We start from the raw sequence: 115,343 nt of genomic DNA on the forward strand, positions 1-115,343 counted from the left end.
TCTCTGTATAACCTTGTTACGCATGAGTTTACAAGATCGCTTTTAAATATTTTACGCAAAATGAACTCAATTTCGTTCGTTAGATGGCCTATATACATTGAGCTCGACAATCTTTTTGGTTCCGGCTTCGCCGGGATAGGATGAAAAAACCGTTTGCATCGCGAAGCCGAATGCCAAATGAAATTAAAACGGAATTTGATTTGCAAGGAGGGTTACGGATTGGTTTTTGAGGATTTGAACGATAACCACGTCGAGGCGGCGGCGCGGCTCGCGTTGGCGGAGTATTTTGAGGAACGGGCCGCGGTACCGGTACTTCCCGGCGGGGAGTACTTCGATCTCATTTGCAATTCGATTTCCGGAATGACCGGCGCCGGGCTGGGGGTGGCCGCGATCGAAGACGGCCAACTGGCGGGTTTTCTAACTTGTTATCCACCACGAGAAAATTTTTTTGGCACGGCCATGGGAACCTTTTCGCCGATTCATGGGCATGGCGCGGTGAAGACCGAACGAAAGCGCCTCTATTCCAAGTTGTATCAAAACGTTGCCGCGAAATGGGTCAAGCAAGGGATTCTCAGCCACGCCATCGCGTTGTATCCCCATGACCGGGAAACGGTAGAAAGCTTTTTTTGGAACGGGTTTGGCTTGCGGTGCGTCGATGCCGTCCGGGATCTCACGGCGATACCTTGTGAGACATTTCCGAATTCCATATTTGGTGAACTGTCATCTGGGGAGATCGCGCAGCTTGTTCCGTTGAAAAACCTGCTTATCGAGCATTCACGGAGCACGCCGATGTTTATGCCGCTTTCCCGTCAGGATATTAGGCAAGTCAAGGAAGAAAACGCGAGGCGCGACTCCAGGTATTTTGCGGCCTGGGATCGGGACCGGGTCATTGCCTTTCTCGAAATCATGGCTTCGGGGGAAAACTTTGCCGCCGAAGATCCCGGGATGGCCAATATCTGCGGCGCATTCATCCTGCCGGAGTATCGCGGCACCGGTATTTTCACCCGGTTGCTGTCAAGGGTAATCGAGACTCTGCGGGATGAGGGCTATCTACGCTGCGGCGTAGATTTTGAAAGCTTTAACCTCTCGGGAAGCGGTTTTTGGTTGAAACACTTCACGCCGTATACCTATAGCGTTGTGCGGCGGATCGATGAGCGGATTTACCGGCCGGAGTAATTCGATGTTTTAAAAGCGTTGTGATAAACCCTGTCCGAAGGCCAGGGTGAACACAAAAGCTCAGAAAAGCAAGTGATAAAGTCGTTTTTTAGTCCACTGAAAGGATGATTTCCGAATGGACGACTTTATCACATGGCTTTTAAAACTTGAATATCAAGTTAACTCTGCAAACAGCCGGAGGTTAAACCAAACTCACCCCCAAGCTACGTTTGTAGTTTTTGATCGACCCTACTTGCCCCCTCTCTTTTTTGACGATTTAACAGGCAGTCTTGTCAGAAAGGGAGGGGGAGCGAGGGGGTGAGTTCGGTTTCGAAAACTTTGACTTGAGCTTCATTTCTGGTCGTTTTTTAGGCGTAATTTTGTTATAATTTTGGAAGCAAACAATCCTTTGTTAGCGAATTTCAGCTTAGATTCTTTTGCGGCGGACCGATGCTGACCAAGGAAAGGGGAGTGACCGTGATGAGGTTGGCAGGTATTTGTTTGATCTCCAAAGATGTCAGCCGTTTGGTGAATTTCTACAAGGATGTCTTGCGGATCGAGGCCGAAGAGGAGAGCGCCGAATTCGCCAGATTTCTGATGAACGGCGTCAAATTGTTAATCTGCTCCCATGAGATCATGGAGAGCATGGCGGAAAACAGTATGCAAAATGCCGGATTCGGCAGCTTTACTTTGGAGGTTGAGGTCGAGAATGTCGATGCGGAGTACGAAAGGCTAAAGCGGAAACAAGTTCCATTCGTGAAACCGCCCACCACCCAAGCCTGGGGCATCCGTTCGGTTTGGTTCCGCGACCCGGACGGCAATATCATTAACTTCCAGGCCCGGGTTTAAGGAGACCCGCAGCGAAATCTGGCTTAAAATAGTATCCGCTTCGCTCCGCCACCCGCTGACCGTATCCGGTTTTCGCCCCGCTTCCCCGACTTATCCACAGCCAAAACCGTTAACCACGTTAAACGGATCCATTTATCCACAAAAATAGGTCGCTCATCCACAAAAAGAGCTTGCTGAACGACTGAGCAAGCTCGCTCATCCACAAAACCAGCTCGCTTATTCACAAAAAGAGCTTGCTGAATGACTGAGCGAGCTCTCTCATTCACAAAACAAGCTCGCTTATTCACAAAAAGAGCTTGCTGAACGACTGAGCAAGCTCTCTCATCCACAAAACCAGCTCGCTTATTCACAAAAAGAGCTTGCTGAACGACTGAGCAAGCTCTCTCATCCACAAAACCAGCTCGCTTATTCACAAAAAGAGCTTGCTGAACGACTGAATGAACTCGTTTACCCACAAAACGATCGTATGGAGCCGTTCAAACGAATCTCTCATCCGGTGAAGCTCCGGGGGTGAGTCGGTTTTGGGCCAGCGGAACTCACCCCTTGAGTCACCTGGCAGCCAGTAGCAAACATAGTGCCTCTCCCCTTTGAAGGAAGCCGGTTCAGGAAGCGGAAGGGGAACCTTATTTTACCGGGGTTTTTGGAACGCTTTGAAGCAAAAAGCACGATCGGACATGGTCCCCTTCGCTGCTGAACTTCAGACTTTCCCCGTTCGAGGCAGCCCTCACCCCGGCGCAAAAAAACCTGCGCCGACCCTCTCCCGTCAAAGGCCGGTAGAGGGTTTTGGGAACAGATTGGCAATGATAACAAGCTTCGACTCCCTTCTCCAGGCCGATGCCGGGAGAAGGGCCGGGGATGAGGGACTGCGTCGAGTTGGCATACGATGCATCTCCATCCGGATGCTGCGCTATTACGATAAGGTGGGGCTGGTGTTTGGTTAGGACCAAAACGTTTGAATTGTCATTGAATGATAACGATGATATTACCCAAGGCAGAGTAGTTTCCTTATCTGCGCTTAGTGTTTGATGTTGTGTAAGCGTTGAAAATTTATATTAGGCGAGTTAAAAGCGTTGTGATAAACCCTGTCCGAAGGCCAGGGTGAACACAAAAGCTCAGAAAAGCAAGTGATAAAGTCGTTTTAAACCTTTTTGCATGCTGATCCCCGTTTCGAAAGACTTTATCACATGGCTTTTAAGGAATAAAATATATCCTCTCTTTTCCGCAAGTAAAATCAAGCAATGCAATTTCCATTACTCTATAATGACTATAGAGTGGTTGAAACGAGGTGAACAGACGAATGTACGAGTGGCAGAAGCAAATTCAAATAATCGTTGATGAAATTGACAAGTGTATCAGACATTATCACGATGAAGCATTAACGCTACGGTTTCTTTCCCGCAGATTGGGCTACTCTGAATTTCACACTACCAGAAAATTTAAGGAAATATCGGGTATGCCGCTTAGAGATTATTTACGGCTTAGAAAGTTAGCCTTTGCACTAAAAGAGGTTCGGGATAGTGAAAGAAGCATTTTGGATATTGCTTTTGACTATGGTTTTTCATCGCATGAAGCTTTTACCAGAGCTTTTAAAGGAGCATATGGTGTAACGCCAAGTGAATACCGGAAAAAGCCTAAGCCTGTCGTTCTTCGTACAAAAATAGACCCTTTCGACCGCTACTTTTTAGGATTGGGAGAAATTGGTATGATGAAATCTGCAGAGGATATTAAAATTTATTTTGCAACCATTCCCGCACATAAGTTTTTGCACATTAAAAACTATGAGAGTAATGGATATTGGGATTTTTGGCAAAAGCAAAGCCTGATTCCGGGACAGGACTGCGAAACTATCTGCGGCTTGCTGGATAGTATCAAGGGTAAATTGGATGACGATGGCGGGAGCGAAGTTAACAGCGGCAGTGGTCAGATTATGGCGTACATCAATGACCCGGAGGGCAGGCTCTGCGATTGGGGTATTCCGCGTACAGAGTGTTATGGTGTACGTCTTCCTGTTGATTATCAAGGCGAAGTACCGCCACAAATGCTTATGATCGATGTTCCCGAAGCCGAGTATATTGTCTTTGAGCATGGGCCGTTCGATTATGAGCGGGAAAATCGCAGTGTGGAAGAAAAGATAGAAAAAGCAATGTCAACTTTTGATTTTTCAGGCACAGGGTATTGCTTTGATACCTCTCCTGGCAGAATCATTTACATGTATCACGATCCGGAACGGTTTTTCAAGTATATCAGACCAGTACGGAAGTCATAATCAATAAAAAGCACCTGCCCAATACGGTAGGTGCTTTACTACATATGATAACGTCCTGACACCGCTCCTTCACAGACAATGACTTCCAATGACGAGGCCGGGCTTTTGAAACCGGCTCGAATCGATGAAGCCACGGGCTATCGCCTTTATTCCGCGGCGCAAATTCCGGTGCTGCAGCTCACCTGCGCCGACCCTCTCCCGTCAAAGGCCGGTAGAGGGTTTGGGAACGGATTGGCAAGGATAACAAGCTTCGACTCCCTTCTCCAGGCCGATGCCGGGAGAAGAGCCGGGGATGAGGGCTACACCGAGCGGGCTTACGAAAGGGGCTTTCCGTGTGAAGCCAAAATCTCCCGAATCGCCTGATGCGAGTGGAACGGAGCGGCAAAAGGCGGCTCTGACCCCTTGAAGTATGATAAAACAAGCGGTATCCTGATCATATCGGGAAAGGGGGCGGCTGTTGTTGTTCAAGATCGGGGAATTCTCAAAACTAATGCAGATCTCCATCCGGATGCTGCGCTATTATGACGAGGCCGGGCTTTTGAAACCGGCCCAAATCGATGAAGCCACGGGCTATCGCCTTTATTCCGCGGCGCAAATTCCGGTGCTGCAGCTCACCTGCGCCGACCCTCTCCCGTCAAAGGCCGGTAGAGGGTTTGGGAACGGATTGGCAAGGATAACAAGCTTCGACTCCCTTCTCCAGGCCGATGCCGGGAGAAGAGCCGGGGATGAGGGCTACACCGAGCGGGCTTACGAAAGGGGCTTTCCGTGTGAAGCCAAAATCTCCCGAATCGCCTGATGCGAGTGGAACGGAGCGGCAAAAGGCGGCTCTGACCCCTTGAAGTATGATAAAACAAGCGGTATCCTGATCATATCGGGAAAGGGGGCGGCTGTTGTTGTTCAAGATCGGGGAATTCTCAAAACTAATGCAGATCTCCATCCGGATGCTGCGCTATTATGACGAGGCCGGGCTTTTGAAACCGGCCCAAATCGATGAAGCCACGGGCTATCGCCTTTATTCCGCGGCGCAAATTCCGGTGCTGCAGCGGATCAAGCTGCTGCGCGATGTCAAATTCAGTGTGGCGGAGATGGCGGTGGCCCTGGCCCATGGGGATGAGCGGGCGTTCATTGGCGAACTGGAACGAAAAAAAGCGGAGTTGGAGGAGGAGCTACGTCTGGAACGGCAACGGATCGCCCGGATCGACCGGGCGCTGCGGGACATCCGGGAAGCGGGGCCGACCCATCCTTGCGAGGTTTCCTTTAAAAGTATTCCTTCCTTGCGAATCCTGTCGCTGCGGAAAATCATCCCTCACTATCATTGCGAGGGAATGCTGTGGGAACAGTTGTTCCGGTTTATCGAACGGGAGCATCCCGAGCTGCGGCAGCAAAGCCACAGAAATCTGGCCATTTACCATGATGAAGAGCATAAGGAGGCCGATGTCGACGTGGAGGTCGGCGTGCTGGTCGAGTGGGCGGGAAACAACGGGGACGGCTGCTCCTTCCGGGAAACCGAGCCGGTTGCGAACATGGCCTGCCTGATGGTGCGTGGCCCGTATGAGAACCTGGAACGCGCCTATCAATCCTTCGCCTGCTGGCTGGAGCGGAATCAGTACCAAATGACCGGGATGAGCAGGCAAATCTGCCACAAAGGCCCCTATAATGAAGCCGATCCCGACCAGTATCTCACCGAAATCCAAAATCCTGTCCGTAGCCTGGCTTGACTCTCTCATCATGGGAGGGTTTATGATGGATTCATACCTCAACAAAAAGGAGGAATTGCCATGCTGCAATTTCAGGTGAAATCCATCGGGAGAGTCAGGGCCGGCGCCGCGGGGATGTTCCTGGAGATCGACCGGGAATATCGTCCGGCCCTCAAGGAACTGGACGGTTTTAGCCATTTGAACATCCTTTGGTGGTTCAGCGGCTGCGATAACGAGCGGTCGCGGGCGGTCTTGGAAGTGCCGAGCCCATACCGAAAGGCTCCCGCGGTCATGGGCGTCTTTGCCACCCGTTCTCCGGAGCGGCCCAATCCGCTGGCGCTCTCCACAGCGCAGCTCCTGCGCCTCGACCATACGAACGGCATCATCCGGATCGCTTACATCGACGCGGCAGACGGGAGTCCGGTGCTTGACTTGAAGCCGTACACGCCGAGTCTCGACCGCGTGGCCGGGCCGGAAGTGCCGGAATGGTGCGGCCACTGGCCCAAAAGCCTGGAGGAATCGGGCGCGTTCGATTGGGAGCAGGAGTTCAACTTTTGAGGCAAGGTTCCTAAAAGCGTTGTGATAAACCCAGTCCGAAGGGCAGGGTGAACACAAAAGCTCAGAGAGGCAAGGGATAAAGCCGATTTTCAAACCTTTCCCGGGCTGAATCGGTTGGAAAGAGACTTTATCCCATGGCTTCTAAGCGAATCATTCGTTGTTGACAGAATTTTATGAAAGGATAAAAATTTGCCGTGCTTAAAAGTAAAATCCGAACACCGGAAGAAATAGAAAAGTATATGCGGGAATTAAAGGACTGGCTCGACGAGGTTAGAAACGCTCCTGCGGAAGAAATGACGAATTTTTTCACCAAAAGAATTGATGAATACGATAATGTCCATCTCACACATTGGGGTGAAGAATACGTTCATATTGCGGATTTCTTTGATGATGGTTTGCGTTCCTTGCTTGACATTGGCTGCGGCACGGGCTTGGAACTTGAATCAATCTACAAGAGATTCCCAAATGTGAAAGTTTCCGGCCTTGATTTGTCTGAATCTATGCTTAATAAACTGCGTGAAAAATATAGCGATCGGGATATTGATATCATAAGGGCAGACTATTTTGAATATCCGTTTGAAGAAAGCAAGTATGATGCCGCCATGTCCTTTGAAACACTTCATCATTTTAAATACGAAAAGAAGCAACTGATTTATAGCAAGCTTTATCAAACCATAAAAAACGGCGGATACTATATAGAATGCGACTATATCGCCTGTTGCAATGAAGAAGAAGCACTATGTCTTGAGGGTTATGAATATAGACGGAAGAAAAATAATATATCAGAGGATATGTTTATCCATATTGATATTCCTCTAACACTGGAACATCAAATTGAACTTATGAAGAATGCAGGTTTTAAAACTGTTGATGTACTGTATCAGAATTGTGGTACAGTCATTATTAGAGCTGAAAAAGGTAGTTGACAATGAATGAAGTAAAATGGCTACTAAATATGCAACGACATGAATCCATTAGGGTATATGATTTGCGAAAATAACGAACGCTTCACCGTTTTTTTGCAAATCATGGGATTCAAATCATGTCGTTGCATATAAAAGCGTTGTGATAAACCCTGTCCGAAGGCCAGGGTGAACACAAAAGCTCAGAAAAGCAAGTGATAAAGTCGTTTTTGAGTCCATTGAAAGGATGATTTCCGAATTAGAGGACTTTATCACATGGCTTATAAAAGCGTTGTGATAAACTCTGGCCGCAGGGCGTTCACAAAAGCTTAGGGAAGCAAGGGATAAAGTCGATTCATATCTTTTTACAAGACAATTTCCGGTTCGGAGGACTTTAACATGGCTTCCGCTAACCGTCCGGCGTCGGACGATGCGAAAAAGCCCCAGCAGAAATGCCGGGGCTTTACGCTTTCCCTTCCGGGGAGTTTTTAGCGGCGTGTCGCCGCGGTTGGCTCAATGATTTCATAGCTGAAGACGCGGTTTTTTGCCGAGGCTCGCGAGCGCGGAGGAGGCGATTTTTTGGGTCCGCAGTTTTAGCTGGAGCGCGTTTTGGAGATGATGCCGGAAGTGGCCGGCGTAGCACAGGCAGTAAGTGGCGGAGATGGATTCATCCGACGGATCATGGTTGATGCCGGGGCAGGCGCAGCGGTATCCGGTCCCATCCTGGTAATAAACGCCGTCACTGATCGTCCCGTCCTCATTCAGGACGGTATGGTTATCAAAGGGACGCGCCGCCCGGAGCGCCCGGACCTTCTCGGCCAGCGGCAGCCGCTGCCCGGCGATGCTTTGAATAAACCCTTTGACACTCTGCTCTCTGGTACCGTGCAAACAGCAGGCGCAAGGCTCGATGATCTCGCAACGCTTTTCGAAACTCAAATTTTGGTCGAGGATCGCCATCGCGCGCCGCAAAAATACGGTCTTCACTGGTTTGGGGGAATTGTCCTTCAGATCGTCATATCCCGCATAAATCCGCTGAATGAGGGCTTCATCGGCCGCCAACTTTTGTAGCGATTTTTTAAGCTTTTCCGGGTAGGGCATGGAAATCACCCCTTCATTTTATATAGAAGCAAATTTCGGTGGATAAAAAAGCAGGATAGGAAAAATGTGATCAGTCAATTTTCAATCATTCTACATCCGACTTCCCCTCCGGTCAAGTGTCGTCTCGACGTCGCCCGGAACGGACCTCATGGGTAAGAATTAATCGGTTGCGAACTTTCTGGGCCGATCAGTCGTACTCCATATGGTAGGCCAGCAGCGCCAGTTCATAAAAACCTTGAAAACTTCGCAGGCGCAGCTTTCGGTCTACGGTTATTTTCGAGTTTTAATCTGGAGTTTGTCAATTTTAAAGGGATTTGCCCTCAAATAATAAATTATTCTTAAGTTTCTATAATTATCCAGAATCCCTCCTGGAAATATAGTATAATGATTTGGCGGTCAAAATTCCGCGCCACTGCGGGCTTGATCGCGGCTGGATATTGTCGGACTCATTGCAACGCGAGGTGAAAACGGTTGGAACCCATTGTGGAAGCAGTCCAGCTCTGTAAGACTTTTCAACTGGGCGAAGTGGCGATTGAGGTTTTGAAGGATATTAATCTCACCATCCGGCAAGGGGAGTTTGTCTCGATCATGGGGCCGTCCGGCTCGGGCAAGAGCACGCTCCTGTACCTGCTGGGCGGATTGGATAAGCCGACTTCCGGGAGCATCAAGATCCGGGGCCGGGAGTTATCGGTGATGCGGGATCGCGAAGAGAGCGTGATGCGCCGGAGGGATTTGGGGTTTATCTTTCAGTTTTACAACCTGATCCCCAATCTGAACGTGGAGGAGAATATCATGCTGCCGATCCTGTTGGACGGCAGAAGCCTCAAACTCGAAAAGGGCAAGTTGGAACGGATTTTGGAAGAGGTCGGCCTAGCCGACCGGCGCTATCATACGCCGCGGGAGCTTTCCGGAGGCCAGCAGCAGCGGGTGGCCATCGCCCGGGCGCTGGTGAACGAGCCGGATCTGATTCTGGCCGACGAGCCCATCGGCAACCTGGACAGCCGGACCGGGACCGAGATTATGAAATTGCTCCAGCGGATCAACCGGGAACACCGCAAGACCATCCTGCAGGTCACCCATTCGCAGGAGGCCGCCGGATACGGCGACCGGATCATTCAGGTACGGGACGGAAAGGTGTGGGAGGGTCATGATGAAGCCAGTGCTTAAGTGGATCGGCCTGGCGCTCTTGTTTGGCTTGTTGACGATGGGCGCCAGTTGCCGCAAGGAAGAAAAAAAGGCCGTGCCGAGCAGCGCGCCCAAGGTCGAGGTCAAACGGACGGTGGAGGCCTTTGGAATCGTGAAGGCCCGGGATTACAAGGATATCAACCTGGATTTTCCGGCGCAGATTGAGCGGGTGCCGGTCAAGGCCGGCCAGCCGGTGAGTCTGGGCCAGCCGCTAATCTATTTAAGTATCAACGATTTTCAGGCGCAAATTAAAAACAAGGAAAACGAGCTAAACGCGGCCCGGTTCGAACTGCTGAAGGTCGAAAAGAGCCTCCGGGACGCCCAGGATACTTACGCGAAGTTCCAGCGCCAGCTGCGCGACAAGGAAGGGCTGTTTCGAGCGGGCGCCATTTCCCAAAAAGAGCTGGACGATTTTCGGGATGTGGTGAAGGAAAAGGAGAAGGCGGTCACCGACATCAAAGTCTCCCTCGGTTCAGGTTCCGGGGCCAGCAGCGTCGCGGTGCAGCGCGAGAAGGTGGCGGTGTTGGATTACGACTTGAAACGGCTGAGGAATAAGTTGAATCAGAGCTTTCTCAAAGGCAATGTCATCGTTTCCGACTACGCCAACGGAGTGGTCTCCGACGTCTCCTGCGCCGCCGGCTATTCGGTCGGCACCAGCGGCGAGAAGCAGGAGAAGCTCTTGTCCATCATGAATCTGGACAGCCTGTACGTCACCGCCGACGTGGCCGAGGATTTCATCAAGGATGTCCGGCTGGGGGCGGCGGTCACGATCCGGCCGACCGCGGACAATACCCGCAAGTACCAGGGTAAAGTGACCAGCATCGCCCAGATGGCGGTGACTCAAAACGGCGAAACCAACGTGGCGGTGGAGATATCCATCACCAATCCCGACGGATTCTTACGCCCCAATTTCAACGTCGATGTGGAGATCGCGAAATAGATGCGGATACTCATCAAATTTATCTGGCGCAATATTCAAGAAAAGAAACTGCGGACTTTTTTGATCCTGATCTCGGTGGCGCTGTCGGCGGCCCTGTTCTTCGCCGCCACCGCCATCGCCGGCACCATCGAAGGGATGTACCTGCAACGAATCAAGAAATATTACGGCACCGCCGAGTTGATCGTCCATCCCAACGAGAAGTCGCCCTCCGGCTTCTTTCATGTCCATCCGGCGGAGCAGTACCGGAACTTCACCGATTACGCCATCGGCGTCATCGAGAGCTCGGGCACTTACAAGAACCGCCACGAGTCGGCGGATTTCGACCTGAAAGGATTCAGGCTCGCGGATCTGGCGACCATGAATCCGTATGTCCTGGCCCGGCAGCGGCAACTCCTGCCGTTTCAGGGCAAAAAGATCATCATCAGCAGGGCCATGGCCGAGAAATTCCACTTCCGGATCGGCCAGAATATCGAATTGTGGCTGCGGGATCACCGTTACCGGTTCCGGATCGCCGCCATCGCCGAGCCGGTCGGCCTCTTTCAGGATGACGGCCTCAGCAATACGGCGGTGGTCCCCCGCGAAACCCTGGCGGCCTTGTTCGGCGCCCGCGGCAAGGTGACGACCGTTTTTATCAAATTGAAGGACCCCTCCCGGGCGGAGGAGATGGTCGCCAAAATGAGCGGGGCCTTCCGCCGTTATACCGTACGCGAAACCGTCTCCCGGTCGGAGTTGCGGCGCGAGATCGGCACGATCTCGACCCCTTTCATGATGATGGTGATCCTGGTCCTGTTCATGAGCGTCTTCATCATTTACACCTCGTTTAAGGTGATCACCCGGGAACGGCTGCCGCTCATCGGCACCTTCCGCAGCATCGGAGCGACCCGCCGCATGACCGACCTGATCCTGTTCGCCGAGAGCCTGCTGTACGGAGTGGTCGGGGGCGTCGCCGGCTGCGGCATGGGACTCGGGATCCTGTATGTCATGTCGATCCTGATGACCCCGGCGTGGCTCGCCGGCAAGCTGAATACGGTCATGAAGTTTACCCCGTTGCAATTGCTGATGGCGCTGGCGCTGGCAGTGATTCTGGCGCTGGGCAGTTCGCTTTTTCCGATCATCAGGATCTCCAAAATTCCGGTCAAGGAGATCATTTTGAACGCGATTGCCAGGCCCGTCCGGAAGAAGGGCCGCCGCCTGCTTTGGGGGGCTTTGCTGCTGGCCGTGGCCTTGGCGGTCCCGCCGCTGGTGCCGCAGGATGTCACTTTTTTGGCCACCGTGGCGGGGATGCTCCTGACCACCAGCGCGGTGATCCTCTGGATCCCCTTCCTGACCAAGCTGCTGACCGGAGCCCTGGAGCGGATCTACCAGCCGCTCTTCGGCAACCTGGCGGTTTTGGCAGCCAAGAATCTGCGGGATAACCAAAGCAGCATGAATAACATCGCCTTGCTGGCGATCGGCATCTCCAGCCTGCTGATGATCAATACCCTCAGCTATAGTGTGAGTAAGGAGGTTATGAGCCTGTACCGGGATGCCCAGTATGATATTTGGATGTGGAGCTGGCAGCCGGATCGCGCGTTTAAGCAGCGGTTGCTCGCGGTCGACGGCGTCAAAGGGGTCTATGGAGTCTACTCCGCCTACCAGGCGGAGCTTGACGGCCGCAAGGATAAGATCGGCTGGCTGGTCGGGGCCGCGCCCGAATTCTTCGACTATTGGAAGCTGAATATCTTGGGCGACCGGCGGGCGCTTTTGGCGCAGTTGGACCAGGACCGCCAGATCCTGTTGACCGCTTCGCTGCGCGACAAATTCGGGGTTAAGCTCGGGGATTATCTGACGCTCCAGACCAAGCGGGGCAAAAAAGCCTACCGGATCAGCGGCTTTTTCACTTCCCTCATGGAGAACGGGAGTTTTGCAATTATTCCGGAACGGTATTTCAAGCTGGATATGAAGGAACAGTATTATAACAGCCTGTTCATCAAGACCCTCGGCGACCCGGCGGCAGTGGAGAGCAAGCTGCAGCAGAAGTTCGAGCGGGAGCAACCGTATATCACGACGCTGCGGAGTATGGAACAGCGCAATATGCAGTCCAACGCCCAAATGTTTCTGATCCTGCAAGGCTTTTCGGTGTTGGCCCTGCTCATCGGGATCTTCGGAGTGCTGAACAACCTGCTCATCGGGTTTATCGAACGCCAACGCTCGCTGGCGGTGTTACGCTCGGTGGGGATGAGCAACCGCCAGTCGTTGCAGATGATCCTGCTGGAGTCGCTGAGCGGGGGACTCATCGGCGGCGCGGTCGGCGTCATGAGCGGATTGCTGTTGCTGTCGCTCATCCCCTATGTCATGAAGTCGCTCAGCATTCCGATTCCGATGCATTATTCCCCGGCGCAATTTCTCTTCGCGTTGCTGGCGGGGGTCGTCATTACCGTCGTGGCCTCGCTCAGTCCGGCCTTGAAATCGGTCAAACTCAACATCATCGAGGCGATCAAATACGAGTAGCCGGCCTGGGAGGAGCGGGAGACGCTTTTCACTATGAAACCAAGGAAGGAGTATCATCCCATGCGATTGGCGGCCATTCACGAGCCGGCCCTGATCAAGGAGTATCTGAACCGGCCGGACCGGGGCAATCTCATTTACTATTGCAACAATCTGGAGCCGCCTTTTTGGGAGAATACCCAATGGTTCGGATTAATGGCGGGAGAACATTTGGCGGCGCTGGCCATGTTGATCACCAAATACCAGGTTCCGGCCCTTCTGGCCACCTCCTATCGGCCGGACGATCCTTATCTGCCGGAGCTTCTGGAGCGGCTCCGGCCTTACCTGCCCCAGGATTTGTACTGTCATGTCGATAGCCACGCCGTGGAGCGGCTGCCCTCCGGCATGGCGGGACAACGGGTCAGTCCGTATTACAACATGAAGCTGGTCGACCGTAACCGCCTTCCGGTGCTTGATCCCGGCCGGGCCGTCCGTTTGGGAACTGCCGATAAACCGGCGATCATTGCTCTGCTGGAGGAGAGCCATCCCGATTACCTCCTGGATGAGGAGTTTTGCGACGCGGGGTATTATTGGGGCATTCGCGAAGCGGGCCGGCTCGTCAGCCTGGCGGGCGTGGTGGCCAAGTCCGAGGAGTACGCCATCGCGGCCGTCGGTTGTGTGACCACCCATCCCGACTTCCGCCGCGCCGGCCTGGCCACCCAGGTGATGGCGGCGTTGATCCATGATTTGACGCCGCGTTATGGGGAGATCGTTTTAAATGTCAAGCAGGCGAACCAAAACGCCGTCCGGTGCTACCGGAAGCTCGGCTTTGAGGTCATTGGCGAATTCGCGGAGGTATGCGGCAGCGATTGCCGGTTCTGAATCGTTCCATCCGGAACGAAGTGGAGAAAACGGTTTTTTTCGACAACGGGGCTTTCATTGCTCCGTTGCTTTGTATAGTAGGAGATAAGAATGAGGCCGGTAAAAAAAGGACCCTCGCATAAGGAGGGCAAAAAAAGTTTGAGAATGAAAAAGTACGTCCGTGTGTTACACATTATACACATAAAATTCATATAAATAAATCCTTTAATGGCATTTTTTACCTAAAGTTAATCATTGCCATTTCAACCAGGGTAAAATTCCCAGTGAAACCGGGCGGTTACCGCCCGAATGAAGTGGATGCCGGTTTATTTCATATTGAAAAGAATAGCAGGAAAATTTATGGAGCTGTCGAATATATTTACAGAGTGGATGCCATAAGTGTTTGCGAGCTTTGGACGGGCCTGCCGGAAGTGCTTGGAGGCGGGAGGAGTTTATTGTGGGTTGTTTATTTCATATTGAAAAGATTACAAAATTTAATTTGAACGACCGATACAGGAGAGTATTGCATTTGACCCGCCGTGAACTGCTAAGATAGCAAACAGTCGCCGCAGCGGCCGGCCATTTTTCGGTGCAGCTGTTTCGTTCGATCCGCATGAAACTATTGGTTATCCTTCAAAAAAATTTAAATTCCACTTAAAACTTCCAAGAAGTGAAAAAGGAGAATGGCTGATGATTAAGTTTGGTACGGGCGGTTGGCGGGCGCTGATCGGAGAAGATTTCACCAAGGAGAACGTACAGACCCTGTCCCAGGCGGTTGCGGATCTTTTGAAGGCGCGTCATTGCGCGGAGCGAGGTTTTGTAATCGGCTACGATCGCCGGTTTCTGTCCGACAAGGCGGCCCGCTGGATCGCCGAAGTGCTGGCGGGCAACGGAATTCCGGTGTTTTTTATCGACAAGGTGGCCCCGACGCCGCTGATCATGTTCACTGTCAAGAAGCTGGAGACGGGTTTCGGCGCGGCCGTTACGGCCAGCCACAATCCGGCGGATTATAACGGGGTCAAGATCTTTACCGACGGCGGCCGGGACGCGACGGAGACCGTGACGGATGAGATCGAATCGTTCATTGCGGCGTTGGACCCCAAGGCCGTCTCCAGAATCGACTTCGAAAGCGGCCTGCAGAACGGGCTGATCCGGCCGATCGATCCCTTCAATGAGTACATTGACACCATTCTCGGCATGATCGATACCGAGGCCATCAAAAACCGCAAGCTGAAGGTGATTCTCGACCCGATGTTCGGGGTCTCCAAGACGTGCCTCCAGACCATTCTGCTGACTGCCCGCTGCGAGGTGGAAGTGATCAATGACCGGCATGACACCTTGTTCGGCGGCCGGCTGCCTTCGCCCAGCACCCATACCTTGCAACGCTTGCGGGATATGGTGGTCGAGCGGCATTACGACATCGGCATCGGGACCGATGGCGACGCCGACCGCCTGGGGATCATCGATGAGAAAGGCGACTTTATCCATCCCAATAACATCCTGGCCCTATTGTATTACTACCTTTTGAAGTTCAAGGGCTGGAAAGGCGGGGTGGTCCGCAATCTGGCCACGACCCACCTGCTGGACAGGATCGCGGCCGGTTTCGGCGAGACCTGCTTTGAGGTTCCGGTCGGCTTCAAACATATCAGCTCGATGATGGAAGCCCAGAATGCGCTGATCGGCGGCGAGAGCAGCGGCGGTCTGACCATCCGCGGCCACATCCGGGGCAAGGACGGCGTTTTCGCGGCGAGCCTGTTGATCGAGCTGCTGAGCGTCACCCAAAAGAGCCTGTCGGAACTGCTGGAAGAGATCCATCAGCAATTCGGCTATTTTTACATGGTGGAGAACGACTGCCGTTTCAAACCCCAGGATAAAGAGCGCCTTCAAAAGCTGCTGTTTGAGGATAAGGCGCTGCCGGACTTCGGATACGCCATCGCCCGGCGGAGTTATGCGGACGGGGTCAAGGTCTACTTTGAAAACGGCGGCTGGGTCATTGCCCGGTTTTCCGGCACCGAACCGCTGCTCCGGATCTTCGCGGAGATGGACAACGAAGCGGCGGCCCAGGCGGTCGGCGAGACCATGAAGACCTTCTTGACGGTTTAACCCTGGAACAATTTTGGGGAAGGGAAGATGTTCATGCAGTATGGTTATTTTGATAATGGCAACCGGGAGTATGTGATCGAGCGGCCGGACGTTCCGGTCTCGTGGACTAATTACTTGGGCGTGAAGGACATGTGCGCCGTCATCTCCCACAATGCGGGAGGATACGCCTTCTTTGAGCAGGCCCAGCATCACCGGATCACCCGTTTCCGGCCCAACGGCGTCCCGCTGGACCGGCCGGGGCATTACGTATACCTGCGGGATGACGAGACGGGGGAGTACTGGTCCGTCTCCTGGCAGCCGGTGGGGAAGGACTTGACCAAAGCCAGGTATCAGTGCCGGCACGGTCTTTCATACTCCAAATTCAGTTGTGATTATCAAGGGATCGCCGCCGAACAATTGTTGTTCATTCCGGTGGACGATGCCGTGGAGCTTTGGGACGTCCGGTTGCGGAACCGGAGCGGCCGGCCCCGTTCCTTGAGCGTCTTCTCGTATGTGGAGTTTTCGTTTCATCATGTCGACATCGATAACCAGAATTTTCAGATGAGCCTCTACGCCAGCGGATCGAGCTACCGGGAGGGCGTCATTGAGTATGACTTTTTTTACGAACCCTGGACCTGTCACTACTTTACCAGCGCCGGCGATCCGGACGGTTTCGACTGCTTGCGCGATCGTTTCATCGGGCCGTACCGTTCCGAGACTGATCCGCTGGCCGTGGTCCAGGGCCATTGCTCGGGAAGCTCCGAGCTGGGCGGGAATCACTGCGGCGCGTTGCATCACCGCCTGGTATTGGGGGACGGGGAGGAGGCGCGGCTGCTTTTCCTCCTGGGCGTGGGCGACCGGGCGGCGGGCCAGGCCATGCGCGCCAAATACCGCGACCCGGCCGCGGTCGATGCGGCATTTGCCGGTTTGAAAAAGTATTGGAGCGAAAAGCTGGAAGCCTTCCAGTGCCGGACGCCGCATCCGGGGTTTGACACCATGATCAATACCTGGACCCTCTATCAGGCGGAGACGTGCGTCGTCTGGTCCCGCTTCGCCTCCTTCATCGAAGTGGGGGGCCGTACCGGACTGGGCTTCCGCGACACGGCGCAGGATGTGATGAGCGTGGCCCATACCCATCCGCAGAAGGTGCGGCAGCGCATCATCGAGCTATTGCGGGCGCAGGTCAGCACCGGTTACGGCCTGCATCTCTTCGAACCGGAAAAGTTCGACCCGGACCGTCCCGCGCCGCCGCCATTCAAATCTCCTACCGTGGTGCCGGAGCCGGAGCGCTCCAGCTTGATCCACGGGCTGAAGGATACCTGCTCCGACGACGCGCTCTGGTTGATCCCGTCGGTCTGCGAGTATGTCAAGGAGACCGGCGACTTTGCGCTCCTTGATCAGGTGGTGCCTTTCGCCGACGGCGGCAGCGCCACGGTCTATGAGCATCTCCGGCGGGCGCTGGATTTCTCGGCGGAGCAGGTCGGACCGACCGGCATCTGCAAGGGACTGCGCGCCGACTGGAACGACTGCCTGAATCTGGGCGGCGGCGAGAGCGCCATGGTCTCTTTCCTGCATTACTGGGCGTTGCAGGCCTTTTTGGAGGCGGCCCGCCATTTGGGCAGGGAAGAGGACGTTCAGACTTATGGGGCCATGGCGGAACGGGTCCGGAAGGCCTGCGAGGAGCATCTGTGGGACGGCCAATGGTACATCCGAGGCATCACCGCGCAGGGCGAGAAGATCGGCACCCAGGCCAATGACGAAGGGAAAGTGCATCTGGAATCCAATTCCCTGGCCGTGCTCTCCGGAGCGGCCGCGCCCGAGCGGGCCCGGCTCTGCATGGACGCGGTCGACCGGCATTTGTATTCCGAGTGGGGGCTGCACCTGGTTTGGCCGGCCTACAGCCGTCCCGACGACGGCATCGGTTTCGTGACCCGGGTCTACCGGGGGATCAAGGAGAACGGCGCCATCTTCAGCCATCCCAATCCGTGGGCGATGATCGCCGAGTGCCGGTTGGGCCGCGGCGACCGGGCCATGAAGTTTTACGACGCGCTGCTGCCATACAGGCAGAACGACCGGATCGAGGTCCGCGAGGCCGAACCCTATTCTTATTGCCAATTCATCATGGGCCGGGATCACACCGCCCACGGCCGGGCCAGACATCCCTGGCTGACCGGCACCGCCGGCTGGGTGTATACCGCGGCCACTCATTGGATCCTGGGGATCCGCCCGGATTTTGACGGCATGATCATCGACCCCTGCATCCCGCACGATTGGCCGGGCTTCGAGGTCCGCCGCAACTGGCGCGGCGCATCCTACCGGATCACGGTCCGGAATCCCGCCGGGGTCCAGCGGGGCGTCCGGTCACTGACGCTGAACGGCCGGCCGGTGGCCGGGCCGATTCCGCCGCAACCGGCCGGCTCCCGGAATGAAGTCGAAGTCCTGATGGGCTAATCCGTCGGGGCTGCGAAGCGGACCGCGCCTTCGCTACGTTTCGCCAAAGAAAATTTCATTCAGGGCATGTCGCGAGGAACTCTCAAAACAAGAGTTCCTTTTTTGTCCCCAGCCGGCCGGACGCGGGAGCGGATATCCGCCGACCGGCGGTTTTCGGGCGGATAGCGATATCCGCGTTGGGTCGAATCGCTTTTCCCGAAAATGACAGGTATGAATCGCCGGAAAATCAAGCATACTAAGGGTCTGGGCGGTTTTATCCGCCAATGCCGGATGCGGCGTTCAAACCGGCGCGGCTGCGGCCGGCGGGAGGTGAAGACAGTTTGCCCCTGGAGGAAGGCAGAATCAGCGGTATCCAGCTGACGGTGCTGATTATGATGCTGGGCATGGGTTCCTCGCTGCTGATGATCTCCGGCGGAGTGACCGGCCGCGAAGCATGGATCGCCATGTTCCTCGGGACCCTTCAAGCCCTGTTGTTTGCCTTGGTCTACGTAACGTTGGCGAACCGCTTCCCCGGTAAAACGATAGTGGAAATCAACGATATCGTTTACGGCCCTTACCTCGGCAAGGTGATGTCCGCGGTCTTCCTCTGGTATCTGTTTCATTCCGCTTCCATCATTCTCCGCAACTATTCCGACTCCTTCACCATCACTTTTTTGACGGACACTCCCGGCATCGTCCTGTCGGCACTGCTGATGCTGACCTGCATCATGGCGGTGCGCCTCGGGCTGGAAGTAGTGGCCCGCTGCAGCCAGGTGCTGATCTCCTTGATCATGATGATGTATGTGGTTTGGACGGTCTTCGCCCTGCCCAGGATCGACTGGGGCAATTATCTGCCCCTGGTCGAGATCCCGCTGACCCGGATGCTGTGGGACGCCAACACGCTAAGCGCTTTTCTATTGGCCGACTCGGTCAGCTTCTTGATGATTATTCCGTTTGTAAACGAGCGCAGCAAGGTGGGGCTGTGGGTCTTCTCCGGCATCGCCGTGACCGGTTTTTTCTCCGCGATGGCGCTGTTCATCGATACCGGCGTGCTGGGGGTGACGACGGAGCTTGCGGTCTTTCCAACGCTGGAAGTCGCGAAGCTGATCGAGATTCCATTGATCCGGGTGCCGCTGGATCTTTCGCTCTTCGTCATCTTTATCGCGGCCGGATTCATCCGCATCTCGATCTACCTTTACGGAGCGGTCTTGGGCCTGGCCCAGATGCTCCGGGGGAAGGCATATCGAACGTTCGTGATCCCGTCCGGGATCCTGATTCTGCTCCTTTCCATCATCAACTTCGACTCCTTTGACGAAGCGGCCGACTTTATCCGGGTGACCGCGCCCATTTACAAGCTGCCGTGGGTCATCGGGCTCCCGCTCCTGACACTGGCCGTTGCCTATCTGCGGCGCCTGTCACGCCGGAATGCTTCGGGATCGGCCTAGCCGGAGCCGGCCGCCCGGTAAAACCAGGGAACGGTCAGTGGGAGCGGACGGCTCCGCTGAAGGAAAGGAAGCCGATGGCTTTATCCGGCAGGAAAATCTGGCGCAACGGTTGAAGCCGAAGATTTCGCGCGCCGGAAGCGCCCGGCTCTTTTCGTTCAAGGCGTTTTTTGCTTTACAAAGCTTAATCCCGAGAAATAAAAGAGATCCTTTCCCTCCGCATCCTTCGCCCAGCGCACCGTCTCTTGGCCGAAAATTCCCAATCCCTGCAGTAGAGCTTCCTGATCCCGGTCGGGCTGGAGGACCCAGGCCCATATCAGCTGCTTCTTTTCGTTTTTCATGACGAGGATGAGATAACCCCGCTCCGTCGTTAACTCCGCATGGAAACCCAGGGGATTCTCCCCCTCATATCTTCCGCAACGGCTTTGCCAAATCTCCGGTATTGGAAGGGCCTTGACCGCTTCGCCCAGAATCTGCTTTTTGCCGTTATCGGAATAGAGGAGCAGCCGGCGTCCTGAAATCGGCTTCACCGTCACTTTGAACTCCGTGATATTGGCAAAAGCGGGAAAAACCCCGAAGATGAGCGGATCCATCGTGAACCAGCCATCCGGCGCGGGAATCATCCGGAAGGTCCGGTCCAGGACGGACAGGACCAAGCCGCGGCCGGAACGCTTGATCTGAACCAGTCCGGAATGGGTCGCAAAGTCGCCTTCAAAAGCCGGCAATTGCTCAGGGTCCAGTTTTACCGGCGATGCCGGGGGAGCGGTATTCGGCGGCGCTTTGAAGCCGGCCTTGACGGAGAGAGCGAGTTTGGCGACTTCATACAGGATGTCGCGGAGGTCGTCATGATGGGCGTTCATCGTGACGATCACCCCCAATTGATACTCCGGCAGGAGCAGGATGCCGCTGCCATAAAGCAGGCTGTCGCCCAGCAACTCCAGGTTCTTGCCGGCATAATCCAGGCGGGGCTCTAAATTGATCTCCCATCCCAGACCATATTGATTGGCCAGATCGAGAGCGATTCCTTTGTTTTGGGGGCGGAACATCTCGGCCAGCGTGGCCCTTTGCAGCAGCGCGCGGCCCCGGTATTCTCCGCCGCCCAAGGCCATCCTGGCAAAGTTGGATAGATCGCTGGCGGAGGAATACAGGCCATTATCGGGGATGTCGCGCGTGTCCTTTTCATAGTAGGGTTCCTCCCGGAGATGGCCTGGCGAAAGCGCGTCATACATGGCCTCCCGCAAGGCAAATCCAGAATCGTTCATCGCCAGGGGTCGCAAGACAGTCTCTTCCATGGAATCGGCGAACCTCCGTCCGGTGACTCTTTCAATGACCGCGCCGAGCAAACTGGTTCCGACAGTTGAACGGTTATGGATAAAATTGGGCGGACAGGCGACATATTCTTGTTGCAGATCCGGGATGAGGGTGGTGAAATAGGGGACGTTTTCACCGATGTACCCTTTCAGCCGCGTAAACGGGAGGCCGGAGTGGCCGCTCAGAATGGCGCGAATCGTCAGCGGAGCGGCATCGGGAAACCGGGATTTCATGGCGAATTCCGGGAGGTAGGCTTGAAGCGGTTGGTCGATATCGATCTTGCCGGCCTCCGCCAGTTGCATGATGGCGGTCGCGGTGAACAGCCGCGAGAGCTCTCCGGTCTTGATAATGGTCCTGGAGGAGAAGGGTTTTTTCTGTTTGCGATCCGCATAGCCGAAATTTTGGGTCCAGACGCTGTCGCCGTCGACGATGGCAATGCTGATGCCGGGAATATGATCCCGTTTCATCATCCGCGTAATGGTTTTGGATAAACGCGGCCTGATGGTTTCAGCGTCTCCGAGGGGAACTTCACCGTCAACCGGGCTCCCCGCCGGGAACAATCCGAACAGCAAAAGAAAAAGGATCAGGAGACTGCTTTTAGAGTTTTTCATGGGCCCTCCAGACTCGAAATATTGAAGATCGGCGTAAAAATGCCAAAGTGAAACACTCCCGCATCAGGGCGATTCCGCTACTAGGTCGGGCCGCACTTTTTTGAGCTCTTTGGCCAGTTTTTTGACGCCTTTTCGCAGCAGCTTTTTGGCCGAGTCATTATACGTTAAGCCAAAGCTCTCACTGACCTTCACCCGGCAGATCGGATCCGGGGCGTTGGGGTCAAAAAGTTCGAAAACCGCTTTATCAATTTGATTGGGGGCGACATCCAGGTTTACCCTGAGATAAAAGCCGCCGGCTATTCTGGCGCAAATCGCGGCCGGAATTTCATTTTGATCGGAGCGTTGATACGCGGCGGCCTCAAATTGGGCAAAATCCGTCTGGGAGATGGAATTTCCCAATTGATATCTGTGAATCTCACTGAACAGGATCTGGTAAGCCTTGGCCGAGTCCAGTTGCTGCGGAGCGCTGATCAAGGGGAAAAGCACCTGGGATGGTATCCTGCTTTTCAGCAGTTCCCATTGTTCATCTCGTTCATCCCGGGGAGAGGGAGGAGCGGGGGCTTGATCCGCGCGGGGTTTTAGCCGGACCGGATACCGGGTCCAGACGGTAAACTCCGTTCCGGCGGGAATCATGGCTTGGGTCCCTTTCACGAGCGAATTGAAGCCCGTGCTCAAAATGCCGCTGATTAGAGCGCTGCCGGCGATATCCTGGCCATTGATAACGAATATACCGCCGGTTTCGTTCATCCGCGATACCCCGGAGTCAATATAGCGGCCGATGATCGGGATGCGAGTGGCTTCGTCCAATTCGATCTCCGGGATCACGATATCAATATGGCCCGGTTGGCCAAAACTGCCACGGGAATGCGCTTCCCAAACGATCCCGTTGACGGGAGTCCCTTTGGGGATCAGAAGCTGGTCTTGGACCATCACATTTTCGGAAACTTCCAGGGGGATCCGATCATTGGTTTGATAAGCATTGGAAGCGATATCGCCGACGAGGGATAGTTTCAAGGGAGTAAAACGGGGCATGTCGACGCTGCCGGGCTCATCTTTGGTCTCCGGCATGGCTTTGATCGTGGCCTTGAGGGAGCCATCCGGTTTGACCTTGCCCATCCCATAATGTTTTTCGAGGATCGTTACGGCCCGTTTGGCGGCTTTTTCATCCGAGGCCGCGGGAGTACCCACCCTTTGCAGCAATTGGAGCCCCTCCAGGCGGTTCAAGAGGGAATGGGCCCGGCCGTTGCTAATGTCGATGTAATACGTTTGGCCGGGAACCAATTCGAATTCGTTCAGCGCATAGGATTTCGCGCCGGTGCTCAGCCAGATGAGATGGAGGCCCGGATCGATCGTGGCCAGGAAGTAGGTGTTTCGTTTTAATAAGCATAAAAACTGGGCGTCGGAAAAAAGATAAACGGCTTGGGCGGCTTCCAGTTGGCGGATGAAATAAACCTTTGCCGGCGGAGCGGGCGTTGCGGAAGCGAAGACATAATACTGGAGCGAAAAAACCAAAACAAAGCACAGGACGAACGTTAATGAACTGCGGCTGCGTTTTTTCATATCTTATCCTCCGGTTCAATATTAGTAAGTTGAAGAAAAAAGCTGAGCAGATCTTCCCTTCTGAATATCGTCCGAATCAATTTCCAGTATTAGAGAATCAGGAAATTCTTTTGGGAGTGTTTTTTCGCGAATGCCACGGGGAAAAACGGGGATTGAAAGCGGAGCCGGGCTTGCGGCCGGATGGGATGGATGAGATCCAGCGCCGGGGAAAACAGCAGAGTGCGGCGGTAAAGGATATTCCAAGCCAATGTCCACAGCTTCTCCATCCGTTCTCCATAGAATTTCCATACCGGGATGATAGGGTTTCAATAGCGCAGTCATTCATACTTGACGGTTCCGAGTGGCAGGGCTTTGCTCTTCCATTCCACAGAAAGCGGGGTACAATGTTTTCAAAACCAGAAAAGAATTATTTCCTCGACCTTGCCCTGGGGGTCGTGGGTCTGATCTGTGTGCTGACCGGTTTGGGCTTGAAATTTCATCCCCTCGTACTCGAAACCATTCTATCCGGCAAATTCATGAAACCGCTCCATGAATGGAGCGGCTATATCGTGGTCCTTCTGGTTCTCCTCCATCTGGGGATGCATGGTCAATGGCTCCAGTCCTTTACCCAAAAGATATTTTCAAACCCGAAAAAGATTTTTCTTTTTTTCATGACCGTGATCGTGTCGGCCGCCTTATGTTGGTTGGCGGCGCGATTGTCGCCGGAACCGGCCCGCGAATGGCATAAAGGACCGGATTTTGAAATGGAGAGACGGAGCGATTGGCCGATGGAGAAGGATGGCGAGGGGAAGACTTCAGAGTGAGCCTGCCGATCCGGCGCGCTGGCGGGGGAGAGGTTCGTTTGCTCCGGGGAAGTGCTACGAAGTTCAATATAAGAAATTTCGAATGACCAGGCAGCAAGAATACGCCAATAAGGAAGTTCTCCCGGATTACCAATACGTCTGGCTCGCAGAAGTATAGTACGCAGAAACCGGTGGCGATTCTGTTCAAAAAAGCCTTACGCCGTCTAACGGGGAGAGGCTTTTTTTCTATCAGAATCTGCAAATTTCTTGACATTAAAACACCCATTCCTCCGTGGAAAGGAACGGGTGTAAGAAAAACCATACAGCCTAGCCGTAAGCTGTATGAATTCATTATCGCATACCAACATTGGATTTCTGTTTGAGATGAGGTTGAAAATTCTTTAAAGTCGGATGCCGTCGGGGTCAGCTTAGCATCGGGCCGTTTATTCCGCAGCATCCGACGCTGTGTCCATCCTCGGAGAGGTTTCCCGAAGGGGAGTTACAGTAAGGAAGGAGATAACTCAGCCGCAATGGCGGCAGATTTCCTCTTTCGTATTAACAGGTCGATAAAAGCTTCCAACCGAGTCTGAATACCCGCTTCAGCGGAATGTTCATCAATAATAATGTTCAGCACCGGAATGGATAATTCTCTGGAGACAGCCGGCAATACTTGCATGGCGATTATCTCCGGCATACAGGTGAAGGGCGCAAGTTCAATGACGCCCTGAAAATCATTGATCCCTGCTTCTACGGTATGGGCAACTGTTTCTAAGCCATGACCGCCCACGTTATTTTGAAGGTAAGGCCTGGCTAAGAACTGTAATTGTTTATACCAGCCCGGTTTAAAAACGTTGGGGCATAAATGTTCAAGAATCCAATCCGTCAGGTAAATCGTCCGCTTCACCTCGATTCCCATTTCCCCCAAAATCCTTTCAATCTGAAAATTAACACGCGGTTCCAAAACCATGTAAATCTCGCCTACCAGTGCGACTTTTAAGGGGGCAGGGGCCTGTTTTTGGGGGATGGTTTGCAGTTCGGCCACGCAATTTTCAAAAATTTGCTTGATATCCTTCGCCAAGGCAGCGTCATCGATCAGCTGGTAAAATCGATTTTGCAGATGGGTCGCAGCGCCCGGGAATTGTTCAAGCGGTCGAATTTTGTTAACCAGACGATCCAATTTATCGATGGCTTGGGCTTTTAACCAGAAAATATGGAGCGCTTTCCGAAAACGGGATATCGTATGTTGAGGAACCACTCGTTTGATTCTTTTCCAGAATTCCTGAGGCTGGTTTTTGGGGGCTTCAAATATCAGGAACTCAACGTGATAACCGGCTTCTTTTAGAATTTCCCGTTGAACTTCACCATAATAACCGAATCGGCACGGCCCTGCTCCGCCGGCCATAAAAATGCACTCCGCTCCGGACTCGATGGCTTCAATATAGTTTCCAAGATTCACTTTAAAAGGAAAACAGGCGAATTCCGGGGAGACTCTCGTGCCCAAAGCGATGGTCCGCTGGGAAGTCTGCGGTGGAACGACCGGTTCCAATCCCAATTCACTCAGTAGCGCTTTACAGGGTATATATAAGTTGCCGAGGTGAGGAAAGGTTGCTTTCATAAAAACACCTTCTTTCTCCAGTTTTCATATCGTCAAATCGCTGAAATATATTCCGGTATTGACAGCCGCCAATCTTTACGGTTTAGAGTATTTTTCTCGATTTACAAGGTTGATTTTGTATTAAGGTTCTGGATATACCCGGGTATCAATCTTCATCGATAGATTGAAAAAACTATTTAGACTGAAAGGTCTAAATAGTCTTTATCCATCCTTTATGACTGTTTATACTGGGGCTCTTGCTGCTCAATATACGATTGTCTTTGTTTTAAAGTATTGAGAGCATTGTCGAAAGTTTGAGCAAGCTGTTGATACATCTGCTTGGCTTGCTGATCCTGGGTTTCCAAAGCGAAGGTTTTCATGCTGGACGCGACACTTTCGACACTGGCGATGGCTTTTTGCATCTGGGTTCCAACAGTCATTTCATCACCTCCTTTACTTATCCTTTGGGTTTAAATAATAAGGCGCCTAAAAAACCGAAGATGATCGCGGCGGAGATCCCGGCGCTGGTCACTTCGAAGATACCGGTTAATACCCCGACAATGCCATCCCGCTCCGCTTCGGCCATGGCTCCTTTCAGCAATGAGTTTCCAAAACTGCTGATGGGAACGGTGGCTCCGGCCCCGGCCAGTTTAATGAGGGGTTCATACCATCCCAGGCCGCCCAGGATCACGCCGGCTACGACCAGGGTACACATCGTATGGGCCGGCGTCAATTTAAAGACATCCATTAAGATTTGTCCGATAACACAGATCCCGCCGCCGATCACAAATGCCAAAATAAATTTTTCCATTCCGTGAGCCCCCTATGATTCAATGGCCACCGCGTGAGCGATACAGGGTATGCTCTCTTTTTGCTGATAGGAAAGGGGTGAGAGCAGCGCGCCGGTGGCCACGATTAGAATTCGTTGGAGTTCCTTCCGTAGGATCCGCTTGAGAAAATGGCCGTAAGTGACCGTGGCCGAGCAGGCGCAACCACTCGCCCCGGCGAAGACCGGTTGCTCTTTTTTGTAGATTAACATTCCACAATCAGTAAATTTTGCTTCAGGGAGGGCCAGGCCATGTTTGGCTAACAAATCGGCGGCGATTTGATGGCCGACCCGGCCCAGATCGCCGGTGGCAATCAAATCATAATAGTCCGGTTCGCGCCGTAAATCTCTGAAATGGGCCTCGATGGTATCGACCGCCGCCGGCGCCATGGCGCCGCCCATGTTAAAGGGGTCGGATATTCCCATATCGACCACTCGTCCGATCGTCGCCCCGGTGACCCGTGGACCTTCGCCATCTTGCGTCACTACAGCAGCGCCGGCCCCGGTAACCGTCCACTGGGCGGTGGGCGGCTTCTGGGAGCCGTATTCGGTGGGATAGCGGAACTGTTTTTCACAAGCGGCATTATGGCTGGAAGTGGCGGTTAAAGCATTGTGGGCCTGCCCGCTGTCGACCAGCAGCGAAGCCAGGGCTAATCCTTCCATGGCGCTGGAGCAAGCCCCGTACAAACCGATGAATGGAACACCGAGGGTTCGGGCGGTAAAACTACTGCTGATAATCTGGTTCATCAGATCGCCGCCGAGAAAGAACTGGATATCGTCCTTTTTCAGCCCCGCATTGCCGATTGCGATCTCACAGGCCTGTTCCAGCAATTTTTTCTCAGCCTTCTCAAAGCTGGCTTGGCCCAGCCAGATGTCGCCATGAAGCATATCAAAGTCTCCGGCGATAGCTCCTTGAGCTTCAAACGGCCCGCCGACCGTACCGGTGGCCCGAATCACAGGCCGGGATTGGAATACCCAGGTTTGATGACCTTGTAACATCAGAAACCACCTAGAGATTTGACTGTTATCTTAATGAGCGCTACTACAAAAGCGGCAAAGACTCCGTAAACAACCACCGACCCGGCCAGCTCGAACATCTTAGCGCTTACGCCCAGGACGTATCCCTCGCTCCGGTGTTCAAGGGCTGCCGAAACCATCGAATTGGCAAAGCCGGTGACCGGCACGGCAGTTCCGGCCCCTGCCCATTGGGCGATGTGGTCGTAAATTCCAAAACCAGTGAATAAGACCGAAAGGATAATGAGCGTCGCTACCGTGGGATTACCGGCGGTAACTTCCGTAAAATGAAAATAGGTCATAAAGGTGAATTGGATGGCTTGCCCGATCACACAAATGATCCCTCCGGCCAGAAAGGCGCGGATCATATTCGACCATACCGGACGCTTGGGTTCCCTGTCATTCGCAAAACTTTGATATTCCTGTTGGGTCGGGGTCAGTTTCTTTTTCTTCTGGTTTGACATTTGAGACCTTTCTATGCTTGTCTAGCGCAGTAAAAATGGCTCCAACTTTTCCAGGAGCTGCTTTAACTTTTCCGCATTGCGGGCATACATGCTTTTGGCCTCGTCATGCTGGGTTTCCAGGGCGAAGCCGGCCAGGTCGGCCTGGCATTTTTCCAAGTTGGCGTAGAGCAACTCTTTCGTTTTCGGCTGCGGCAGCTGAATCGCATCATCGAAGAGATCGAGGTAGAGCTCGCCATAGGAATCGACCTGTCCGATAAAAACATTGGTCAAGGATACCCCGGCTTTATCCAGTTGGAGCTTCAACCAACTCCGGTTCAAGCCCATGCTGGCCAAAGGCTCATCCAAAATGTTCCCGTCGAGAATAACAGTTTGCGATTCGGCTTGGGGCGCGACGCTTCGGCCTAAATCATGAGGAGTGACCGGTTTGCGGTCGGATTTGAGCAAAACATTGATATCACCGGTGGTTTCCATCACCGCAAATTCGACATCGCTTAGGTTGAAGGCATTCTTGGTTCGCATCGCCCGGAGTAATTCCTCGCCGGTCAACCGGACCTTGAAAAGGTTCTCCTCCATGATCTTTCCTTGTTTGATCAGGATGATTTCTTTACCGTTCAAGAGATCATGGACCATCTTGCTTTTCAGCGCCAAAAAATCCAGGGCGATCGGAAACAAGACCCAAACGCCCAGCGCGATCAGTCCAAATGGCAAATTGATGCGATTTAACGTGGTCAAGGCGGTAATGATCGCAATTACGACATAATTGACAAAGTGAGAGGAGTTCATTCGGGCGGGCTGATGGGGGCCCATGAGCCGGACGGCAATCACTGCCAGGATATACATGAAGATGGACCGCAATAAAATGAGCAACCAGCCTTTCATGCTTTCCCTCCGTCACAATCCCTTATATTGCGGTTCTTCAAATTCCAAAGTTTTTAACCGTTCTGCGACTTCCAGCCGGATCTCCCCGGTTATCCGGCTGGCTTCGTCAAAAACCGATTGAGCCCCGGGATCCTGACTTTGAATGGCATAGAGCTGCAAAGTGGCTTGGGCGTTTTTTAGACTCGCCAAGGTTTGTTTAACTTGCGAAGCGACAGTCATGGTTCAATTCCTTATAATGCATTTATTTCAGGGTCCTAACAGAATTTCGTTCCTAGTATTGATCAATTTTTCGATTTAATGCAAGCAGTTGGAGCAATTCAGCGAATAAAGCCGTAGCAATATTTGATGAAAACGCTCTTATAAATTTTATAAATGGTAAAAGCTAAATTCGCTTTCGATGCACCGGTCCATGAAAGGGGGAGCTACTGTTGCCAGTCATTCTGGTCGTCATCATCCGCTCATTAATCTCCTATTTTGTTTTACTAGTCTTCATGCGTTTAATCGGAAAGCAGCAAATGGCCGAATTAACCTTTGCGGATTATGTGGTTGGAATCACCATTGGGTCGATCGCGGCCACCTTATCCGTTCAATTAAATCAAAATACCACCGCGACTTTGGTCGGACTGGGGATTTGGACTCTGTTGCCCATTTTATTGTCCTATTGGAGCGTCAAAAATGTCTGGATTCGCAAGGTGGTCGAAGGAGAGGCCACCGTCGTAGTGGAGAACGGCAAAATTTTGGAGAACCACCTTTCGAAATTGCATCTTTCCATTGATGACCTTCTTTCCCAGCTTCGGAGCAAAAACATCTTTAACATCGCCGATGTCGAATTTGCTCTTTTCGAGACCAACGGCAAGCTCAGTGTGCAGTTGAAATCGCAAAAGCAGCCTCTGACTCCGAGCGATCTTCAGCTGCCGACGCAATATGCCGGTTTACCCACGACCTTAATTGAAGACGGGAAGGTCCTCAAGGATGCGCTTAAGTCTCTCAATCTGGCTCAAGCCTGGCTTCAGCATCAATTGGCAAAACAGAATATCCGGGATTTCTCGCAGGTTTCTTTGGCTCAGTTGGATACGAAAGGAAATTTATATGTGGATATGAAAGGCGACCAATTCTACTACATCATCCCAACCAATGGATAAGGAGGTTAACTATGAAAAAGCATATTTTATTTTCGCTCATTCTCATCACTTGTACCGTGATGGTTTGTTCTTGTGCCCTGCTACGCCAACCATTGGATGGAATGAGCGGATTTTCAAGGCATTTAAAGGAAACGGAAAACCATATCCGGAAAGAAGAATGGAAAGAAGCGGCGATTAACTTGCGAAAGGCTACTCAATCCTGGTATCGGATTAAACCGTTTTTACAGGTGGATATCGACCATGACTATGTGAACAATATTGAGGCTGATTTTATTCGGCTACGGAGCAATATCGAGACAACCCAAAAAGCAGACTCTTTAACAGCGATTTTGCTGATTCAAGATAACTGGAAACATATTGGGTCCATGTGACCAACTGTGGGAGCTCGGCCCTGGCCCGGATCAAGAAGAAAAATGAATGAAAAAGCGAAGGAAGCTACTCGAATCGCGAAAAAATGGATGAAGCTTGGTAATTCAAACGGTAGATAAAACCCGGATGATCCGGAGTTATTTTCATATTCAAACTTCTAGCGGGCGGGAGAGTGGTATGACAAAAATCCTCGAACTAGTGAAACTACAAGAGCCTTAAAAATAAAAATACTCTTGCGCCGATAAGAGTATTTTTCCGGAAAAAAGCCGTGTCAGTTATAGGATTCGATGACATTTTACGGGTTTCAAGAGTCAACTTGGTGCCAAAAAATAAAAAAAGCAAATCCATTTTTAGGATTTGCATTGTTAACTTGGTGCCGAAGGCCGGACTCGAACCGGCACGCTTTTAACGGCGGTGGATTTTGAGTCCACTGCGTCTGCCAATTCCGCCACTTCGGCACAGGGCGTTTATCGCGTGTAGGATTATATTAACACAAGCCATTCTCATTTTCAAGAGGATTTTGACGTTAATTTTTTCCGGAGCGGCCAGGGGATCATTCCCGGACCCCGGTCACCGGCAGCTCGGCCAGGAGCTTCTGAAACCGTTCGCGCTGGGCGGCGGGAATCCGCAAGCGGGTGGTGACCCATTCGCCAAAGAGCGATTCGATCACCTGGGCCTCGACCTGCCCCAGACGATGCAGGATGAGCGAATGATCGGCGTAGCCATAGGTCAAGCAGACATCGAAACAAGGGATCCGGGTCACGGTTCCGGCCGCGTTCAGGACTTCGGTGGCGGCCTGGCCGTAGGCTTCGATCAAGCCCCGCACCCCCAGTTTCTTGCCGCCGAAATACCGGGTGACGACTACGACCACATGGGTCAGATTGCGGCGCTGGATGGCGCCGAGGATCGGTTTGCCGGCGGTGCCGCTCGGTTCGCCGTGATCATTGAAGTATTCGAGCGGATGCGCGCCGTTGCCGATGCGGTAGGCATAACAATTATGATTGGCCTGGGCGTGTTCGGCCCGGATCTGTAAAACGAAGTCCTTGGCCGCCGCTTCGTCGGCCACCTCCAGACAATGTCCGATGAAGCGGGAGCGTTCCACCACTAGCTGTGCGCTGGCCGGCGCTTGAATGGTTTGATACGGTTGTTCCATACCCTTAGTATACCATACAATCGCTTATCAAGCACCGGAATCAGGCCGTGTTGCCGCGAAAGTCAATTTTTAGCGCGCCGGATCAGTGATCCGGATCTCCACCGGTTTCGCAACCAGTTTTTCTTTGGTCTTGAGCTCTCCCACCAGCCGGTAAGTCCCGGGTTTCAGGGCCGCCGCCGCATCGGGATCCATTTTGGCGACATAGGTTACGGGTTGGCCGGGTTTGAGCGTGAGTTTGCTCAACGCCTGCGTGAAGAAGCGGCCGGTCGACCATTTCCAGACGGTTTGATCCCCGTCGGCCAGCCAAAAATCAAAGACCTGACTGCTGGCGAAGGACAGTTGGACCGGCTCGCGGTTGAGATTGAGCACCGTCAGGGCCATGGCGATCACTTCGCCGCTCTGGTAAACCGTCTTGTCGGCCTGGACTTTGAGCACCAGGGGCCGGGAAGTGGCGCTGCAGGAAGCGCCGCCTAGCAATAACAGGGACGAGAGGGCGAGCAACCAAATTCTTTTCATCAGAAGGTCACCTCATTTTCGAAATGTTGGGATCCTGTTTTTCAAAAGGCTCCGACCGAGGCTTCCGTTCGGTCGAAAGAAGACGCAGATATAGCGTTGCCCGGCGGGGGCCCGATAATAAGCATAATTTCGGTTTGACCCGGAAAACGGGATAAATTTGCTGCGGCCGTTCCCGCTGTCCCATCATAACGATTTACGCGGCTCGACTGGTTATCTGGTATCATGAGGCTTGAGGATCCGGACCGGCGTTCTTTTGGAAAAATAGGATGACCTTTACAATTTCGCTCCGCTTGAACAAATTCCTTTCGCGGCGAAATTCGAAAGGAGTTTAAATTCGCGGCGTTGAATATAAAAGAGGCCAAAACTGGGCCGAGTTTCGGTTGGAGAATTGAAAAATTTTGCAAAGAACGATGGCCGCATCAGTCGCTTCGCGTCAAATATGAACAATTCTCTGGCAGAAGAATAGAATTCCTGCTTTTTCTGGAATTCTATAATCAAAGAAGAGATGGTGATGGCTTGAAAAATCAGTATGATGTGTTGATTATCGGAGCGGGGCCGGCGGGCATTTTTGCAGCCTTGGAGCTGGTCGAACGCTCATCGTTGCGCGTGGCGATCCTGGAAAAGGGGCGGAACTTGGCCGAGCGGCGCTGTCCTTCCTCGGAGCGGAAGATCGCCTGCACCCAATGTGCGCCGTGCTCCATTACCAGCGGTTGGGGCGGGGCCGGGGCATTCAGTGACGGGAAGTTGACCCTCTCGACGGAAGTCGGCGGGTTTCTGGATGATTATATCTCCAAGGAGAAACTGCATAAGCTCATTCGGGAAGTGGACGATATCTACCTGAAATTCGGCGCGCCGGCCGAAGTCTACGGCACTGACGAAGAGGCGATCGCCAAGATCGAAAAGAAAGCGGTCATGGCCGATCTGCGGATGATCCCCTCCCGCATCCGCCACCTGGGCACCGGCCGGACTCAGACCGTACTCCAGGGGATGCAGGATTATCTGAAGCAGAAAGGCGTCGCTATTATCACCGGCGAGGAAGCCGGGGAGTTGATCGTCGACGGGGAACGCCGGCTGAAGGGGATCCGTACCGCCGGCGGCCAGGAATACCTGGGCCGCTACGTAGTGGTCGGACCGGGCCGCGAAGGCTCGGACTGGCTGGTCCGGGAGGCCGCCCGGTTGAAGCTGGGCTCGGTGGTCAACCCGGTGGACATCGGAGTGCGGGTCGAGATCCCGGCCGAGGTGCTGGAGGAGATGACCGCGGTCATCTTTGAGACCAAATTTGTCTACTATTCCAAGACCTTCGAGGACAAGGTGCGGACCTTCTGCATGTGCCCGCACGGCGAGGTGGTCATGGAGAATACCGACGGCCTGATCACCGTCAACGGCCACAGCCACGCCGAGCGCAAGACGGCCAATACCAACTTTTCGCTGCTGGTCAGCAAGACCTTCACTCAGCCGTTCCACGAGCCGATCACCTACGGCCGGCACATCGCCGGTCTGGCCAATCTGCTGAGCGGCGGCGTGATCGTGCAGCGGCTGGGCGATCTGCATCACGGCCGGCGTTCCACCAAGGAACGGCTGTTGAAGGGGCTGGTCAAGCCGACCCTGGAGGAGGCGATCCCCGGCGATCTCAGCCTGGTGCTGCCCTACCGGCATCTCTTGGCCATCCTGGAAATGCTCAAGGCGCTGGATGCCATCGCCCCCGGCATCAACTCCCGCAATACGCTGCTGTACGGCGTGGAGGTCAAATTCTATTCGTCGCGGCTCCATGTCAAGAGCAATCTGGAGACCGAGATCCCCAATCTCTACGCGGTCGGCGACGGCGCCGGCGTGACCCGGGGCCTGATGCAGGCCTCGATCTCCGGAGTGATGGCCGCCCGGGAGATTGCCCACAGAGGTTAAATCGGAACATATCGGCAGGGCGGCCCAGAATGGCCGCCCATTGGAGGTTTCATGAATCAGGTCGTACTCAAAGCGGGCAAGGACAAACGGGTCCGCGCCGGCCATCTCTGGATCTACCAGGGCGAGATCGGAATCATCGGCATCGGGGTCAAACCCGGCGAAGTGGTCGAGGTGCTCGACAATCGCAACCGCTTTCTGGGGCTTGGCTATTATAACTATTCTTCGCAGATCGCGGTGCGGCTGCTGACGACGATCCGCGAAAGAGTGGATGAGGATTTCTTCCGCCGCCGCCTGCAAGGGGCTATCCGCTACCGGGAACGGGTCAAGCCGGGGGCTTCCTGCTGCCGGCTGGTGTACGGCGAGGGCGATTTATTACCGGGCCTGGTGGTCGACAAGTTCGAGGACTACCTGGTGGTACAGTTTTTGACCATGGGAATGGAGGTCCACCGGGATCTCATCCTGGAACTTTTGGTCGAGCTCTGCCGGCCCAAGGGGATCATTGAACGGAGCGACCTGTCGGTCCGGCACCTGGAGGACCTGCCGGAGCGTTCCGGCTGCGTCTACGGGGAGAACCCGGGGCCGCTGCTCATCCGCGACAACCAGCTGCAATTCCGGGTGGATCTATTGGAAGGCCAGAAGACTGGTTATTTTTTGGACCAGTCCGCCAACCGGGCGGCCCTGGCCCCGTACGTCAAAGGCCGGAAGACCCTGGACTGCTTCTGCCATGTGGGCAGTTTCGCGGTCCATGCCGCCGCCTACGGCGCCTCCTCCGTGCTGGGAGTGGACATCTCCGAAGACGCGGTCCGCCTGGCCGCCGAGAATGCCGAACTCAACGGACTCCAGGAACGCTGCAGTTTTAAGACCGCCAATGCCTTCGACTTCCTGCGCGATCAATCAAGCCTGCGGGAGCGGTACGACCTGATCGTGCTCGACCCGCCGGCCTTCACCAAGAGCAAGCAGGCGCTTGAAGGGGCGGTCCGGGGCTACAAGGAGATCAACTTGCGGGCCTTGAAGCTCTTGCCGCCCGGCGGGATCCTGGTCACCTGCTCCTGTTCCCACCATCTCCATCCCGACCTTTTCTGGGAGATCATCGCCGCGGCGGCGGCCGACGCCAAGCGCCGGATCCGCCTCCTGGAACGGCGGACCCAGGGGCTCGACCATCCCATCCTGGTGGGGGTGCCCGAGACGGAATACCTAAAATGTTTCATTTTCGAAGTCATTCAATAAAAGTTGGGAGGTTCGCTCAGGGCGAACCCTTTTTTTTGACTGTGCTCCGGTGCCCGGCGGTTCGGCCCAAAAAACGGCAGTCGAAAAATGGGCCGATTCGACATGCTTGGAAGCCGGCGGACGAGTAAAATGTTATTTTTTGTAAAATGGCGCTTAGTTTATCCACATGATAAACAGATTATCCACATTTTTTCAGGAAAAGCAGCTTTTGAGAATTGCTTTTTACCGGAAAGGGCCAGATTTTTCAATGAGCGGGGACGGCATTTTCGACAGCAAGAGACAAATGACGGGGGAGGCGGCGCTTGATCGCCCCGCGCCGGGGACGGCCGGCAAGGGTGAAAGGACCATGGGACAAATTCGGGTCTTGAGTGGGGCCGTAAGAATATCGACCCTGCCTGGAATATATTATTTTGAAACCAAGATTTGCCGGCGTCAGCCGGTCAGCAGGCGCGCGGTTTTCCCCGGTTCTACCGGAGTCTCCGGCTGCTGCCCGACCGGCCGGCGGCGCCTGTCGATAAGGGGGCCGAAGTGCCATGCGCGACATGAGACCCAGTATGACGGCACAGTCCGTCGCCACCAATATTCTCAAATTGTCTTATGATGAAACCTATGGGCATTTGGTTCCGGCAGGAGCCGTCGAGCCGACCCGTTGGTTTCTGCAAGCCTCATCGGGTTGGCTGGGAGACCTCTCGGTGTTACTGCATAACCCGCTGGTCCGGGGATTGGCCCAGGCGGTCGAGCAAGTTTCGTTCCCCGGGATCTCCCTCCATAACGCGATCCGCAAGCGCTGGATTGAGGCGGAGGTCCGGGAGGGATTGGCCAGAGGCGCCGCTCAAGTGGTGGTCCTGGGCGCCGGTTTTGACACACTGGCTTACCGATTGCACCGCGAACACCCCCGGGTGCTTTGGCTGGAGATCGATCATCCCGCCACCCTCCATGTCAAACAGCAGGCGCTGGCGGAACACGCGCCGGACCTGGGGGATAACCTGCGCTTGCGGGCCAATGATTTTTCCGAAAAATCCCTGGCTGAGCTTTTGAAGGGGGATCCCGATTTCCATTTCCGCCGGACCACGCTGTTTATCGCCGAGGGGCTCCTGATGTACCTGGCCGAGCCGGAAGTACGGCAGTTGCTGCGGACCCTCTCTTCCCATTCGGGGCCGGGCAGCCGCCTGCTGGGAACGATTCTGGAGGAGAATCCCCATAACCGTTCCAGCAAAGCCAATCTCAAGCTGCAAATCATCGGCGAACCCTACCAATGGCGGATCGCCCCGGCGGCGCTGGCGGATTTCCTGAGGCAGAACGGCCTGAGACTGCTGGTGGTGCAGTCGGACCAAGCGGTCCTGCCGCAATTCCTGGCCGCGGACGCCAGCCGCCCCCAGCTGCCGGGGGAGGAGTATTTCTTCAGCGCCCGCTGCTCCCCGTAATCATCCCCCGCATGCCCGTCCCCGCTGGCAAGAAACATCCCCGTTCCGCCGCGGAACGTCCTGCGAATCGCTTCGGCATCGACCCCCATTTTGCACCCACGCAAAATGGGGGTCTATTTTGGGCGCGATTCATGGTACAATCAGAAGTGCATTTCTAATTCAGCTTGTAAGAAACGGGGATTTCGATGACAAAGCGGATTCATTTGCTCTATGCCGACGGGGAAGGCCATCTGTTCGAGGAGAAGGAACTGACAGCGCTCGGCCTGAATGGCCGGGAAGCGGTGATCGCCGATGAACGGTGGATCGATCTGCCGGAAGGCGGCGAATTGGTATTGCTGCCGGGCCGTTCCCCCATGGGCTTCGACGAAGCCGCCGGCGAGCTGGAAGTGGTGGAGGAGTCGGTGGCCCTGGCGGCGCTGCTGCCAGTGGGCTACACCCGTGCCCTGCTGCCGGGCTACGAGATCCAGGAGCCGCGGGAACTGCCGCTGTTCGGCTACACGGCGGTCGGTGCCGCGGACGGGCGGCTCAAGGTGGCGGCCTTCCAGACGGACGAGGATCGCAAATGGAATCCGCTCCATTATAATACGGCCGATCTGCCGGAGCGCATCGCGGCCGGACGGCGGCGTTTCCCGGAGAACCGGATCCTGGAGCAGCTGGCCCGCTGCGCCCTGGAGTACCACTGCCTGACCGCGCAGAACCTCTTCTACCGGCGCTGGGAGGCGGGGATCCCGGTCTCCCCCGTCTGCAACTGCGATTGTATGGGCTGCATCTCCCAGCAGCCCGCCGAATGCTGCCCGGCCCCGCAGAGCCGGATCCGTTTCGTGCCCAGCGTCCGGGAGGTGGCCGAGCTGGCTGCCGCGCACCTGGCCGAGGCGGAGGAGGGGATCGTCAGTTTTGGCCAGGGCTGCGAAGGCGAGCCGTCGCTCCAAAGCGATCTGCTGGCGGAGGCGATCGCCGCCGTCCGGCGGCAGACCGGCCGCGGCACCGTCAACATCAACAGCAACGCCGGGGACACCCGCGCCATCGCCCGGCTGGCCGGCGCCGGACTCGACAGCATCCGCGTCAGCCTCTTCTCGGCCATTCCCGAAGATTATCAATGGTACCACCGGCCCCGGGGCTACGGCCTGGCCGACGTGGTCGCCTCCTTGCGCCATGCCGCCGGCCACGGCCTGCAAACCTCGCTCAATCTGCTGCTTTTCCCGGGCTTCACCAACCAGCCGCGGCAGACCGAGGCCCTGTACCGCTTAATCGCCGACACCGGCCTGTTCCAACTGCAACTCCGCAATCTCAATCTCGATCCCGAAAAGCTCGACCCGCTGCTGGGAGCGGAAGAGACTCCGGAGATCGCCGACTGGCTGGCCGGTTTGAAGCAGGCCTTTCCCCAGTTGCGGATCGGCAATTACAGCCAGCCCAAGCGGGCCTAGGCTGGATGGAGCCCGCCCGGAATCCCCCGGCAACTTTTGAAGCCCTTGAAGATGGGCCTCGGGCAACCCGCGCCGCTTCCCCGGTGACTGAAGGAAGGTGCGGATTGAGCGCGGCAGAAGCTTGATTGATGGAAGTAGGATCCTGAGTGACCGCAGTAAAAGCTTGAATGGCTCAAGGAAGATCTTGAGCCGTTCAAGGAAGATCTTGAGCCATTCAAGGAAGATCTTGAGCCATTCAAGGAAGATCTTGAGCCATTCAAGGAAGATCTTGAGCCATTCAAGGAAGATCTTGAGCCATTCAAGGAAGATCTCGAGTCGTTCAAGGAAGATCTTGAGCCATTCAAGGAAGATCTTGAGCCATTCAAGGAAGATCTTGAGCCATTCAAGGAAGATCTCGAGTCGTTCAAGGAAGATCTTGAGCCATTCAAGGAAGATCTTGAGCCATTCAAGGAAGATCTTGAGCCATTCAAGGAAGATCTCGAGTCGTTCAAGGAAGAACCGGAGTGACCGACGGAAGATCTTCCATGTTCCCAGCACGATCTTGGGCGATTGCAGGATGCTCGGGAGTGACTCGAGGAACTGTTGCGGTGGCGGATTCCTCATCGGTTTACCCTAAAGAAACTTCCCTTCTTCCCTAGGGAAAGACCTTTTATTGACCAAAGTCGAAAATTGACCGAAGTCATTCCTTGTGTTATAATGAGCAGGAATTTCTGAGAATTGGTTCATCTGCTGGATCCTGCCTGGAACGGCAATGGATGGTCCAGCGCGGCGAAACTAAAACGCTCATTAGAAAACGGGGAGGGGATTTCGTGAAGTTTCTGGCTTTATTATTGACGCTGGTTTTATTGCTGGCCGGCCTGGCGACCGGCGCGTCGGCGGCGACCCTCGGTTACCTGGACGGGATCGTCAACGGCACGGTGGAGAAGGATGGTACAGGAGCCTTAAGTGCTCAAAACGGTGAGGACGACCTGAAGGTGACCATCATCTCGGCCGGTACCCTGATTCAAGACCGATATAAGCTCGGGGCGGAGTACGGGGTCGGATCCATCGCAGGCGCTTCCAAAGAGGACGTCACCCTGTGGACCGTGAAAGCCGGTTACCGGCTGATCGACGCCACTGCCTTCAAACTCGACGCCATTGTCGCGCCGCTCAACATCAAGACCGATTCCAGCAGCTTGAAAGCGACGCTCCTGGGCGTCGATCTGGCGCAATATTTCAGCACCAAGCTGTTTCTGACCGTTTCCTACGTGGTCGGCGACGGGAAATATGAGAAATCACCGTTCAAGGACGATTCGGCGCCGGTCAGCTTTTTCCGCAGCAAGCTTCATTACTTACTCACCGACAACCTGGGTCTGGTGGCTGGCTATTCTACCTTGAAATATGAATTCGATGCAGTACTAAGTGGCATTTCAGTTGGCAGTATGGACGTCACCATGGGCGGCCCGTCCCTCGGACTGGTGTATAAATTTTAAAAGCGAGCCGAGCTTTTGCCTGTCCTATCCGGACAGGCTTTTTCATTTTCGGGAATGAGCAGGGGTTTTGACGGGTGCGCTTGGCCCAATGATTTTGTTGCAACTGGAAAATCACTGTGCTATAATATAGAAGTTATATTGGGAACTAGGCAAGAGAGGTGACAGAATTGAAGGAAGCTATCCATCCACAATACTTTACTACAAAAGTTACGTGCGCCTGCGGTGCATCGTTTGAGACCGGATCCACCAAGAAGGAGCTCCGGGTCGACATTTGTTCCAAATGCCACCCGTTCTTCACTGGGAGACAGCGCATCGTCGATAGCGGCGGCCAGGTCGAGAAGTTTAAGAAACGGCTTCAAAAAGGCAAGTAACACGCGAGCGAGGATCCAATCCTCGCTTGCTATATAATATGGGTTCACCAGTAAATTTTGGGGAAGGTGGCATTCTATGAAGCAGCCCGAATTCTCATACGGCGGGCAGGCGGTGATCGAAGGCGTCATGATGCGCGGCCGGGAGTATGTGGCGGTGGCGGTCCGCAAGGCCAACGGCGAGATCGTCATCAAGAAAGACCCGGTGGGATCGGTTGCCAAGAAATACCCCTTTTTAAAATGGCCCTTTATCCGGGGCGTCGTGGCGCTCTGCGATTCTTTCGGCGTCGGCCTGAAGGCATTGCTCTTCTCGGCGGACCAATTCATGGAGGGGGAGGGCGAGGCCGAGGGCAAAGCGGCCGGCGACTCCAAGCTCAGCGCCGGAGAGACCGCGATGATGGTGGCGACGGCCCTGGCCATGACGGTGGTGCTCTTCGTGGTGCTGCCGTTGCTCGGCCGGATGCTGGTCAACAAGTTTCTGCCCGGCGCTTTCTGGGGCAACCTGTTCGAGAGCGTCCTGCGTTTCGTGGTCTTCATCCTGTATATCGTATCCGTCTCCATGCTCAAGGACATCCAGCGGGTCTTCGCCTATCACGGCGCCGAACACAAGGTGATCAACACCTTCGAGGCCAAAAAGGACCTGACGGTGGAGAACACCAGACAATTCACGACCTTTCATCCCCGCTGCGGCACCAGTTTTCTCCTGTTTGTGGTGGTGATCAGCGCGATATTCTTCTCCTTCTTGCACTATGATACCATTTGGGCGCGGCTCCTCTCGCGGATTCTGCTCTTGCCGGTGGTGGCCGGATTCTCGTACGAGGTCATCAAATTCACCGGCCGGCACCAGGACTTCTTCCTGTGGCGCTGGATGAGCCTGCCCGGGATGTGGCTCCAAAAGCTGACCACCCGGGAACCCGACGACAGCCAGGTGGAAGTGGCAATTAACGCCCTGGTGGCGGTGCTCAAGGAAGAAGCGCCGGTGATCGTGGGCGGCCGGGTCTACGCCGCCGAGAAGGTCGAGGCCGTCCAGGCCGAGCCGGCCAGCGCCGGCTGAAAGCTCCAATCGGTTCGTCGTTTTTGAAGATGCTGAACAACCATCGCTCCGCTCGACGGAGGGATTTTGTTCAGCATATTCTCGTTTCATGCCAACTGTCCTGGGCGACCAACCACGGCGGGCCACATATATATACAGAATACCGGATTATTTCCGAGGTGATTGAATGCTCGATAAAATCGCAGCGATCGAAGAAAAGTATCATGAGTTAAGCAACCAGCTCAGCGACCCCGCGGTCATCGCCGATCAGCCGCTCTTTCAGAAGCTGGCCCGGGCGCACGCCGCCATCAGCGAGCTGGTGGAGACCTATCAGGAGTATAAACGGGTGGCCGCCGACCTGGAGACCGCCGCCGAGATGCTCCGCGAGGAGCAGGGCGAAGCCGCTGAGATGCTGAGGGCGGAGATCGCCGACCTGGAAGCGACCGCGGCGCGGCTCAGCGGGCGGCTGCGCATCTTATTGCTGCCCAGGGATCCTAATGACGAGAAGAACGCGATCATTGAGATCCGGGCCGGAACGGGCGGCGAGGAAGCGGCGCTTTTTGCCGGGGATCTTTTCCGGATGTATACCCGCTACGCCGAGAGCAAGGGCTGGCGCACCGAGCTGTTGAGCACCAGCGAGTCCGATCTGGGCGGGTTCAAGGAGATCATCTTCACCATCGAGGGACAGCAGGTCTTCAGCAGGCTGAAGTTCGAGAGCGGCGTCCACCGGGTGCAGCGGGTGCCGGAGACCGAGGCCCAGGGCAGGATCCATACTTCCGCGGCGACGGTGGCGATCATGCCCGAGGCCGAAGAGGTCGAGGTGGAGATCGGCCCCAACGATCTGCGGATCGATGTCTTCCGGGCCGGCGGCCACGGCGGCCAGTGCGTCAACACCACCGATTCGGCGGTGCGCATTACCCATCTGCCCACCGGCTTGGTCGTCACCTGCCAGGACGAGAAGTCCCAGCTGAAGAACAAGGAGAAAGCCATGAAGGTACTCCGGGCCCGCTTGCTCGACAAGTTCCAGTCGGAGCAGCACGCCGAGATGGCCGAGGCCCGCCGCAATATGGTCGGCTCCGGCGACCGCAGCGAACGGATCCGGACCTATAATTTCCCTCAAAACCGGCTGACCGATCACCGGATCAACCTGACCCTGTATCACCTGGACTCGATCATCGAGGGCAACCTGGACGAGGTGATCGAGCCGTTGATCACCGCGGATCAGGCGGAACGGTTGAAAAATGTCGACCAGCAATAACCTGACCATCGGCGCCATCATCGCCAGGACCGTCCCCTTCCTGGCCGAGAAACACTTGCCCAATCCCAGGCTGGAGGCGGATCTGATGCTGGCGCACGTCTTGGATCTGCCCCGGGTGAAGCTCTATTCGGAGTGGGACCGGCCGCTGGAACCGGCCGAGATCCAACGCTACCGGGAGATTCTGGTCCAGCGGGTGCAGGGTTGGCCCCTGGCATACTTAACCGGACAAAAATCCTTTTTGAGTTGGGATTTCAAAGTCACGCCGGCGGTGCTGATCCCGCGGCCCGAGACCGAACTGCTGGTGGAGACGGTGGTTGACGCCCTGAAGGGGCGGGACGGGGTCTGCGGCGCGGATGTCGGAACCGGGAGCGGGATCATCGCCATCGCCCTGGCGAAGCTGTTGCCCGGGAGCCGCTGGTATGCGCTGGATCTCTCCGCGGAAGCGCTGGAGGTCGCCGCGGCCAATGCCGCCCGCCTGGGCGTGGCCGAGCGGATCGAATTCCGCCGCGGCGACTTGCTGGAGCCATTGGCCGGCCAGGGCCTCGCCTTGGACGCGGTCGTCTCCAATCCGCCCTATATTCCGACCGCGGTGGTTGATACGCTGCAGCCGGAGGTTCGGCGCGAGCCCCGGCTGGCCCTGGACGGCGGGCCCGACGGCCTGGATCTCTACCGGCGGCTGCTGCCGGCGGCGCGGGAACTCTTGAAACCGGACGGGCTGGTGGCGCTGGAGCACGGCGCGGATCAGCGCTCCGGTCTGGCGGAGCTGCTGGCCGGTTTGGAATTCCTGCCGGAGCCTTTGGCGGATCTGGCCGGCCGGGACCGGGTCATGCTCGGCAGGCGGAGAAAGGCGGCCGGGGCGGATGCATGAATTGTCATTGACCGAAAAGATCCTCCGGCTCGTTTTGGAACAGGCCGGGAACCATAAAGCCGCGAAGATAACCCGGATCAAGCTGGTCATCGGCGATCTGTCGGGGATCATCCCCGCTTGCGTGGAGCAATACTTCGGCCTGATCGCCGCCGGCACCATCGCCGCCGGGGCGAAGCTGGAGTTTCAGCGGAGCAAGGCGGAGCTGTATTGCCCGGTCTGCGAGGAATCCTTTGAGAAGCGGCCGGCCGATTTCAACTGCCCGCGCTGCGGCAGCCTGGCCCAGTTGACCGAGAGCGGCCGGGAGTGTTTCGTGGAAAGTATCGAGGTGGACTAATGGAGATCGACATCGAACAGGATCTGTTTGAAAATGAAGCCAAATTGGCCGAGCTCAACCGGAGCTGGTTCGCAGCGCACCGGGTGGCGGCCGTGAACCTCCTGGCGGCGCCGGGGGCCGGCAAGACCAGCCTGATCCGGCGCACCGCCGCCCTGTGCCCGTTGCCGCTGGCGGTGATCGAGGGCGACCCGGCCTCCCGGATCGACACCGATCTGTTGAACGGCTTGGGCATTCCGGCCCACCAGATCAATACCGAAGGCGGCTGCCACCTGGAAGCGCAGATGATCGGCCAGGCGCTGCAGGAGTTTCAGCCGGCTGCGGGAACCGTGCTCTTCATCGAGAATGTGGGCAATCTGATCTGCACCGCCAGCTTTCCGCTGGGGGAAGCGCTGCGTGTGGTGATGCTGGGCGTCAGCGAAGGCGACGACAAGCCCTTCAAATATCCGCTGATCTTCGAGGAGGCCGATGCGGTCATCCTCAATAAGATCGACCTCGGGCCGTTCGTGGATTTCGACCGGGAACGCTTTTACCGGGGAATCCGGACCATCGATCCGGAAGTGCCGGTCTTTGAGGTCTCCTGCCGCACCGGGGCGGGATTGGCCGAATGGAGCCGGTGGCTGGAACGGAAAGCCGGGGAGTATCTGGATGCCGCAACCGTTTGAACGTTGGCGGCTGACAGTAAGCGGCTTGGTGCAAGGGGTCGGTTTCCGCCCCTTTCTGTTTAATCTGGCCCGCGGTCTGGAATTGACCGGCTGGGTCCGGAACAATTTCGCCGGGGTGGAGATCGAGATCCAGGGAGCCCCCACAGCGCTGGCCCGGTTCAGCGCGGCGTTGCGGGAACGCCCGCCGGCGGCGGCCCAGATCGACGGGGTGGAGCGGGAAACCATTCCGCCGCTGCCCGGGGAGGATGATTTTACGATCATTCCCAGCCAGTCCGGGAGATTGCCGGGTTCCCCCCTGCCGGACCAGGGGATCTGCCCCGACTGCGCGGCCGAGTTTTTCGACCCGGCGAACCGCCGCTATCATCATCCCTTCAATAGCTGCACGCTCTGCGGGCCGCGTTTTACCATCATGGAGGCCCTGCCCTTTGACCGGTCCCGCACCGCCATGGAGCCGTTCCCCCTCTGCCCGGATTGCCAAACGGAATATACCTCCCCGGCGGATCGCCGTTTTCACGCTCAGACCATCGCCTGCCCGCAGTGCGGGCCCAAGCTGTGGTTCCGGGACGCCCAGGGAAGGCCGGGAGCGGACGACCCCGCCGGGGCTGCTCGCCGGATCCTGAAGGCCGGCGGCATTCTGGCGGTCAAGGGGATCGGCGGCTACCACCTGGCTTGCGACGCCCGCAACGCAGCGGCCGTCGATCGTTTGCGCCGCCTGAAGGGGCGGGACAACCGGGCCTTCGCGGTGATGTTCCGGGATCCCGAGGCCATTGCCGCCGTCTGCCGGGTGACCGCGGAAGAAGCGGCGCTGCTGGCCGGCCCGGTCCGGCCCATCGTTCTGCTGCTGCAGCGGGAGGGCGGCACTCTGGCACCCGGGGTCAATCCCGGCCTTCGGGAGTTGGGCGCCTTTCTGCCCTATACCGGGATTCAGCTGCTGTTGTTCGAGGATGAATTGACCGCGCTGGTGATGACCAGCGGCAACCGATCCGGCGAACCGCTATCCATCGGCGATGAGGAGGCCCGGCGCGATTTGGGCCCGATGGCCGACGGTTTCCTGGGGCATGACCGCCGGATCCGTTGGCGCTGTGATGATTCGGTCCTGCGCTGGCAGGCCGGGCGGACCATCGGCATCCGCCGTTCGCGGGGCCTGACCCCGGCCCCGGTGCGGCTGGAGCGGAAGCTGCCGCCGCTGCTCGCCTGCGGCGCCCAGCAGAAGAACGTCTTCGCCCTCACCCAGGACGAACGGGTCTATCTCGGGCCCCATCAGGGTGATCTCGATAATGCCGCAAGTTTTCTGGCCTACCGGGAAACCATTGCGGCAATGCAACGTTTATTACATTGTCAGCCCGAATGGGCGGTCCACGATTTGCACCCGGACTACAACTCCACCCGCTATGCCCGGGAGAGCGGCCTGCCGCTGCTGGGCGTCCAGCACCACCTGGCGCATATCGCCGCGGTGATCGCGGCGGAGCGGCTGGACGGTCCGGTGCTCGGGGTGGCCTTCGACGGTTCGGGCTACGGCCCCGACGGCGCGGTCTGGGGCGGCGAGTTTTTCATCGGCTCCGGCTGCGCCTGGCGCCGTGTCGGCCAGCTGGAATATTACCCGTTGCCCGGCGGGGAAGCGGCGGTGCGGGAGCCCTGGCGGATGACCGCCGCCTACCTGAACGCGAACGCCCCGGCTTTGCTCGAAGAATGGCTGGAGGCGCGGGAATTGGGGAAATCCTGGCCGTTGCTGCGCCAGGCGGTCCGGGCCGGCATCAATGCGCCGCCGACCTCGTCGGTGGGCCGCTGGTTCGATGGGGTGGCCGCGCTGCTGGGCGGACCGGCCCGGGCCGGTTATGAGGGCGAGGCCGCCGTCTGGCTGGAGAACCAAGCCGACCCGGCGGCGGAAGACCGCTTCGAACTGCCGTTCCGCCTGGCGGGGGACGGGTTCCGGATCGACCCCGGGGCGCTGGCGGCGGCGCTGGCCCGGGAGCGGCACCGCCTCGGGCCGGCGGCGCTCAGCATGAAGTTCCACCGGACGGTGGCGGCGCTGATCCGGGAGGCGGCGCGCTGGGCGCGGCGCGAAGCCGGGATCGACCGGGTGGTTTTGAGCGGCGGGGTTTTCCAGAACCGCTTGCTGCTGGACCTGACCCTCGCGGAGTTGGAAACGGAGGGTTTCCGGGTCGCGGTGCCCCAATGGGTGCCGATCAATGACGGCGGAATCGCGCTCGGCCAAGCCTGGCTGGGCGGTTTGATGATCGAAAGGGGAGTCGACGATGTGCTTGGCGGTGCCCGGTGAAGTGGTCGCCATCGAAGGCAATAAGGCCAAAGTGAGTTTTTCGGGAGTATTTCGAAGCGTCGACCTGAGCCTGGTGGCCGGGGTCAAGGTCGGCGATTATGTCTTGGTCCACGCCGGATGCGCGATTCAGGTCGTGCCGCCGGATGAAGCCCGTGAGACCATTCAATTATTCAGCGAGGTATTCGGGGACGATGAGCATTGATCTGCAAGAGGTGATCGCCCGGATACGGGCAGATTACGGGGCGATGCGCTGCAAGCTGATGGAGGTCTGCGGCACGCATACCAACGCGATCCGCCGGGCCGGCATCCACCGGCAGCTGCCCGCGGGGATCCGGCTGCTTTCCGGCCCGGGCTGTCCGGTCTGCGTCACCGGCAGCGGCTATATCGAACAAGCGATCAGCCTGAGCCGGGAACCGGGACTCGTCATCGCCAGTTTCGGCGATTTGCTGCGGGTACCAGGCAACAGCGGCAGCCTGGCGGAAGCCCGGGCCGCCGGAGCCAAGGTCCGGGTGGTCTATGCGCCGCAAGACGCGGTGGCCCTGGCCGAGCAACATCCGGACGCTCAAATCGTCTTCCTGGCGGTGGGCTTTGAGACGACCGCCCCGGCCATCGCCCTGGCGGTCCGGGCAGCGGCAGCGGCCGGGCTGGCCAATTTTTCGATCCTGCCCTCGCTCAAAGTCCTGGAGCCGGCCATGCGGAGCCTGCTGGCCGGAGGCGGGCTGCAGATCGATGGGCTGATCGCCCCGGGACATCTGGGAGTGATCACCGGCGCCGCGGGCTATGCGTTTCTGCCGCGCGAGTACCGGCTGCCCACGGTGGTGACGGGATTCCGCCCGGCCGAACTCTGGCTGGGCATTGCCGCGCTGCTGAAACAGATTGCCAAGGGAGAGAGCCGGCTGGAGAATATGTATCCCCAGGCCGTCACGGAGCAGGGCAATCTGGCCGCCCGGGAGCTAATGGCGGCGGTTTTTGCGCCGGAGGACGCCGAATGGCGCGGCTTGGGGACAGTTTCCGGATCCGGGCTGGGATTGGCTCAGGCGTACCGGGACTATGACGCCCGTTGCAAGTTCGGGCTGGCGGAGATCGCCTCCCGGGAACCGGCGGGCTGCCGCTGCGGCGAGATCCTGCTGGGGCGGGCCGAACCGGAGGAATGCCCGCACTTCGACGCCGCCTGCACCCCGGAGCATCCGGTGGGACCCTGCATGGTTTCGGCCGAAGGCTCGTGCGCCGCTCATTTTTACTACCGTAGCCGAGGAGGAGAAGGATGAACGGCAAGATACGTTTGGCCGAGGGCGGCGGCGGGGAGGCCACCGCCAGTCTGATTCGGGAGCTTTTCTGGTCGCGCTTCCGCCACCCGCAACTGCTCCGGGGCAATGACGCGGCCGTGCTGGAACATGCCGGCGGCCGGCTGGCCCTGACTACCGACGCCTTTGTGGTCACGCCGTGGCGCTTCCCCGGCGGCGACATCGGGAGGCTGGCCATCGCCGGAACGGTGAACGATCTGACGATGATGGGCGCCGCCGCCCTGGGGCTCACCGCCGCCTTCATCATCGAGGAAGGGTTCGACAAAAGCGATCTGGAGCAGATCGCGGCTTCCATGGCGGCCGCCGCGGCGGAGGCCGGCGTGGACCTGGTGGCCGGGGATACCAAGGTGGTCCGGAAAGGCGAAGCCGACGGCATCTTCATCACCACCACCGGGGTGGGAACGATCGCTCCCGGGGTCCGGCTCGGCGGCGAACTGGCCCGGCCGGGGGACCGGGTGCTGGTCACCGGGACCCTCGGCGATCACGGCGCAGCGATTTTACTGGCTCGCGAGGAGTTGGGCCTCAGCGGCGCGCTGCAGAGCGACGTGGCGCCGTTGAACCGGCTGCTCCTGCCGCTGGTGGGCGAGTATCCCGGCGCCATCCGGGTGCTGCGCGATCCGACTCGGGGCGGCCTGGCCACGACGTTGAACGAGATCGCCCGGCAATCGGGGGTGGCGATCCGGCTCCGCGAAGCCGCCATTCCGGTCCGGCCGGAGGTGCGGGGCCTCACCGAACTGCTGGGGCTGGATCCGCTGTATTTGGCCAACGAGGGCAAGGCGCTCCTGGTGGTCGCCCCGGAGGCGGCCGACGCGATCCTGGCCGCGCTGCGCCGCCAGCCGCGCGGATCCCGGGCGGCGGAGGTGGGAGAGGTCCTGGCCGGGAACGCCGGCTTGGTGAGCCTGGTCACTGCTTCCGGGGGCGAACGGATCATTCCGCTGGGCAGCGGCGAGCAATTACCAAGAATTTGTTAGCAGGATCTGGATGCGGAATGCCGAAATTGTTGGAGGTTGGGGGTGAGCTCGATGAAACGGATCGTTTTGATCCTATTGGCCTGGGTCATGCTGGGCAGCGGATGGGCCGCGCTCGCGGCGCCGGCCGACCGGCCCTGGCTCGTCTTTGGGCAGCGCCAGGGGGACCGGCGTACCATCTATCTGGCGGAACGGGACGGCTCGGGTCTGCAGACGGTGGCCACCGGCAAGGACCTCCTCGTCTCGCTTCAGGGCAAGCATTTTTTGTATGTGGACGGCCAGAAGCTGTACGAGTATTTTCCGGCCACCAAAAGCTCGCGTTTGGTGCGCCAGTTCACTGAGGCGAAGATTATCATCCAGGTGATCTCCGACGAACCGGACCAGGCCATCGTGGCCGGTTTGAATGAATATCAGACCAACTGGTATATCCTGGAGTTCTCCGACGGCAGCCTGCGCAAGATCGACAATCCGGCCAAAAACGCCGGCGGCAGCGGCGGTTTCCCCAGCCCCGACCAGTCGGCGGTGGCCATCGTCAAATCGGCCTTTATGGATTTCCGCTATGGCCTGACGTTGAAACAGAATAAGAAAGCCGATTGGAACCTGCCGGCCAATCTGACGGTGCTCCCCGATCTGCGGTGGTCGCCCGACTCCAAATGGCTGGCCTTGTACGCCAAACCCTTTGACAGCAACCTCGACGGGCTTTATTCGCTCTATGTGCTGGATGTGGCGAAACGCCAATTAAAGCTGGTCCAGGAGAAATCCTTTGCCGTGCTCTTCTTCAACCTGCTCCAGGCCGGTCCGTTTACCCCGGATTGGTCCAGCGACAGCAAGACCTTGCTCTATTCGTATCAGCCCTACGGCACCTCGGGTCGGACCGGCATCTACCAGTACCAGGTGGAGACCGGCCAGAAGACCGCGCTGGTTCAGGGGGACGGCAGGAATGAAGCGCCGCTGTGGGCGCCCGATGACCGGAGCATCGCCTTTATCTCCACCCGCGATACCGGGGAAGAACAGCTTTATGTGATGGACAACCGCGGCGGGGCGATCCGGCGGATCTCTCCCGCGCAAGGGACCACGGAATGGGCGAAGTGGTATCAACCCAAATGAAGACGATGGGGGGCAACCGGCCGGTTGCCCCTGCCGTACATTTAGGAAACAATCATGGAAAGGGAGGGATCGGCATGCCCCAAAAACAGCTGACCCAGGAGGAAGCGATCGCTTTTTTGGCCGGGGAGACGCTGGGACACCTGGCGACCGTCGACGCCGGCGGCGCCCCCTATATCACCCCTTTGCACTATCTTTACCATGAAGGGGTGCTCTATTTTCATTGCGCCGCCACCGGCCGCAAGCTGGAGAATATCGCGGCCAACCCCCGGGTCTGCTTCGCGGTGGACCGCATCGACAAGGCGGTGTTCCGCGAGAACGCTTGCCAATGTTCGACCCGTTACACCTCGGTGCTGGTTTTCGGCACGGCGGAGCTCGTCACGGAGGTCCCCCGCAAGGCCGCCTTGCTTCAAATCTTCACCGAAAAGCTGGCCGGAGGGCGTTCCTTTCCGCCGATTCCCGCCGCTGCCGCCGCCGCTTGCACCGTCGTGGCGATTCGAATCGAAGCGGTCCATGGCAAGCGGAACGTGGATCCGGAACCGCCGCAACCATAAACCGCGCGGGAAAAGGGCCGCTTCATTCAAACCGATCCATGGATCAAAGTTCATCCGACCAGGCGATCACCGCGTTCCGCGGTGGTCTTTTTGTATCCGGGGGAAGCCCGCCCGTCTTTCAAGTCAGGCATAGGAATCGACCGCCCGGGCAGAATAAACCCGAACCGTATCGAAAGGCGGCGGCGCCGCCGAACGGGAAGAATGGGAGGAATGAAACCAAGATGGATGAGAATGTAACGGTCTATACCACTCCGACCTGCCCCTGGTGCAACAAGGTCAAATCGTATCTGAGCGAAAAAGGTGTCTCCTACCAGGAGGTCGATGTCGCGGCCGACGATTCGGCCGCGCAGAAGCTTTACGATCTGACCGGGCAGCTCAGTGTGCCGGTGATCACCAAGGGCGAACAAGTGGTGGTCGGTTTCAACCAAGCGCAGCTCGACAAGATCATTCATTAGGATGCCGCCATGGATTATGATCTGATAATCGTCGGAGCCGGTCCGGCCGGCATGACCGCGGGGGTCTTCGCGGCCCGCAAGGGGCTGAAGACCGCCATCGTGACCAAGGATGTCGGAGGCCAGGTCAATTGGACCACCGATATCGAAAACTACATGGGGTTTCAGGAGATCGACGGTCAAGCCCTGATGGAGAAGTTTGAGATCCAGGTCAAGGAGCTGCAGCTGGAGGAGAAGCTGACTCCCGTCCAGGGCATTCAGCGGGACGGGGAGGGCTTCCGGGTCAGGACCGAGGCCGGGGAGGAGTTGCGCGGCCGGGCGGTGCTGGTCTGCTCCGGCAAACGTCCCCGGACGCTGAATGTCCCGGGCGAGGTGGAGTTCAGAAACAAAGGGGTCAGCTACTGCTCGACCTGCGACGGGCCGCTCTTCAAGAATAAGCCCGTGGCGGTGGTGGGCGGCGGCAATTCCGCCGCCAAGTCGGCGCTGGATCTGGCCAACTACGCCACGGAGATCCATCTGATCTCCATGACTCCGCTGACGGCCGATGCCATCCTGGTGGAGCGGCTGAATGGGAATCCCAAAGTGAAGCAGCATATCGAGCACACGGTAACCGAGATCCGGGGCGGCCCGACCGTGAACCGGGTGCTGGTGGAGGCGGTCCGGAGCAAGGAGCGTTTCGAAATCCCGGTGCAAGGGGTCTTCATCGAGATCGGCCTGGAGCCCAATGTGGATTTCCTGGGCGATCTGGTGGAGCGGAACGAGGCCGGAGAGGTCAAGATCGACTGCTGCTGCCGGACCAATGTGGCGGGATTGTATGCCGCCGGGGATGTGAGCTCGGTGCCGGAGAAGCAGATCATCGTGGCCGCCGGGGAGGGGGCCAAGGCGGCGATCATCGCCTGGGAGGATCTATTGCACGCCCGGGAACCGGCCCTGGTCCATTGAGGATTTCGAGCGGCAGGGGCGGCCGGCGGCGGCCCCTGCCGGTTTTTTATCCCCGTCTACCTCGGAAACGACCAACTGAGGGCCGGTTCTTTCGGCTTGAAGATCGAAAAGTCCAGATCCTCCACGATATAGTCATGATTGCTCTCATTGACGAAGTCCAACAGCGGATCGAGGTCCACCGCCAATTCCTGCAATTGCCGTTTGGCCTTGATATCCGTCATCTCCCGGTCGACCTGGGCCTTGAGTTCACTGAATTTCTGCTCGGGGAAGGGCAGTCCGGCCAGGAGGGTGAAGACCTTGATCGGCTTGGCGCCCAGCAGATCCTTCAAGCCGTCTTTGTGGTAGACGCCGCGGCAGAAACGGCCGCTGCTGACCCGTTTCTTGATCTCCTCGAAGAGCCGGTTGATCTGCTGCCCGTCCTTGTCGAAGGACTTGGGCCGTTCGATGATCAGGGCGACCGCGGTGGCCCGGTCGATATCCCCGCACTCGAAGACGGTGTTCCGCCACATCTCGGTCACGGCCGAGGCCAGCGCCGTTTCGTTCTCGGAAAACTCGATATTGGCCTCGGAAAAGATCAGGCAGCCCTTCTCGTAGAACATCCCCTTGTAATCCTCGGTGTCGAACGCGGTGATCGAGGACATCTTGGAGTAGTTGTACAGATTGATGAAATCCTTATAAATCAGCGAATTGGCCTCGTCGTAAAACTTCTCGTACGAAAGATTCCCGGCCGAGAGGATCTCCTGCTTTAGCTTGTCGTTATCCACAATGATCATGCTGCGGAAGTTTTTGCTCAGATTTTGCAGATCGTAAAGCTGTTTGGCGGCGATCAGCGCGTTGACCTTTTCGACGGTGCCTTCGTCGGCGGTGGGCAGGGTGATGATGGCGCCGTGTTTCTTGCCCATCGCCGCCAGCAGCGTGATCAGCTGGATGATGCCGAGGCTCCCGGTGCCGCCGCCCAGGCCGGCGACGACCCAGATCAGATCGGCCCGTTCCATGGTCAATTGGATCTTCTCGCGGATCTGATCGCGATAGCGGATGATCGCCAGTTCGCCCAGGCGGATGTTCTTGCCGGCGCCGCCCTCGGTCACCTTGGTCAATACCCGCAGATGGGGCGGAATGTTATCCAGCTCCGCCAGGTCCGTCTCGGCGGTGTTAATCGCCAGGCACGGAAAGTCTTTGGCAAAGGCGTTCACGATGTTGCAGCCGCCCTGGCCGATGCCGATGAAACCGAAATTCAACAAATGCGTGAGCCTCCTTTCTGTTCCCGGTACAGCGCGAAAAACCGCCGTCCGGCGCTGGACAGGCAATAGACCCGGCTGCGGCCGACCTCGACGCCGTCGATCAGCCCGGCCCCTTCCAAGCGGCGGAGGGCGGTTTGGGTGGTGGAATAGGAGAGTTCGGTTTTTGTTTTAAGCTGTTCCCGGTTCAAGCTTTCCCGCTGCAATGCAATGAGGATCAATCCGCAGGGACGATCAAGCCTTGCCGCCAGTTGCTTGATACAATGGTCACAGAGCATCGATGATCCCTCCTGAATTCAATATATATGAGAAAGATATCGAATTCATTACAAAAGCCGGTCCAGGCCGGGTTTGTCCCTCGCCCGCCCGGGAAAAGCGGGAGGACGGATAAACAGAGAGCAGGGGAGCTAACTATCTTCAGCCGAACTCCCCTGCCCGGAAGAGGCTGGCAGATTGCTCCACCAACCCCTATCATCATTATAAGCGGCGGCGGCCGGAATTATGCTTGATCGATGAATTCATCGCCCAAACAGGGTAGAATCTCCGGGAAGGAAGGCTCGCCCCGGAAGGAGAGGCCCGGTTTATTACTTAATATAAGATGGGATAGCGGATAGCGGCGCCTTTCGTTCGCAAACCGCCCACGGGGCAGCCGCCGAAAAACGGACCGGCGGATCAAAAGCGCGGTGTCCGGCAGGAAATTCGCGGGCGGTTGGGGAAATAATAAAAATGCAATCCAATCGGCAATCTTTTGGAGGAAACCAGCTCATGTCCAATCCGCTCATCGGCATCCTCGCCGGCATGGGGCCGCGTTCGACCGCCCCGTTCCTGGAGGCGGTCTACGACCAATGCCAGCTTCAATACGGCGCGAAGTACGATATCGACTATCCGCCGCTGCTCGTCTATTCGTTGCCGACCCCGTTCTACCTGGACCGGCCGCTCGACCATGCGGCGCTCCAGGCGGCGATTCTCGCCGGACTGCGCCAGCTGGAGTCGGCCGGGGTCAGCTTCATCGCCATGCCCTGCAATACCGCCCACCGTTACTTCGAACCCTTGCAGCGGGCGATCGGCGTTCCGTTATTGAACATCGTCGCCGAGGCGCTCCGCGATCTGCCGTCCGGGCCGCGGCGGGTGGCGCTTTTCGCGACCCCGTCCACGCTGGAGGCTGGGGTGTACCAGGCGGGACTGGCCGCCGCCGGCCATCCATGGCTTCATGAGCCGGAGTGGCAGGAGCGGGTCACCGCGCTTATCGGGATGATCAAGGCCCGGGCGGAGCGCGGGGCCGTTCTGGAAGCATGGCGCGGGTTGACTGCGGCGGTGCGGGGAGCCGGGGCCGATACCGCGATTCTGGCCTGCACCGATCTGAGCCCGTTGAAGCCGGAGACCCCATCCGGGCTGCTGGCGCTGGATTCGGGGGAGGCTCTGGCCAAAGCGGTGATCGCCCGCTATTTGAGCCTGCGCCGGGAATAATCTGGGCGGGTCGCCGTCATGACGGGCGTCCCGAAATGGAGGGAATTGCTGTTGTTCGATTTTGACCTGCGTCAGACGCTGTTAACACTGCCGGCGATCCTGTTCGGCCTGTGCTTTCACGAGTTCAGCCACGGTTATGCCGCCTACAAACTGGGGGATCCCACCCCCAAGGAACAGGGCCGCCTGACCTTGAATCCGCTGACCCATGTGGACCCCATCGGTTTCCTGCTGCTGTTGATCGCCCATTTCGGCTGGGCCAAGCCGGTGCAGATCAACCCGGAAGCCTTCAAGCACCCCAAACGGGACGAGATCCTGGTGGCGCTGGCCGGCCCCGCCGCCAACCTGCTGACCGCCTTCGTTTTCGCGGTCCTGGTCAAGCTGGCCATCGATCTGCGCTGGTACGCCATACCGACCTATGGCGCGCCGCTGATGACCATCCTGATCTATTTCATCCAGATCAACCTGGTCCTGGCCTTCTTCAACCTGTTGCCTTTCCCGCCGCTGGACGGCTCGCACCTTTTCATGGTGTTGCTGCCGGACCGCTGGCAATCCTTGAAGTGGAACCTCTATCGCTACGGCAGCCTGTTTTTGCTGGTCATCATTCTGCTGCAGTATTACACGCCGATCCACCTGCTGCAGCCGCTTAGCGCGGCGGTTCAGGCGGTTTACAAGGGCTTTTTTCAATTGTTGGGCGTCCGGTAGCCGGGCCGCCAGAGCCTGCCGCGCTGTGGTACGGGCTGGAATATCCGCAGCAACCGAATCTCCGCAAGTTGCGTTTTGGGCGCTCATCTGAGGATGAGCGCTTTTTCGCGCGCTGAATCCCGGAAAGAATTCTCCAGATAAAATAAATCTTAAAAATTTCACGCAAAGTTGTTACATTTTTGACTTGTCATTCCCCGCCTTCGTCCCTAGAATGGGGATCATCCTTTCCGGATCAGGCCCGTCATAATTCCAGCATTTTTAAAGCCATGTTAAAGTCCTTTAAATCGATAAAAGCGTCCTGGAAAGAGTTTTGAAATGACTTTATCACTGGCTTTTCTGAGCTTTTGTGAACACCCCGACCTTCGGACGGGGTTTATCACAACGCTTTTAAGGGGGGAGAGAGCCGATGGAGAAAGAATGGACTGCAAAATGGATTATGGACCCCCGCTTCGCCGGGCTGGCTCCGCTCGATCTGTTGCATAAACAGTTGGCCCCGGTCCGGCTGCCGGAGCACCGCCCGGAGCTGCAAAACCACCATATGCTCGTACGAAAGACATTTGATTGGGTGCAGCGGCCGGGGGCGGCGGCCTTCCTGGAGATTACGGCCGACGATTATTACAAGCTCTACATCAACGGCCGCTTTGTCGGCCAGGGCCCGGCGCCGGGATACGCCTGGCATTATTTTTATAACCGCTACGAGGTGACCCCCTACCTCCGGGACGGCCGGAACGTCATCGCCGCGCACCTCTATTATCAGGGACTGATCAACCGGGTCTGGAACAGCGGCGACTACCGCCAGGGCATGCTGGCGGAGTTATGGAGCGGGGACCGCTTGCTGCTGGCGACCGACCGGTCCTGGAAATACCGCATCGCCCGGGAATTCACCGGCCGGGAGACTTTCGGCTACGAGACGCAGTTCGTCGAGGAGATCGACAGCCGGCTCCGGGAGCGCGGCTGGCTGGAGCCGGACTTTGACGACCGGCATTGGGAGGAGCCTCATGAAAACCGCGCCGACGACCACCGGCTGGTGCTGCAAGAGACGCCGCCGCTCCAGGTCTATCCGGTGCGGCCGGCCGGGGTCCGCGAGCTCGGCCCCGGCCATTACCTGCTCGATTTCGGGCGGGAGATCACCGGCCAGTTCGTGATGGCGGCCCGGGGCGCCGCCGGCCAGACGGTCGAGATTCGCCAGGGCGAGGAGCTGGAAGCCGGCGGCGAGCGGGTCCGCTACCAGCTGCGTTGCAATTGCAATTACCGCGACCGATGGATCTTATCGGGCGCGCCCGACGCCTGGGAACCCTATGATTACAAGGCCTTCCGCTATGTGGAGCTGATGGCGCCGGCCGGAGTCCTGCGGCCGGAGAGCTTCGCCGCGATCGTCCGGCACTATCCGCTCGATGAGACGAAGTGCCGGTTCGGCTCCTCGGACCCGCTGCTCAACGGCATCTGGAGCATCTGCGCCCAGGGGGTCCGCTGCGGCGCGCAGGAAGTCTTCGTGGACTGCCCGAGCCGGGAGAAAGGGCAGTATCTGGGGGACGCCACCATTACCAGCCACGCCCATATGTATCTCAGCGGCGACCTCCGCCTGACTGGGAAGCTGCTGGGCGACTTCGCCCGGTCGGCCCGGATCTGCCCGGGCCTGATGGCGGTGGCGCCGGGCGGCTTCATGCAGGAGATCGCCGACTTTTCCCTGCAATGGCCGTTGCAACTGCTCCAGTATTACCGGCAAAGCGGCGATCTGGAGTTGCTGCGGGAGATGGCGCCGGTGGCCGAAGGGGTGCTGCAATACTTCCGGCGCTTCCAAAGGCCCGATGGCCTGCTGGAGAACGTGAAGGAGAAATGGAACCTGGTGGATTGGCCGGAGAACCTGCGGGACGGTTATGATTTCGACCTGTCGCAGCCAGTGGTCGGAGACGGCTGCCACAATGTGATCAACGCCTTTTTCTGCGGCACCGTCAAGACGGTCAACACCATCCGGGAGCTCCTGGGCATCGCCTATCAGGACGAGTTCCCGGCGTTGCGGGAGGCTTTCATCCGGGCGTTTTACCGGCCCGATCTGAAATTGCTGGCCGATTCCACGGTTTCCGGCCATACCGCCCTGCACGCCAACTCGATCGCCCTATTCTTCGACCTGGTCCCGGCGGAGGCCCGGGAGAGCGTGGTGGACCTAATCCGGCGCAAGGGAATGAGCTGCGGGGTGCATAACGCCTATTTCCTCCTGAAAGGGCTGGCGGGGATCGGCCGGCATGAGCTGGTCTATCAACTGCTCACCGCCGACGGCGAGCATTCCTGGGCCAACATGCTGCGCGAGGGGGCCACCGCCTGCTTCGAAGCCTGGGGGAAGGAGCAGAAATGGAACACCAGCCTCTGCCACCCCTGGGCCAGCGCGCCCATTCCGGTCCTGATCGAGGATATCGCCGGTTTGAAACCGGCCCGGCCCGGCTGGAGCGAGGCGTTTTTTACGCCCCATATTCCGGCGGGACTGAAATACCTGGCGATCGAGTTTCAGACGGTCCGGGGGAGATTCCGGATGGTGGCCCGGGACGGCCGGGCGGAGCTGGAGGCCCCGCCCGGCGTGCGGATTGTCGGCTCCGACCGGAAGTGAAGCCGGCTCCGGCCGGCCGCGAATGAAGTTCCCTGCGCCGGACCAACATCATCATATTTTATCCCCATTGTCGTAATTCCGTAACTTAAAATTAAACAGCGACTACGGTAGAATGAAGCGCAAGAGCGGGGAATGCTCCGCTCATCCTATCAAAAGGGGGAGAGAAAGTTGCAGAAGAGTTTCATAAAAAAAACCCGGGTCCGTTTATGGATGGCCGTGGCGCTGCTCATCGCCGGGTTGGCCTGGGGGACGACCTACGCCGCGGCTCCGAAGGTGAAGATCAAAGTCTGGACCATGAACCGGCACGACGCGGAGTATATGACGGCCATGGTGAATCAGTTCAACAAGCAAAACAAGGATAACATCGAGATCGTGTACCAGATCTTCACCGACAACTATCAGCAGACCCTGGATCTGGCCTATGCCACCGGCGAAGCGCCCGACGTATTCATGGACGCCACCGGGGTGTATGAGAAACGGCTTCCCGCCGGCGATCTGGCCGCGCTGGATTCCTATCTGACCCCGGCCTTTAAGAAACGGTTCGGCAACGGAGCATTTCTCGACGGAATCAACATGGAGAAAGGCAGCATCTATTCCCTGCCGGCTATCGGGACCACGCCGCGGCTGATCTATAATAAAAGCATCTTTAAGCGGGCGGGGATCAAGTCGCCTCCCCGGACCGTGGCGGAGATGGCTAGGGACGCCAAATTGATCAGCACCAAGCTGAGCAAAGAGGGGATCTTCGGCTATGCCCAGAATTTCAAGAACCCGACCCAGGCCCTGTCGCGCTCGGTCGATTACATCATGATGCGGAGCGGCGGCGTTCGGGAGGGGTACGACTTCAAGACCGGCAAATTCGACTTTACGGGATATAAGCCGATCCTGCAGGCCTATAAAGAGATCTTCAGCTCCAACGGCGCCTTCCCGGGCTGCGAATCGCTGGATATCGACCCGTTGCGGACCCAATTCGCCGCGGGCAAGATCGGGATGTATATCTCCTGGACCCACTCCGAGCCGGGAGTCTATCAAAACCAGTTCCCCACCAAAGAAGCCTGGGATATGGCGCCCTTGCCCACCATCAGAGGGGTCAAAGGCTCCAACCGGATCAACCTGGCGGGCCGTTTTTGGCTGATGAACAGCAAGACCAAGTCTCCCAAAGACGCCTGGAAGGTGATGGAGTTCCTGTACAGCGATTCGTTGCTGGGCGGTTATTACGAGCGCGGCTTGGGCCTGGTGATGGTCCCCTCCGCGGTGAAAAAGGCCAAAAAACCGGAGACGGTCCAAAAATGGCCGGCCATCCAATTCGACAAGCACGACAAGATCTGGCCAAATATCCCGCTCAATGTGCGGCCCGAGGGGAAAGACATGTATCAGGTCTTCGCCGAGATCATCTTCGGCGCCACGGACCTCGACCGGGGCCTCGCCGACCTCAACGCCCGATATAATCAAGCCTTTGACAAGGCGGTCAGCGAGCATAAGAGCACCCGCATCGTCTATCCGAATTTCAATCCCGCCGAACCGGGCAAGGTCTTCCAGAAGTAACTCAAACGAGTGGAAAACGCGGCGGCTACGGATTGAAACGTAGCCGTCGCCCGTAAGGAGAACAATCCGATGGCATCCATCCAACAATTCAAGCGCAATCACCAAATTTATCTCATGCTGACCCCGAATCTGCTGATCTTCCTGGCCTTGACGATCTATCCGGTGATCTGGGCCCTGCAGTACATGTTTTTCAGCTACGACGGGATCAACGCCGCCAAATTCGTGGGTTTCGACAATTTCATCCGCCTGTTCACCCGGGATGACGTCTTCTGGCGCTCGGTCGTTAACACCCTGGTGTATGTCGGCGGCAAGCTGGTCTTGACGCTGCCCCCCGCCTTCATCCTGGCGGTGATCCTCAACCGGAAATTCAGGGGCCAGGGGTTGCTCCAGGGGATCATGTTCAGCCCGACCATCATGAGCACGGCGGTGATGGCCCTGATGTTTTACCTGATCTTCAATGTCTATAATGGCGTGCTCAACCATTTGCTGGTGGCCACGGGCCTGATCCAGGTGCCCATCAACTGGCTGGGCAAGGATCTGGCCATGTTGACCTGCGTTATGGTGGGGGCCTGGGGCGGCATCGGCAATTACATGATCTATTTTCTGGCGGGGTTGCAGAGCATCCCGAAGGAGATTTATGAAAGCGCGGAGTTGGATGGGGTAAACGGTTTCCAGCGGATGGTCCACATCACGATTCCGATGATGGGCCCGATCCTGCAGGTCATTTTGATGCTGTCGATCATCATCGCCTTTCAGGACATGCAAAGCATCATGGTCCTCACCGAGGGCGGCCCTTTCTCAGCCACCCAAGTGATGTTCCTGTACATTTATCAGTTGTACTTTCCGATCTCGGCGTCAGCCAATACGCTGGTGAATTCGGACTTTGGCTATGGCGCGGCCGTCAGTATCGTCGCCGCCGCGATTATCGGGGTCGTAACCTGCGTCTATCTTTACTGCTCGCGCAAGTTAGATTATTAAAAGATGAGGCTGGAAATGATGGAGAAAATATTCAAGGCGGCGGCCCAGACACTGAAGTGGTTATTCATTCTGATCATGGTGGCCTTCACCCTATACCCGGTCTTCTATACGCTGGTCGGTTCGCTCAAGACCAATGCCGAGTTGATCTCGGGCAGCACCCTGTTGCCGTCCCGCTGGATGTTCTCGAACTATAGCGCTGCCTTCCGGCAAGGCAACTTCATGCAGTACACCTGGAACAGCGTATATTTGAGCGCCATCGTGACGGTGCTGGCCCTGATCACCTCGTCGCTGACCGGATATGTCCTGGCCCGGCACGAGTTCCCCGGGCGGAAGCTCCTGCTCGGCATGCACCTGGCCTTCATGTTCGTGTCCCTGGGAGCGGTTTCGCTGTACCCGCAATACCGGCTCATGCACTCCCTGGGACTCACCGGCAACCTGCTGGGGCTGGCCCTGGTGTTGACGGGAGGGCAGGGGACCAATATCTTTTTGACCATCGGCTTCATTAAAACATTGCCCAAGGAGCTGGATGAGGCGGCGCTGATCGACGGCTGCAGTTTCTTCCGGGTTTACTGGAATGTGATCCTGCCGCTGCTCCGGCCGATCCTGGGCGTAGTGGCCCTCTTTACCTTCCGCACGGCGTGGAACGATTATATCACCTCCTTTGTCTTCACCATGTCCAATCCGCTGCTCAAGCCGCTGACCGTGGCAGTGGTCAGCCTGCGCTATTCGGCCAATGCCGCGGCGGAATGGAATATCATGACCGCCGGGGCGTCCATCGCCCTGCTGCCGGTGCTGATTCTGTACTGTTTCACCAGAAAACAATTTATCTCCGGCCTCACCGCGGGTTCGGTCAAAGGCTGAACCCGAGCGCCGCCGGACCCGGAACAATCATTGCCGGATCGCGCTTTTGAAAAAGGGAAAACGGCGGATCGCGCGGAAATGATGAAGCAAACGCTTCATGGCGGAAACGGACTGGGGAACGACGATGTGGGATTGGCTCGGCAACCTGAAACTCAAGCATAAGATCGCTTTGCTGTGCATGGCCCTGATCGTGGTCTCCACGCTGATATCGGCGGTTCTGTTATACCGGTATGTCGCGGCGGAGATCCGTCAGAACGCCTATGTCAGTTCCGCCGATCTCTTGACCCAGGTGAGCAATTTTCTCGATGAGAAGCTGAAAGGGATCATCCGGCGGGTTTACGCCCTGGAATTGAACCAGGATTTCCACAAAACCCTGGCCAATTTGTTGTTCAACGAAGAGAAATACCGTTACGCGCTGGCGTTGTCCCGCTTCGCCAATTCCTTTTCGGAGATCCGCTCCACCGAAACCTTCACCTCCTCCATCTTCATGGATACCCCCAAGGGGGAGTTTTTCGACCTGTCCAAGATCAAGAATCCCTCCTTTCACTTTAAAAGTTCCCGCCTCTCGCGGGAGCTTCGTTTCGAGCCGGGCCAGGCCGTTTACTGGGGGAAAAGCCGGCGGGACGAGATCTACCGCGACGCCAAGCCGGTCATTCCGATGGTGTTTCAATTCGCCATCGACGGCTATAACGGCGATCTTCACATCGTCGTCAACCTGGACCGGGAGGTCATCCTGGAATATCTAGGCCAGATTTACTCCGGCGCGGGCAACTGGATCGCCATCCTCGACGAGCGGGGCCATGAGGTGGTATCCGGCCGGGACCGAACCACCCGGTGGCTCTTGCAGGATCGGGCGGCGCTCCGCCAAATCGCCGCCGGCCAACAGGGACGGTTCAGGCGCCGCTATCAAGGGGCCAATTATAGCATCAGCTATCAGGGTATGGCGGTGGCGCCCTGGAAGATCGTGAATATCCAGTCCGAAAAGGTATTGCTGAAAAAAGTCAATGCGTTCGGCGCGTTTCTGTTCATTTTGACCGCCGCCAGCATCGCCGGAGGGCTGGTATTGACGCTGTTCCTCTCGCGCAGCATCACCCAGCCGCTGGCTGCGCTCGAAAGCGCCATTCAGAAGGTGACCCGGCGCGATTTTGACGTGACCTTCGTCTACCGGTACCGCGACGAAGTGGGGCAGCTGGGGCAGAGCTTCAATTTCATGGTCGGCGAGATCAAGGGGCTGATCCAGAAGCTAAACGAATACATCGCCCGGCTCCGGGAGGAAAAGGAGAAAGTCCGGAGCGAACAGGTGCTCAAACGCCGGGCCGAGCTGAAGGCGCTGCAGGCGCAGATCAACCCCCATTTCTTATACAATACGCTGGAATCGATCCGCTGGATGGCCGATAAGAGCGGCGCCGATGATATCAGCCGGATGACCATCGCGCTGAGCACGCTCTTCCGGACCGGCCTCAATAAGGGGAGAGAATTCATCACCATCGGCGACGAGCTGGAGAATGTCGCCAGCTACCTCACGATTCAAAAGATGCGCTACGGCGATCAATTCGATTTCACCATCGATCTGCCGGAAGGGCTGCAGCGGTTGATGACCGTCAAGCTGATCCTGCAACCCATCGTCGAAAATGCGATTTACCACGGGATCAAGGAAAAGGATGGCGCCGGCGTCATCCGGATCTGCGTCAGGCGCGTGGCCGGTTCCGCAGACCTGGAGCTGCTGATCGAGGATGACGGCCGGGGAATTCACCCCGCCAAGCTGGAGTTGATCAATCAGAGGCTGGCCGGGGGAATGCCCGCCGCAGCGCTGTCCAGCGAGGGCGAAGGGTATGGGATCTATAACGTCAACGAGCGGATCCGGCTTTATTTCGGGGACCGCTACGGCCTGAAGTTCGCCAGTAAGTGGGAGCGGGGAACGGTGGTCCGGATTTTGATCCCCGCCCTGAACCAGGAGGAGATAGCCAAGTATGTACAAGTTGCTGGTGGTTGACGACGAACCGATTATTCGCGAGGGCATCCGGCGCTTTATCGCCGGGCATCCCACGGGTTTCACCGTGGCCGGCGAGGCGGCCAGTGGCAAAGAAGCGCTGGAGCTGCTCCCGGAGCTGCTGCCGGATGTCATTATCACCGATATCTGCATGCCGATGCTCAACGGGATCGAGCTGATCGAACAGGCCCAAACGGTCAATCCCGATGTGAAAGTGATCATCGTCAGCGGCTACGATGATTTCGAATACGCCCAAAAAGCGGTGCGCCTCGGCGTCTTCGACTACCTCCTCAAACCGGTGGCCGCCGCCAAGCTCATGGAGGCCCTGGGCAGGGTCAAGGAAGAATTGGAGCAGCGGGGCAACCTGTTGCGGGATCTGGATGAGCTGAAGCGCCGGGTCCGGGAGAGCCTGCCGGTGCTGCGGGACCGTTTTTTCCACGATTTGATCGTCGGCAAGGTGGCCGCCGACGGCTTGGAACAGCGCTTGGCCTACCTCGATCTGAAGCTGGCGGGCCGGCTCTACGCCATCGCCTTGCTCAAGGTCAAAACGCTCCCGGCGGGCCGGGAGGGGAGCATCGCCGGCGAAGGGCTGCTCCAATGTTCGCTGGTACAAATCGCCGAAAGCGTCTTTCCCGTTGCCTTCAAACCCCATTGTTTCTTCCTGTCCGGCGACAAGCTGGCGTTGTTGTTGGCCATGCCGGACGGCGACCGGCAGCGGGCCTTCATCGCCCTCAACCAGAACCTGCAGCGCACCGTCATCGCGGTCCAACGCCACCTGGCGCTGGACGCCTATGCGGCGCTGGGCGGGCTGTACGATAGCTTGCCGCAGATCCAACATTCCTACGCCGAGGCCAAGGAGGCCCTCCGCTTCAGCCTGCTCAATGAGAAGAGCAATGTCACCAATTTCGAGGACATTCATACCGGCAGTGAAACGCAATGCGCCCGCCCGGTGGAGCTGGAGCGGCAGCTTTTGTCCCAGGTGAAACTGGGCGAGCGACAGGCGGCGCAGCAGACCGCCGCCATGCTGCTCGGCTATTACCGCGGCCTGCCCGATATCAAGCCGGCCCGCTTCAAACAAATGCTCTTCGAGATTGCCGTATTGATGCTGCGCATGGTGGAGGAGGCGGGCGGAATCATCAAAAATGTCACCCGGGACGAGGCGGCGACTCCTTATGACCTGATTCACCGCTGTGAGACGTTTCAGGACCTGCAGCAGTTTCTGACCGGTTTTACCCTGAGCTGCCTGGCGGAGATCGAGAAGGTGCGGGCCGGAAAAGGCTATACCCTGGTGGAAAAGGCCAAGGAGATGATCGACGCCGCCCTGAGCGACAATGAGCTGGCGATGGATCAGATCGCGGCCCGGCTGTTCATCAGCCCCAACTATCTGCGGAGCCTCTTCAAGCAGCAGGTGGGAGAGTCCTTTGTGGAATACGTGACCCGGATGCGCATGGAGCGGGCCCGCGCGCTGCTGGACGACGCCACCCTCAAAATTTATGACATCGCCGCGCTGGTCGGTTATGTCGATCAGCATTATTTCTCGATCTGCTTTAAGAAATATTTCGGATTGACGCCGACCGATTACCGGGAGTTGCAAAGATTGCGGAATCCCTGAGGAAAAAGGTGGGACGGCATTCCGGTCTCTCTCGGACCGCCGGGCCTTGCCCGAAGGTTTCGGGAGGCCAGGATGATCCTTGGGAAGAAAGGATCATGGGATTACACGCCGTTTCAGAGAACTCGCAAGATGGGCTTTCTTTTATGATGGAATCGTTTTGTGGATAGTGATCTCTTTGAGGCGTTCAATGAGCTCATTTTGTGAATCAAAGAGTTCGTTCGGTCGCTCAGCAAGCTCATTTTGTGAATAAGAGAACTCTTTTTGTGAATGAGCAAGCTCGCTCAGTCGCTCAGCAAGCTCTTTTTGTGGATAAGCGAGCTTGTTTTGTAAATGAGAGAGCTTGCTCAGTCATTCAGCAAGCTCTTTTTGTGGATAAGCGAGCTTGTTTTGTGAATGAGAGAGCTCTTTTTCGGAAGAATGAGCTCATTCAGTCGTTGAACAAGCTCATTTTGTGAATAAATGAGTTCTTTTTGTGAATAAGCGATCTATTTCTGTGGATAAACGGTATCGTTGAATGTGGTTAATGAATTTTGGCTGTGGATAAGTCGGGGAAGTACCAGTTAAACCGTCTAAAGTTAGGGGCCGGGCTTTCAGGCGGAGAGGTCGTCAACGGTGTGCCGGGAAGAAAAAAGATAAAGGTTGGAGAAGCAGATTTCAGAAAGGTTTGAGGAGAATATGTCGAAATTTTACATGGAAAATAAATACGGGTTTTAGAACATTAACCTGTTTGACCTGTTTAAGAATTAGAGGGGCTTTAGAGGCCATGTGATAAAACCGCTGATTAGAGCAGATGAACTGGTTAAGCCGAATTGATTGAATACTTGATTTTGAAGATCAAGAATCTAATCATCAGGGGTCAATTAAAAATTGGTGAACCGGAAGTGAAGCTGGAGATGACCTATGATCCCGAAATCCATCATCGCCGTTCCATTCGCCTGAAAGGATACGACTATTCGCGGGCCGGATTATATTTTATCACCATCTGTACCCAGAGCCGGTTACATTTATTGGGCAAAATTGAAAACGGGGCAATGATCTTGAATGACGCGGGGCGGATGGTGGCAACGGTTTGGAATGAAATCCCCCAACATTATAGCGGTTTTGCCATCCATGAATTTGTCGTCATGCCCAATCACATCCACGGCATCATCGAAATCATGGCAATGGTAGGGGCAGGCCCCCGTGCCTGCCCTGGTGGATCATGTAATCACCGTGATGGATCATGCAATCGCCGTGATGGATCATGTAATCACCGTGCCTGCCCTGATGGATCATGCGATCGTCCTGGTGGAAGATGCAATTGTCCCATTCCCGAACGACCACGGAACGGCCAACCATATGATACGGGGCAACGATGTGATGGGCAACGATGTGTGGGGCAACCACAGGGGGTTGCCCCTACGGAAATTCCGGTGGATTTTTCGGTGGGCATGGTGAAAACAATGGGATCGACGGCGGTGAATTTGCCCAATGTTGTTCAACGGGATGGTCAATTATGCAATTCTGGACAATTACGGTGTGAACATCAATGGAACGGGCAACCACACGATACGGGGCAACGATGTGATGGGCAACGATGTGTGGGGCAACCACAGGGGGTTGCCCCTACGGAAATTCCGGTGGATATTTCGGTGGGCATGGTGAAAATAATGGGTTCGACGGCGGTGAATTTGCCTGATATTGTCCATCGGTTTAAAACATTAACCACCAAACGCTATACCGACGGGGTAAAACAATGCGGCTGGGTTCCTTTTCCCGGCAGATTGTGGCAACGCAATTATTACGAACATATTATTCGGAATGAAAATTCGTATCAAATGATCGCTGAATATATCGTCAATAATCCGGCAAATTGGTCAAAGGACGGTTATTATGGCTGCTAAAATCACTGAATCCCAGAGCGAACAATTCGCTGTCGAACTCCTCGTAAAACAGGGCTGCCAATTCATTTACGGTCCCGATATCGCTCCCGACAGTGAAACGCCGGGGGCGACAGCCGTTTGAGGATGCTCTTCTGCTTGAAAAACTGCGGAATGCGGTTGCCCGGATTAACCCAAGAATCTCCACGGCCACACCAGCCCCACGGTCCTAGCCGTCGGCATCGAGCTGGACAAACTGCTAAACCGGTATCATTGGGAGGAAAAACCCGACCCAAACCTGGATTCAACGGATGAAAGGATGAACAGGTTTAAAACACCGGCTGTTACAAGGGTTTGAATCCGGTAATCCTTGAATCGGGCGAATCATGGTTCGGACAAAAGGTCTTAATTGAGCTCCCGCTCCGGGAGCGGGTCGGCGGTTGCCTGGGCGAACGCCAAGCGGTCCAGGTCCCCGAAAAATTGTTGCTGCTTTTGTGGCGCGATGTACCCCAATTCAAGGCCGGTGGCTTTGGCGACAAAAGGATCCAAACAGCAGAGATCGGCTTTGGACAGATCGGCCAATGAAGTTTTGCCAGCGGAGATCGCGACCTGTTCCATTTCTTGCACACAAGCGTTCAGATACCGGAACAAACTCCGGGCTCCCTTCTCAATATCGAGCGAATCGGTCATTTTGCCGGTGTAAACCACCAAGGAAGTCGGCGGCTCGAAGGGGACGGATTCCACCATTTGTTCGCTGATCAGCGCCATGACCGCGGCGGTGCCGATATAAACCGCGTCGGCTCCGAGGGCGATCGCTTTCAGCATTTGACCCGGGGTTACCAAGCCGCCCGTAGCCAGCAAATTCACAGCGCCGGCCGCCTTTTTTTCGGCCAGGAACTCGGCCGCCCGGGTCACGGCGAACAGCGTCGGCAGTCCGACATCATCTTGCAGCGTCGGCGAGCCGCCGTGAGTTCCTCCCTCGGCGCCGTCGAGGGTGATGAAATCCACCCCGGCCTCCAGGGCAATCTGCAATTCCTTCTCCAGGTGATGGGTGGCGGCGATTTTGAGGCCGACCGGCACCCTGGTCTCGTGCCGCAGCCTGCGGACCAACTCGATGAAGTCGGCCTGGGTATCGACGCCGGGCAGACGGGAATGGATCACCGCGTCTTCGCCGTCTTTCAGGCCGAAAACCGCTTGATAATCCGCGCCGATGTTTTTGGCGGTGGTCCGTTGGTAGGTCGAGCCCTGCGCCCCCTGGCCCAACTGGATCTCAATCGCATCGAGCAGCCGGTATTGCTCCGGAGCGTTCAACCAGCCGCCCCGGTTATACTGGCCGATAAAAAGCTGGGCCGCCTCCCGTTCCTCCATTAGTAGCCCGGCCTCACCGGAATTGGTGGCCGTACCGGCCATGGTCGCGGCCTTGGCCAGGGCGATCTTGGCGCTTTTGCTCAAGGCCCCGCCAAACGACATCGCCGCAATCATCACCGGAATGGAGATGGTCAAGGGTTTCCTGGCCCGCTGGCCGATGGTTACCGAGGTCCGGATCGTGACGTTTTCCGGGGTTGGAAAACTGGAGAGGTGTACCGGGTTGAATAAGATTTTCTCCCAGGGGGAAAAGTGGACCGGACTCCCCAAAGGCCTGGGAATCGGACTGCCCTGGGCCGCGCGCATGGCGATTTCCACCAGGTAGATGGGATTCACTTTTTTAGCGGCCGGTACCAATTCAAAGAGGTTCTCCACATACTGGTCCCGGATCATCCGGGTCAGGGCTTTTTCCAATGTTTCGTGGGCCACGGACCGGACCCAATTTCCCACCAGTTTAAGCACGATCGCTGCCTCCCGAAAAGGTTTCTTGCTCGACCGCGGTTTCGATCTCCTCGATCTTTTGGGCCATGGCCAGACACATTTCTTTCATGGTTCCCAGCTGCCGCGCGGCGTTTTGCTCCTCGGCCGCAATATCCATGATCGCCCGGTCGTCGAAATTGGATAGCTTGCGATAATGCTCCCGTTCGGTCATGGACAAGGTTCCGGCCATGGTTTCGATGCGGTTGATTTCGGAATGGATATAAGCCAGAGTATTCTTTAGATCTTGTCGGCTCAAAGATTCATCACCCTTCGAAAGTTTTTGGATATCCTTGGGATTATTAACGCTGCATGGCCAGCTCTCCGCTTTTCCGGATTTTGTGACGGTCCCCGAAGCCGCGGCCGGATTGCTTGCAACGCCGTTAGTTTGCCAAAAAGGATCACTTGATTATGCACCGGGGCCTCATCCCCGGACCCGGTTTTTTGATTGCGGCGTCCCAGGCTTCCCTGGACCTCCAAGTGAAGGGGCCGCCGGCAATGATCCTCCAAAACGGGACCAAAAGAATTGGAATTGAAAAAGGAAAAGCCGGCCGTCGGTTGAATATAGTGCGTATCGGACACAGCCATCATCAACGGCCGCCTTTGGACGGGGTGGCGAAGTGGATGGAGAAGGAATCAGGGACCATGCCGAACTTGAAGACAGGAACCAACGGCCGCGGGCCATGGCGATGCATCCTGTGGGCCGTGCTGCTCGCGGTGTTGACGGGTCTTCCGGTCCAGACCCACCGGGTCTGGGCGGATGGCGCGGAGAACCGCTATGCCGCGCTGGAATCCTATATTCCCGCCGCGATGAAACAAAGCCGGGTCCCCGGCCTGGCGCTGGCGATCTTTGACGGGCAGGGCATTGTCTACAGCAAGGGATTCGGCGTCAAAAAAGCGGGCGCCGCCGATCCGGTCGGCGAGGATACCATCTTTCAGGCCGCTTCCCTTAGCAAGACGGTGACCGCGTATGCCGCGATGATCCTGGTGGAACGGGGCCAGCTCGGGCTGGACGAACCCCTGGGCCATTACTTGAAGAAGCCGTACTTGCCCAATCCGAGGGATGCCGAGCGGATCACCCTCCGGATGGTACTCAATCATACCTCGGGAATGTCCAACGATTCCGATGGCAAGGACCGCAAGGTGTATTTCACGCCCGGAACGCGCTTCTCCTATTCCGGAGCCGGATTCCGCTACCTGCAGCAGGTGCTGGAAGAGGTGACCGGTTCGGGGTTCGCCGAATGGGTGGAGCGGGAGGTCTTCAAGCCGCTGGGGATGAACTTAAGTTCTTTCGCATTTCAAGAGGAGCGGCTGGCGTTGATGGCCTACGGCCATGAGGCGGGAGTGGCCTTTCCCATCGCCCGCAAAGCGGTCAATGCCGCTTACAGCCTGCTGACCACCCCCTCCGACCTGGCCCGGTTCTATGCGGAGGTCTGCCGCCCCACGCTGTTGAAGCCGGAGACCGTCGCCATGATGCTGACCCCGGCGGTGCAATGGCGGAAGGATATCTACTGGGGCCTGGGCTTCGGGATTCTGAAGTCGCCGGACGCCGCTTTCTTTTGGCATTGGGGCAATACTTATTACTATACCAATATGATGATCGCCGGCAAAGACTCAGGAACCGGTGCCGTCATCATGACCAACGGCAATACCGGCATGCGCCTGGCCGAGCGCCTGGCCATCAAAGTCGCCAATGAGTATCTTCTCGAAACGGGAGCGGCGCTCAACCCGGAGACCTTCGATTTTATCCGGTGAATCCCGGCAATCGCGCTGATCCTGGTTCAGCCGGTGAAATTATCAGTCCAATATAACGATCAAAGAAACAGGAAGGGAAGAAAAATGCAGAACACCATCCAGAACCAATCCTTAAAAATCACCGTCAAGTCCATGGGGGCCGAGTTGAGTTCGCTGCGGACCGCAGCCGACGATTTCGAGTATCTCTGGCAGCCGGATCCCCAGTATTGGAGCAGGCAATCGCCGCTGTTGTTTCCCATCGTCGGCCGGGTGGAGGACGACCGTTATGTGTTGGACGGCCGGGAGTATCCGCTGGAGAACCATGGCTTCGCCAAGGACAGTCTGTTCGAGCTGATCGAGGAGCGCGCCGACCGGCTGGTCTATCAATTGCGCAGCGATGAGCGGACCCTGGAGAAATATCCGTATCATTTTCAGTTGCAGGTGAGTTACAGGCTGGACGGCAGCGAGCTGATCATCGGGTACGCCGTCAAGAACACCGACGCCCGGACGCTCTGGTTTTCCATCGGAGCGCATCCCGCCTTCCGCTGCCCGCTCGGGCCGGAAGAAACGATGAACGATTACCGGCTGGAATTCGCAGAGCCGGAACGGGTTGAACGGCATTTTCTCAAGAATAACCTGTTCACCGGAGCCACCGCCCTCTGCCTGGACGGGGAGAAGACGCTGCCGTTATCCTACGAGCTCTTCCAAGACGGCGCCCTGGTCTTCAAGGATTTACGCTCCAAGCGGGTGACGTTGCGAAGCGACCGCAATCCCCGTTCGATTTCAGTGGCTTTTGAGGGATTCCCGTTTCTGGGGATCTGGTCGCCGCCCGGACCCTTTGTCTGCATCGAGCCGTGGTACGGCGTACACGGGACCAAAGACGCCGGCCTGAGCTTTCAGGAGAAAGAAGGGATCCGGTCGCTGGCGGCCGGAGCGACCTTCGCCTGCGAATACCGGATCAGTGTGAAATAAAGCTGGTCCGTGCCCGGGTTTACCTTGCCTCGCGGGGAATAGCGACGGCTAGTGCGCCGCCGCTGTTCCCCGTTTCTGTTTCCGGGATCTCTTCCGATGGCCCGCCTACTTCCCGCCGAGATGGGCCGTATCCCGGAGCGTCTCGAAGATCTGCAACTCCTTCAGAATCCCCACTACTTCCTCGGCGCTATGCCGGTCGAACTTCTTGAGAATGCTGTGAATCTGGCTTTTGACGGTATTGGCCTCGACGTTCCGGATATCGCAGATCGCGGCGCGGCTTTTGCCCTGAACCAGCAGGTCCAGCACGTCCAGTTCGGTCGCTGTCAGCTGGGTCACGATATTCAGGTAGTAGACGAAGCTGGCTTCGGCCGATTTGACCCGCATGAATTCTTTCCGGATCTTCTGGGCGATAGTGGGGCGGATCGGCGAACGGTTTTCATAGGCGTCGCGAATGGCGGTCACAATGTCTTCGGGCTTGGCGTTCTTGACGATGTAATCGACCACCCCGGCCTGGAACGCCGCGAAGACCAGTTCGTCTTCTTCGTAAACGGTCAGGATGATGATCTTCAGCTCCGGAAACTGCTTGAGAATCTCGCGGGTGGCGGTGATGCCGGCCATCCGGTTCTCCATCTCAATATCCATCAAAATGACGTCCGGCCGGTGGAGCGTCGCCAGAATCGTGGCCTCGTAACCGGTTTTGGCGTTGCCGACCACTTCAAACTGGGGGCTTTCCGCGATGATTCTTCCGATTCGCTTGTGAATCGTCTCAATATCGTCGGCGATGAGGACTTTAATGGCACGCTCCGTCAAGCCGGCCACCCCTTTCTGCCTTCGGTTTCATAAAAAATTCGGTTCGTTCCAAGCCGCGGGGGTGATATTTTATCATCCCCGCGGCTTTTTGGAATAGGGTCAGACGATCACCGGGAGGATGATCGTAAACGTGCTGCCCTGCCCCGGCGCGCTCTCGACAAAGATCTTCCCATGGTGCGCCAGGATGATCTTGTGCACATAGGAGAGGCCGATGCCCCAGTTTCTGGAGGAGGATTTGGTGGTATAAAACGGTTCGAAGACATGCTTCTGTTGCTCGGGAGTCATTCCCACTCCGGTGTCGGCGATCGCGATCACGCTCCAATTGTCATGGTTCGTGATGCGGACGGTTATCGAGCCTTCCCCTTGGCCGATGGCATCCAGGGCGTTATTCAAAATGACGGTGATGGCTTCTTTCAAATGCTTGCAATCCAGGAAAACCGCGGGGTTCACCTCCGGGAAGGCATAGTCGAACGCGATCCGGGGCGGGAGCGTTCTCTGGAAACTTTGCACCGCCTCACTTACGGGAGTGATGAGCCCGGCCGGCCGGAGATCCACATCGATGCTCTTGAACCGGTCGTACAGTTCGTTCAGGCGTTCGATCACCTGGTCGCAGGTGGACAGGATGGTTTGGGCGCTCTCCAGCAGATCTTCCTGGCCCTGCAGCTTGCTCTGCAAATACTCGGCCTCGCCTTGAATGGAGATGAGCTGGTTTTTCAGGGCATGGCTGAAAACCCTGGCGCCGAGATGGGCGATGTTGATGCTCTTGGTGATATGGCTCTCCTGCTTCCGGTAGTAGGCCTCCACGGCGCTGAGTTTCCAGGTGGCGTAGATGATGATGGGAAAAGCGATAAAGCCGAAATAGCGCAGGATCAAAAACAGCCAGTCCTTTTCCGACAGATCGACCACATTGAAGCTGACGTAATCGGCCAGCGCCGAGACGGCCATCAGTTCCTTGGGCGCCCAGAAGAAAGTGAGCAGAAAAAGGGTGATGACCGGAATGAAACCTAACAGGACAAAAGCGGTATAATTCCGGACAAACGGTATATGGGTCCGGTGGTTTAAGTAATTGACCAACAGCGCGACCGCCCCGAGCAGATAGCCGATATTGACAAAGCGCGTTACATCATACACGACTTTAATAACCGTATCAAACTGGTGAAAGGAAAGCAACGGCGGATCTCCCGCGATTAACAGCAGATAGATCTTTTTATAGGCGACCGGGTCGTAAATAACCATTTCAAGTATTGGGACGAGGAGCAGCAACATGTAGCGCTTGAGGTTTTTCCGATCGTGGCCGGCGCAGGTGAAGGCAATGGCATAACAGGCGAAGGCGTAGACAAACAACAGGATCCCGAAGTTCATCACCCGGATCAGGTTCACCTGGGCCACATTCATCAGGGCGATCTGATTCCACCAACTATACGGAAGATTGAAGTAGCGGTTGATGAAGAGGGAATAGATATTGTTTTTGTCCAGATACAGGACGAAGCCGTAAGGCGAACAGAACCAGCCCAGGATCACCAGACAGATAAACCACGAAGTCCGGCTCTTGGGATTCTTATAGACGACCATTAACGTGAAGGCGATAAACAGCAACGATAAATAATACAAACTTCCATCTCCCGGGTCGGTTTATATAAAGAAGTTCTATGACTTTCTTGCATCCCTGAACTTTATGGCACTCCGCCTTTTGGTGAGCAATTATCACAATGTTTTGTAAAAAGGGTGAAAATTTATCAACTTTACAGATCGAAAGATTTTCATGATAATGAAAACAAAGCTTTACAAACCCATTATACCAAATAGAACCCGGTTTTTGAAATGAGAATGAGGGAGGAGTCATGCATGAAGAAGTTGTGGCGTTTTTTATTTCCGATGTTCGTATTGTTCCTGTGCCTGCAAGTGGTGATCTGTTACGGCAAGGCCGGCACCGTCACCATCCGAGTGATGGACTGGAGTGACAGCACTAAGAGCATCCGCGAGGAAGTATTCCGGGATTACATGCGCAAGCATCCGAACATTAAAATCGAGTATACCCAGCTGACCATCGACCAATACAAAAATACCATCTTGACGGCGGTCAAATCCAACGATACGCCGGACCTGTTTCCGGTGCCGCCCGGGATCAAACTGGCCGCGACGGTAGCCGACGGCTGGTATCAACCGATGAATCGGTTCCTGGACAAGAAATTCACCAATAGCTTTATTGACGGGACCTTTATCGAAGGCACCACCATGATCGGCGGGAAGATTTACTCGCTGCCGGAGTGGCTGACCCTGCCCAGCACCGCGGTTTTCTATAACAAAAAGCTTTTGAAAGAGGCTGGCCTGGATCCGGAGAAACCGCCCAAGACGTATTCGAAATTCCGGGAGTATGCCAAGAAGATCACCGAAGCCGGCAAAGGAAAGTACTACGGAATCATCGAAGGCGGAAAACAGCTAAATCGCTGGAAATCAACGGCGCAAGACTGGTCATCGCTCGGCGGCAGTGGGCTGAATGAGTATACTCCGGTCAGCCTGGCGACAGGCAAGCCGACCTTTGATTCGAAGGCGGTTTTGGATACCTTCGAACTATTTAAAAGCCTGGCGGAGGACAAAAGCTTTCACCCCTATACCATGAATATCTCCGCCCCCGAAGCCAGGGCGCTCTTCGCTCAAGGCCAGGCGGGATTCATTGTCCAGGGTTCCTGGTGCATCGCGCCCTGGAAGAAAGACAATCCTAACCTGCAGTTGGGCGTCATGGCGCCGCCCCTCCCGGATGACGGCCGGAAGGGTTCGGTAGCGCTTTTCACCGCCGGCGCCTGGATGGGTCTGTCCGCCAAGTCCAAGCATCCCAAAGAAGCCATGGCAGTACTGAAAGATCTTTATCGGGCCGATGCCGCCGGATATCAGGCCAAAGTGGTCGCAAGCGGCGCTTTCTTCTCGGCGGTCAAAGGCGTGAATGACAAATTCTTAAAAGACCCCGATCTGATGGCCTATTACAAAGTATTCTCCGAATACGGCCGGTTCGCGCCCGACCCGATCATCCGGAATCCGGAGATCGCCCAGGTCTTTGCGGAGATTAAAGAGATCCACCCCAACCTGGCGGAATTGCTGCAGGGAACCGTGGCCGGTGCCATTAAGGATCCGGCTCGCGATCTACGGGAGCTTTCGCAGAAATCCGAAGCGGAACTGATCAGAGCAGTCGACGCGGCGAAGACCAAGGGCGCCAAGGTAAAAATCACCGATTTCAAATTCGCCAATTGGGACCCGATGAAGGACTACGTGGCGAAGGATTATGCCAAGCTGAAGTAATGAAGACCGCAGTGGCAGGCAGAAGCAGTCTCTGCCTGCCATCACGATAACTCGGGGAATCGGGCGAAGGAGAATACCATGACACAATCGCTGTTTTATAAACAACACCAACGGCGGATTAACCTCTGGTGTTGGGCTTTCTTGGCTCCCACCCTGGTGCTGTACATCCTGTTTCAGGGGTGGCCGATCATTGCCAGCTGGTATTATGCCATGTTGGACTGGTCGGGAATGAGCAGCCATATCAATTTCGTGGGCCTCAAAAACTTTCAGGAAGTGGCGGCAGACCGGTATTTTTGGAACGCCTATCTTAATAGTTTCAAGTTTACCGCCGGAGTCGTGCCGTTACAGTTGGTTTCGGCATTGCTCATCGCGCTGATCCTCAATAATGTGCGGCTCAAAGGGAGGAACATTTACCGGACGGTATTTTTTCTGCCGGTCGTGACGGTGGCATCCATCGTCGGAATCATCATGATCTTCATCTGGGGCCCCAACGGACCCGTCAACGGTGTCTTGCAGTCGTTGCAAATCCTTAAAACTCCCCTGAACTGGCTGGGCGATATCAATTTGGCCATGGGAACGGTGATCGTCATTTTCACCTGGAAAAACATGGGCACCAACATGATCTATTGGCTGGCCGGCTTGCAGAGCGTGCCGCAAGAGCTCTATGAGGCCGCCAGGGTGGACGGGGCCAATAGTTTTAATACCTTCCGTTTTGTGACGTTGCCCCTGATTATGCCGATCGGAATTGTGATCGCCCTGCTGAATGTGGTGGGTTCCCTCAAGGTGTTCGATATCATCAAGACCATGACCGAAGGCGGACCATTTTTTGCAACCGACGTGGTGGCGACCTATATCTACCGTTACGCTTTCTCCAGTGAGCTGGGGTTGCCGAGACTGGGCTACGCGTCAGCCGCAGGAATCTTTTTCGGGTTGACGATCATTGTGATCGCGGTCCTTCAGGCATTGATCACCAAAGGACTCAAACGGAGGCAGGCTGATTTCGAGTGAGTAAGCGAAAGCGGAGGGAAGACAATGAATTCTAGCCCGGTGGCTAAAGGGAAAAAGCATTTTGGCATGATGATCGTTCACATTTTACTGATCGTTGCCGGTTTTGTATGGGTTTACCCCTTTTTATGGATGCTGGCGGCTTCCTTTAAAACTTCGGAAGAGTTTTTTTCCAAAGGGCTCAGCCTGATTCCGGCCTCCTTCAATTTGGCCAACTTCATCAGGGCCTGGAATGCGGCTAAGTTCAGCCAGTGCTTCGCCAATACCCTGGTGATCACCGCCAGCGTGGTGGCGATCGTCCTGATCGTGAGCGCCATGGCCGGTTATGTCGTGGGCCGCTACTCGTTCAAGGGAAAGAACATGGTGATGGGGATCTTCGTGGCCAGCATGTTCATACCCCTGGGATTTACGATTATTCCGATCTTTGAGATCATCAAGATGATGGGCCTGCTCAATACGCGGCTGGGCATCATCCTCGCCGAATCCGGCGGTTCCCACATCGTATTTATCCTGCTCTTTGCGGCGTTTTTCAAACAGATACCCAATGAGCTGGAGGAGGCGGCCTGGCTCGACGGCTGCGGTTTCTTCCGCAATTTCGTCCAGATCATGCTTCCGCTCTCGAAACCGGTGATCGGCAGCGTAATCATCATGCAGTTCATCTGGACCTGGAATTCGTTTTTCCTGCCCCTGGTCCTCAGCCTCAGCAATTCAAAGCTCTGGACGCTGGCGGTGGGCCTGTACGCCCTGAAAGGCGAGTATGTGGTGGATTGGACCGGGATCGCGGCGGGCGGATCCATCGCGCTGGTCCCGATCATTATCGTATTCCTTTTCCTGCAGCGGTATTTCGTCGAAGGAATCGCCGGTGCGGTAAAATCGTGACGTTTAAAGTGAATAAACCCTAAGCTTTTGTGAACGATCTGACCCTCGGAAGGGGTTTACCACGACACTTTTGGATGGAGGCAAGCTGCAAATGAAAAAGGTAAGAGTGGGAATTATCGGCACCGGCTATACCATCGGCATCGCCAACCAGCATGTCGCGGCCTATCGTGCCAACGGGCGCGCCGAGTTGACGGCCATCTACGATATCCTGCCGGGCCGGGCGGCCGAATGGGCGGCCCAAAAAGGGATTACCGGCGTAACCATCTGCGAAAGCATCGAGCAACTTTTCGGTCTGGTCGACGCGGTCAGTCTTTGTACGCCCAACTGCACCCATGTCGATCTGGCGATCAAGGCCATGGAGGCGGGCAAACACCTCATCTGCGAGAAACCGTACGCGCTGAGCTACGAAGAGGGAAAGAGGGCGGTCGAATGCGCCAAAGCCCATCCCGGCGTGGTGGCCCTGATCGGCTTTAACTACCGGGAGATCCCGGCCATCAAGTACATGAAGCAGATCATCGACGCGGGCACGATCGGCCAAGTCTATTCGTGCCGGCAGGAATTGGGCGGCGCAAGGATTGCCGATCCCACCGCGGTGAAGTTGGAATGGCGGATGCAGGAGAAACTTTCGGGCAGCGGCGCCCTGGCCGATTTCGGCTGCCATATGCTGGACCTGGCGGACTACCTGTTAAGCGATACCCAGGGGAAGATCTGCGAGGTGCAGGCGATGCGCAGCACCATGATCCGGGAACGGACCGTGATCGGGGACGAAAACCGCAAGGCGGCGGTCACCAATGACGACATCGCCGTCTTCAACGGCCGGATGCCCAGCGGCACCTTGCTTTCGTTTTTATCCTGCCGCATCGGCATGCCGCGGCAGATGATGGAGATCGTCGGCGAAGGCGGTATGTTGATCTTTAACGGCAATCCCAACGAAGTTGAGGTATGGCTCAAAGAAAAGAACGGCGGCTATGACGGGAGCAAGCGCCAAATCGTCCCGGTCCCCGATGAGTGCAAGGGCGAAGAAGGCCACAAGGGGCTGGTCAACGAGTTCATCGACGCTATTCTGGACGGGAAACCCGCTGTTCGCAACCTGGAAAGAGGTCTATATATCCAGTATATCCTGGATATGTTGCAGAAATCGGCCGATGAGGCCATGACCGTGAAACTGTAGCGGATCTTCCTGAGAAAAGGCGGAGGAGAAACGATGAAAGTCGGGCTTTTAACCAACAGTCTCGCTTGGGCGGGCATGAAGGAACTGCGGGAGATCGCCGCCTGGGCGGCGGCCCACGGCTTTGCCGATCTTGAGGTGGGACCGAGCATTCCCCTGGACGAGCGGGTATTTAATGAAGTTTTGGAAGAAGGGGGGATCGGCATCTCGGCCCTGATCTACTGCCGCAACTTCTTAAGCGAGAATCCGCAGGAAGCTGCGGAGCATCAGCGCAATTTGAAGGAAAGGCTCGTCTTCGCCCATCAAGTGGGCATTCAAAAGGTGGTCTGTTCCACCGGGGTCACCCCGGCATCCTTTAACGGCATGCGGTTTGACCCGGAAAAAAGCGTCGCGGCCGTGGCCGAGTTCTTGCAGGGCCTCGCCGATTTGGCCGAGGCGCAGCAGGTGAAGATCTGTATTGAAAACTGTCCGATGATGGGGAACATCGCAATATCGCCTTATATGTGGGAGATTCTTTTTGACAAGGTCCGTTCGGATTATCTGGGATTGGCCTTCGATCCGTCGCACATGGTCTGGCAATTCATGAGCCCCTATGAGAACATCATCAAGTTCCGGGAGAAGATCTTCCACGTTCACGGCAAGGATACCGAGGTGCTCTACGACAACTTGAACCGGGTCGGCATCCTGCATAACATCACGACCGAGGGCCACTTTTATCCCCAGCAATGGTGGCGGCACCGCCTGCCCGGACTGGGCGATCTCGACTGGAACAAAATCGTGGCCAACCTGGATGAGATCGGCTACACCGGCGTCATCAGCATCGAACACGAAGATCCGGTATGGGAAGGGACGCTGGAAAAGGTCCAACAGGGTTTGCTGAAAGCGAAGAACCATATTGAGAGTTTTTTATAAGCGTTGTGATAAATCCTGTCCGAAGGCCAGGGTGAACACAAAAGCTCAGAGAAGCAAGGGATAAAGTCGTTTTTAAACTCTTTCCAGGGCTTCTATCAAGAGTTGCTTCATCATTGCGAGAAAGGATCTGATCGAGTATGAAACTTGGCTGCCATGCGGTGCTATTCAGAGAGCGGATCAAAACGGAGACGGAGGCGATCATCCGCGGCCTGGCGGAGACCGGTTTTCAAGGGGTCGAAATCGGCTCGCGTTTTTTCGGGACCGGCGAGAAACAAGAGCTGCTGGGTTTATTGGGGCGTTACCACCTGGAACTCTCCGGGATGCACGTCGGCGGAGAGTTGCGGGACTGGATCGACAAGGAGGAGGCGATCTCCGCCAAAGTCTTGGCGGTCGCCGAATTTGTCAAAGATACGGCCAACCCCAATGTGGTTTTATCCGGCAGCCGGATCGCAGGGCCGGCGGATCTCCGGGCCATAGCCCAAAATATTGAGAAAGTGGCGGGGCAGTGCCTGCGGATGGGCGTCCGGCTCAATTATCACAACCATGACTGGGAGTTCGCCGCGGAGGCGGCGCTCTTCAAAGCCCTGGCCGCCAACGCGCCGAGCCTTTATTTCGGCTTGGACCTCGGCTGGGTATGGGCCGGCGGTTTTGACCCCATGGCCATCGTCAGCGAAGTTGTGCCACGGGTTGCCTATGTTCACCTGCGGGATCCCAAGGGTCCGGGGAAAGAATTTGTCAATCTGGGCGAAGGGGTATTTGACTTCTCCAAGCTGATGTCCGGCTTAAAAACGGTTTTGCCGGAAGATGGCTGGGCGGTCGTCGAGTACGAGGAAGGCGAGCCGGACTTCGGCCGGTATGCCAGGGCCAAGGCCTTTTTGGACAGGGTAATGGAAACGGGATTGTAAAGGAGGGATGGTCCGTTGCCAAAATTAAAAGTGGGGATCGTGGGCTGCGGCCGGATTGCCGTGGTATACCGGGACGTCTTCAAAAAGTGCGGGGATCAGATGGAACTGCGATGCGCTGTCGATAAAGTGCGGGAGCGGGCCGAATCCTTCACGGCCGATTTTAGTTGCGCCGCGTTGGACCATTTTGATGCGGTGTTGGAGCAGGACCTGGATGTCGTCCATATCTGCACGCCGCATTTCTTGCATCCGGAGCAGGTGATCCGCTGTCTGGAGGCTGGTTTCCATGTCCTGACCGAAAAACCGATGGCCATCGCGCTGGATGACGCCGACCGGATGATCGCGGCGGCCCGCGCCGCCGGCAAAAAACTGGGCGTGATCTTTCAAAACCGCTATATTGAAGGGATCGTCGCAGCCAAAAAGCTGATCGACGGCGGCAAGCTGGGAAAGATTACCGGGGCCTGGTCCCACCTGACCTGGTGGCGGCCGCCGTCCTACTACGAATGCGACTGGAAGGGCAGCTGGGAGAAGGAAGGCGGCGGGGTCCTCATCGACCAGGCCATTCACAGCGTCGACCTGGTCCAGTATCTGGTGGGCAGCCCGGTCGCCTGGATCCACGGCCATATCGACAACCGGATCCTCAAGACGGTGGCGGTGGAAGATGTGGCCGACGCGGCCATCGGCTTTGAGAACGGCTGCATCTATTCGCTGTTTGCCTGCAATTACTACACCCATAACGCCCCCATTCAGATCGAGATCATGGGTGAAAAGGGAAAGGTTCATCTGAAGGGATTTGAGGTGACGGTGGAGATCGAGGGGGAATCCGCTCCGATCGTCCCGGCGCCCTTGAACGATGTGAATATCCCGGGGCAAGGGTACTGGGGTGTCTATCACTGCCGGCAGATCCGGGAGTTTTACGATTGCATCCTGGGGGACCGGCCGGTGGCGATCGACGGCGTCGAGGGCAAAAAAGCGCTGGCCATGGTGCTGGGGGTCTACCGGTCCTCGCGCGAGAACCGGAGAATCTTCCTGGAGAAAGGAATGGGACAATGAAGCCGCTCACACTCGATTATTCAAATATGCTGGCCCATGTGACAGAGAAGGATTTGGAGGCGGCGATCGCCGGGCAGCGGACCCGGTTGGAAGGGCTGCTGGACCCGCCGGCCGCCCAATCCGAGATGCTCGGCTGGGTGAATGTCGATGGTTGCACCGGCGCGGCGCTGGTGAGCCGGATCACGGAGACGGCCCGGGAGATCCGGGAAAACGCCGAGGTGTTCCTGCTGATCGGCGTGGGCGGCTCCAATCAGGGGGCGCGGGCGGTCATCAAAGCCTTGCAGCCGGACGGAATACCGGAGATCCTCTATGCCGGCAACAATCTTTCCCCGCGCTATCTCGAACGAATCCTGGCCCAAATCCGGGGCAGATCAGTCTATGCCAATGTGATCGCCAAAAATTTCGCCACCCTGGAACCGGGGATCTGCTTCCGCATCATTCGTCAATTTATGGAAGCGGCCTACGGGAAGGAAGCAGCCGCCGCGCGGATCATCGCCACCGGTTCTCCGGATGGCAGCAGCCTGGAACGGCTGGCCTCGGCCAAGGGCTATCGCTTTCTGCCGTTTCCGCCGGATGTCGGCGGCCGGTTTTCGGTGCTCAGCGCGGTCGGGCTGTTGCCGATCGCGGTCAGCGGCGTCCCCATTCAGGAACTGCTCCAAGGGGCGCGGGACATGGCGCGGCTCCTTAAAACCCAGCCGCTCACCGAAAACATCGCGGTGCGGTACGGAGTGGCCCGCAATCTGCTATTGGCGAAGCGCTTCCGCCTGGAGATCCTGGCCTATTTCGAACCGCTGCTGAAATACTTCGCCAAATGGTGGGTCCAGCTTTTCGGGGAGAGCGAGGGGAAGGATGGCACGGGTATTTTCCCGGCCGCCTGTTCATTCAGCGAGGATCTGCATGCGCTGGGCCAGTATATCCAGGACGGCCGCAAAATGATCTTTGAAACCTTTATCAATCTGGAGGAGCCCGGGGCCAGGCTGCCGATCCCCGCAGACCACGGCACGGCGGATGGCTTTGATTATCTGGACGGCAAAGATTTTACCGACTTGAACAAGATCGCCTTTGAGGCGACGGTTAGGGCGCACGTCGCCGGTGGGGTTCCGGCGCTGATCCTCAATGTCCCGGCATTGACCCCTTATTATCTGGGGCAGCTGTTCTATTTCTTCGAGTATGCCTGCTATATCTCCGCCACCATCCTGGGGGTCAATCCCTTTGACCAACCCGGCGTGGAGGCCTATAAGACCCATATGTTCAGCCAGTTGAAGCGCAAAAACAACCCGTAACGCCAGGAACAGCCGGGCTTGGCGGAAACGGATGTTGATGACGGACGGGAAGGAACTCTCAGAGCGAATTCCAGTCCTTCTTTTTTAAATGCTGATAATGTTTGTAGCAGAGGTAAAAACAGCCGTAGACCAACGGGAAGCGATAGATTCCTCTCCAGTGGGTCTCAACGATCAAGCCGGCTTTCGTCAGAAAAACGCCGATATACACCCCGAGCCAGGCGTAGGAGGAAAGATAAAGCGGCAAAACATACCATTCTTTCCGGGCCGGCAGGAAGTGCAGGAACAGCATCACCGCCGCGGCCCAGGATAGGTTGATGAAAAAGGGCGAACCCCAGAGCTCAAACGGCTCGGCGTGGATATAGTGATAAAGGTTCAATGCCTTAAATAGCATAACGAGGATCGTATCCAGACCGGTCCCCCAGAGCAGGCTGAACCAGAAGGTCCGCTGCAACTCTTTGCGGGGGACGAAGGCCAGGACGAAAAATAACATGACGAGGGCAAAAACCGGATAATACAAGCGATTGGATAACTCCACCGCAATACTCCTCAAACCTGGAATAATTCTATTATCCGTACCCCTGGCCAATTTATGCGGTTTTGTCGAGCCGGCTCCTTAGAGATCTTGGTCCGCCACGCCGCCCAGCCAAGCGGCGACCGGACCGATGGCCCTCCCGACGCATCCCGGCTCGAATGGGTTCTCGAGATTGGCCAGTCGCACCAACTCCAGGAAGGACTTGCTCCCGCCGGCCTTGCACAGCCGCAGATAATCCTGCCAGGCCGTAGCGCGGTCGTCCCGGGACTTGCTCCAGAATTGGAAGGCGCAGACTTGAGCCAGGGTGTAATCGATATAGTAGAACGGGTTGCCGAAGATGTGGCCCTGCCGGAACCAGAAACCGCCCCGGTTCAACAGGTCATTATCGGCATAATCGCGGTGCGGCAGGTACTTGCGCTCAATGGCCCGCCAGGCCTGTTTGCGCTCGGCCGGGGTCGCCGCCGGGTTTTCGTAGACCCAGTGCTGAAACTCGTCGACGCTCACGCCGTAGGGGATGAATAACAAAGCCCCGCTCAAATGGGCAAACTTGTATTTGGCCTCATCCTCCCGGAAAAAGAGCTTCATCCAAGGCCAGGTCAGAAACTCCATGCTCATGGAATGGATCTCGCACGCCTCCAGCGTCGGCCAGATATACTCCGGCACTTCATAATCCCGGCTCAGGTAGACCTGGAAGGCGTGGCCCGCTTCGTGGGTGAGGACATCCACGTCATCGGAGGTGCCGTTGAAATTGGAGAAGATGAACGGCGCGCGGTGGAGGTTGATATAGGTGCAGTAACCGCCGCCCGCCTTATTGGGACGGGTGACCAGATCCAGCAGCTCGTGCTCGACCATGAAGCGGAAAAAGCGGTCCGTCTCCGGCGAGAGCTCCCGGTACATGGTCCGGCCGTTGGCCAGGATCCAGGCGGCGTCCCCCTTGGGCACGGCGTTGCCGCTCAGAAACTCCAGGGGTTCGTCATAGTATTTCAGCGCATCCAGCTTCAAGCGTCCGGCCTGGCGCTGCCGCAAGCGGGTCGCCAACGGGACGACGGCCTCCAGCACCTGGCGGCGGTAACCCGCCACCAGCGCCGCGTCGTAATCGGACCGGCTGAGCCGGGCGTACCCCAATGCGACGAAATTCTGGAAACCCAACTTCCGGGCGATGCCATCCCTGACCTTGACCAAGCCGTCGTAGATCGCGTCGAATTCCGCCTCGTGTTCCAGGAAGAAGCCGGTGTAGGCTTCCTGGGCCTTTTTGCGGAGGGCCCGGTCCGGGGACTGCATGAAGGGGCTCATCTGGGAGAGGTTGCGGGTTTCCCCTTCGAATAAAATCTTGGCCGAGGCCCGCAGCTTGGTGTACTGGCTGGATAGCTTGTTCTCCTGCTGGAGGTCGGCCATGATCGCGGGCGCAAAGGTCTTCAGCTTCAGCTCGGCGAGGCGGAAAAGCTGACGGCCCCATTTTTCCTTCATGGCCGGACGGTAGGGTGAATCGACCAAAGCCCGGTAAAAGCGGTCGACCAGGCTTTCATAGACCGGGCCGCTCTCGTCGAAGAAATCGTTCTCCTGGTCGTAGTATTCATCGGCGGTATCCATCGAATGGCGGATATGCACCAGCGTGCTCATGGTCTCAAACTCGTTGCGCAAGGCAGTGATGGCCGACATCACTCGGTCCTGATCGCTGAAAGAAGCGGCCGCTTCGAAATGGCGGAGCAACTCCTGAAACTCCGCTTGAAAGCGGTCCATATCCGGGCGGCGGTACGGGTACTCTGAAAAAGTGGACATCTGATCTTCCTCCTGGCGGTATCCCTAGTCTTTTGCAAAACAGTTGGCATCATGCTTCTTCTATAAATATAGCAGAGCGGATGGAATAATTCTAAAAAAACTTGCGGCTAACGTTGACTTTTTGGAGATCCGCTCCCGGTTTCAGTCCGTTCCGGCCGCGCGCCGGTCTCAAACGGAGAGTATCGGATCCGGCAGGGGGATGGGGATGACTTCCACCGCGAATGGTTTGAAGATGGCGTCCCGGTATTTTTCGGACAGCGTCTCCAGGTAACGCTGGAGCCATCCTCCGATATAGGCGACGAGCAGCTGGCCCTCATCCGGCGTCGCGCCTTCCAAGATTGCCAAGGTGATCAAGGTTTCGACGACCAGCGGTTGATCCGTTTCCATGGCGTTTCAGCCTCCAGAGATGCATTTTGGGAGAAGATATGAAGGGGGCTGCCTCTAGGTAGAGGCAGCCCTGGTTGTCTAGCACTCGTGAGCGGAAATGATCAGAATCTGGAAGGGCAGTTTCTTTTCCAGGAAGAATGTTTGGTGATTGAGAGTCACGAATTTCTCGACATCAATGAAGCCAGTAATGGCGGTACCCGGTAATTTACCTACCCGGAACGCCTGATCCTCACTGATGATCTTGATGAGCGGCTCGTAAGTTTTGTTCACAGGAGCTTCATATCCGGCGCTATCCATTCAAATTCACTCCTCTCATATCTGGCCTTCAAGGGATATCCCTTTCACAAAATATGTGCCGGAAAATAAAAAAGTTCATGCTGGAATGCAATTCATTATAAATTCATAACGTTTGATGACATTTATATCCCGGCCGAAAAATTCTATGATTTTTGAAGCCGGGTGCCGGAAACGCCGAACTGCATAGAATTTCAGGAATTCTTCAAACTTATGTCTTTTCCGTACCTTTTGTGAAAAGCCGAAATCTCCCGGTTAAAATCCTATTTTTTTTAACGTTCCGCCGCCGCCTTTCCTAGAAGCGTTGTGATAAACCCTGTCTGAAGGACAGGGTGAACACAAAAGCACAGAGAAGCAAGGGATAAAGTCGGTTTTAACATTCTTTTGCAGGTCGGACCGAACTGAAAGAGACTTGATCCCATGGCTTCTAGAGGTTCATGACAAACGGCTTTCCTTCATCGAGTACCGAATGAAGCACCGGCATCCACTGGCTGATGGGGATCTTCTGGGGACACTTGGTCTCGCACGCGCCGCATTGAACGCAGCGGACGGCCCGGATGTCGTGCTCCATGATGCCGTGCACCTCGTGGGCGACCTTCCACCAGCCGTACTGGCCGCGGGAGGCTTCGGGCTTGGCGTAGGCGATGCCGTCGTTATAGTTGGCGAAGTTCGCCGGAATATCGACATTTTGTGGACAGGGCATACAATACTTACAGTTGGTGCAGGGAATGGCAGTGATCCCCTGGTAGCGGGCGCGCACTTCGTCGACGAGCGCCAGTTCCTCCGGACTCAGGGAATGGACTGCAGCGCGGTCGGCCAGGGCGACATTCTCTTTCACCTGGTCCATGGTGCTCATCCCACTGAGCACCACCGCCACTTCCGGGTGGCTCCAAATCCACTGCAGCGCCCATTCCACCGGAGTGCGACGCTGGGCGGCCCGGTCCCAGATCGCCTGGACCGATTGGGGCGGCGCGACCAGCTTCCCGCCGAGCAACGGCTCCATGATCACCACGGCCAGCCCTTTGGCGGCCGCGTATTGCAGCCCCTTCAGCCCGGCCTGGTTGGCCACGTCCATGTAATTGTACTGAATCTGGCAGAAGGTCCAGTCATAGTCGTCGACGATAGGCTGGAAGGCCTCGGGATCGTCATGGAATGAGAAGCCCAGATAGCGGATGCGGCCGTCGGCGATGGCCCGCTTAGCCCATTGGCGCACGCCCAAATCACGCAGCTTGGGCCAGGAATCCCTGTCCAGCGAGTGCAGCAGGTAAAAGTCGATGGTCTGGTCCTGGAGCCGTTGCAACTGCTCGTTCAGATACTTGTCGAAATCAGCGGCGCTCTGAATCATCCAGCTGGGCAACTTGGTGGCCAGCTTGACCCGCTCCCGGTAGCCGCCCCGCAGCGCGCGGCCGACGAAGGGTTCGCTGGCTCCGCCATGGTAAGGGTAGGCGGTATCCACGTAATTGACGCCGTGATCGATGGCATAGTGTAGCATGGCGGTAGCTTCAGTCTCGTCGATCTGCCCTTCCTTGACGGGGAGGCGCATCGCCCCGAAACCGAGGGCTGACACTTGAAAATCCAATTTTCCGAATGGCCGGTATTGCATCATGATCTACCTCCAATAATTTTCGGTTTTTAAGTCCGCGCCAAATCTGCCCGGGGCCCGTTCTTGGGCGAAGAGCCCAAATCTAGCACCCTTTCGCAATTCTACTTTAGCAATTCTGTGGTTCCCCGCCAGATCCAATTGCGAACCATTTTTAGGGAACCAATTTGCCTGGCGTGTTTCGGGCCATTCGACGGGTTGCGGACGTTGATCATGATTAGACATTTTCCATGGAATTCCTTGTTAAGTTTGTAATTGGAAGGAGATTGGGTATGATTTTTCCGGGGCGGCGTCCTGTAGGGGTTTGACCGGGGAAGAAAGCGCCGGATTCCAAAGCTGCTTTGGAAATTCCGGCACCATTGGCGGCAACCAGGGAGGGCCGTGCGGGCGCCGATCAGGCATTGAAAGCTGTTACTGTGCCGGAACTGGGTCCGGCATTCATTGGCTGGTTTAAAAATATGCCAATTGGCGGTTTTCGGGCGTTCGAATCCCTGCTATGATCGAATTGGATCGGGCCATTCGTCTCAAAATACAAGCCAATCGATGGAAGGGAATGCGATGTTGATTACGATTGACCGCCAGAGCGCGGTCCCGGTGTATCTGCAGATCAGCCGCCAGATCGCGGGGATGATTCTGTCCGGGGTGCTTCCGGCCGGATACCGGCTGCCGCCGGAGCGGAAGCTCGCCGCGCAACTAGGGATCAACCGCAGCACGGTTTTGAATGCGTACCATGAATTGAAGGCCGACGGCTATGTCGACTCCCGGGTGGGGGACGGCACGGTGGTGCTGGCGTCGGCGGCCGGGCCGCCCGCCGCGGCCGCGCCGTACCCTTTGGCCTGGCGGCACCTTTTCAGCCAGCAAGCGATCCGGTCTCAGGGACTGTCGCTCCGGGACCTGATGGCCCTGGCCAGCCGCGACGACGTGATCTCCTTCGCCGCCGGCGTCACCGCGCCCGAACTTTACCCGCTGGAACGCCTGGGCCGGCTCCAGGCGGAACTGATGCAAGAGTATGGGAGACGGCTTTTCTTGCATACGCCGAGTGAGGGCATATTCAGCTTGCGGGAGAGCATTGGCCGGCTGCTGGCCGGCCGCGGCATTCAGGCGGAGCCCGATGAGTTGCTGGTGCTCTCCGGCTCGCAACAGGGCCTGGATCTGATCGCCCGGGCCTTTCTGGACCCCGGCGACGTGGTCTTCGTCGAAGAGACTACCTTTTTTTACGCACTGCAGCTCTTCAAGGCCAGCGGCGCCCGGGTCATCGGCATGCCGATGGACGAGAACGGCCTCTCCGTCGATTGGCTGGAATCGGCCCTGACCAAGTTACGGCCCAAATTCATGTATACCCTGCCGACCTTTCAAAACCCGTCCGGATCGGTGCTGGACCTAAGCCGGCGGCGCAAACTGCTGGACCTGGCCTATCAGTACCAGATCCCCATCGTCGAGGACGATCCTTACGGAGAATTGCGTTATGAGGGGAACCCCCTGCCATCGCTGAAGGCATTGGACCATCAGGGGTATGTCATTTACCTCAGCACCTTCTCCAAGCTGCTCTTTCCCGGCTTGCGGGTCGGGTGGGCGGCGGCGCCGGCGCCGGTGATTCGACAGCTCAAGCAGATGAAGCAGCTAATGGACCTGCATGCCAGCAGCCTGCCCCAGTATCTCATCGACCGGCTGTTGCGCCAGGATTTCCTCCCCGGGCACCTGGATGGCGCGCGCCGTGAATACGCCCGAAGGCTTCAGGTGATGCATGAGGAGCTGAGTGAGCAGGCCGGAGCGGATCTCGTCTGGCGCAAGCCCCAAGGCGGGCTGTATCTATGGTGCCGCCTGGCCGAGGAGATCAATCCCGTCAAGCTCCAGGTGAAGGCCGCCGAGTATAAAGTGGCCTTTATTCCGGGGGAGGTTTTTTGCAGCGAACCGCCCTCCGCCGACTTTATCCGGCTGAATTTCACCTTTTGCCACCCGGAGCTGATCCGGGAGGGAGTCCGGCGGCTGGCGCGGGCTCTGCGTGAGAGCCGCGAGGCGGCAGCGCCGCAAGAACGCACCGGAACCGATATCCAGCCGCTGGTATAGCGGAAACCGGACCGGCTCTCGGATCGGGGATGATGAAATGAGGAGGATAGACGGATGGAACGGTTTCAATCATTCTGTCGCGGCTTTGGAAACTCCGTGCCGCTGGGGATCTCGGCCTTTTTGTACGGCCTCGCTTACGGCGTCTTGGCCTATCAGGCCCACTTGTCGGCGGGGGTGGCCCTGGCCATGTCGATGCTGATCTTCGCCGGGGCCTCGCAGCTGACGGCGGTCCAGATGATCGGCTCCGGCATCGACCCGCTGCCGATCGTCGTAACGGTATTCATCATCAATCTCCGCCACTACCTGATGGCGGCTTCCCTGGCGCCGTATCTGCGGGGGTATCCCCGCGCCGCGCGGATGCTGGGCGCCTTTTTCCTGACCGACGAGAGCTATGCGGCCACTTACTCCCATTTTCAAACGCAGCGGCCCACGATCCAGTATTTTTTGGGCAGCGGGATCTGCCTCTTCTGCTTCTGGTGCGCGGCGACGCTGGCCGGGTATTACGGCGGCAACTTCATCCCGGCCCGCTGGAGCTCCATTCTGGATTTCGCCTTTGTCGCCGCCTTCATTGGCATGCTGGTTCCGCTGGTCCGGAATGGGCCGGTGGTGTTGACGGTCGTGACGGCGGCGCTCGTCTCCGTGCTGGGCAGCATCTATCTGCCAGGAAAATGGTACATCGTGATCGCCGCCCTGATCGCTAGCGCCGTCGGATACCTGGCCGAACGGCGCGGCGTTAAGCCGGAGGCTTCCCGGCAAGCAGCGTGCTCGAACACAGACCGGACGGGAGCGGTGGATGAAGCCGGGTGGGGATGAAAGCAATTCATTTCAGGCAACTCATGATGGCAGCGCCGGGAACGGCGGAATGGGGGTGAGATGGTATGAACGAGCGGAAGATCATTTTTCAAGCGGCCCAGCCCAGGGACAGCGCGGCGATCTGGCGTTTGCTCCACGCCAATAGCCGGGGGTGGGACAAAGAACGGATTGAGGATAATTTGAGCCGGCTTTATCTGCTTTTTGCCGGGGATAAGCTGCTGGGGGTCCTATGCGGAGAGGGAGGCGCCGGGGAAACCCTGATTCATTGGATCGAGGTCCACCCGCTCTTTCCGGAGCGAGCCGTCGCCGAAATCATGATCCGCGAGTACCGGGAGATTTATTGGCGGACAGTTCCCCAAACCCTCCGCCGCCTGGAATGCAATCTGGGGACCGGTGGTCCGTGAGCGGAGCGGTCCGGAAAAACGGCGGCGGGGAATTCCGCCCCAAAAACGTCAGGAGTTGAGTCGAGTTGAATCAGGAGATCGTCATCATCATTGCCGGCGCCGCGCTGGCCACTTATGCCACCCGTTTCCCGCTGCTGGTCTTCGACGGCGCCAAAAAGCTGCCCCCGGGATTCGGCAAGTATTTGAGCTTCATCGCTCCGGCGGTGCTGACCGCCTTGATTGCTCCGGCCATCCTGGTGAAGCAGGGAACGGTCCAGTTCAACTGGGCCAATTCTTATCTGCCGGCCGCGTTTCTGAGTGCGGTGGCCGCTTATTATGGCAAAAACCCGCTCCTGGCAGTGGTGACCGGCGTGGCGTCGGTTGCGCTCCTGGTCTGCCTCGGCTAACTCCGGGCGCAACCGGGCGGCCGGACGGGACTACTTGCGGCCGGCGGCGGGCCGGGCGAAATCGAAGCGGATCAGCGCGGCGGCGAGGGAGATGATGTTAAAAACCTCGGTCATCATTCCGGGGATGGAGCCGGAGAGCAGATTATACGTGAACCAGCATGGCGGGGAGATCAGCATGATCAGCCGGATCCATTTGGGATCTTTCATCCAGAAGCTGATGGTCCCGGCGATCATCCCGGTCATCGGCAATAAGCTGTAATAGCCTTTCCAGGTCCAAACGGTGCTGGCGATATAGGCAGCGATGAAGAAATACAGCCAGAACCGGCCGCCGCTCCCTTTCTGGTCCTGCTGATAAAAGACGCCGTTGCGGACCGCGCCCAGCAGGTTCATGACCGAGCCGGTGAATGCCCCCAGCAGAAAGAAGTGGCAGAGGTAGGCGAGGGACGCCAGAATCTGATAGAAGAGAATGCCCTGTTTCTGTTTGTTTTGAAATGAAACGAACGCTAGAATGAGTCCCACAAAACCAATCCCTTGAATCATCCAGTCCTTCATCGGTTTCCTCCCTGAAGACCGCGCTTTGTCTTTGTAAAAGAGTTATAATAAACCCGGCTGAAAGCCGGAAGGATCATAACGATTGTTTGAAGCAAGTGATAAAGTCTTTAAAAACTTTTTCCGCTCGAATTGAATTTGAAAGAGACTTTACCTGGCTTCTAAAAACTGCTGCTGCAGCAGGCGCCGCACCGGCGTTGTTTTTTTGATCAGGCCCAGTTCCAGCATGAGCCGTTGCGATTCGTCCCAGGCTTTGGGGTCGGAACGGCCCAATCCGTGTTGCCGGGTATAATCATTTTCCCACAATTTCAAGGATTCGTACAGCACCTGTTTTTCGATGCGCTGCTGGTCCCGGCCTAATTCCGGGAGGTATTTCAGGCAGATGGCGAAGGTCTGGTCGGGTTCGTCCAGCGCATAGCGCATGCCTTTCTGCGTGGCTCGGACCATCTTGCGGAGCAGCTCCGGCGAACGTTTCAATTGGCCTTCCCCGGTGACCAGGCCGTGCCCGACCAGGTTGAGGTAATCCCAGGAAGCGATCACGTTCACCGCTTGACCGGCGGCGCGCAGCTTCACCGGCTCATTGTTGGCGAAACCGACCACGGCGTCGACTTTGCCCGCGGTCAGCGAGGGAATCTGGGTATATCCCACATCCACCAGCTGGACCTGGGACTCGGCCACGCCGGCTTTCTTCAGAATGGCCTTGATCGCCAGCAGGTTCGTCCCGTAGAGCGGCAGGCCGATCCGTTTGCCGATCAGGTCCCGGGGACTCTTGATCCCGGAGTCCGCCTTGGCGACGATGGCCGGCGGAAATTTGGCATAGAGCGTCAATAGATAGCTGACCGGGATCCCTTGGGCCCGGGCGGTGATCACCTGATCGCCGCCGGCGACCGCCAGATCCAATTGGCCGGCCGCCACCAGCTGCAAGGCGTCGATGTCCATCCGGTAATCGAACTTGACCTCCAGGCCCTCCTCCCGGAAATAGCCCCGTTCCTGCGCCACGTACCAGGGGGCAAACTGAACGTTGGGAATATAGGTCATGCCGATGGTCAGGGTCCGGGGGCGCGGCTTCGCCAGCCCCAGGGAAGCGGCTCCGAGGAGCACGGCCAAAAGCAGCATGCCGAGGGCCCATGGGGACGAAAGTTTCTTCATCATTTTCAACCTCCACCGTTTCGAGCTATAAGTTCAGCGCTGACGCTTCCAGGGCATCAGCCAGTATTCCAATCCGGCCAGCAGCAAGTAGAAACTGATTCCCAGCAGGGCCAGGATGATCAGGGCCACAAAGATCAGCGGCGTGTCGAACGAGCCGCGGGCGAAATTCACCAGATATCCCAGGCCCTTGCCGGCGCCGGAGAATTCGCCGACCACCGCGCCGATGACCGAGAGCGTCATCCCCAGCTTCAGACCGCCGAAGAGCACCGGCAGGGCGGAGGGGAACTCCAGCTTCCAGAAGATCTCCCGCGGCCCGGCCCCCATGATGGTGAGCAGTTCTTTGAGGCGGGGATCGACCTCGCGCAGTCCGATCACGCCATTGGTGAGAATGGGGAAGAAGGCCACCAGGGCGGCGATGAGCAGCTTCGAAGTGATGCCGAAGCCGAACCAGATCACCAGGAGCGGCGCCAGCGCGACGATGGGGACCGCCTGGATCCCCACGATGTACGGGGTAAGCAGCTGATCCAGCGCCGGATGGCGCGCCAGCAGGTAGCTGAGGGGCAGCGCGGTCAGCGCCGCCAAGCCGAAACCGCCCAAGGCCTCGCTGAAGGTCATCAGGAAATGGCCGGCCAGCCGGCCGCCGCGGATGAATTCGAGCAGGCGGCTCCAGACTTCGGCCGGCGCGGGCAGAATGAACGGTTCATAGAAACCGGCCAGGAATTGCCAGAAGAGCAGGAAGACCAGTCCTCCGGCGACGGCCGGCCAATAGCTGGAATGCCGCCGCGTCTCCGGCGGCGGGTTGCCGGGTTTATCGGCCATTGCCATGATAATCGCTCCAACCTTGTTCCAAGAGTTCTTGCACCGCTCCGACCAGACTGCCGAAGGCCGGGGTGCCCAAAAGCTTCAGCGTCCGCTGGGCCGGGAGATCAATGGCGACGCTGCCCAGGATGCGGCCGGGCTTTTCGCCCATGACCACCACCGCCTGGGAGAGGAAGACCGCTTCGAAAATATTGTGGGTCACCATCAAAACAGTGATGCCGGTCCGGCGCTGAATCCGCAGCAGCTCCAAATGGAGCTGGTTGCGGGAGATATCGTCCAGCGCGGCGAAGGGTTCGTCCAGCAGCAGCAGGCGCGCCTGGCCCACCAGCGCCCGGGCCAGGGCGACCCGCTGGCGCATGCCCCCGGAAAGCTGGTGCGGGTATTTGTCGGCCACGCCGGTGAGGTTGACCAGGTCCAACGCGGCATAGGCTTTTTGGTCCATGGCCGCCTCGTCGGCCCGGGGGCCGAGTTCCAGCGGCAGGCGGACATTGGCCAGGACATTCCGCCAGGGGAGCAACGAAGCCTCCTGCGGCACGAAGCTCAGCTGGGACCAGCCGGCGATCTGCCGCTCGCCGAAGACGGTGATGCTCCCGGAGGTGGGAGTCAGGACGCCGGCGATCAGCCGCAACAGGGTCGATTTGCCGCAGCCGCTGGGACCGACCAGGCTGATGAAATCGCCTTCCCGGACCGTCAGGTCGACGGCCGCCAATTCGGGGGGCTGGTCGCTCTGGTAAGCCAGGCTGACTTGGTTCACTTCAATAGCTGTTTGAGGCAGTGGAGTCAATTCTGTCATCACGCACCTGAAAAAATGAGATTATGGCCGGTCCGGCTTTGAGAGGTAACGAAGCCCTCGCAAAAATAAAAACGCCCGAAGCTCGCTTCAGGGCGTTTGGTTATCCAATTTGCCTTCTCTCATCCGGACTGTACCGTCGGTTCTGGAATCGCACCAGATCAGCCGTTAGGCTCGTGGACTCGGGGGTTAACCCACTACCACCGGTCGGGAATTGGACTCTGCCGCACCCTGCCCTGAAGGAGATATTCAATTTGGGTTGCGAATTCTACGAATTCATTGTACTCTCCGGGCGGGCGGTTGTAAAGGGGCGCGGCCGGTTTGTTACCTATTTTTGACGATCCGGGACCGCCCCTCACCCGAGTAGATCTTCAAAGTCGGGATCGCCGCGATAAGCTTCGAAGTCAGGGTCGGAGCGGGCGAGCTCCAGGTTGGCCGGGTTCAGCCGGATGGCCGCCTTCAGGTGTTCCAGCGACTTGGCCTTGTTGCCCTGGAGCGCCCAACAGCGGGCCAGGTGATAATGGGCTTCGTCCGAATCCGGATCGACCTCCAGCGCCTGGTAGTAGCTGTGCAAGGCTTTGTCGATCCGCCCCAGCTGCTGGTGGATGAGGCCCCGCAGGTTCCAGGCTTCCGCATCGTCCGGGTCCAGCTGGAGCGATTTCTCGATATAAAAGATTGCCTCCGCGGCGCGGTCCAGCCGGCACAGGACATAGCCCTTGTAGAACCAGGCCCGGGCGCTTTCGGTGCCGATCTCCAGGGCCCGGTCGCAGGCTGCCAGGGCCTCGGCGGCGCGGCCCAGTTCCGCCAGGAGGCAGCCCTTGAGCGCCCAGGCTTCCACCAGCCCCGGCTCGAGGTCGTGGGCCCTGGCGTAGGCGGCCACCGCTTCCTCTTTCAAACCCAGCCCGCCGAGGACCAAGGCTTTATAGAACCAGAATTGGCCGACTTCCGGCCCCAAGGCGATGGCGTTTTCGAAAGCGTTCAGCGCCGCCCGGAAATCCCGCAGCTCATAGTGGAGAATGCCCTTGAAGTACCAGGCCAGACTGTTGGCGGGATCGGCTCCGATGGCCCGGTCGATGGCGGCTAGGGCCTCGGCGGGCCGCTGCATGACGCGGAGCAGGTTGCTCTGGAAGAGCCAGCCCTTGCTGAAGCCGGGGTCATTCTCCAGGACTTGTGCGAAGGCCGCGCCGGCCTGGTCGAGGAGGCCCCGCTCCTGGAGGATGATGCCCAGATAAAAGCGGGCTTCCTGTGAATCCGGGTCGCAGCGGAGCGCCGCCTCCAGCGCCGCCAGGGCTTCGTCGTCGCATTCCAGTTCGTAGAGGGTCTTTCCTTTATAGAACCAGATCTCGCCATTGCGCGGGTCGAGCTCCGAGGCTTTGTCCAGCGCCGCGATGGCTTCGTCGTTCCGGTTCAGATCGGCCAGGAGCATTCCTTTGATATGCCAGGCCCGGCAGTGCGGATCGATCTCCACGGCCTGATTCAGCGCGACCAGCGCTTCCTCGAAACGTTCCAGCCCGATGAGGGCCAGAGCCTTCCAGAGCCAGGGTTCGGCCGCTCCCGGCTGCAACCGGAGCGCGCGGTCGAGGGCGGCCAACGCCTCGGCGCGCCGGCCGGTATGGAGCAGCGCCTTGCCCAGGCCGGTCCAGGCCTCGGCGGAGTCGGGAGTCAGTTGCACCGCGCGTTCCAGCGCCTTTTGGGCCGGCTCCGGTTGGTTCCGTTCCAAATGGAGCCGGCCCATGGTCTCCCAGACCAGCGGGGGCAGATCCGGCGCGGCCGCGGCCGCCCGGTCGAAGAGGGCCAGGGCTTCGTCCTCCCGCTGCAGTTCGGCCAGGATAAAACCTTTTAAACATAGGGCCTCGGGCGAATCCGGCTCCAGCTCCAGCGCCCGGTCGAAGGCGGTCAGCGCCGCGTCGGGTTGGCCCAACTGATCGAGGACGACTCCTTTTTGCTTCCAGAATTCCGCCTGGGGGTCGGCGGCCAGGGCCTGCTCGACGAGGGGCAGGGCCTCTTGGTAGCGCTCCAGCTTGAGGAGCAGACGGATCTGGGCCTGCCGGACGGAGGCGCTGGGCGCGATGGCCAGCGCCCGGTCGAAGGCCAGCAGCGCCTCGCCGTCCCGGCCCAGATCGGCCAGGATTTCGCCCCGGATCTGCCACGCGCCGGAGGCTCCGGGCTGGATCTCCAGCGCCCGCTCCACCGCGCGCAACGCCGCCGGGCCGTCGTTTAACGCCCGCAGGACTCCCGCCCGGGCCAGCCATAATCCGGTGGAGCCCGGCTCCGTCTCGACGACCCGGTCGAGGGCCAGAAGCGCCTCGTCGAAGCGGGCCAGATCGGCCAGGAGCAATCCTTTGAGAAAGAGCGCCTTGCCCCGCAGCGGATCGCCGGGCGGGACCCGGTCCAGCGCCGCCAGGGCCTCGCCGGGCCGTTTCAGCTTGCGGAGCATCCGCCCCTGATCCAGCCAGGCCTCGCTGTAGTCCGGCCGGCGGCTGGTGGCTTGCTCGCAGGCGGCCAGGGCGTCGGCGGTCCGCCCCAGCCGGTTGAGGAGCCTGGACCGGGCATGCCACAGCTCCGGCTGCCCGGGAGCGAGGGACAGCGACTGTTCATAGACGGCCAAAGCGTCTTGGTCCCGGCCCAGCAGCGCCAGGATGCGGCCCCGCTCCCGCAGGACTGCGCCCTCGGACGGAGCGAGCGCCGCCGCCCGGTCGTAGCTGGCGAGCGCTTCCGGGAGGCGCTCCATTTGGGCCAGCAGGCTGCCGTGGTCCGCCCAGACGAGGGCATCGGACCCGGACAGTTTTACGGCTTCCTCCAGTGCCGCCAGCGCCTCGGGGCGCCGCCCCAGCCGGGCCAGGCACATTCCCATGCCGTGCCAGGGTAGGCAGTGCGGTTTTTTGACCTGCTCCGCCTTGCGGCGGGCTTTTTCAAAATAAGCTAGAGCCCGCGCGGGTTGATTTCGATAGTAAAGGTCGAGGCCGCGGCCGAGGCATTCGGCCATGGTCAGCTCGGCGCCCAGCCATTCCAGCAGTTCGATGGTTTGACCGAGGCTGGCGTAATGCGCTTGCAGTTCCGGCGGGGCCGGTTCGCTGAGCCGGTCGGCGACTGCCGCCTGTAGTTCTGGGCCGGTGCGCTGCCGCAAGGCGCGGATCAGCGCCGCCAAGGGGCTCTCGATCAAGGCCGCCCGGCTGGCTGCCTGATCGGCCAGGACCGCGGCATTGCGGGCAACCCGGCCGATCCGCCGCAGCGCCCGGCGTCCGCTGCGGTAGAGGAGATAGGCGCAGCCAGCGCCGGCCCCGGCCAATAACGCCAGCGCGGCGGCGAAGAGCCCGAGCGTCCAGCGGGAGAGGTTCAGCGGCGGCAGCGGCCGTTGATACCAGGGCGGGCTTGGCGCGGCGGCTGACGCAGCGCCGGCCGGTGGCTGGCCCGCCGCAGCCAGCGCGGCCCCGCCGGATTGGGCCAGGCAACTCCGGGCCGATCCGCCGCCCCAAGCGGCGCAAAGCAAGAGGATGAGGGCAAAAATGCACCATTTTCGCATGAAATCGCACCAACCCGTCCGGAAATGTCTTATCGCATTTTGATAAAGCGTAAACGGCTTTGTTCGCGAAAAGCGCTGAGGCGTTCGCGCTTTTCACTCCAAACCCGTTAACACTTTGGCAAAATGCTGTATTACAATATATCGTTTTCCGGGCAGAACATGCCATCGGGGAACGGCGGCGGAATCAGCGAAGCCGGCGGGAGCTGGCGCAAAAGCGGTACCGCCCCCGGTCCCGGCTGCCGGAGAAAGAGCGGACGAGCCGGAATGAACGTGGTTACTCCCGGAAATTGGAATTCCAATCCGGCCCATTGAAAATTCCGGCCGTCGCAGCGAATTTGCAGTCCCGGAAATCGCCACGGCCGTCCCGACCGGCCCATTGAAAATTCCGGCCGTCGCAGCGAATTTGCAGTCCCGGAAATCGCCACGGCCGTCCCGAAAATGGCCTTGGCAGCCTTGTCAAACCAATTGGAAACCCTGGAAAATGAAGTAGCGGCCCTGCCGGTGGAGCTGGACCTTTTGGAAAATACCATTCCGGTCCCGCCGATCGCATTTCCGGAACCGGAAAGTAGAATAGCGGCGGTATTGATGGAAATTGCCACTGGAAAATGATAAATGGGCGTTTTTTTTATTGGCATTTTTCGAAAAGGCCGCGATAATTCCACATTTTAAAAAAGAGTTTCACGGTTCCGCCGGCAGCGGAGGGGTTTTGCCAGAAATGACGGGACTTTAAGGGGATTTTGGCGGTAGCTCCTGATGGATGGATTCCCCTGTGAATTTATGGTATGATAATTTTTGGAGGTTTTTACAAATGGTGTTCGGTGGATTCACTTTGAACCCGAGGTGGCGGAGGGCGCTCCTTGCCTTGCTCGCCTTGGTCTGCGGCGGCACCTATGTCCGGTGCTTCAGCCGCTCCCGGAATCAATTCCTTCCTGACCTAGGTTTGGACGCTGGCGGCGGCTACCCCGCTGATGCCTTCCATTTCCTGACCGAACGCGCGCCCGAATCCGACCATCCGCGGCCGATTAACACCCAAGCGGCGGCCGGCGCCGGGCATAGCGCCGGCATCCTGGACGCCATCCGCTCCGGCCTCGTCATCATCGACCCGGCGGGCAAAGTCACCGCCATCAACTGGGCCGGTTGCGCCGTTCTCGGGCTGGCGCGAGCGGCGGTCCTGGATCAGCCCGTGGCCGCGGCCTTCGCGGCGCAACCGGAGTTCCGAAACATTTTGGAGACGGCGCTGGCGGCGCGGCAAACTTATCAAGGATACGAACTGGCGGTGGCGGATGGCGGCCGGGAGCGCTGGCTGGCGATCCATGCCACGCCGCTGCGGGACCGGGACGGCCGGATGGCCGGATGGGCCGTCACCTTTGAGGATATCACCGAGGTCCGCGAACTCAGACAGCGGGTCGCCGCGGCGGAAAAACTGGCGGTCATGGGCGAGCTGGCCGCGGGAATCGCCCACGAGGTCCGCAATCCGCTGGGGGCGATCCGGACCAGCGCCCAATTTTTGCAGGACCGGACGGAGCCCGGGGATATCGCGTTCCGTTTCCCGCAACTCATCATCCGCGAAGTCGACCGGCTTGAGCACCTGGTCGGGCGGCTGTTGAAATTCGCCCGTCCGGCGGAGCGCGCTTTTCAATCCGCGGACCTCCACCGGCTGCTGGAAGAGTCGCTCGAACTGGCGGCCCTCAAAAACGGCATCGGCCAAATCCGCTTCGAAAAGATTTTCTGCCCGGAAGCCCCGCGGCTGTTCGCCGACGCCGAGCGCTTGCAGCAGGCTTTCCTGAATATCTTGCTCAATGCGATCGATGCCATGGACGGCGCGGGACGAATCACGATTCAAACCGCTTATCAGCCGGAACGGCGGCAATTGCGCATCGAGTTCAGCGATTCGGGCGCAGGAATCCCGCCGCAGCGGCTGTCCAGGATCTTCGATCCTTTCTTTACCACCCGTCCCCAAGGCACCGGTTTGGGTTTGGCGATTGTGCGCCAGATCATTGCCGAGCATCAAGGCGCCATCGAAGTCCAAAGCGAGTTGGGGCTGGGCACCACCTTTGTGATTACCTTGCCGGTGGCCATTTCCGAGGCGCCGGCGCGGCCCCGGTCCGCCGAACAGTCCTCCTGACCTTCCGGGAGCCACGGGCGCGCTGCCCCCGGCGGGGAGTTCAAGCTCGATATGTCGCAAGGCGTATTTGAACACCATGATCTTAAGTGCGACCTATTTTCCCTGAAAAAACACCCCTCTCCCGTCTTGCGGGCGAAGGGTGTTTTTATGCGTCTGGCGCTCGGGCTTGAACCGGTTTTCTGCCGAACCGGTCTGGATTCCGGGGGGACACCTGCTAATTGAAACCGTTGCCGCAGAGGCAGCAGAAGATGATGAGCAGCAGGATAATCCATATCAAATTGGCGTCAAAGATTCCGTTTTTATAGCCGCCCATGACTGCACTTCCTTTCGTGGGATAATTGTCGCAACCGGTTTTGCGGGCCATGGTTGCGATTTCCTTATAAAATCGTAAGAATTATCCGAAAATTCAATCTGCGATCCGAGGATCGCAAAACCGGTAGGGGATGACCGGCTACTAGGCTACTATTAGCTTATGATCCGGATGGGATAAGAGTCATGGGACTTCCGTATCTTTTGGGGAGAACGGGCGAAAAGACCGGGGCGGGCTTTCGGCATGAACGGCCGATCCGGGACATATACTTGGAAATGGACTCCCTGAACTGCCATGCCGTACGGGATCGGAGTGAGCCGCGATGGAACCGGGCCAGTGGAACCAGCTACTTTTCAACCTGTTGAGCGGCGGATTGGGCGCTTTGTTGCTGTTTTTGCTCCAATCCCGCCAGGCCTATCTCCGGGTTAAGCAAGTCACGGCCAATCTGGTGAGTGTCCTGAAAACCGACCTCCGGACGAACTTGGCGTTTTTGGAAGCGGGCCGCGATCCGGAGCTGCCGTCCATGACTGCGGTGTGGCGCGATCTAACCGCGTTGGCGGTCGAATTGTTGCCGTCCGAACTCACCTTCGAATTAGCTGTGGCCTATCAAGCGGTCAGTCTGTCCATGGACCATGAATCGGGGCTTTCCGCCTCCGCGACAGCAGCCGGCGCGGTCAAGAGCGCCTTGGGCAAACTGGAGGATTATGAAAAAAGCTTGCAGCTTCCACTGCTTTTGGCCGGAGGTTTGCTCCATGCCTCCAAATCCAGGAAAAGTCCCTGAATTTGTGGGCTCGCCGGATGCCCGGGACGCCAGGATTGGGCCCGTCCGGTGCGGCCCGGAACCAATGGATAGGACTATATGACTAGGACTGTTTTGCCGGACCGGGACCTTGGGCCTATCTTGCCCCGGACTAAAGGTTCAAAATGAGCAAAACCGCTTGCGCATTGAATTTACAATGCTATAATAAGTATTGAGTTCACCTCCTTATAATTAATAACCCCCCCTTCCGCGCCGGCTATATGCCGGTCTTTTTTTGTAATCTTCACCGTAGCCTCGGTTCATCCCGGCACCAACTCGCGGAAGGAACAAAACGGGTTCGACAGGGCGTTTTTTGAAAACTGCGAGATAAATTCCCTTTCAGATTTAGAAGCGGTGAGGAGTGAAGCTGTGGAGGAGCACCGGGGAATATTCAACGATGAACGAATGAAGCGGGAATTCCGCGCCGCAACCTGGACGGAACTTGAAACGATGGTGGAAGCGCTGCTGGGCCTGGTTGTCGATCCTTTTGACCGGAAAGCTGTCGCGGACCTGCTTCGAATCATCCGCAACCTGGAGCAACTGGCCGTCCCGCTGCGGCTGGATGGATTGGTTGCGGTTTACCGGGGCGTGGCGAGGCTGCTGGAAATCTTGGCTGAAACGGAGCCACCGTTCGACTGCTATTATATCGATCTGCTACTGAAGTTTTGCGACGATATCCACCAGTATGTGGCGGAAGAGAGCTGGCTGGAGCGGTCGCTCATCCGGCGCTGGCAGAAATTGCGCGCCTGAATACCTCCGCTCCAAGACTCGCGGACGGGCATTGACCCGGGCCCCGGCTGGCATGGGGGGCGTGTGCGACCCCGGAATTTCAGAAGGCACAGACCGGCAAAAATTTAAAAATTGCTGCAATTTAGTTGTTAAGATTCACCGAGTTTCGCCGATAAAATTAGTAATTAAGGTGCCTTGGCGCGCCTGAGGACTTAATATTGGCTCGTGTCGGCCAAAATAGGGCTCAAAACTAAATAGGGAGTCCACTTAATATCATAAGGATGTGAACGTTTATGAAAGCATTAATTGTTGACGACGCTGCCTTTATGAGGGCGGTCATGAAACGGATCCTGACTGGAATGGGTTCTTTTGAGGAATTGGCCGAGGCCGGCAACGGCGCCGAGGCCATCAAGACCTATACCGCGATCAAGCCGGATCTAGTGACCATGGATGTCACCATGCCCGAAATGGATGGCATCACGGCCTTGAAAAAAATTTTGGAGGTCGATCCCCAGGCGAAGATCATCGTTTGCAGCGCCATGGGCCAGAAGGATATCGTATTGGAAGCGATCAAGGCCGGCGCCAAGCATTTCATCGTGAAACCGATCGATGAGGAGAAAGTGGTGACCACGGTCAGCGCCATTCTTCACGCCTAAACCGCCAAATGACTGCAAAGACAGGACATGACGAAAACTATTGCTCCGCCGATGAGACAGCTCATGCGGCGGATTTTTATTTTCCGGGTAAGGGATCCCATGATCCTTGCAAGGCCGGCTTTTCAATAATCCCAAACGACGCCGGGGCAGGGTCAAGCGGGGTTCTTCGGCTTGGAAAAGGCGCGGACGATAAGATAGATGATGAACCCCAGGGGAAAAAAGAGCAACGCCACGGCCGTCCATACCCAGGCCGTCATGCCGCGGCTTTTGGCATCCCGGTAGGTCCACCAGACGGCCCAAGCCGCCAGGCCGATGCTGATCAGGGACCATAACCCGTTGAATATTCTCCCGTCCAAAAACATCTTTCATCGCTCCTTGCAGGGTATTATGCGCAGCTCGGCGAGAATTATCTGCCGAAAATGCAGCTGGAAGGTTATGGATGTTGCCGAGTTGCAACATTACAAGTATGCGGCGGTCTCCAATCAAAACTTCGTCAAGCGGGGTCCGGCCACGGTCTTCGAGTCCGAGGACGCCGCCTATGAGGCGATCGTCGAGAATAAAGTCCAGCCCAACGACATCATCATCATCCGCAATGAAGGGCCGCGCGGTTCGGGGATGCCGGAGATGTTCATGACCACCGAGGCCTTGGCTTCGGTGCCCGAGCTGAGCGCCTCGGTCACCCTAATCACCGACGGCCGCTACTCCGGAGCGACCCGGGGCATCTGCATCGGCCATGTCGCCCCCGAGGCGGCGCTGGGCGGGCCGATCGCCCTGATCCGGACCGGGGATCTGCTACTCGTCGATATTCCGGGCCGCCGCCTCGATGTGGTCGGCTTCGCCGGCAAGGAATGCGGGCCGGAAGAGATGGCCCGAGAGCTTGAAAAACGGCGCAGCCAGTGGACGCCGCCGGCGGCCGCCCGGAAGCACGGCGTGCTGCGCCGCTATTTCGAACGGGCCGCCCCGGTGAGCAAGGGCGCGTATATGGAATGATCCGAACAATCCGAACCCGGATAATGAAAAAGCAAGCCCGCCGGGGGCTTGCTTTTTTTTGGCCGATAGTAACGTTAGAGAAAGAGCAGGAGGCTGACGGCCATGACCATCATGCCGGCGATCAATCCGTAAATCGCCAGGTGCGCCTCGCCGTACTCCCGGGCGGTCGGCAGCAGTTCGTCCAGGGAGATGAAGACCATGATCCCGGCCACCGCCGCGAAGAGGACTCCGAAGACGATGCCGTTGAAGAAAGAGGCCAGGATCAGATAACCCACCAACGCCCCGAGCGGCTCGGCCAGGCCCGACAGGAACGAGAGCCGGAAGGCCTTGGCCCGGTCGCCGGTAGCGAAGAAGATCGGCACCGAGACCGCGATGCCTTCGGGAATATTGTGGATGGCGATGGCCACGGCGATCATCACGCCCAGCGACGGATCTTTCAGGGCCGAGGTGAAGGTGGCCAGACCTTCGGGGAAATTATGGATGGCGATGGCCAGCGCCGTGAAGGAGCCCATCCGCAGCAGTTTCTGCTCCGGCGGCGCCGCGCCCCTTTCGGCCAGCTCTTCCACGTGCCGGAGCTCGTGGGGGTTCTCGGCGGAGGGGATCAGCTTGTCGATGATGGCGATCAAAAAGATCCCGGCAAAGAAGGCGGCCGCCGTCCACCAGGCCCCGGCGGTCTTGCCCAGTTCCGCCGTTAGCGCCTCGCGCGCTTTGACAAAGATCTCGATCATCGAGACATAGATCATCACGCCGGCCGAGAATCCCAGCGCCACCGAGAGAAAACGGGTATTGGTCCGTTTGGTGAAAAAAGCCATAAAACTGCCGATTCCGGTCGCCAGCCCGGCAAAGACGGTCAAGCCGAACGCCAGCGCCACGTTGGATGCGTCAAACATCGCTCATTTCCTCCCATCCCATGTATTCCAATAGTCCCTCTCCGACGGCGGCGGTTCGGGATTGCCGTCCCGCGCTTTCCTGCCGAGCAGCGCGCCGGAGATGATCGCAGTCAGCGGAATCACCATCATCATGCCGATGCTGCCGGAGAGGGCTCGTACCACCTCGGTGGCCACGATGTCCAAATTAATGATCTTCAGCAGCGACTCCCGGTAGGCCATGAAGATCAGGATCAGCGGCATGGAGCTCCCGGTGTAGGCGAGGATCAGGGTATTGGCCATGGTGCCCATAATGTCCCGCCCCACGTTCATTCCGGAACGGATCAACTGGCCCGTACCGAGCCCCGGATGGATCCGCCAGACTTCGTCCACGGCCGTGGCCACCGACATGCTGACATCCATCGCCGCGCCCAGGGCGCCGATGATGATTCCCGCGAATAACAGTCCTTGCACGTCCAGCTGAATATTTTGGGGCAGATGGAGCAGCATCGCCGCTTCCTCGCTCCCGAACCCGGTCAGATGGGCGGACTTCCCGGCGATGAGGGCGGTGAGGCCGGAGATGCCCACCCCGCCCAGGCTGCCGAGGATCGCCGCCAGGCTCTTCATGGTGAAGCCGCCGACCACCGTCAGAGTAATGGCGGTGGCGGCCAGGGCGATGACGATCGTCAGCGGCACCGGGGAGTAGCCGCGCAGGATTCCCGGGAGCAAGCCGCCCCAGATCAGAAGCAGCGTCAACAGGAGCGAGCAGAGCGCCTGGGCGCCCTTGCGCCAGCCGATGGCCAGAAGCAGCAGCACAAAGAGGAGGCCCAGGATATACAGCTGATGCTCGCGCAACAGATCGACGATGTAGGCCTCTCGGATCCTGCCGTCCTTCAGGGTCAGCGCGATGGTCACCGCGTCGCCGGGGGCCACCTTGATATTGAAGACCGGGTTGTCGGTATCGTAATGGAAGACCACGACTTCCCGGCCTTTGAATGTTCCGGAGGTAATGCGCACCTTCAGCCGCCGGCCGTCAGTGGGCTTGCGGCTGAGCGGATCGATTACCGATTCGTTGGAGATCTCCCGCAGAATCCGCGCTTTCACCACGACTTCATGTTCCTGAAACGCTCCGGAGTCCGGACCGGGTCCGGACGGAACGCCGGAACCGCCGGCCGCGAGGACGCCGGCGGCGCCGAGACAGAGGACGAAGAGTAAAAAGCCGATGAACGCGATGGGTTTCTTGGTCGGTACGGTCATGAGAACTCCTTGCCTGCGATGAGGATGATGGTTGTTCAAATGACAGTTCGACGCCTCCGGAAGGGATTCCTTTATTTCGCCGTTCAACTGGAATCCGTGGTTTTTTGCTACCCGATCTCCAATCGCCGTGAATTCCGGACCTCGCTTCGTCCCTAAAACCGCTTGCTTCGTCCAAGCTTTCTCATGGTTCCGTCCGCTTCACCCAGCCCCCTAATATATCAGTCGATCCGCCTTCGTGTCAGGTATGGTCTTTCGTCCAACTAGGATATTCTTCATCCTTGTTAGGATGAAAGCCATCCTTGTAAGGGATGTCTCGATCCTTTCAAAGGATCTTGCGATCCTTGTAAGGTATGCCATGATCCGTGTAAGGGATGATCTTCATCCTTGTAAGGGATCCGATGATCCTTTCATAGGATCCTGCGATCCTTTCTTCCCGAAGGTTCATCCTAGCATCCCGAAGCCTTCGGGAACAATCCCGGAGGTTCCGGGATAAAGGACCAAAGCTTCGGGATGCTTCCCCAAACCCCGGGGAAAGAAGACGGAGACTTCGGGAAACATCCCCGAAGCCCGGGGAAGAAGGACCAGCCTTCGGGGAAGCATCCCCGGTTCCCATCCCGGCAGGTTTTGGGTCTCATTGGTTTATCCGGCCTCGGTTGACAGACTCAAAGCTCCTTCGGCCGGAAACAAAAAACGGGGAGGATCTCGCCTCCCCGTTTGCACGCTTCGGGCCTAAAACTTGTATTCCGCGGTCAGCGCCAGGCCGCCGGTGGAGTTTTTCACCTTCACCCCGGGGAGCTCGACCATTTTGTACTCCATCCAGGTCTGGGTATATCCGGCCTTCAGGCTCCAAGCCTCGTTGATGGCGTAACGGGCGTACAGTTCCAGCTCGGACGAGGAAGGATCGTCCATGTCGGTTTTGGCTTGCGCCGCAAAATAGCCGGAATCCCCTGCGGCGAAACTTTCCTCTGTTTCCTCGGGGAAAGTCGCTGTCAAATCGCCGCTCAACTCGCCGTCGGGATCGAACATATAGCGGTAGACCGCGCCCAGCTCCAGGTTTTCGGCCGGCCGGTAATTGCCGGCGACTCCGGCGTAGGCTCCGGAATATTTTTGCCGGACGTTGCCCGTTCCGCTGATTACTCCGTCATCATCGGGGAGCGCGGCATTCAATTGAAGCTTTGTCTTATACCGCGCATAACCGACCAAGCCGCTGAGTTTGAAGGAGTCGTTCACCTGCCAGTTCAGCGCGGCCTCCGCCCGGAGGGCGGTCGTTTCATCCAGATCAAGATCGGCATATGCGGGATAAATATCGAGTCTTGCCAAATCGGCGTTTCCCCAGTTGTATTTGGCGGAGAAGGAGAGCCAATCGGCGGGCAGGTACTTCAGTTCGGCGAAATAGCTGTTGCCTGGAGTATCGAGTTTGACTTTTCCGAAGTCCGAAATTTCGACGGTCAGTTCGTTGTCGGTTTTTTCATAACCGAACCCCACCTGGAAGTCGTTGGCGGCCTGGGCCGCCATTGCCAGGCCGAAGACCATGACCAGAGTCGCCAGGAGAACCGAGATCATCCGTTTCATCCAATTCCCTTCCTTTTCATAAAAAGTTTGCGGCCCTTCAGGACCGCTATTATGTATGTGTAGGAGGTTTTGGAAATATGCGAACATTCCGGGCCAAAATGGCAGACCAGAGCATGGTGTTTTCTGGAGTGGCCGGGCGGATGGGAACAGGGCTCAAATCCCGCCCGGGAAAGCGTTTGACCGCAAAACGTTTTTGATACATTCGTGGAGAAATGGTTGTTTTGGAAACTTTTTCATGTTACAATTTGAATGTTTGAAAAACATTTAGTTTTATGGCGGATTTCATATTTTGGGGGTGTTTTGATTGAATTGGCAGATGAAAAGCTGGATGATTGGGCTGTTGACAGCGCTGCTCATCCTGGGAGCGACGGGTCTGGCGCTGGCCGAGGCCAACGATCGGGAGTTTTATGTGAAGGTCAGTATGCAGAATTTCGGGTTGGAGGATGATTTCCAATGGTCCGCTCTTTATGCGACAGAGGATAAGAGCAAAGTTGTGGCTGTACCGAAACTGGGATCCCATAATGGAGCGGGATTGACGATTGGCGAACGGATTGGCCGGATAGCCGGGGAGTTAAGCTTTTACAGGACGGGATTGCCGACCAGTTTTCAATTCGCGGAAGGCGGGAATGTCTTCCATAGCAGCGACAGTGACTGTGATCTGATCAGTCTGGATTTTAAGTATTATTTCGTCGATCCACGCGAAAACAATTTAGCGCTGTATGGATTGTTAGGATACAGCCATGCCAGGGTCAAAGTGGATGATAATGTCGGGTATTTTGCCAGCGATGGCACTTTATTGGGCTCGGATGATTCCAAGTTCGATGGATCCGGCTACAATGCCGGCATCGGATTCCTTTATCAATTCGACCGTATCGCTTTGGATGGGGCGATCCTGTATAACGGACTTCGTTTTGACCGCATCAAGTTCGGAGGCACGGAGTATAAACCGGATCCCCGGCTTAAGAGTTCCACCACGGTGGTCCGCTTGGGAGCGGTTTACCGGTTCTGAAACGAAAAGCAAGGTTTTGTCATGGTCCCCCTCGCTGCTGAACTGCTCCCAGTGGAGCATCGGAGCAGAGAATGGGAAGTTTCAGAAGTTGCTATCCTAAAAACATCTTCCAACCGGCACAAAGCAAAAAAATCCACCGAAAAGCACCTGATGAACTCAGTTGCTTGGGGTTTGGATGAATTGATTCAGGCTGTTTCTTCTTCGATCTGCTCTTGGACGGTTACTTTCATCACCATCTGTACCCAGAACCGGTTATATTTATTGGGCAAAAATGAAAACGGGACAATGATCTTGAATGAAGCAGGGCGGATGGTGGCAACGGTTTGGAATGAAATCCCCCGACATTATAGCGGTTTTGCCATCCATGAATTTGTCGTCATGCCGAATCACAGCCACGGAATCATCGAAATCGTGACAATGATAGGGGCAGGCCCCCGTGCCTGCCCCGGTGGAACATGCAATCGATCGCCCCGGTGGAACATGCAATCATCGTGCCTGCCCCGGTGGAACATGCAATCGCCACGATCTAACAACCACGGAACGGGCAACCACAGGATACCGGATGTGATGGGCAATCATGCGTGGGGCAAAGATGACCTATAATCCCGAAATCCATCATCGTCGTTCCATTCGTCTGATAAGGATACGACTATTCGCGCCAGACCATATTTCATCACCATCTGTACCCAGAACCGGTTATATTTATTGGGCAAAAATGAAAACGGGACAATGATCTTGAATGAAGCAGGGCGGATGGTGGCAACGGTTTGGAATGAAATCCCCCAACATTATAGCGGTTTTGCCATCCATGAATTTGTCGTCATGCCGAATCACAGCCACGGAATCATCGAAATCATGGCAATGGTAGGGGCAGGCCCCCGTGCCTGCCCCTGGTGGAACATGCAATCGCCCCGGTGGAACATGCAATCATCGTGCCTGCCCCGGTGGAACATGCAATCATCGTGCCTGCCCCGGTGGAACATGCAATCGCCACGATCTAACAACCACGGAACGGGCAACCACATGATACCGGATGTGATGGGCAACCATGCGTGGGGCAACCGTGTGTGGGGCAAAGATGACCTATAATCCCGAAATCCATCATCGTCGTTCCATTCGTCTGATAAGGATACGACTATTCGCGCCAGACCATATTTCATCACCATCTGTATCCAGAACCGGTTATATTTATTGGGCAAAAATGAAAACGGGACAATGATCTTGAATGAAGCAGGGCGGATGGTGGCAACGGTTTGGAATGAAATCCCCCAACATTATAGCGGTTTTGCCATCCATGAATTTGTCGTCATGCCGAATCACAGCCACGGAATCATCGAAATCATGGCAATGGTAGGGGCAGGCCCCCGTGCCTGCCCCGGTGGAACATGCAATCATCGTGCCTGCCCCGGTGGAACATGCAATCGCCACGATCTCGAACACCCACGGAACGGGCAAACACATGATACCGGATGTGATGGGCAACCGTGTGTGGGGCAACCATGCGTGGGGCAACCATGCGTGGGGCAACCATACGTGGGGCAACCACAGGGGGTTGCCCCTACGGAAATCCCGGTGGATATTTCGGTGGGCATGATGAAAACAATGGGTTCGGCGGCGGGAACGTACGGTTCTGTGAGGGGTGGGGTCCGCGAAGGCTCCATCTACTCGACTGTATGGATTGAAACCGGGGGAGACTGTTGAATTTTTTTCCGTGAACCCCATTGATGCGCCCCCCGTCGATCGAAAATAACACGAAGATTACACCGCGATGACCAAATCCCGCCCCCTCGCATATCCTATACCATTGTCACAAGATGAGGAGCTGGTATGGATGTGCGGAATAGCCGGATGGGTGGACTGGGAGGCGGATCTGACCCGGGAGCGGGCGCTGCTGGAAGAGATGACGCGGCGGTTGTCGGACCGGGGACCGGACGCCGAGGGGTACTGGACGTCCCGGCACGCGGCCATCGGCCACCGGCGGCTGATCGTGGTCGATCCGGCGGGCGGCTGGCAGCCGATGATCAAGCGCTACGGGGAACGGACCTATGTGCTGACCTACAATGGCGAGCTTTACAATACGGCGGAGGTCCGCGCCGAGCTGGAGGCGAAGGGGCACCGTTTCGATTCGTATTCCGATACCGAAGTGGTGCTGGTCGCCTATATCGAATGGGGCCCGGACTGCGTCGAACGCTTCAACGGCATTTATGCCATTGGGATCTGGAGCGAATATGACCAATCGTTGTTTCTGGCCCGCGACCGGATGGGCGTGAAGCCGTTGTTCTATTGCCTCCGGGGCGGGACGCTGATCTTCGGTTCGGAGATCAAGGCCTTACTGGCGCATCCCCGGGTCGAGGCGGTGCTCGACCGGGACGGCGTCGCCGAGATCTTCGGGCTGGGTCCGGCCCGCACCCCCGGCAAGGGAGTCTTAAAAGGGATCGCCGAGGTCCGTCCCGGCTACTGGCTGCTCTATGACCGGGCCAACGGCTTGAAACAGCGGCAGTATTGGGAGCTGGAGAGCCGGCCCCATACCGACGGCTTGGAGACCACGGTGGAGCGGGTACGGGAGCTGGTGGTTGACGCGATCCGGCGGCAGCTGGTCTCCGATGTCCCGGTCTGCACTTTCCTCTCGGGCGGCCTCGACTCCAGCGTCATTTCGACGGTGGCGGCCCGCGACTACCAGGCGGAGGGGAAAGAGCCGCTCCGGACCTTCTCCATCGATTACCGCGACAACGATAAATACTTCAAGCCCAGCGCCTTCCAGCCCAACCCCGATCAGCCCTGGATCGAGCGGATGGCGGGCTTTTTGGGGACCCGCCATTTCCCGGTGGTGGTCGATACGCCCGAGGTTTACGAAGCGCTGCGCGGGGCGGTGCTGGCCCGCGATCTGCCGGGCATGGCCGACATCGACTCTTCGTTGTGGCTCTTCTGCCGGGAGATTAAGAAAGAGGCCACGGTGGCCCTGTCGGGGGAGTGCGCCGACGAAGTATTCGGCGGATATCCCTGGTTTCACCGGCCGGAAGCGGTGGCGGCCGATACTTTCCCCTGGTCCCTGGCGGTGGATTTCCGCAGCCGGTTGCTGGCTCCTGAATGGCGCGACCAGATCGATCTTCGCCGCTATGTCACGGACCGCTACCGGGAGACCTTGGCCGAGGTGCCGCGCCTGCCGGGCGAGGACCCCACCGAAGAGCGGCGGCGGGAGCTCTTTTATCTCAATCTGCACTGGTTCATGCAGGTACTGTTAGACCGGAAGGACCGGATGAGCATGGCTCACGGCTTGGAGGTCCGGGTTCCTTACTGCGACCACCGGATCGTGGAATACGTCTGGAATATTCCCTGGGCCATGAAGACCTGCGAGGGCCGGGAGAAGGGAATCCTGCGGCGGGCCGTCGCGGATATGCTTCCCGAAGATGTCGTCTGGCGCAAGAAAAGCCCCTACCCCAAGACCCATAACCCCGACTATTTCGAGCGGGTGAAGCGGGAGCTCCAGACCATCCTGGAGGCCCCGGACAACCGCCTGCGGGAGTTGATCGACGTCTCGACCCTGGCCGCCGCGGTGCAACAGCCCGATTTCAACGTCCCCTGGTTCGGCCAGCTGATGACGGTGCCTCAGCTATTGGCCTATCTGATCCAACTGGAGATCTGGCTGAAGGAATACCGGGTGGTCATCGAGTAGGACCGCTCAAGGAATCGTCGCGACAAATCGAAAGAGAATCCGCATCGGTCAACCGGGTCACGAGGCCCGCCAGGGGTACGTCAAAGTCCTGTCCTTTCATTCTCCCGCAGAGGCGCAGAGACGCTGAGAAAAAATGAAACGAGGGTTGTTGATTTTCATGCGGCTAAACTCTGCGCCTCTGCGGGAGTAATCAATCTTAAGACTTGTTTTCGTTTCAAGGAAAAGTCGCGACAAATCGAAAGAGAATCCGCATCGGCCAACCGGGTCACGAGGCCCGCCAGGGGTACGTCAAAGTCCTGTCCTTTCATTCTCCCGCAGAGGCGCTGAGACGCTGAGAAAAAATGAAACGAGGGTTGTTGATTTATGCAAAAACTCTGCGCCTTTGCACCTCTGCGGGAGTAATCAATCTTAAGACTGGTTTTCGTTTCAAGGAATCGTCGAGACAAATCGAAAGAGAATCCGCATCGGCAACCGGGGTCACACGAGGCCTCGCCAGGGGTACGTCAAAGTCCTATCCATTCATTCTCCCGCAGAGGCGCTGAGACGCTAAGAAAAACGAAACGAGGGTTATTGATTTTCATGCGACTAAACTCTGCACCTTTGCGCCTCTGCGGGAGTAATGAATCTTTAACTTTTGACTTTGACGAGCCCGTGCGAGAGTTCGGTTCATTCCTTTTCTTGGAAATGAAATGTTTACTATCATGGAAGATTCCTTTGAAATGTCTTTGAAACCCTTCCGTTCTTGGATTTTTCGGACAAAACCTTGACAAACTGGGTCTTTTGACCTACAATGAAATTACCGATAATTTACAGTTAATTTACAGGCGTTTCAATTGGGAATTGTTTTAAACCTTTATTAATCCCAAGGTACGGCTGTTTTTAATCTTCATCGTGTATTACTAATCATAACGAACGTAGCGATTCGGTCAGGGATTGCATTTGTAAAACGGAATATTCCGGATTTCGGATCGATCGCTCGTTGGCATCATTTCATCTTTAAACCTTGGGCCGCTTTGGGAGTTGTAATTTTGATGATTTCCTGATGCGGCTGTTTCTTACGGAAGATTTTTAAGTCGGTATTTTACGTCGGTATACGGAGCAACTACCCATGGCTGTTATGTCCAGGCAGAAACTTGGCGATTTGCTAGTTAGGCACGGCTTTATCACTCCTCAGCAACTGGCGGATTCCCTGGAGGAACAGCGTAAAACCGAGGCTAGATTAGGCTCGATTTTGGTAAAACGGGGTTACTTAACAGAGCAAAACCTGATTGAGGTTTTGGAATTCCAGCTGGGAATCCCTCATGTTGTTATCGCGAAAAAACAGATTGCTCCTGAGACCGTGGAACTGGTTCCGGAGCAATTAGCCAGGAAATATAAAGTTTTTCCGGTGGACCGGGCGGGAGAACGGATAATCCTGGGAATGCTCGATCCCACTGATGTTTTCGCCATTGACGAGCTTCGCTTGTCGCTGAACATGGAAATTCAGCCGGTGATCGTCACGGAGGAAGATCTAAACCGGGCAATCAATCAATACTACGGAATGCGGGGCTCCATCGAGGAAGTCTTCAAGGACCTCGATATTGAGTTTGAACAGACAAAAGAAGAACCCCAGTACGATGATTTGGAGGCCGCCGAGGAAGCGCCCATCGTCAAGCTGGTCAATCTGATCATGACCCAGGCGGTAAAGGAACGGGCCAGCGATATTCATCTTGAGCCGACTGAGAAAGAGTTGCTCGTCCGTTTCCGGATCGACGGCCATCTGAAGAAAATCATGACTTCGCCCAAGAATACCCAAGCGGCGATCATCTCCCGGATTAAAATCATCTCCGGCATGAATATCGCCGAGAAACGGTTGCCGCAGGACGGCAGGGTGCAGATCCGGGTTGAGGGAACGGCCATTGATATGCGGGTCTCGGCGATCCCGACGCTTTTCGGGGAAAAGATCGTGATGCGGTTGCTCTTTAAGACCAATATCATGGCCAGAATGGAGCAGCTGGGATTTATCCCCATGACCCTGGAGAAGTTTCGAACAGTCTACCGGCAGCCGCACGGCATTATCTTGGTCACCGGACCGACCGGAAGCGGCAAGTCCACAACGCTCAGCGCGGTCTTAAACGAGCTGAACAGTCCGGATATCAACATCCTGACGGTGGAAGATCCGGTGGAGTACCAGATCCCCGGGGTCAACCAGGTCCAGGTGAACAACAAGGCCGGACTGACCTTCGCGGCGGCGCTCCGGTCGTTCCTGCGCCAGGATCCGGACATTATCATGGTCGGGGAGATCCGGGACCGGGAGACTGCCCAGATCGCTTCGCAAGCGGCGCTTACCGGCCATTTGGTCTTATCGACCCTCCATACCAATGACGCGCCGAGCACGGTAACCCGGTTGATCGATATGGGAATTGAGCCGTTTTTGGTCGCCTCCACGCTCGCCGGGGTGCTGGCGCAACGCCTGGTGCGATCGTTGTGCAAACAGTGCAAAGAACCTTATCGACTGCAGCCGGACGATCCATATTATAAGATCGTTACGACGGTTTTTCCAAATTTCGATCCGGACAAGCATCTTTTTTACCGCGGCCGAGGTTGCCCGGAATGCCATAATACCGGCTACGCCCGGCGCATGGCCATACATGAGGTATTAATCATTAACCAGGAGCTGCGGGCGACGATCGCCCAAAATGTCCCGGCGGCCGCGCTGAAGGATGTGGCGGTCGGCAACGGAATGCTGACGTTGTTCCAGGACGGTCTGGTCAAAGCGATGGAGGGACTGACTTCCTTGGATGAGATCGTGCGGGCGGCGTATACGTTTGAATGAGCTTGCCTGATTGAAGCAACTTCCTTACGGTTTCAGCCATGGACTGCCCGGGATTCGCTTATCGCAATATTCCCACAAATACTTGCCCTTATTTATCATGATCCAGCAACCATTTTTTATAGTTACATGCCAAAAGCTTCGATTCCATTCGCCGCAGCGGGAGCGGAAGGACCGTGGTTTTTGGAGAATCATTGAAAGCCGGGGAGAGAGCCATTGGAACTCGTTGACATCCTGACCATCGGAGCGCGGGAACAAGCCTCCGACATTCATCTCACGGTGGGAAGGCCGCCGATGTTGCGGATCTTCGGTGAGTTGATTCCCGTCGCCGGGTATGACATCCTCAGTTTCGCCACGATTAAAGAATTGTTGGCTCCGCTGCTGAATGAGCACAGGCAGCGGCTGCTCAACCAGGACGGGCACGTCGATTTTTCCTACGGCGTTTCGGAGTTGGGCCGGTTCCGGGTCAACATCTTCCGCCAACGGGGTTCCATCGCCGGAGTGATGCGGCTGATCCCTTCCGATATTCCGCATCTGGACATGCTGGGCCTGCCGGACGCGGTGGCGGGACTGGTGGAAAAGACCCGGGGGCTGGTATTGGTCACCGGGCCGACCGGGAGCGGCAAGTCCACCACGCTGGCCTCGATGATCGATCTGATTAATCAGAACCGGAGCTGCCACATTATCACGCTGGAAGATCCGATTGAGTTCTTGCACCGCCATAAACGGAGCCTCATCAATCAACGGGAGATCGGCACCGACGCCGATTCGTTCGCCGGGGCGCTCCGGGCCGCGCTCCGCGAGGATCCGGATGTGATCCTGGTCGGCGAGATGCGGGACTACGAGACGATCCAGACCGCGCTGACCGCCGCCGAGACCGGCCATCTGGTGCTGGCGACCCTGCATACCAATGACGCCATGCAGACCGTCGACCGGATCATCGACGTTTTCCCGCCCAACCAACAGGAACAGGTCCGGACCCAATTGTCATTGACGTTACAAGCGATCATCTCGCAGCAATT

The 115,343-nt window shown here is 57.2% G+C and carries 104 protein-coding genes, 1 tRNA gene, 2 pseudogenes and 1 riboswitch (1 of these 108 running past the window's edge); of the genes and pseudogenes, 72 read left to right on the top strand and 35 right to left on the bottom strand.

Annotated elements, in window-relative coordinates:
* The first annotated feature begins 219 nt into the window (after nt 1–219).
* Together EDC14_RS12175 and EDC14_RS12180 are read left to right on the top strand one after the other, a co-directional pair.
* The gene (locus EDC14_RS12175) at nt 220–1,176 is read left to right on the top strand and encodes a GNAT family N-acetyltransferase (protein ID WP_165907982.1); all 957 of its coding nucleotides are present in this window, start codon (nt 220–222) and stop codon (nt 1,174–1,176) included.
* 459 nt (nt 1,177–1,635) lie between these two features.
* A complete protein-coding gene (locus EDC14_RS12180) occupies nt 1,636–2,004 on the top strand; it encodes a VOC family protein (protein ID WP_165907983.1) in 369 nt (122 codons plus the stop codon).
* A 23-nt stretch (nt 2,005–2,027) separates the two neighbouring features.
* On the opposite strand, the gene EDC14_RS12185 is transcribed toward EDC14_RS12180, so the two are convergent.
* Entirely contained in the window at nt 2,028–2,459 is a 432-nt protein-coding gene (locus EDC14_RS12185) for a hypothetical protein (protein WP_132014579.1), read from the bottom strand.
* An 842-nt stretch (nt 2,460–3,301) separates the two neighbouring features.
* Here EDC14_RS12185 and EDC14_RS12190 point away from each other — a divergent pair.
* From EDC14_RS12190 to EDC14_RS12215, 6 genes and pseudogenes are all read left to right on the top strand, one after another.
* Nucleotides 3,302–4,270, top strand: coding sequence for a helix-turn-helix transcriptional regulator (locus tag EDC14_RS12190; RefSeq protein ID WP_132014580.1), 969 nt, complete (start codon nt 3,302–3,304; stop codon nt 4,268–4,270).
* Nucleotides 4,271–4,360: 90 nt separating this feature from the next.
* Nucleotides 4,361–4,444: pseudogene (locus tag EDC14_RS27770) on the top strand (MerR family transcriptional regulator); the annotation flags it as partial.
* 286 nt (nt 4,445–4,730) lie between these two features.
* A pseudogene (locus tag EDC14_RS12200) lies at nt 4,731–4,877 on the top strand (MerR family DNA-binding transcriptional regulator); the annotation flags it as partial.
* A 286-nt stretch (nt 4,878–5,163) separates the two neighbouring features.
* The gene (locus tag EDC14_RS12205; RefSeq protein WP_132014691.1) at nt 5,164–5,988 is read left to right on the top strand and encodes a MerR family transcriptional regulator; all 825 of its coding nucleotides are present in this window, start codon (nt 5,164–5,166) and stop codon (nt 5,986–5,988) included.
* Between the two features lie 60 nt (nt 5,989–6,048).
* The gene (locus EDC14_RS12210) at nt 6,049–6,525 is read left to right on the top strand and encodes an SAM-dependent methyltransferase (protein WP_132014582.1); all 477 of its coding nucleotides are present in this window, start codon (nt 6,049–6,051) and stop codon (nt 6,523–6,525) included.
* Between the two features lie 194 nt (nt 6,526–6,719).
* Entirely contained in the window at nt 6,720–7,451 is a 732-nt protein-coding gene (locus EDC14_RS12215) for a class I SAM-dependent methyltransferase (RefSeq protein WP_132014583.1), read from the top strand.
* Between the two features lie 498 nt (nt 7,452–7,949).
* Here the strand turns inward: EDC14_RS12215 and EDC14_RS12220 are convergent, their stop codons facing one another.
* Nucleotides 7,950–8,525, bottom strand: a complete 576-nt coding sequence (locus EDC14_RS12220) for a hypothetical protein (protein WP_132014584.1) — start codon at nt 8,523–8,525, stop codon at nt 7,950–7,952.
* Nucleotides 8,526–8,996: 471 nt separating this feature from the next.
* On the opposite strand from EDC14_RS12220, the gene EDC14_RS12225 reads away from it, so the two are divergent.
* The 8 genes from EDC14_RS12225 to EDC14_RS12260 all read left to right on the top strand — a co-directional run bounded on the left by EDC14_RS12225 (nt 8,997) and on the right by EDC14_RS12260 (nt 19,934).
* Nucleotides 8,997–9,692, top strand: a complete 696-nt coding sequence (locus EDC14_RS12225) for an ABC transporter ATP-binding protein (protein WP_132014585.1) — start codon at nt 8,997–8,999, stop codon at nt 9,690–9,692.
* Nucleotides 9,676–10,650 (top strand): HlyD family secretion protein, encoded by a 975-nt coding sequence (locus EDC14_RS12230; protein ID WP_165907984.1) that lies wholly within the window; start codon nt 9,676–9,678, stop codon nt 10,648–10,650. Before EDC14_RS12225 ends, EDC14_RS12230 begins: the two co-directional genes overlap by 17 nt.
* On the top strand, nt 10,651–13,140 hold the full coding sequence (locus tag EDC14_RS12235) for an ABC transporter permease (RefSeq protein ID WP_132014587.1): 2,490 nt from the start codon (nt 10,651–10,653) through the stop codon (nt 13,138–13,140).
* Between the two features lie 60 nt (nt 13,141–13,200).
* The gene (locus EDC14_RS12240) at nt 13,201–13,998 is read left to right on the top strand and encodes a GNAT family N-acetyltransferase (RefSeq protein ID WP_165907985.1); all 798 of its coding nucleotides are present in this window, start codon (nt 13,201–13,203) and stop codon (nt 13,996–13,998) included.
* 263 nt (nt 13,999–14,261) lie between these two features.
* Nucleotides 14,262–14,480 (top strand): hypothetical protein, encoded by a 219-nt coding sequence (locus EDC14_RS12245; RefSeq protein ID WP_132014589.1) that lies wholly within the window; start codon nt 14,262–14,264, stop codon nt 14,478–14,480.
* A gap of 187 nt (nt 14,481–14,667) precedes the next feature.
* Nucleotides 14,668–16,080 (top strand): phosphoglucomutase/phosphomannomutase family protein, encoded by a 1,413-nt coding sequence (locus EDC14_RS12250; protein ID WP_132014590.1) that lies wholly within the window; start codon nt 14,668–14,670, stop codon nt 16,078–16,080.
* A 33-nt stretch (nt 16,081–16,113) separates the two neighbouring features.
* Entirely contained in the window at nt 16,114–18,510 is a 2,397-nt protein-coding gene (locus tag EDC14_RS12255; RefSeq protein ID WP_132014692.1) for a glycoside hydrolase family 94 protein, read from the top strand.
* A gap of 263 nt (nt 18,511–18,773) precedes the next feature.
* Nucleotides 18,774–19,934 carry a GerAB/ArcD/ProY family transporter gene (locus EDC14_RS12260; protein ID WP_132014591.1) on the top strand — a complete coding sequence of 387 codons (1,161 nt, stop codon included), beginning with the start codon at nt 18,774–18,776 and terminating at the stop codon, nt 19,932–19,934.
* Between the two features lie 155 nt (nt 19,935–20,089).
* Here EDC14_RS12260 and EDC14_RS12265 read toward each other — a convergent pair whose 3' ends face one another.
* Complete coding sequence (locus tag EDC14_RS12265) at nt 20,090–21,853, bottom strand: serine hydrolase domain-containing protein (protein ID WP_132014592.1); 1,764 nt, start codon at nt 21,851–21,853, stop codon at nt 20,090–20,092.
* 63 nt (nt 21,854–21,916) lie between these two features.
* Nucleotides 21,917–23,413 carry a hypothetical protein gene (locus tag EDC14_RS12270; RefSeq protein ID WP_132014593.1) on the bottom strand — a complete coding sequence of 499 codons (1,497 nt, stop codon included), beginning with the start codon at nt 23,411–23,413 and terminating at the stop codon, nt 21,917–21,919.
* On the opposite strand from EDC14_RS12270, the gene EDC14_RS12275 reads away from it, so the two are divergent.
* Nucleotides 23,389–24,216: a DUF4405 domain-containing protein gene (locus EDC14_RS12275; protein ID WP_132014594.1), complete on the top strand. Its 828-nt coding sequence runs from the start codon at nt 23,389–23,391 to the stop codon at nt 24,214–24,216. The genes EDC14_RS12270 and EDC14_RS12275 overlap by 25 nt on opposite strands.
* A 478-nt stretch (nt 24,217–24,694) precedes the next feature.
* Here the strand turns inward: EDC14_RS12275 and EDC14_RS12280 are convergent, their stop codons facing one another.
* From EDC14_RS12280 to EDC14_RS12310, 7 genes are all read right to left on the bottom strand, one after another.
* The gene (locus EDC14_RS12280) at nt 24,695–25,810 is read right to left on the bottom strand and encodes a CoA protein activase (protein WP_132014595.1); all 1,116 of its coding nucleotides are present in this window, start codon (nt 25,808–25,810) and stop codon (nt 24,695–24,697) included.
* Between the two features lie 212 nt (nt 25,811–26,022).
* Nucleotides 26,023–26,229 carry a DUF1657 domain-containing protein gene (locus EDC14_RS12285; protein WP_132014596.1) on the bottom strand — a complete coding sequence of 69 codons (207 nt, stop codon included), beginning with the start codon at nt 26,227–26,229 and terminating at the stop codon, nt 26,023–26,025.
* Nucleotides 26,230–26,246: 17 nt separating this feature from the next.
* Entirely contained in the window at nt 26,247–26,600 is a 354-nt protein-coding gene (gene spoVAE, locus EDC14_RS12290; RefSeq protein ID WP_132014597.1) for a stage V sporulation protein AE, read from the bottom strand.
* Nucleotides 26,601–26,612: 12 nt separating this feature from the next.
* The gene (gene spoVAD, locus EDC14_RS12295) at nt 26,613–27,614 is read right to left on the bottom strand and encodes a stage V sporulation protein AD (RefSeq protein WP_132014598.1); all 1,002 of its coding nucleotides are present in this window, start codon (nt 27,612–27,614) and stop codon (nt 26,613–26,615) included.
* Nucleotides 27,614–28,093: a stage V sporulation protein AC gene (gene spoVAC / locus EDC14_RS12300; protein ID WP_132014599.1), complete on the bottom strand. Its 480-nt coding sequence runs from the start codon at nt 28,091–28,093 to the stop codon at nt 27,614–27,616. Before spoVAC ends, spoVAD begins: the two co-directional genes overlap by 1 nt.
* A gap of 21 nt (nt 28,094–28,114) precedes the next feature.
* Entirely contained in the window at nt 28,115–28,972 is an 858-nt protein-coding gene (locus EDC14_RS12305; RefSeq protein ID WP_132014600.1) for a DUF421 domain-containing protein, read from the bottom strand.
* A 12-nt stretch (nt 28,973–28,984) separates the two neighbouring features.
* Nucleotides 28,985–29,191 carry a DUF1657 domain-containing protein gene (locus EDC14_RS12310; RefSeq protein WP_132014601.1) on the bottom strand — a complete coding sequence of 69 codons (207 nt, stop codon included), beginning with the start codon at nt 29,189–29,191 and terminating at the stop codon, nt 28,985–28,987.
* A 209-nt stretch (nt 29,192–29,400) separates the two neighbouring features.
* Here EDC14_RS12310 and EDC14_RS12315 point away from each other — a divergent pair, with 209 nt between their 5' ends.
* Complete coding sequence (locus EDC14_RS12315) at nt 29,401–30,114, top strand: DUF421 domain-containing protein (RefSeq protein ID WP_132014602.1); 714 nt, start codon at nt 29,401–29,403, stop codon at nt 30,112–30,114.
* 11 nt (nt 30,115–30,125) lie between these two features.
* Nucleotides 30,126–30,485: a DUF4363 family protein gene (locus tag EDC14_RS12320; protein WP_132014603.1), complete on the top strand. Its 360-nt coding sequence runs from the start codon at nt 30,126–30,128 to the stop codon at nt 30,483–30,485.
* A gap of 369 nt (nt 30,486–30,854) precedes the next feature.
* Here EDC14_RS12320 and EDC14_RS12325 read toward each other — a convergent pair.
* The 3 genes from EDC14_RS12325 to EDC14_RS12335 form a co-directional block, all read right to left on the bottom strand.
* Nucleotides 30,855–30,941: transfer RNA gene (locus EDC14_RS12325), tRNA-Leu, on the bottom strand.
* 95 nt (nt 30,942–31,036) lie between these two features.
* The gene (locus EDC14_RS12330) at nt 31,037–31,636 is read right to left on the bottom strand and encodes an IMPACT family protein (RefSeq protein WP_132014604.1); all 600 of its coding nucleotides are present in this window, start codon (nt 31,634–31,636) and stop codon (nt 31,037–31,039) included.
* Nucleotides 31,637–31,705: 69 nt separating this feature from the next.
* Entirely contained in the window at nt 31,706–32,152 is a 447-nt protein-coding gene (locus EDC14_RS12335) for a BsuPI-related putative proteinase inhibitor (protein WP_132014605.1), read from the bottom strand.
* A gap of 516 nt (nt 32,153–32,668) precedes the next feature.
* Between EDC14_RS12335 and EDC14_RS12340 the strand changes: the two genes are divergently transcribed.
* The 19 genes from EDC14_RS12340 (at nt 32,669) to EDC14_RS12440 (ending at nt 51,726) form a co-directional block, all read left to right on the top strand.
* Nucleotides 32,669–34,054, top strand: coding sequence for an NAD(P)/FAD-dependent oxidoreductase (locus EDC14_RS12340; RefSeq protein WP_132014606.1), 1,386 nt, complete (start codon nt 32,669–32,671; stop codon nt 34,052–34,054).
* A 51-nt stretch (nt 34,055–34,105) separates the two neighbouring features.
* Nucleotides 34,106–35,281: a class I SAM-dependent rRNA methyltransferase gene (locus EDC14_RS12345; protein ID WP_132014607.1), complete on the top strand. Its 1,176-nt coding sequence runs from the start codon at nt 34,106–34,108 to the stop codon at nt 35,279–35,281.
* 533 nt (nt 35,282–35,814) lie between these two features.
* Nucleotides 35,815–36,705, top strand: coding sequence for a class I SAM-dependent methyltransferase (locus EDC14_RS12350; protein WP_132014608.1), 891 nt, complete (start codon nt 35,815–35,817; stop codon nt 36,703–36,705).
* Between the two features lie 185 nt (nt 36,706–36,890).
* Nucleotides 36,891–38,129 carry a radical SAM family protein gene (locus EDC14_RS12355; protein WP_132014609.1) on the top strand — a complete coding sequence of 413 codons (1,239 nt, stop codon included), beginning with the start codon at nt 36,891–36,893 and terminating at the stop codon, nt 38,127–38,129.
* 809 nt (nt 38,130–38,938) lie between these two features.
* Nucleotides 38,939–39,601, top strand: a complete 663-nt coding sequence (locus tag EDC14_RS12370) for a hypothetical protein (RefSeq protein ID WP_132014610.1) — start codon at nt 38,939–38,941, stop codon at nt 39,599–39,601.
* A gap of 167 nt (nt 39,602–39,768) precedes the next feature.
* On the top strand, nt 39,769–39,972 hold the full coding sequence (gene rpmE / locus EDC14_RS12375; RefSeq protein WP_132014611.1) for a 50S ribosomal protein L31: 204 nt from the start codon (nt 39,769–39,771) through the stop codon (nt 39,970–39,972).
* Nucleotides 39,973–40,048: 76 nt separating this feature from the next.
* Nucleotides 40,049–41,023, top strand: a complete 975-nt coding sequence (locus EDC14_RS12380; RefSeq protein WP_132014612.1) for a DUF1385 domain-containing protein — start codon at nt 40,049–40,051, stop codon at nt 41,021–41,023.
* 166 nt (nt 41,024–41,189) lie between these two features.
* The gene (gene prfA, locus EDC14_RS12385; protein WP_132014613.1) at nt 41,190–42,260 is read left to right on the top strand and encodes a peptide chain release factor 1; all 1,071 of its coding nucleotides are present in this window, start codon (nt 41,190–41,192) and stop codon (nt 42,258–42,260) included.
* Nucleotides 42,244–43,128: a peptide chain release factor N(5)-glutamine methyltransferase gene (prmC, locus tag EDC14_RS12390; protein ID WP_132014614.1), complete on the top strand. Its 885-nt coding sequence runs from the start codon at nt 42,244–42,246 to the stop codon at nt 43,126–43,128. Before prfA ends, prmC begins: the two co-directional genes overlap by 17 nt.
* Complete coding sequence (gene hypA / locus EDC14_RS12395) at nt 43,121–43,462, top strand: hydrogenase maturation nickel metallochaperone HypA (protein WP_132014615.1); 342 nt, start codon at nt 43,121–43,123, stop codon at nt 43,460–43,462. Before prmC ends, hypA begins: the two co-directional genes overlap by 8 nt.
* On the top strand, nt 43,462–44,124 hold the full coding sequence (gene hypB, locus EDC14_RS12400; RefSeq protein ID WP_132014616.1) for a hydrogenase nickel incorporation protein HypB: 663 nt from the start codon (nt 43,462–43,464) through the stop codon (nt 44,122–44,124). The genes hypA and hypB overlap by 1 nt, the downstream gene beginning before the upstream one ends.
* Nucleotides 44,108–46,402 carry a carbamoyltransferase HypF gene (gene hypF / locus EDC14_RS12405; RefSeq protein WP_132014617.1) on the top strand — a complete coding sequence of 765 codons (2,295 nt, stop codon included), beginning with the start codon at nt 44,108–44,110 and terminating at the stop codon, nt 46,400–46,402. Before hypB ends, hypF begins: the two co-directional genes overlap by 17 nt.
* A complete protein-coding gene (locus EDC14_RS12410) occupies nt 46,380–46,604 on the top strand; it encodes a HypC/HybG/HupF family hydrogenase formation chaperone (RefSeq protein ID WP_132014618.1) in 225 nt (74 codons plus the stop codon). Before hypF ends, EDC14_RS12410 begins: the two co-directional genes overlap by 23 nt.
* The gene (gene hypD / locus EDC14_RS12415; RefSeq protein ID WP_132014619.1) at nt 46,594–47,670 is read left to right on the top strand and encodes a hydrogenase formation protein HypD; all 1,077 of its coding nucleotides are present in this window, start codon (nt 46,594–46,596) and stop codon (nt 47,668–47,670) included. The genes EDC14_RS12410 and hypD overlap by 11 nt, the downstream gene beginning before the upstream one ends.
* Nucleotides 47,667–48,677 carry a hydrogenase expression/formation protein HypE gene (gene hypE, locus EDC14_RS12420; RefSeq protein WP_132014620.1) on the top strand — a complete coding sequence of 337 codons (1,011 nt, stop codon included), beginning with the start codon at nt 47,667–47,669 and terminating at the stop codon, nt 48,675–48,677. The genes hypD and hypE overlap by 4 nt, the downstream gene beginning before the upstream one ends.
* A gap of 51 nt (nt 48,678–48,728) precedes the next feature.
* Entirely contained in the window at nt 48,729–49,781 is a 1,053-nt protein-coding gene (locus tag EDC14_RS12425) for a TolB family protein (protein WP_132014621.1), read from the top strand.
* A 74-nt stretch (nt 49,782–49,855) separates the two neighbouring features.
* On the top strand, nt 49,856–50,332 hold the full coding sequence (locus tag EDC14_RS12430) for a pyridoxamine 5'-phosphate oxidase family protein (RefSeq protein ID WP_165907986.1): 477 nt from the start codon (nt 49,856–49,858) through the stop codon (nt 50,330–50,332).
* A gap of 221 nt (nt 50,333–50,553) precedes the next feature.
* Nucleotides 50,554–50,787: a glutaredoxin family protein gene (locus EDC14_RS12435; RefSeq protein WP_132014623.1), complete on the top strand. Its 234-nt coding sequence runs from the start codon at nt 50,554–50,556 to the stop codon at nt 50,785–50,787.
* 9 nt (nt 50,788–50,796) lie between these two features.
* Complete coding sequence (locus EDC14_RS12440) at nt 50,797–51,726, top strand: NAD(P)/FAD-dependent oxidoreductase (RefSeq protein ID WP_132014624.1); 930 nt, start codon at nt 50,797–50,799, stop codon at nt 51,724–51,726.
* 56 nt (nt 51,727–51,782) lie between these two features.
* Here the strand turns inward: EDC14_RS12440 and EDC14_RS12445 are convergent, their stop codons facing one another.
* Both EDC14_RS12445 and EDC14_RS12450 read right to left on the bottom strand, forming a co-directional pair.
* Entirely contained in the window at nt 51,783–52,967 is a 1,185-nt protein-coding gene (locus tag EDC14_RS12445) for an FtsZ/tubulin family protein (RefSeq protein ID WP_165907987.1), read from the bottom strand.
* The gene (locus EDC14_RS12450) at nt 52,961–53,242 is read right to left on the bottom strand and encodes a winged helix-turn-helix domain-containing protein (RefSeq protein ID WP_132014626.1); all 282 of its coding nucleotides are present in this window, start codon (nt 53,240–53,242) and stop codon (nt 52,961–52,963) included. The genes EDC14_RS12445 and EDC14_RS12450 overlap by 7 nt, the downstream gene beginning before the upstream one ends.
* Before the next feature lie 487 nt (nt 53,243–53,729).
* Here EDC14_RS12450 and EDC14_RS12455 point away from each other — a divergent pair, with 487 nt between their 5' ends.
* The 10 genes from EDC14_RS12455 to EDC14_RS27560 all read left to right on the top strand — a co-directional run bounded on the left by EDC14_RS12455 (nt 53,730) and on the right by EDC14_RS27560 (nt 66,722).
* Nucleotides 53,730–54,431, top strand: a complete 702-nt coding sequence (locus EDC14_RS12455) for an aspartate/glutamate racemase family protein (RefSeq protein ID WP_132014627.1) — start codon at nt 53,730–53,732, stop codon at nt 54,429–54,431.
* A 51-nt stretch (nt 54,432–54,482) separates the two neighbouring features.
* Complete coding sequence (locus tag EDC14_RS12460; protein WP_243662916.1) at nt 54,483–55,133, top strand: site-2 protease family protein; 651 nt, start codon at nt 54,483–54,485, stop codon at nt 55,131–55,133.
* Between the two features lie 406 nt (nt 55,134–55,539).
* Nucleotides 55,540–57,735: a family 78 glycoside hydrolase catalytic domain gene (locus EDC14_RS12465; RefSeq protein ID WP_132014629.1), complete on the top strand. Its 2,196-nt coding sequence runs from the start codon at nt 55,540–55,542 to the stop codon at nt 57,733–57,735.
* Nucleotides 57,736–57,903: 168 nt separating this feature from the next.
* Nucleotides 57,904–59,277 carry an ABC transporter substrate-binding protein gene (locus EDC14_RS12470; RefSeq protein ID WP_165907988.1) on the top strand — a complete coding sequence of 458 codons (1,374 nt, stop codon included), beginning with the start codon at nt 57,904–57,906 and terminating at the stop codon, nt 59,275–59,277.
* 69 nt (nt 59,278–59,346) lie between these two features.
* Nucleotides 59,347–60,255 carry a carbohydrate ABC transporter permease gene (locus EDC14_RS12475; protein WP_132014631.1) on the top strand — a complete coding sequence of 303 codons (909 nt, stop codon included), beginning with the start codon at nt 59,347–59,349 and terminating at the stop codon, nt 60,253–60,255.
* Between the two features lie 15 nt (nt 60,256–60,270).
* Nucleotides 60,271–61,116: a carbohydrate ABC transporter permease gene (locus EDC14_RS12480; protein WP_243662917.1), complete on the top strand. Its 846-nt coding sequence runs from the start codon at nt 60,271–60,273 to the stop codon at nt 61,114–61,116.
* Between the two features lie 97 nt (nt 61,117–61,213).
* Complete coding sequence (locus tag EDC14_RS12485) at nt 61,214–63,109, top strand: cache domain-containing sensor histidine kinase (RefSeq protein ID WP_132014632.1); 1,896 nt, start codon at nt 61,214–61,216, stop codon at nt 63,107–63,109.
* Entirely contained in the window at nt 63,087–64,718 is a 1,632-nt protein-coding gene (locus EDC14_RS12490; RefSeq protein ID WP_132014633.1) for a response regulator, read from the top strand. The genes EDC14_RS12485 and EDC14_RS12490 overlap by 23 nt, the downstream gene beginning before the upstream one ends.
* 809 nt (nt 64,719–65,527) lie before the next feature.
* A complete protein-coding gene (locus EDC14_RS12495; protein WP_132014634.1) occupies nt 65,528–66,601 on the top strand; it encodes a transposase in 1,074 nt (357 codons plus the stop codon).
* Entirely contained in the window at nt 66,591–66,722 is a 132-nt protein-coding gene (locus EDC14_RS27560) for a hypothetical protein (protein ID WP_279388755.1), read from the top strand. Before EDC14_RS12495 ends, EDC14_RS27560 begins: the two co-directional genes overlap by 11 nt.
* Nucleotides 66,723–66,982: 260 nt before the next feature.
* On the opposite strand, the gene EDC14_RS12500 is transcribed toward EDC14_RS27560, so the two are convergent.
* Entirely contained in the window at nt 66,983–68,404 is a 1,422-nt protein-coding gene (locus EDC14_RS12500) for an FMN-binding glutamate synthase family protein (protein WP_132014635.1), read from the bottom strand.
* The gene (locus tag EDC14_RS12505; protein ID WP_132014636.1) at nt 68,397–68,678 is read right to left on the bottom strand and encodes a hypothetical protein; all 282 of its coding nucleotides are present in this window, start codon (nt 68,676–68,678) and stop codon (nt 68,397–68,399) included. The genes EDC14_RS12500 and EDC14_RS12505 overlap by 8 nt, the downstream gene beginning before the upstream one ends.
* 365 nt (nt 68,679–69,043) lie before the next feature.
* Here EDC14_RS12505 and EDC14_RS12510 point away from each other — a divergent pair, with 365 nt between their 5' ends.
* Together EDC14_RS12510 and EDC14_RS12515 are read left to right on the top strand one after the other, a co-directional pair.
* Nucleotides 69,044–70,174 carry a serine hydrolase domain-containing protein gene (locus tag EDC14_RS12510; RefSeq protein WP_165907989.1) on the top strand — a complete coding sequence of 377 codons (1,131 nt, stop codon included), beginning with the start codon at nt 69,044–69,046 and terminating at the stop codon, nt 70,172–70,174.
* A gap of 84 nt (nt 70,175–70,258) precedes the next feature.
* Entirely contained in the window at nt 70,259–71,125 is an 867-nt protein-coding gene (locus EDC14_RS12515; protein ID WP_132014638.1) for an aldose 1-epimerase family protein, read from the top strand.
* A gap of 105 nt (nt 71,126–71,230) precedes the next feature.
* Here the strand turns inward: EDC14_RS12515 and EDC14_RS12520 are convergent, their stop codons facing one another.
* Nucleotides 71,231–71,935, bottom strand: a complete 705-nt coding sequence (locus EDC14_RS12520; RefSeq protein WP_243662918.1) for a response regulator transcription factor — start codon at nt 71,933–71,935, stop codon at nt 71,231–71,233.
* Between the two features lie 99 nt (nt 71,936–72,034).
* Nucleotides 72,035–73,546 carry a sensor histidine kinase gene (locus tag EDC14_RS12525; RefSeq protein WP_132014639.1) on the bottom strand — a complete coding sequence of 504 codons (1,512 nt, stop codon included), beginning with the start codon at nt 73,544–73,546 and terminating at the stop codon, nt 72,035–72,037.
* A 234-nt stretch (nt 73,547–73,780) separates the two neighbouring features.
* Here EDC14_RS12525 and EDC14_RS12530 point away from each other — a divergent pair, with 234 nt between their 5' ends.
* The 8 genes from EDC14_RS12530 (at nt 73,781) to EDC14_RS12565 (ending at nt 82,431) form a co-directional block, all read left to right on the top strand.
* Nucleotides 73,781–75,229 carry an ABC transporter substrate-binding protein gene (locus EDC14_RS12530; RefSeq protein WP_165907990.1) on the top strand — a complete coding sequence of 483 codons (1,449 nt, stop codon included), beginning with the start codon at nt 73,781–73,783 and terminating at the stop codon, nt 75,227–75,229.
* A 78-nt stretch (nt 75,230–75,307) separates the two neighbouring features.
* Nucleotides 75,308–76,237, top strand: coding sequence for a carbohydrate ABC transporter permease (locus EDC14_RS12535; RefSeq protein WP_132014641.1), 930 nt, complete (start codon nt 75,308–75,310; stop codon nt 76,235–76,237).
* A gap of 24 nt (nt 76,238–76,261) precedes the next feature.
* On the top strand, nt 76,262–77,113 hold the full coding sequence (locus tag EDC14_RS12540; protein ID WP_243662919.1) for a carbohydrate ABC transporter permease: 852 nt from the start codon (nt 76,262–76,264) through the stop codon (nt 77,111–77,113).
* Between the two features lie 91 nt (nt 77,114–77,204).
* Nucleotides 77,205–78,284 carry a Gfo/Idh/MocA family protein gene (locus EDC14_RS12545; RefSeq protein ID WP_132014642.1) on the top strand — a complete coding sequence of 360 codons (1,080 nt, stop codon included), beginning with the start codon at nt 77,205–77,207 and terminating at the stop codon, nt 78,282–78,284.
* A gap of 33 nt (nt 78,285–78,317) precedes the next feature.
* The gene (locus EDC14_RS12550) at nt 78,318–79,193 is read left to right on the top strand and encodes a sugar phosphate isomerase/epimerase family protein (protein WP_132014643.1); all 876 of its coding nucleotides are present in this window, start codon (nt 78,318–78,320) and stop codon (nt 79,191–79,193) included.
* A gap of 137 nt (nt 79,194–79,330) precedes the next feature.
* Nucleotides 79,331–80,098, top strand: a complete 768-nt coding sequence (locus EDC14_RS12555; RefSeq protein WP_132014644.1) for a sugar phosphate isomerase/epimerase family protein — start codon at nt 79,331–79,333, stop codon at nt 80,096–80,098.
* Between the two features lie 15 nt (nt 80,099–80,113).
* A complete protein-coding gene (locus EDC14_RS12560; protein ID WP_132014645.1) occupies nt 80,114–81,148 on the top strand; it encodes a Gfo/Idh/MocA family protein in 1,035 nt (344 codons plus the stop codon).
* Complete coding sequence (locus EDC14_RS12565; protein ID WP_132014646.1) at nt 81,145–82,431, top strand: glucose-6-phosphate isomerase; 1,287 nt, start codon at nt 81,145–81,147, stop codon at nt 82,429–82,431. The genes EDC14_RS12560 and EDC14_RS12565 overlap by 4 nt, the downstream gene beginning before the upstream one ends.
* Before the next feature lie 58 nt (nt 82,432–82,489).
* On the opposite strand, the gene EDC14_RS12570 is transcribed toward EDC14_RS12565, so the two are convergent.
* From EDC14_RS12570 to EDC14_RS12590, 5 genes are all read right to left on the bottom strand, one after another.
* On the bottom strand, nt 82,490–82,966 hold the full coding sequence (locus tag EDC14_RS12570; RefSeq protein WP_132014647.1) for a hypothetical protein: 477 nt from the start codon (nt 82,964–82,966) through the stop codon (nt 82,490–82,492).
* A 78-nt stretch (nt 82,967–83,044) separates the two neighbouring features.
* Nucleotides 83,045–84,742 carry a M3 family oligoendopeptidase gene (locus EDC14_RS12575; RefSeq protein WP_132014648.1) on the bottom strand — a complete coding sequence of 566 codons (1,698 nt, stop codon included), beginning with the start codon at nt 84,740–84,742 and terminating at the stop codon, nt 83,045–83,047.
* A 168-nt stretch (nt 84,743–84,910) separates the two neighbouring features.
* Nucleotides 84,911–85,129, bottom strand: coding sequence for a hypothetical protein (locus EDC14_RS12580; RefSeq protein ID WP_132014649.1), 219 nt, complete (start codon nt 85,127–85,129; stop codon nt 84,911–84,913).
* Between the two features lie 78 nt (nt 85,130–85,207).
* Nucleotides 85,208–85,426, bottom strand: a complete 219-nt coding sequence (locus EDC14_RS12585) for a hypothetical protein (protein WP_132014650.1) — start codon at nt 85,424–85,426, stop codon at nt 85,208–85,210.
* Nucleotides 85,427–85,850: 424 nt separating this feature from the next.
* Nucleotides 85,851–87,026: an aldo/keto reductase gene (locus EDC14_RS12590; RefSeq protein ID WP_132014696.1), complete on the bottom strand. Its 1,176-nt coding sequence runs from the start codon at nt 87,024–87,026 to the stop codon at nt 85,851–85,853.
* A gap of 555 nt (nt 87,027–87,581) precedes the next feature.
* Here EDC14_RS12590 and pdxR point away from each other — a divergent pair.
* From pdxR to EDC14_RS12610, 4 genes are all read left to right on the top strand, one after another.
* Entirely contained in the window at nt 87,582–89,090 is a 1,509-nt protein-coding gene (gene pdxR / locus EDC14_RS12595; protein ID WP_132014651.1) for a MocR-like pyridoxine biosynthesis transcription factor PdxR, read from the top strand.
* Nucleotides 89,091–89,144: 54 nt separating this feature from the next.
* Nucleotides 89,145–89,903 (top strand): AzlC family ABC transporter permease, encoded by a 759-nt coding sequence (locus EDC14_RS12600; RefSeq protein ID WP_132014652.1) that lies wholly within the window; start codon nt 89,145–89,147, stop codon nt 89,901–89,903.
* A 65-nt stretch (nt 89,904–89,968) separates the two neighbouring features.
* Complete coding sequence (locus EDC14_RS12605; protein WP_132014653.1) at nt 89,969–90,307, top strand: hypothetical protein; 339 nt, start codon at nt 89,969–89,971, stop codon at nt 90,305–90,307.
* A gap of 65 nt (nt 90,308–90,372) precedes the next feature.
* The gene (locus tag EDC14_RS12610) at nt 90,373–90,693 is read left to right on the top strand and encodes an AzlD domain-containing protein (protein ID WP_132014654.1); all 321 of its coding nucleotides are present in this window, start codon (nt 90,373–90,375) and stop codon (nt 90,691–90,693) included.
* 30 nt (nt 90,694–90,723) lie between these two features.
* Here EDC14_RS12610 and EDC14_RS12615 read toward each other — a convergent pair whose 3' ends face one another.
* From EDC14_RS12615 to EDC14_RS27565, 5 genes are all read right to left on the bottom strand, one after another.
* A complete protein-coding gene (locus EDC14_RS12615; protein WP_132014655.1) occupies nt 90,724–91,245 on the bottom strand; it encodes a YgjV family protein in 522 nt (173 codons plus the stop codon).
* A gap of 147 nt (nt 91,246–91,392) precedes the next feature.
* A complete protein-coding gene (locus EDC14_RS12620; RefSeq protein WP_207930744.1) occupies nt 91,393–92,391 on the bottom strand; it encodes an ABC transporter substrate-binding protein in 999 nt (332 codons plus the stop codon).
* A 33-nt stretch (nt 92,392–92,424) separates the two neighbouring features.
* Nucleotides 92,425–93,216 carry an ABC transporter permease gene (locus EDC14_RS12625; protein ID WP_132014657.1) on the bottom strand — a complete coding sequence of 264 codons (792 nt, stop codon included), beginning with the start codon at nt 93,214–93,216 and terminating at the stop codon, nt 92,425–92,427.
* Nucleotides 93,200–94,003 carry an ABC transporter ATP-binding protein gene (locus EDC14_RS12630; protein WP_132014658.1) on the bottom strand — a complete coding sequence of 268 codons (804 nt, stop codon included), beginning with the start codon at nt 94,001–94,003 and terminating at the stop codon, nt 93,200–93,202. Before EDC14_RS12630 ends, EDC14_RS12625 begins: the two co-directional genes overlap by 17 nt.
* A gap of 107 nt (nt 94,004–94,110) precedes the next feature.
* Nucleotides 94,111–94,248: riboswitch (FMN riboswitch) on the bottom strand.
* 107 nt (nt 94,249–94,355) lie between these two features.
* Nucleotides 94,356–97,523 carry a tetratricopeptide repeat protein gene (locus EDC14_RS27565; protein WP_132014659.1) on the bottom strand — a complete coding sequence of 1,056 codons (3,168 nt, stop codon included), beginning with the start codon at nt 97,521–97,523 and terminating at the stop codon, nt 94,356–94,358.
* 808 nt (nt 97,524–98,331) lie between these two features.
* Here EDC14_RS27565 and EDC14_RS12640 point away from each other — a divergent pair.
* A complete protein-coding gene (locus tag EDC14_RS12640; RefSeq protein ID WP_165907991.1) occupies nt 98,332–99,648 on the top strand; it encodes a two-component system sensor histidine kinase NtrB in 1,317 nt (438 codons plus the stop codon).
* Nucleotides 99,649–99,862: 214 nt separating this feature from the next.
* Here EDC14_RS12640 and EDC14_RS26800 read toward each other — a convergent pair whose 3' ends face one another.
* Nucleotides 99,863–100,012 (bottom strand): hypothetical protein, encoded by a 150-nt coding sequence (locus EDC14_RS26800; protein ID WP_165907992.1) that lies wholly within the window; start codon nt 100,010–100,012, stop codon nt 99,863–99,865.
* Between the two features lie 268 nt (nt 100,013–100,280).
* Here EDC14_RS26800 and EDC14_RS12645 point away from each other — a divergent pair, with 268 nt between their 5' ends.
* The 3 genes from EDC14_RS12645 to EDC14_RS12655 all read left to right on the top strand — a co-directional run bounded on the left by EDC14_RS12645 (nt 100,281) and on the right by EDC14_RS12655 (nt 102,142).
* Nucleotides 100,281–100,739 (top strand): hypothetical protein, encoded by a 459-nt coding sequence (locus EDC14_RS12645; RefSeq protein ID WP_132014661.1) that lies wholly within the window; start codon nt 100,281–100,283, stop codon nt 100,737–100,739.
* A 387-nt stretch (nt 100,740–101,126) separates the two neighbouring features.
* Nucleotides 101,127–101,507 carry a hypothetical protein gene (locus EDC14_RS12650; RefSeq protein ID WP_132014662.1) on the top strand — a complete coding sequence of 127 codons (381 nt, stop codon included), beginning with the start codon at nt 101,127–101,129 and terminating at the stop codon, nt 101,505–101,507.
* A 272-nt stretch (nt 101,508–101,779) separates the two neighbouring features.
* Complete coding sequence (locus EDC14_RS12655) at nt 101,780–102,142, top strand: response regulator (RefSeq protein ID WP_132014663.1); 363 nt, start codon at nt 101,780–101,782, stop codon at nt 102,140–102,142.
* A gap of 152 nt (nt 102,143–102,294) precedes the next feature.
* On the opposite strand, the gene EDC14_RS12660 is transcribed toward EDC14_RS12655, so the two are convergent.
* Nucleotides 102,295–102,504, bottom strand: a complete 210-nt coding sequence (locus EDC14_RS12660) for a PLDc N-terminal domain-containing protein (protein ID WP_132014664.1) — start codon at nt 102,502–102,504, stop codon at nt 102,295–102,297.
* Between the two features lie 88 nt (nt 102,505–102,592).
* Between EDC14_RS12660 and EDC14_RS12665 the strand changes: the two genes are divergently transcribed.
* Entirely contained in the window at nt 102,593–103,132 is a 540-nt protein-coding gene (locus EDC14_RS12665) for an IlvD/Edd family dehydratase (protein ID WP_165907993.1), read from the top strand.
* 74 nt (nt 103,133–103,206) lie between these two features.
* On the opposite strand, the gene zupT is transcribed toward EDC14_RS12665, so the two are convergent.
* The 3 genes from zupT to EDC14_RS12680 form a co-directional block, all read right to left on the bottom strand.
* Nucleotides 103,207–104,022, bottom strand: coding sequence for a zinc transporter ZupT (gene zupT / locus EDC14_RS12670; RefSeq protein WP_132014666.1), 816 nt, complete (start codon nt 104,020–104,022; stop codon nt 103,207–103,209).
* A 3-nt stretch (nt 104,023–104,025) separates the two neighbouring features.
* On the bottom strand, nt 104,026–105,255 hold the full coding sequence (locus tag EDC14_RS12675) for a YibE/F family protein (protein ID WP_132014667.1): 1,230 nt from the start codon (nt 105,253–105,255) through the stop codon (nt 104,026–104,028).
* 729 nt (nt 105,256–105,984) lie between these two features.
* Nucleotides 105,985–106,827 (bottom strand): outer membrane beta-barrel protein, encoded by an 843-nt coding sequence (locus tag EDC14_RS12680; protein WP_165907994.1) that lies wholly within the window; start codon nt 106,825–106,827, stop codon nt 105,985–105,987.
* Nucleotides 106,828–107,131: 304 nt separating this feature from the next.
* Here EDC14_RS12680 and EDC14_RS12685 point away from each other — a divergent pair, with 304 nt between their 5' ends.
* The 5 genes from EDC14_RS12685 to EDC14_RS12715 form a co-directional block, all read left to right on the top strand.
* Complete coding sequence (locus EDC14_RS12685) at nt 107,132–107,836, top strand: outer membrane protein (RefSeq protein WP_132014669.1); 705 nt, start codon at nt 107,132–107,134, stop codon at nt 107,834–107,836.
* Between the two features lie 21 nt (nt 107,837–107,857).
* Nucleotides 107,858–108,439 carry a transposase gene (locus EDC14_RS12690; protein WP_132014670.1) on the top strand — a complete coding sequence of 194 codons (582 nt, stop codon included), beginning with the start codon at nt 107,858–107,860 and terminating at the stop codon, nt 108,437–108,439.
* Between the two features lie 1,228 nt (nt 108,440–109,667).
* On the top strand, nt 109,668–111,509 hold the full coding sequence (asnB, locus tag EDC14_RS12705) for an asparagine synthase (glutamine-hydrolyzing) (RefSeq protein ID WP_132014671.1): 1,842 nt from the start codon (nt 109,668–109,670) through the stop codon (nt 111,507–111,509).
* A gap of 1,117 nt (nt 111,510–112,626) precedes the next feature.
* Nucleotides 112,627–114,324, top strand: coding sequence for a type II secretion system ATPase GspE (gspE, locus tag EDC14_RS12710; RefSeq protein ID WP_132014697.1), 1,698 nt, complete (start codon nt 112,627–112,629; stop codon nt 114,322–114,324).
* Nucleotides 114,325–114,537: 213 nt separating this feature from the next.
* Nucleotides 114,538–115,343: the 5' portion of a type IV pilus twitching motility protein PilT gene (locus EDC14_RS12715; RefSeq protein WP_132014672.1), read on the top strand. The gene runs 256 nt beyond the window's last position; the window shows 806 of its 1,062 coding nt (coding positions 1–806); the start codon lies at nt 114,538–114,540; the stop codon falls past the right edge of the window.

Origin of the sequence: Hydrogenispora ethanolica (assembly GCF_004340685.1) — a bacterium.
Classification (GTDB): domain Bacteria; phylum Bacillota; class UBA4882; order UBA8346; family UBA8346; genus Hydrogenispora; species Hydrogenispora ethanolica.

Excerpts from the sequence above, each read along its gene's own strand:
- EDC14_RS27565 (WP_132014659.1), bottom strand. The coding sequence starts at position 97,523 with ATGCGAAAATGGTGCATTTTTGCCCTCATCCTCTTGCTTTGCGCCGCT.
- EDC14_RS12475 (WP_132014631.1), top strand. The coding sequence starts at position 59,347 with ATGGCATCCATCCAACAATTCAAGCGCAATCACCAAATTTATCTCATG.
- EDC14_RS12515 (WP_132014638.1), top strand. The coding sequence starts at position 70,259 with ATGCAGAACACCATCCAGAACCAATCCTTAAAAATCACCGTCAAGTCC.
- EDC14_RS12510 (WP_165907989.1), top strand. The coding sequence starts at position 69,044 with ATGGAGAAGGAATCAGGGACCATGCCGAACTTGAAGACAGGAACCAAC.
- EDC14_RS12410 (WP_132014618.1), top strand. The coding sequence starts at position 46,380 with ATGTGCTTGGCGGTGCCCGGTGAAGTGGTCGCCATCGAAGGCAATAAG.
- EDC14_RS12655 (WP_132014663.1), top strand. The coding sequence starts at position 101,780 with ATGAAAGCATTAATTGTTGACGACGCTGCCTTTATGAGGGCGGTCATG.
- spoVAD (WP_132014598.1), bottom strand. The coding sequence starts at position 27,614 with ATGTTACAAGGTCATCAAACCTGGGTATTCCAATCCCGGCCTGTGATT.
- EDC14_RS12310 (WP_132014601.1), bottom strand. The coding sequence starts at position 29,191 with ATGACTGTCGCTTCGCAAGTTAAACAAACCTTGGCGAGTCTAAAAAAC.
- EDC14_RS12540 (WP_243662919.1), top strand. The coding sequence starts at position 76,262 with ATGAATTCTAGCCCGGTGGCTAAAGGGAAAAAGCATTTTGGCATGATG.
- EDC14_RS27560 (WP_279388755.1), top strand. The coding sequence starts at position 66,591 with ATGGCTGCTAAAATCACTGAATCCCAGAGCGAACAATTCGCTGTCGAA.
- EDC14_RS12305 (WP_132014600.1), bottom strand. The coding sequence starts at position 28,972 with ATGAAAGGCTGGTTGCTCATTTTATTGCGGTCCATCTTCATGTATATC.
- EDC14_RS12190 (WP_132014580.1), top strand. The coding sequence starts at position 3,302 with ATGTACGAGTGGCAGAAGCAAATTCAAATAATCGTTGATGAAATTGAC.
- hypA (WP_132014615.1), top strand. The coding sequence starts at position 43,121 with ATGCATGAATTGTCATTGACCGAAAAGATCCTCCGGCTCGTTTTGGAA.
- EDC14_RS12490 (WP_132014633.1), top strand. The coding sequence starts at position 63,087 with ATGTACAAGTTGCTGGTGGTTGACGACGAACCGATTATTCGCGAGGGC.
- EDC14_RS12660 (WP_132014664.1), bottom strand. The coding sequence starts at position 102,504 with ATGTTTTTGGACGGGAGAATATTCAACGGGTTATGGTCCCTGATCAGC.
- EDC14_RS12425 (WP_132014621.1), top strand. The coding sequence starts at position 48,729 with ATGAAACGGATCGTTTTGATCCTATTGGCCTGGGTCATGCTGGGCAGC.
- asnB (WP_132014671.1), top strand. The coding sequence starts at position 109,668 with ATGTGCGGAATAGCCGGATGGGTGGACTGGGAGGCGGATCTGACCCGG.
- zupT (WP_132014666.1), bottom strand. The coding sequence starts at position 104,022 with ATGTTTGACGCATCCAACGTGGCGCTGGCGTTCGGCTTGACCGTCTTT.
- EDC14_RS12535 (WP_132014641.1), top strand. The coding sequence starts at position 75,308 with ATGACACAATCGCTGTTTTATAAACAACACCAACGGCGGATTAACCTC.
- EDC14_RS12210 (WP_132014582.1), top strand. The coding sequence starts at position 6,049 with ATGCTGCAATTTCAGGTGAAATCCATCGGGAGAGTCAGGGCCGGCGCC.
- EDC14_RS12550 (WP_132014643.1), top strand. The coding sequence starts at position 78,318 with ATGAAAGTCGGGCTTTTAACCAACAGTCTCGCTTGGGCGGGCATGAAG.
- EDC14_RS12255 (WP_132014692.1), top strand. The coding sequence starts at position 16,114 with ATGCAGTATGGTTATTTTGATAATGGCAACCGGGAGTATGTGATCGAG.
- EDC14_RS12345 (WP_132014607.1), top strand. The coding sequence starts at position 34,106 with ATGAATCAGGTCGTACTCAAAGCGGGCAAGGACAAACGGGTCCGCGCC.
- EDC14_RS12260 (WP_132014591.1), top strand. The coding sequence starts at position 18,774 with ATGCCGGATGCGGCGTTCAAACCGGCGCGGCTGCGGCCGGCGGGAGGT.
- EDC14_RS12280 (WP_132014595.1), bottom strand. The coding sequence starts at position 25,810 with ATGAAAGCAACCTTTCCTCACCTCGGCAACTTATATATACCCTGTAAA.
- EDC14_RS12275 (WP_132014594.1), top strand. The coding sequence starts at position 23,389 with ATGAACTGCGGCTGCGTTTTTTCATATCTTATCCTCCGGTTCAATATT.
- EDC14_RS12620 (WP_207930744.1), bottom strand. The coding sequence starts at position 92,391 with ATGAAGAAACTTTCGTCCCCATGGGCCCTCGGCATGCTGCTTTTGGCC.
- EDC14_RS12380 (WP_132014612.1), top strand. The coding sequence starts at position 40,049 with ATGAAGCAGCCCGAATTCTCATACGGCGGGCAGGCGGTGATCGAAGGC.
- EDC14_RS12575 (WP_132014648.1), bottom strand. The coding sequence starts at position 84,742 with ATGTCCACTTTTTCAGAGTACCCGTACCGCCGCCCGGATATGGACCGC.
- EDC14_RS12240 (WP_165907985.1), top strand. The coding sequence starts at position 13,201 with ATGCGATTGGCGGCCATTCACGAGCCGGCCCTGATCAAGGAGTATCTG.
- EDC14_RS12590 (WP_132014696.1), bottom strand. The coding sequence starts at position 87,026 with ATGCAATACCGGCCATTCGGAAAATTGGATTTTCAAGTGTCAGCCCTC.
- EDC14_RS12680 (WP_165907994.1), bottom strand. The coding sequence starts at position 106,827 with ATGAAACGGATGATCTCGGTTCTCCTGGCGACTCTGGTCATGGTCTTC.
- EDC14_RS12545 (WP_132014642.1), top strand. The coding sequence starts at position 77,205 with ATGAAAAAGGTAAGAGTGGGAATTATCGGCACCGGCTATACCATCGGC.
- pdxR (WP_132014651.1), top strand. The coding sequence starts at position 87,582 with ATGTTGATTACGATTGACCGCCAGAGCGCGGTCCCGGTGTATCTGCAG.
- EDC14_RS12455 (WP_132014627.1), top strand. The coding sequence starts at position 53,730 with ATGTCCAATCCGCTCATCGGCATCCTCGCCGGCATGGGGCCGCGTTCG.
- EDC14_RS12285 (WP_132014596.1), bottom strand. The coding sequence starts at position 26,229 with ATGACTGTTGGAACCCAGATGCAAAAAGCCATCGCCAGTGTCGAAAGT.
- EDC14_RS12430 (WP_165907986.1), top strand. The coding sequence starts at position 49,856 with ATGCCCCAAAAACAGCTGACCCAGGAGGAAGCGATCGCTTTTTTGGCC.
- EDC14_RS12555 (WP_132014644.1), top strand. The coding sequence starts at position 79,331 with ATGAAACTTGGCTGCCATGCGGTGCTATTCAGAGAGCGGATCAAAACG.
- EDC14_RS12675 (WP_132014667.1), bottom strand. The coding sequence starts at position 105,255 with ATGACCGTACCGACCAAGAAACCCATCGCGTTCATCGGCTTTTTACTC.
- EDC14_RS12625 (WP_132014657.1), bottom strand. The coding sequence starts at position 93,216 with ATGGCAATGGCCGATAAACCCGGCAACCCGCCGCCGGAGACGCGGCGG.
- hypF (WP_132014617.1), top strand. The coding sequence starts at position 44,108 with ATGCCGCAACCGTTTGAACGTTGGCGGCTGACAGTAAGCGGCTTGGTG.
- EDC14_RS12435 (WP_132014623.1), top strand. The coding sequence starts at position 50,554 with ATGGATGAGAATGTAACGGTCTATACCACTCCGACCTGCCCCTGGTGC.
- EDC14_RS12335 (WP_132014605.1), bottom strand. The coding sequence starts at position 32,152 with ATGAAAAGAATTTGGTTGCTCGCCCTCTCGTCCCTGTTATTGCTAGGC.
- prfA (WP_132014613.1), top strand. The coding sequence starts at position 41,190 with ATGCTCGATAAAATCGCAGCGATCGAAGAAAAGTATCATGAGTTAAGC.
- EDC14_RS12250 (WP_132014590.1), top strand. The coding sequence starts at position 14,668 with ATGATTAAGTTTGGTACGGGCGGTTGGCGGGCGCTGATCGGAGAAGAT.
- EDC14_RS12580 (WP_132014649.1), bottom strand. The coding sequence starts at position 85,129 with ATGGAAACGGATCAACCGCTGGTCGTCGAAACCTTGATCACCTTGGCA.
- EDC14_RS12440 (WP_132014624.1), top strand. The coding sequence starts at position 50,797 with ATGGATTATGATCTGATAATCGTCGGAGCCGGTCCGGCCGGCATGACC.
- prmC (WP_132014614.1), top strand. The coding sequence starts at position 42,244 with ATGTCGACCAGCAATAACCTGACCATCGGCGCCATCATCGCCAGGACC.
- EDC14_RS12180 (WP_165907983.1), top strand. The coding sequence starts at position 1,636 with ATGAGGTTGGCAGGTATTTGTTTGATCTCCAAAGATGTCAGCCGTTTG.
- EDC14_RS12600 (WP_132014652.1), top strand. The coding sequence starts at position 89,145 with ATGGAACGGTTTCAATCATTCTGTCGCGGCTTTGGAAACTCCGTGCCG.
- EDC14_RS12230 (WP_165907984.1), top strand. The coding sequence starts at position 9,676 with ATGAAGCCAGTGCTTAAGTGGATCGGCCTGGCGCTCTTGTTTGGCTTG.
- hypD (WP_132014619.1), top strand. The coding sequence starts at position 46,594 with ATGAGCATTGATCTGCAAGAGGTGATCGCCCGGATACGGGCAGATTAC.
- EDC14_RS12450 (WP_132014626.1), bottom strand. The coding sequence starts at position 53,242 with ATGCTCTGTGACCATTGTATCAAGCAACTGGCGGCAAGGCTTGATCGT.
- hypB (WP_132014616.1), top strand. The coding sequence starts at position 43,462 with ATGGAGATCGACATCGAACAGGATCTGTTTGAAAATGAAGCCAAATTG.
- EDC14_RS12585 (WP_132014650.1), bottom strand. The coding sequence starts at position 85,426 with ATGGATAGCGCCGGATATGAAGCTCCTGTGAACAAAACTTACGAGCCG.
- EDC14_RS12645 (WP_132014661.1), top strand. The coding sequence starts at position 100,281 with ATGGAACCGGGCCAGTGGAACCAGCTACTTTTCAACCTGTTGAGCGGC.
- gspE (WP_132014697.1), top strand. The coding sequence starts at position 112,627 with ATGTCCAGGCAGAAACTTGGCGATTTGCTAGTTAGGCACGGCTTTATC.
- EDC14_RS12235 (WP_132014587.1), top strand. The coding sequence starts at position 10,651 with ATGCGGATACTCATCAAATTTATCTGGCGCAATATTCAAGAAAAGAAA.
- EDC14_RS12480 (WP_243662917.1), top strand. The coding sequence starts at position 60,271 with ATGATGGAGAAAATATTCAAGGCGGCGGCCCAGACACTGAAGTGGTTA.
- EDC14_RS12330 (WP_132014604.1), bottom strand. The coding sequence starts at position 31,636 with ATGGAACAACCGTATCAAACCATTCAAGCGCCGGCCAGCGCACAGCTA.
- EDC14_RS12690 (WP_132014670.1), top strand. The coding sequence starts at position 107,858 with ATGGTCCCCCTCGCTGCTGAACTGCTCCCAGTGGAGCATCGGAGCAGA.
- EDC14_RS12640 (WP_165907991.1), top strand. The coding sequence starts at position 98,332 with ATGGTGTTCGGTGGATTCACTTTGAACCCGAGGTGGCGGAGGGCGCTC.
- EDC14_RS12565 (WP_132014646.1), top strand. The coding sequence starts at position 81,145 with ATGAAGCCGCTCACACTCGATTATTCAAATATGCTGGCCCATGTGACA.
- spoVAC (WP_132014599.1), bottom strand. The coding sequence starts at position 28,093 with ATGTCAAACCAGAAGAAAAAGAAACTGACCCCGACCCAACAGGAATAT.
- EDC14_RS12265 (WP_132014592.1), bottom strand. The coding sequence starts at position 21,853 with ATGAAAAACTCTAAAAGCAGTCTCCTGATCCTTTTTCTTTTGCTGTTC.
- EDC14_RS12530 (WP_165907990.1), top strand. The coding sequence starts at position 73,781 with ATGAAGAAGTTGTGGCGTTTTTTATTTCCGATGTTCGTATTGTTCCTG.
- EDC14_RS12615 (WP_132014655.1), bottom strand. The coding sequence starts at position 91,245 with ATGAAGGACTGGATGATTCAAGGGATTGGTTTTGTGGGACTCATTCTA.
- EDC14_RS12320 (WP_132014603.1), top strand. The coding sequence starts at position 30,126 with ATGAAAAAGCATATTTTATTTTCGCTCATTCTCATCACTTGTACCGTG.
- EDC14_RS12605 (WP_132014653.1), top strand. The coding sequence starts at position 89,969 with ATGAACGAGCGGAAGATCATTTTTCAAGCGGCCCAGCCCAGGGACAGC.
- EDC14_RS12465 (WP_132014629.1), top strand. The coding sequence starts at position 55,540 with ATGGAGAAAGAATGGACTGCAAAATGGATTATGGACCCCCGCTTCGCC.
- hypE (WP_132014620.1), top strand. The coding sequence starts at position 47,667 with ATGAACGGCAAGATACGTTTGGCCGAGGGCGGCGGCGGGGAGGCCACC.
- EDC14_RS12485 (WP_132014632.1), top strand. The coding sequence starts at position 61,214 with ATGGCGGAAACGGACTGGGGAACGACGATGTGGGATTGGCTCGGCAAC.
- EDC14_RS12270 (WP_132014593.1), bottom strand. The coding sequence starts at position 23,413 with ATGAAAAAACGCAGCCGCAGTTCATTAACGTTCGTCCTGTGCTTTGTT.
- EDC14_RS12355 (WP_132014609.1), top strand. The coding sequence starts at position 36,891 with ATGACAAAGCGGATTCATTTGCTCTATGCCGACGGGGAAGGCCATCTG.
- EDC14_RS12630 (WP_132014658.1), bottom strand. The coding sequence starts at position 94,003 with ATGACAGAATTGACTCCACTGCCTCAAACAGCTATTGAAGTGAACCAA.
- spoVAE (WP_132014597.1), bottom strand. The coding sequence starts at position 26,600 with ATGGAAAAATTTATTTTGGCATTTGTGATCGGCGGCGGGATCTGTGTT.
- EDC14_RS12350 (WP_132014608.1), top strand. The coding sequence starts at position 35,815 with ATGCGCGACATGAGACCCAGTATGACGGCACAGTCCGTCGCCACCAAT.
- EDC14_RS26800 (WP_165907992.1), bottom strand. The coding sequence starts at position 100,012 with ATGGCCCGCAAAACCGGTTGCGACAATTATCCCACGAAAGGAAGTGCA.
- EDC14_RS12220 (WP_132014584.1), bottom strand. The coding sequence starts at position 8,525 with ATGCCCTACCCGGAAAAGCTTAAAAAATCGCTACAAAAGTTGGCGGCC.